The sequence below is a fragment of the Pannonibacter sp. I15F10I1 genome (assembly GCF_900185665.1).
GTDB classification, from domain to species: Bacteria; Pseudomonadota; Alphaproteobacteria; order Rhizobiales; family Stappiaceae; genus Pannonibacter; species Pannonibacter indicus.
This window is the reverse complement of the sequence record NZ_FYAN01000008.1, coordinates 228,226-343,568: the sequence shown is the minus strand read 5'-3', so window position 1 is coordinate 343,568 and position 115,343 is coordinate 228,226. Positions and strand designations below refer to the sequence as shown.

The following is a 115,343-nucleotide window of genomic DNA, read 5'->3' as shown; positions in this document are numbered from 1 at the left end:
GCCGCAGACAATCCGCGTCAGCGTCATGCTGGACATGTCGGAGAACATTTTCGAGGTTCTCGGCTCGCTGCAGTCCTCGATCCTGACAGCCATCTTCCTCGTCATGGTACTGATCGTCGGCTCGCTGGGCCTGCGCTCGGCGCTTCTGGTCGGCCTTGCAATTCCAACATCCTTCATGGTCGGCTTCCTGATCCTGGCCGGGCTTGGCTACACCGTAAACATCATGGTCATGTTCGGCCTCGTGCTGACCGTGGGCATGCTGGTGGATGGTGCCATCGTCATGGTGGAATATGCCGACCGCAAGATCGCCGAGGGCATGGAGGACCGGGAGGCCTATATCCGTGCGGCCAAGCTGATGTTCTGGCCGATCTTCTCCTCCACGGCGACGACCCTTGCCGCCTTCCTGCCCATGCTGATGTGGCCGGGTGTGGCCGGCGAGTTCATGAGCTATCTGCCCATCATGGTGATCATCGTGCTGGCAGCCTCGCTGCTGACGGCAACGGTCTTCATCCCGGTCACCGGCGGTCTCTTCGCCACCGTGTTCCACTGGATGGCACGCCATGCGGCGGTGGTTCTGGCCCTGGTCTTTGCGGCCCTGGCCGCCACGACGGTTCTCACGGCTCCGGCCCTTGCCGCGCTGCCCGCACTTGCCGTGAATGGCCTTGCCATCGCAGCCTTCATCCTGGCCGGTTTTGTCAGCCACCGGCTGCTCGTCCCCGCCGTTGCCATCCTGAAGCGGCGCGCGGCCCTGCGCGCCGAAGAGGCACGGCAGGAGGCGGAGGTCCTCTCCGGCAACCATGCTTTCGACGTGCGCGAGGTTACCGGCCTCACCGGCCTCTATGTGCGCGGGCTGAAACTGCTGGCAGGGAACCCCATCGGCAATCTCGTAGCCCTTGCCGCCATGGCCGGGCTCTGCGTCTTCATCACCATCGGCTTCATGACCCACAGCACGGGTGTCGAATTCTTCGTCGATGAAGAGCCGAAGCAGGCGGTGGTGCTGGTCTCGGCCCGCGGCAACCTGTCAGCAGCCGAGGCCCGCGACCTTGTGATGGGTGTTGAACGGGAAGTGCTGCAGACCGCTGGCGTGATGAATGTGGTCACCTCCGCCTTCCCCCCCGGCGGCAGCGGCGGCGGCCCGTCGCTCGATGGCCCGCGTGACAAGCCTGCCGACGTGATCGGCGAACTGCAGCTTGAGTTCGAGGATTATTGCTGCCGCCGCAAGGCCGTGGAAATCTTCCAGGAAATCCGTGAGCGCACGGCCCCCCTGCCCGGCATCAAGGTGGAAACCCGCAAGATCGAGGGCGGCCCGCCGACCGGCAAGGACATCCAGCTTGAGGTGAAATCCACCGACTACAAGACACTGACCGAAACCATTGCCCGCATCCGCGAGCATGTGAACACCATGCCTGACCTGATCGATCAGGAGGATGACCGCCCCCTGCCCGGCATCGAATGGCAGATCACCATCGACCGTGCCCATGCCGGGCGCTATCAGGCCAGCATCGTGCCGGTGGGCAGCATGGTGCAGCTTGTCACCAACGGCGTGCTGATCGGCAAGTACCGCCCGGCAGACAGCGAGGACGAGGTGGACATCCGCGTGCGCCTGCCGCGCGATGAACGCACGCTCGACCGGTTTGACGAGCTGCGCCTGCAGACGCCGCTTGGACTGGTGCCGCTTGCCAACTTCATCAAGCGCGAGGCGGCACCGAAGGTCTCCTCCATCACCCGGCGTGACGGCCTTTATTCGATGATGGTGAAGGCCACCGTCGATCCGGCCTCCGGTTTCACACCGGACGACAAGGTGAAGGAGCTGGACAGCTGGCTGAAGACGCAGGACTGGCCCTCGAATGTCCTCCTGGCCTTCCGCGGCGCCGACAAGGACCAGAAGGAGTCCGGCGAGTTCCTGATGAAGGCGATGATTGCATCGCTCTTTCTGATGTTCCTGATCCTGCTGACCCAGTACAACTCGTTCTACCAGACCTTCCTGACCCTCACGACCGTGGTCCTGTCGGTCTTTGGCGTGCTGCTGGGCATGTGGGTGACGGGGCAGAAGTTCTCGATCATCATGACCGGCACGGGCATTGTCGCGCTGGCGGGTATCGTGGTGAACAACGCCATCATCCTGCTGGACACGTTCAACCGCTTCCGGGAAGACGGCCTGCCCACGCTGGACGCCATCCTGAAAACCTCGGCCCAGCGCCTCAGACCGATCATGCTGACCACGATCACCACGATTGCTGGGCTCATTCCGATGGCCGCCCAGATCAATCTGGACTTCCTCAACCGGGAAATCGCCCTCGGCGGCGTCACCTCCGGCTGGTGGGTGCAATTGTCGACGGCGGTGATCTTCGGCCTCGGCTTCTCCACCCTGCTGACCCTGCTGCTGATCCCGGTGATGATCGCCATGCCGGGTGTCTGGGCAGGCCTTGCCGTGAGGCTCTGGCAACGGATGACCGGCAAAAGACCGGGCTCCGGCTCGGGATCAGACGAGGGCGCAGGCCGGCAGGCCGCCAACAGCCCCGGAACCCCGATGACCAGCGCTGCGGAGTAGACCCAAGGCCCAAAAAGCAAAAGCCCCCGTCCGATGGATGGGGGCTTTGTTCATTGAGAAAATCTTACCACGCCGTCAGGGCGTATCATTACCCGCCTTTTCGCCGGGATGATCAAGGTCCGGCCCGCTCTCATCCCCGCCGCTTTCGCCCCCCCCACTTTCGTCCCCCTTGTCCCCGGCCTTTGCCTGCGTCTTGTCCGCGCGCACATGCGCCCGGTAGCTGCGCAGGGCAAAGGGGATCGACGCGAGATAGGCCAGCGTGCCCACGGTCAGCATCTGGAACGGATAGCTGACGGTCAGCGCCACCACCAGCACGGCCAGCACGAAGAGCGGCAGCACCAGATCGCGCCGGACGCGCATGCCCACCTTCTTGCCGGAATAGGTCGGCAGGCGGCTGATCATCAGGAAGCCGATTGAGACCGTGTAAAGCGCAACGACCGGAGCAAATGCGGGCCAGTGCGGCAGCACACCCAGAAACTCCAGATAGATGGGCAAAAGCACCGTCAGTGCGCCTGCGGGGGCCGGAACGCCTGTGAAGAAATTTACCGCCCAGGCAGGCTTGTCCGGATCATCCAGCGCCGCATTGAACCGCGCCAGGCGCAGGGCCGCACAGATGGCAAAGGCGAGCGCGGCAATCCAGCCCAGAGATTTCACTTCCTGGAGCAGCCAGATGTAGAGCATCAACGCCGGAGTGACGCCGAAATTGACGAAATCGGCCAGCGAATCCAGCTCTGCCCCGAACCGCGACGTGCCCTTGAGCATCCGCGCCACACGCCCGTCCACCGCATCCAGCACGGCCGCTATCAGCACCGCACCCACCGCAAAATCCCACCGCCCCTCGAAGGCCATGCGGATGCCGGTCAGGCCGGAACAGAGCGCCAGAAGCGTGACGAGATTCGGCAGGATGAGGCGCAAGGGCACCTGACGGAAACGCCCTGACCGGCGCGGCTTGCCGTCTTCGTGGCCGGGTTCATAGCTGGCGAAAGGCGTCTCCAAAGGGCTTCTCCTCAGCTGACGCGGGTGATGTGCTGGACCGCCTGCGGGCCTTCGCGCAGATCCGCCAGCACGGTTTCACCGGCAATCATGATCTGGCCCATCGCAACTTTCGGCACGGTGCCCGCCGGCATGTAGATGTCGAGGCGCGAGCCGAAGCGGATCAGGCCGAAACGCTCGCCTGCGCCGATGCTCTCCCCTTCGCGGACGAAGCAGACGATGCGGCGGGCCACTAGACCTGCGATCTGAACGACACCGATCTTCGTGCTGCCATTCTCGATGACGAGGCCATTGCGCTCGTTGAACTCGCTTGCCTTGTCCAGTTCCGCGTTGAGGAACTTGCCCGGCTTGTAGGCCACCCGGGCAATGCGGCCACCGACAGGGGCGCGGTTCACGTGGCAGTTGAACACGTTCATGAACACGGAAATCCGCATCATCGGCTCGGTACCAAGGTCTGCCGCCAGTTCGGCTGGCGGCACGCAGAGGCCGAGCTGGTTGACGACGCCGTCAGCCGGCGAGATCACTAGCCCGTCGGTCACCGGCGTGACGCGGGCAGGATCGCGGAAGAAGTAGCAGACCCAGCCCGTGAGAAAGAGCCCGATATAGAACAGCGGGGTCAGGAACCAGCCAAGGATCAGCGTCGCCACCAAGGCGATGGCAATGAAAGGCCAGCCCTCCCGGTGGATGGGAACGAAAGTCTTGGTGATGGTATCGGCAAGCGACATGGGTTTTCCCGTTGATCTTGGGTCCGGAGCCGGAGATTGAAGTGGTCTGCCTCTCTCTTAGTGCCTTTGCCGCCGCAACTGAACCCCGAAAGTGCCTCAGCCCACCAATGCTCCGGCCTGCCGGTAGTCCGTTTCCCAGTAGGCAGGACTGCCATATTTTCCGGTCAGGAAGTCAGCCAGCACGCGGGCCTTTGGCATCATTGCGCGCCCTGGCGGCGCGACGGCCCAGATGGCTCCGGTTCTCGTCACCGGAAAATCCGTCATGACCGCCACCAGCCGGCCATCGCGCAGATCCTCCCACACATGGGCAAGCGATTTCACCGCAAGCCCCAGCCCCAGCAGGGCGGCATCATAGGCAAAGTCCCCATTGTCGCCGCTGATCGCGGCATCGATGGGACAGGCTATCTCCCCCTGAGGCCCCTCGAAATACCAGACCGGCATGGACCGGAAGCTCAGACAGTCATGCCGGGCAAGGTCTGCGGGCGTCTCCGGCATGCCCTTGCGGGCGAGATAAGCAGGCGAGGCACAGAGCACGCGGGGATTTCCGGCAAGGCGGCGCGCCCGCAGCGTGGAATCGGCGAGCGGCGCCCCCCGGATGGCAAGATCATAGCCCTCGGCCAGCAGATCGACGATACGGTCCGAGAAATCGAGCTGCAGCCGCAGCTCCGGATAGAGGTCGCGGAACTCGGCCAGATACGGCAGCACATGCTTGCGGCCAAAGAACATGTTGAGAGAGACACGCAGCGTGCCGCGCGGCCGGGCCGCCTCATCCTCCAGTTCGCGCAAGGTGCCGTCGAGCAGATCCAGCGCCTCGCCCGCCCGGCGCAGGAGCAGCTCCCCCGCATCGGTCAGCTGAAGACGGCGCGTTGTGCGGCTGACCAGCTGCACCCCGGCATCACGCTCCAGCGACGCCAGGCGGGAGCTGGCGGCCGAAGGCGACAGACCGGTCTCGCGCCCTGCGGCGGAGAGATTTCCGAGCGCTGCCGCCCGGACAAAAAAACGGAGATCCTCCAGCCGCATTATCCGAATCCTTGGGAAGGTTTATGCGATACTGGCCAGATTATCAGAAATCGACGGAGATGCGAAGGTGGCTGCAGATCCACTCCAACGGAGAAACAGCCATGATGCACACAGGCGGCTATTACGAGTACCTGGCCAGACAGGAACGCGCCCTGGCCTTGCGGCAAGCGTGGCACGGGTTGCGGCACTTGCTCCGCAGGCTCGTCCATCGCCCGCGCCCGGCAAACCACCGGCATGCGGAAACCGGGCGCCAGTTCAGCGCTGGATGCGCGTCGACAGGATGATGGACGAAAGCGTGCGGTCCACGCCGTCAAGTTCGCCGATCCGGTCGATCAGATGGTCGAGTTCGGCAACGGAGGCAGCCTCGATGATGGCGATGAGATCGTGGCTGCCGCTGACCGAATGCAGCTGGCGCACCTCGCGGATGCCGGACAGTTCCGCGCTCACCCGCGCCAGCGCCTTGGGCACCAGCGTGATCAGCACATGCGCCTTCACCTGCGCCGCCTCATAGGCCTGCGACAGGCGCAGGCCATAGCCGGTGATCACCCCCGCCTGCTCCAGCCGCTCGATGCGGGCCTGAACCGTGGTGCGCGACAGGCCAAGGCGGCGTGCCAGCTCGGCAACCGGCATGCGGGCGTTCTCAGACAGCAGGCCGATCAGGGCCCGGTCAGCTTCAGTGATGGTCAGAGTGTTCATCAGCTTCGTCACTTTGATCAAATCAACACTTCATTCTGCCATATCCGCAGCTGTGAATCGACATGTCCTTCAGTCATTCTGAACCTCATAATGCCTGGAAAGGGCCAGAGGGGTTCGACACATGAAGACGATTGCCATCATTGGTGCCGGCAAGATCGGCGCCACCATCGCCCGCCTCCTCACCGGCTCCGGTGATTACCGCGTCACCGTGATTGACCGCTCGCCCGCAGAACTGGCAGCCCTTGCAGGTGAACCTGCCGTCGAAACGCTGGCGCTGGACATCAGCGACAACGCGGCCCTGACGGCAGCCCTCACCGGCAAATACGCCGTGCTGAGCGCCGCCCCCTTCCACCTGACGATCGCCATCGCGGAAGCCGCTGCCAAGGCCGGTGTGCATTATCTTGATCTGACGGAAGATGTGGCCGCCACCCGCCGGGTGAAGGAGATCGCTGCGACGGCGCGCACCGCCTTCATTCCCCAGTGCGGCCTTGCACCGGGCTTCATCTCCATCGTCGCCAATGATCTCGCCCGCCGCTTCGACAGCCTCGACACCTTGCGCATGCGCGTCGGCGCGCTGCCGCAATATCCCTCCAACGCGCTCAACTACAATCTGACCTGGAGCACGGACGGGGTGATCAACGAATACATCGAGCCCTGCGAGGCCATTGTGGATGGCCACATGGCCGAGGTGCCCGCACTGGAAGAGCGCGAGGAATTCGCCCTTGATGGCGTCACCTACGAGGCCTTCAACACCTCCGGCGGGCTCGGCACCCTGTGCGAGACGCTGAAGGGCAAGGTACGGACGCTCAACTACAAGACCATCCGCTATCCCGGCCATGCCGCCATCATGAAGGCACTGCTGAACGACCTTGGCCTGCGCCACCGGCGCGAGGTGCTGAAGGACATTCTGGAAAACGCCCTGCCCGCCACCCTTCAGGATGTGGTGATCATCTTCGTCACCGCCAGCGGACACCAGAACGGCCGCCTCGTGCAGGAGACCTACGCCAGCAAGGTCTATAGCGGCGTCATCGGCGGGCGGCTCTACAGCGCCATCCAGATCACCACCGCCAGCGCCATCGCCGCCGTGCTGGACATGCTCGCCGCCGGCCAACTGCCGCAGCAGGGCTTCCTCCGCCAGGAAGACATCCCCCTCCCCGCCTTCCTCACCAACCGCTTCGGCCACGCCTATGCCCAGGACGCAGGGCACCGAATGGCGGGGTGAGACGCGCTTATACGTCCCTGACGGGTCCCGGCACGGAGGCCGGGACGGCGTGGTGGGGAGGCTTTGGGCAAACCGAACAAGACCCACCTTCCGCGCCGCCCCGGCCTTGTGCCGGGGCCTGTGAGGAGAGCAACGTCCCGTCAGGCAAGCTTACACTCGCTCAGGCTCCCCTGCCTTCTGGCCGCGCACGATGACCCCGAGTTCGTCCGCTTCCCTTGCAGCGCGCAGGCGTTCTTCGGCTTCGTCGGCCTCGCGCTGGCGGCTCCACATGGAGGCGTAGAGACCGCCCTTGGCGAGCAGCTCCGCATGGGTTCCGCGTTCGGCGATGACACCGGCCTGCAGCACGAGGATCTGGTCCGCATTGACCACGGTGGACAGGCGGTGGGCGATGACCACCGTGGTGCGGTTGCGGGAAACCTGATCCAGCGCCGACTGGATTTCCCGTTCCGTATGGGTGTCGAGGGCCGAGGTTGCCTCGTCCAGAATGAGAATGGGCGGCGCCTTCAGGATGGTGCGGGCAATGGCGACGCGCTGCTTCTCGCCGCCGGAGAGCTTCAGTCCGCGCTCGCCCACCTCGCTGGCATAGCCCTTGGGCAGCGTCTCGATGAAACTGTCGATCTGTGCCATCCGGGCGGCAGCGCGCACATCCTCTTCGGAAGCATCCGGACGGCCATAGCGGATGTTGTAGGCGATGGTGTCGTTGAACAGCACAGTATCCTGCGGCACCATGCCGATGGCCTGGCGCAGGCTTTCCTGCGTCACGTCGCGCACATCCTGCCCGTCGATGGTCACCCGCCCGCCGGTCACGTCATAGAAGCGGAACAGCAGCCGGGAAATGGTGGACTTGCCCGCCCCCGAAGGCCCGACGATGGCAACCGTGTTTCCGGCCGGGACCTCGAAGCTGATGCCCTTGAGGATCGGACGGTCCGGATCATAGTGGAACAGCACATCCTCGAAGCGGATGGCGCCGGAGCCGATGGCCAGCGCCGGGGCGCCCGGCTTGTCCTCGATTTCGGCAGGGACGGCGAGAACGGCAAACATCGCCTCGATATCGGCAAGCCCCTGCCGGATCTCGCGGTAGATGAAGCCGACAAAATTGAGCGGAATGGCGATCTGCAGCAGCAGCGCGTTGATCAGCACGAAATCGCCGATGGTCTGCTCCCCCGCCATCACCGAGCGGGCGGAGAGGACCATGCAGGCTGCCGTGCCGATGCCCAGAATGAAGGACTGGCCGAAGTTGAGCCAGGCGAGCGAGGTCCAGGTGCGGGTCGCGGCGCGCTCATAGACCGCCATGGAGGCATCAAAGCGGGCGGCCTCCATCTTCTCGTTGCCGAAATATTTCACCGTCTCGAAGTTGAGCAGGCTGTCGATGGCCTTGGAATTGGCTTCCGTATCGCTCTCGTTCATCTCGCGGCGGATGGAAATGCGCCAGTTGGACGTCTGCACCGTGAACCAGACATAGGCAGCGATCATCAGCGCCACGATGATCACATAGGCAAAGCCGAACTGGTACCAGATGATGCCCGCCATGATGGCAAATTCCAGCAGGGTCGGAATGCCGTTGAGGATGGTGAAGCGGACGATCGCCTCGATGCCCTTCACGCCGCGTTCGATCACCCGGCTGAGACCGCCCGTGCGGCGGGACAGGTGAAAGCGCAGCGACAGGCGGTGCAGATGCGAGAAGGTGATGAAGGCAAGCTGGCGCACCGCATGCTGGCCGACACGGGCAAACAGCGCATCGCGGAACTGGTTGAAGGCCACTGCCAGGACCCGGGCGGCATTATAGGCCACCACGAGCATCATCGGCGCCACCAGAAAGCCCGGCAGGCCCATGGTTTCGCCGGTCAGCGCGTCGGAGGCCCAGGCAAAGAAATAGGGCGAGACGACCGTGACGAGCTTGGCCACCACCAGCGCCAGTACCGCCCAAATGACCCTGAGCTTCAGATCTGCCCGTCCTTCCGGCCAGATATAGGGCCACAGGTTGGCCAGCGTGGTCATGGTCGAACCATCGTCGGCACTCACCTTTGCCGAAGCGGGGCCAGAATTGGGGCTAGAACTGGGGCTATGGGGATTTGCACGTCTTGTCATTCTTGTCTCTCCCGCGCCCTTGAAGAGGTTTGAGCGGCAGCTGTGATGTCATTGAAAAAGCTGGCAGCATTCGCCAGAAGCCGCAGACCGGCAGCGTCCCCGCCAGCCAGAAAGGCCTCGTTGATCCGGTAGGAACAGGTGCGCCCGCGGATGTCGCAGGTCAGAAGCCCGGCTTCCTTCAGCACCTGCAGGTGCTGGGAAACGGTGGACTGGGCCAGCGGCAGGCAGCCGACGATCTCGCCGCAGCAGGCCTCCTGACGCTGGATGATTTCCTTGAGAATGCCGATACGGACCGGATGGCCCAGCGCCCGGAACAGGTCAGCCAGTGCCGCGGTATCCGCGTTCCGGCAGACTTTCTCCTTCGGGGCACAACAGGCTCCTCCGCCGCTGCCGTGATCCGGCCGCTCAGCGCCATGACTGGACATGATCTCTCCCTCTGCCTGCCAGCCTCACCGCTGCCCGCAGGTCAATTCATCGCCTAAATACGATGAATATACCGCCCCGCCAAGCCCGGAAAGGAATTTTATGCTGGAGAAGTCCCCGTTGCCGGCGCCTGGCTGCCCGGTATCCCGCATCATGGCCGCGTCAGGCCGCCCTCAGGGTTTTCGCTTGATTGCCTTTTCCCCCGCGTTTGTTAGAACTCCTTGCGGATTTCCGGCCGGGCAGGCGTCCGGAAATTGCGCACAACTGTATACGTGTCTATGGTGGCCCTCCCCGGAGCTGCCCCGGCACCTCCGCCTGACCGTTTCAAACTGTGGGAATGATTGAACATGGCCGACACCGGACGTCCCGACATCATCTACACCAAGGTCGACGAAGCGCCTGAACTGGCGAGCGCGTCCTTCCTGCCGATCATCAAGGCTTTTGCCAAACCGGCCGGGATCTCCATCGGCACCAGGGACATTTCGCTGGCAGGCCGCATCCTTGCAGCCTTCCCGCAGTATCTGACGGACGCACAGAAGCAGTCCGACGATCTGGCCGAGCTTGGCCGTCTGGTGATCGAGCCGGATGCAAACGTCATAAAGCTGCCGAACATCTCTGCCTCGCAGCCGCAGCTCAATGCTGCGATCAAGGAACTGCAGGCACAGGGCTATTCCATTCCCTCCTACCCGGACAATCCGGCGACGGACGAGGAAAAGGCCGTAAAGGCCGCCTATGAGGCGATCAAGGGCTCGGCCGTGAACCCGGTTCTGCGCGAAGGCAACTCCGACCGCCGCGCTCCGAATGCGGTGAAGGAATTCGCCAAGAAGAACCCGCATTCGATGGGCGCATGGCTGCCCACCTCGAAGACCCATGTCTCCACCATGGGCAAGGATGACTTTGCCGCCAACGAAAAGTCCGTGACGATTGCCGCAGCTTCCGCTGGCACCGCACGCATCGAGTTCGTGGCCAAGGATGGTGCTGTCACCGTTCTGAAGAACAACCTGAAGCTCACCGAAGGCGATGTGCTGGACGCAACCTTCATGAGCGCCAAGGCGCTGACCGCTTTCCTCGAAAAGGAAATTCAGGACGCCAAGGACAAGGGCGTGCTCTTCTCCGTGCACCTCAAGGCCACGATGATGAAGGTCTCCGACCCGATCATCTTCGGCCATGTGGTCAAGACCTTCCTGAAGGACGTCTTCGCCAAGCACGCCGCCACCTTCGCTGAAATCGGCGTCAACCCGGACCTCGGCATCGGCGATCTGGAAGCCAAGATTGCCACGCTGCCGGCTGACAAGGCGGCAGAGATCAAGGCCGATCTCAAGGCTGCGCTGGACAATGGCCCGGCCATGTACATGGTGAACTCCGACAAGGGCATCACCAACCTGCATGTCTCGTCCGACGTCATCATCGACGCCTCCATGCCTGCCCTCATCCGCGCCGGTGGCAAGGGCTGGGGCCCGGATGGCAAGGAAAATGATGCCAAGTGCGTGATCCCGGACTCGTCCTATGCCGGCGTCTATGACGCGGTGATCGAGTTCTGCAAGAAGAACGGCGCGCTCGACCCGTCCAAGATGGGCACCGTGCCGAACGTCGGCCTGATGGCCCAGAAGGCCGAGGAATACGGCTCGCATCCGCAGACCTTCAAGGCTCAGGCCGATGGCACCATCCGTATCGTTGATGCTGCTGGCACCACGCTGCTGGAGCATGCGGTTGAAGGCGGCGACATCTGGCGCGCCTGCCTCACCAAGGACGCCCCGATCCGTGACTGGGTGAAGCTCGGCGTCAGCCGCGCCCGCCTCTCCGGCATGCCGGGCGTGTTCTGGCTGGACAAGAACCGCGCCCACGATGCCGAGCTGATCAAGAAGGTGGAAGCCTATCTGCCGCAGCATGACACGTCGGGCCTCGACCTGCAGATCATGTCCCCGAGCGATGCAGCCCGCTACTCGACGGAGCGGATTGCCAAGGGCCTCGACACCATCTCCATCACCGGCAACGTGCTGCGCGACTACCTGACGGACCTCTATCCGATCCTGGAAGTCGGCACCTCGGCCAAGATGCTGTCCATCGTGCCGCTGATGAATGGCGGCGGCCTGTTTGAAACGGGCGCCGGCGGCTCTGCCCCCAAGCACGTGCAGCAGCTGGTGGAAGAAAACTACCTGCGTTGGGACTCGCTTGGCGAATTCTGCGCCCTCGGCGCCTCGCTGGAGCATCTGGCCCAGGTCAAGTCCAACGCCAAGGCCCAGGTTCTGGCCGACGCACTGGACAAGGCCATCGAGAAGCTGCTGGACAACGACAAGTCCCCGCAGCGCAAGGTCGGCCAGCTCGACAACCGCGGCAGCCACTTCTACATCGCCCTCTACTGGGCACAGGGCCTTGCCGCACAGGACAAGGACGCCGAACTGAAGGCTTATTTCGCCCCGGTCGCCGAAGCTCTGACGGCAAATGAAGCGAAGATCGTGGCGGAACTCAACGCCGTTCAGGGCAAGGCGGCCGATCTCGGCGGCTACTACCACGCCCCGGCGGACAAGGTTGCCGCCGTCATGCGCCCGAGCGCCACGCTGAACGCCATCATCGGCTGAGGCTGATCAGCGCTTTGAATGCAGAAGGGGCGGTCCACCGGGCCGCCCTTTTTTCGTTTGTTGGACAGTTCCTTCCGGGGACATCCTTGGTGGAATTCATGGAGACTTGGGGCCTGCTCATTTGCAGAAAGGTGCCGCAACCCACTGCAGATGAGACACGTAGGGTCTCATACGTCTGTCTCTCGGCGTCCCACTCCCCATAAACGCTCTGCAAGCGAGTGGTCCCCGGGTCTGCGCTTCGCTCCGCCCGGGGTGACGCTGAGTATGAGGCCTGCCAGAGCTTATGCCTCCACCTCAGGAAAGCTTCAGCCGCGCAGGCACGGCCCTGCACAAATGGCACGGTGTCACCCCGGCCAAGCGCAGCGCGAGCCGGGGCCTACTCGCTCGCAGAGGGGTGCAGTTGTCTCAAGCCGCGCCGTGGCAGGAATTTTCCAAAATCTCTGCCACCTGCGCCACTCTGACCGCTCTGAAAACGAATTCCCCCAGGATCTCCGCTTTGCTTCATCCCGGGCGCCGCCGCCCCCCTTCTTCCTCTCAAAGCCGCTTCTCGAAGAAGAAATCCGGATAGGGATCGTCATTGAAGCGGTCGATTTCGGTCCAGCCTTCCTTGCGGTAGAAATTGACCGCTTCGGGAAGCGCCTTGTTCGTATCGAGGCGCAGCAGGCCGATGCCCAGCTCTCTTGCTGCCTCTTCGGTCTTTGCCATCAGTTTGCGGGCAAGGCCGAGGCCACGGGCGGCGGGCGACACCCACAGGCGCTTGATTTCCGCATAGCCCTTGTCCGTGCCCTTGAGCCCGGCACAGCCCAGAGGCATGCCGTCCGAGAGCGTGACGAAGAACGCCCCCTTCGGCCGCATCATGCTTTGCGCATCCGGGTCGGCAGACAGCGACACCTGAAAGCCGCCCTCGAACCGCCGGTCCAGCTCGGCATAATATTGCTCAAGGCAGTGGCGTGCGGCTTCAGATCGCGGGTCCACTTCCTCGAAGCTCCAACGCTCGCGCCCCAGCGCCGAGGCAATCAGATCCATCGCCTCCAGCAGCGCCTGAGGGTGAGCATGGCTCTGCAGCAGCCGCTCTGCCCGCTCATCGGACAGGTTCTCGTAGATCTCGAATTCCTCCTGCCCTGCGGCGGTCAGCTGCGCACGGCGCTTGCGGGCATCCTCCGGATCGGGGGCCAGCTCGATCATGCCCTCCTCCTCCAGAGACCGGAGAAGACGGCTCATCAGCCCGGAGTCGAGCCCGAGATAGGAGCGGATGGCCGCCACATCCGTGCGGCCATGCCCGATGGCGTTAAGAACACGGGCAGCCCCCAGCGGGCGGCCACGGCCAAGAAACGACGTATCCAGCGCGCCCACCTCGGTGGTGACGGCACGGCTGAAACGGCGGAAACGGGAGATATCGCTCAACATGATTTACCTGACTTAAGTCAGATAAAATGCTTTGTCAAACAGCAAGCAAGAGCGCACCCCTGCGGCGGGAGACGCTTGACCGCACGCCCATGGATCATCATTATATGCTTGCCGAAAAAGGAATGGCTGGTCCGGTTATCCCAGCCCTCGTTTGCACGAGAATTAGTCGGTGCCTGTGCACCGAACCCGCGGCATCCCCATGGAACAAAGGGGGTGCTGTGCGCATGTGAAAGCCAGCTCCCTCTCTTGAAGGACGAGCAGGCATGCAAACACAATTCCGGCTGATCATCATTGCCCAGATTTTCATTTCCGGCATCATGGCCTTCCTGATGAGCGGCATTTTCACGCATCTGGAATTCGGCCCTACGGTGCAGTGGCTCCAGATATGGGCGAAAGGCTTTGCAATGGCCTGGCCGGTCGCCTTCGTGCTGTCGATGGCCGTGGGCCCGGCGGGTTTCCGGATCGCCCGCTTCCTTCTGCGCCAGTTCGAGAGGGAATGACGGCGCAGGCCCGCGCCTCATCCTTGCCAGCTCTGCACAACGTCTCCGCTGCGCGCCGTGATTGTAACCCGCACCGGGTCGCCTCGGCCAAGCGCAGCGCGAGCCGGGGACTACTCGTTTGCAGAGAGAGGCCGTTATCTCAAACCCTGCGGCAGGCTCCCGTTCGCAGCCAGCCTTTGCGCTGCACTTCAGCCTCGCCGCTCAGCGAACGAGTGGTTCCCGGATCTCCGCTCCGCTTCGTCCGGGACGACACAGAGTTTATGGCAAGGCCCGCGCTCCCCTTCCTCAGCCTGCCCGAACCTGCCCCCGCACCCACTCCATGTACCCCGCGCTGCCCTTCACCACCTCGAAGGCATAGACCGCAGGCAGATCGTAAGTGTGGAGGCGCTGGATGAGGGCTTCGAGAGCGGGATAGGCCTCCGCTGCCGTCTTCATCGTCAGACGCACCTCCCGGCCCTCATTGACCTTGCCCTCCCACATGTAGAGGCTGGTGATCTCCTCCATGTGCACACAGGCCGCAAGCCTGGCCTCTACCGCGGCACGGGCGATCGTCCGCGCTTCCTCTTTCGTCTCCGTTGTCGTGCAAACAGCAAGAAGCATGGCTATGGTTCCTTCAGATATGTGCCTGCAAGTGGCAGGATCAGCAGAAAATCGCTGCTTGCCTGACCGGCATCAAAATCGTATACACGCGAACACAATCCAGTTTCCGCAACCCAGACGAGGCCCAGAACCCATGGCAAAGATCAAGGTAGCGAACCCGGTCGTCGATATCGATGGCGACGAGATGACCCGCATCATCTGGCAGTTCATCAAGGACAAGCTCATCTTCCCCTATCTGGATATCGATCTCGACTATTACGACCTGTCGATCCAGAAGCGCGATGAAACCGGTGACCAGATCACCATCGATGCGGCCAATGCCATCAAGAAGCACGGCGTTGGCGTCAAATGCGCGACGATCACCCCCGATGAAGCCCGCGTCGAGGAATTCAGCCTGAAGAAGATGTGGAAGTCGCCGAACGGCACCATCCGCAACATTCTGGGCGGCGTCATCTTCCGCGAGCCGATCATCATCCGCAACGTGCCGCGCCTGGTGCCGGGCTGGACCCAGCCGATCATCGTCGGCCGTCACGCCTTCGGCGACCAGTACCGCGCCACCGACTTCCGCTTCCCCGGCAAGGGCAAGCTGACAATCACCTTCAAGGGCGAGGACGGCAGCGTCATCGAGCACGAGGTCTATGACGCCCCCTCCGCCGGTGTCGCCATGGCCATGTACAATCTCGATGAAAGCATCATCGATTTTGCCCGCGCCTCCTTCAACTACGCCCTGCAGCGCGGCGTGCCCTGCTATCTCTCCACCAAGAACACGATCCTGAAGGCCTATGACGGCCGCTTCAAGGACCTGTTCCAGGAGATCTTCGACAAGGAGTTCAAGGACGCCTATGCCGAAAAGAAGATCTGGTACGAGCACCGCCTGATCGACGACATGGTGGCTTCGGCGCTGAAGTGGTCGGGCGGCTATGTCTGGGCCTGCAAGAACTATGATGGCGACGTGCAGTCGGACATCGTGGCGCAGGGCTTCGGCTCGCTGGGCCTGATGACCTCCGTGCTGATGACGCCGGATGGCAAGACGGTGGAAGCGGAAGCCGCCCACGGCACCGTTACCCGCCACTTCCGCCAGCACCAGCGCGGCGAGCAGACCTCGACCAATCCGATCGCCTCGATCTTCGCCTGGACCCGTGGCCTCGCCCACCGGGCCAAGCTGGACGGCAATGTGGATCTGGCCAAGTTTGCGCAGACGCTGGAGAAGGTCTGCATCGAGACGGTGGAAGCCGGCTTCATGACCAAGGACCTCGCCCTGCTCGTTGGCCCGGACCAGAACTGGCTGACCACCACCGGCTTCCTCGACAAGATCGAGAGCAACCTGCAGAAGGCCATGGCGGCCTGAGCCTTTCCGGTTGCAAGACAGGATGATGAACGGCCCGGAGCGTTATCCGGGCCGTTTGCGTTTGAGCGGAAGCAACAGCAACACAGCTCTGCATCGGGCACTGGAAATTTCCGTGCCGATCGGGCACGGATACTGCCGGCCCTGCCAGAGTGGCAGGGTCATGCACTCCGTTTGCAGAGAGTTTTTTCGATGCGATCCTTTCAGAGCCCCGGCGCGAAGCTGCGGCACCTTCTGGCAGCCACCGTGTTTCGGGCTGTCCTGCCCCTTTCCCTCGCCACCGGCGCCATGCTCCCCGCCATGATGACTGCCCCCGCCATGGCGGAAAAGGCTTATGAGCCCGGGCGCGGCAGCGAGGAGCGCACGGCCATTCTGGACTCGGCCCGCCCGATCATGGAGGTGCGCGTTGGTGCGCCGGTCGAGTTTTCCGTCCGCCACATGCGCGTTGCCGATGGCTGGGCCTTCGCCATCCTCGACCCGCAGCGCCCCGGCGGCAAGCCGATTGATCTCAGCAAGACGCTGATTGCCGAGGAGATGGAATACCGTGATGGCCCCGGGCTTTTCGTCCTGCAGCGCGAGGTCGACGGCTACTGGTACGTGGTCGACTTTGCCATCGGGCCGACGGATGTCTTCTGGCTGGGTCAGCCGCTCTACGATCAACTGCCGAAGGGTCTTCTGCCTGTCATCAATTGAGAGGCCGCGCGAAACGCCAAGACCTCTCTCAGCCGGAGCCAATCAGGCTCCGGCTGAGAGAGCAAGATCAGCTGCATGCCTGATCTGAGAAGATATTCCGGACCTCTGTAATTTTTCCCAATTGCGGCTTCAGATGGCCCTATCATCCAGACAGGAGGAAACAGACACCAGCCAACACCCATGAAATCGGCACATATGCCGGGAATATAGATCATAAATGAGCATAGTAGATCCGGATTTAGTCCGGAAAATTTCAGATAATAAAGGAAAATTACTCAATTTTTCTGGCACTTCATGAAATAGCTATTCATCGGTTTAACGAAACGTTTCCAAAGCGGACGCATGCTGTTTCCGGCACCTCACCAAGGCGGCGCGAGAGCAAGACATGCATGTCATGGATTTCGATACGGCTGGTATAGACCTGTGTGAGCTTCTCGAGGCTTTGCCGTATGGTGCCTGGATCCTGAATGCTCAGGGCGTCTATGTCTTTCAGAACAGCGTAGATATTGCGGCCTTCGGCGATCTGGCCGGCAAAAGGGCCGTGGAAACATGGGTGCCCGAAGACCAGGCTGCCGACTGGCATCAGCATCACGAGCGCGCGCTCAAGGGAGAGCGTGTCCGCTACAGCCGCCACGTCACGACGCGTGATGGAAGCCAGTACATAGAGACTGTTCTCGTCCCGCTGATGAAAGAGGGACAGGTGACCGGGGCCGTTGGACTGGCGGTCAACAACACCCCCTGGATGACGGCTCAGAACGAGGCCGATCAGGCCCGGGCGCTGCTGGATGATGTGCTCGAATCCATTCCCGATGCGCTTGCGGCCTATAACAGCGAAGACCGGCTCATCATCTTCAACGCCGCCTACAAGGATCTCTACAGCTATTCGGCTCCGGCCATCCGGCTTGGCGAGAAATTCGAGACCATCCTGCGCTACGGGCTGGAGGCCGGACAGTATCTGGATGCCGGTACGGCGCCGGAGGAGAAGGAAAAGTGGCTGCGCACACGCCTTGCCAACCACCGCAACCCGCCCGGCAAGGCCCTGATCCAGAAGCTGCCGAACGGGCGCTGGCTGCACGTGCGCGAGCGCAAATCCGCCTCCGGCAACATTGTCGGCGTCAGGACCGATGTGACCGCCCTGAAGGCCGCAGAGGTGGCCGTGCGCCAGACCGCAGAGACGGATTCCCTCACCGGCATTGCCAACCGCAGCGTCCTCATCACCGCCCTGCAGCGCACACTCAAGGGCTCCCGGTCCTCGGACCGCATGGGCGCTCTCATTCTGCTGGATGTCGACCACTTCAAGTCCATCAACGACACCCTTGGCCATGATGCCGGAGATCTGGTGCTCAAGACGGTGGCCAAGCGCCTGCGCCAGACCCTGCGCGGCGAAGATACCCTTGCCCGGCTTGGCGGGGATGAATTCGCGGTGCTTGTCACCGGTTTCGAGCGCGAAGAGGCCTGTGAGGTGGTCGCCAACACGCTGCACAAGGCCCTGACGAAGGAAATGCCGGCTGGAAACCGGATGCTCCGGCCGGGCATCTCTATGGGCATTGCCCTCTTCCCCCGCGATGGCACCACGGTGGACGAGCTTTTCAAGAACGCCGACAGTGCCCTCTACAAGACCAAGGAAAACGGCCGCAACGGCTGGACCCTGTTCGATGAGAAGCTCGGCCGCAGGCTGCACCGGGTGGCCGAGGTCAAGACCGCCCTTTCCGAAGCCCTTCTGGCCGGCAACATCACCGTGGCCCTGCAGCCCATCGTCAACATTTCAACCGGCCGGCACCACGGCTTTGAAAGCCTTGCCCGGTGGAACCGGCAAGGTGAAGACATGCCGCCCTTCGAATTTGTCGCCATAGCGGAAGATGCCGGAATGGGGCTGGCACTCGGGCAGGAGCTTTTCGAAAAAAGCTGCCAGAGCTTTGCCGCTCTCGAACGCGCCGGTCTTGGCGCGGGCACGCTGTCGGTCAATCTGGGTCTTGCCCAACTGAAATGCGACAACCTGCCTGCCATGCTGCGCGAGAGCCTTGTCCGGCATGGCCTGACGCCGGACCGGCTGGTGCTCGAAATCACGGAAACCGTGCTGATCGACCGCTCTGCCTGTCAGATCGGCAGGACCCTTGAGCGCCTGCATGACCTGGGCTTCCAGCTGTCACTTGACGATTTCGGCACCGGCTTTGCCTCACTGACGCATCTGCGTCAGTTTCCGGTCACCGGTGTCAAGATCGACCGGTCATTCACCACGCGCGTCACAACCTCCCGCCAGGATGCGGTGATTGTCGAAACCATGATTCACCTGGCGAAGGGCCTCGGCATCAGCATTGTCGCGGAAGGGGTTGAGGATGAGCGGCAGCTGGCCTTCCTGAAAGATGCAGGCTGCACCTATGCGCAGGGTTACTTTCTGGCCCCGCCCTTGCGCGATGCCGCCAGCCAGCGCGTCTGGCTCGGAGCCAGACCGGCAAAAGCGAAAGCTGCACGGAATTGACCTGCGTCCCGGCCTGAACGTCCCGCCTCGAATTCAGGCGAGCTGGCGCTTTCCATCGCCCTTCTCTCCGCCCTCCTCCGCACCGGTCTCATGCACCAGGCGGATCTGCGGCAGGCGGCGGAAACAGTTCCGGCCTGAGCGTTTGGCGAGATAGAGCGCCCGGTCCGCCTCGGCAAACAGCTGTTCATAGGACGCGTTGGAGCCAGAGGTATCGGCCACACCCGTGCTGATCGTGACCGGAATGGCCTTGCCGGCATGTTCCATCTGCAACACGGCGGCTGCGCGGCAAAGCTGAGCAGCCAGCAAATCCAGATGCGGCCCCGTCAGACCGGGCAGGAAAATACCGAACTCCTCACCGCCGATGCGGGCCGCGAACAGCCGCTCTCCTGAAAGCTGCTCCAGCATGGCCGCAAAACTCTTCAGCACCGCATCGCCGCACTGGTGGCCATACCGGTCATTGATCTGCTTGAAGTGATCGACGTCAGCAATCAGCAGCGTGCCGCCGGCCCCCGATGCCAGTGACTGCTCCACCTGACGCAGGAAGGCGCGCCGGTTTGGCAGGCCTGTCAGTTCATCCGTGTCCGCCAGATACCGCATGGCCTTGGCCATGCGCTCGTTCGACAGGACAATGCCCAGAAACACCACCGCAACAGTGTGCATCAACGACAGGAAAAGCAGCCCGAACAGCCAGTCGGAGCTGGGGATGAGGCCGTCGAACCGGACGGGGAAGAGGAACGGCAGCGGCAGAGCCGCCAGGTGAACGAAGGAAAAGCTGGTATAGACCCCAGCGGCCGCCCGCGCCGAAGGCAGGCCCTCCTCACGGATGCTGCGCCGCAGTTCAGATGCCGTCAGCAGAAAGAAGAAACCTGCGAATGCAAGGGCATAGACCAGGCGCCAGAGCGCTGCCAGATCCTGACTTTCATCAAGGAAATGGCTGAGCGGAACAACACCGAGCGCAGCCATGACGGGAAGCAGATAGGGCACATACCGGCCGAAGAAGGACCGCATGCCGAGCCAGACAAAGCCCAGAGCCGTGATGAAGAGGCCAAAGCCAACGTTATCGCTCACCGCAAGCGGCACTGTGCCACGCAATGCGATGCAGGTACTGCCGGCCGATGCGAGCAGGAAAACAGCAAACCAGAGGCGCAGATATGTGGAGCCCGGATAGCGCACGACAGCTGCCGCCAGCGTCAGCGTAAACACCGCATAGACGCCGGAAAGACCAAGCAGTATCGCAGGCACAGAAAAAAGCAGCTCCAACGGCACCTCCAGAAACGCAACCCGGCACATCCAACACGCAATGAACACGGCCCAATGCGCGTTGATCAAGCCCGCGTGGCGCCTGAGCAATTTCAAGGCATGATGCGCCGGCACCGAAAGCCTTGGGACAGAAGCCCGGCAAAGCTACAGGCAAAAAATCAATTATTTCAAAACAAACGCACACCGGCAGTGCGGCGGGGGCCTCTGAAGAGGCACTTTGCCGCACTGCCGGTTTCCAACTCATCCCGGCGGGCTGAAACGCCCGTCAGCCTGCGATGGCAGCCTCGATGGCCGCCAGGGCTTCCGCAGCCTTGCTCCCGTCCGGGCCACCGGCCTGCGCCATGTCCAGACGGCCGCCGCCGCCCTTGCCGCCAAGAGCTTCAGAGGCGACGCGCACCAGATCCACCGCGCTGAAGCGGGAGGTCAGGTCTTCGCTGACGCCAACCACGGCACTGCCCTTGCCGTCTTCGGAAACCGAGATCAGCACAACGATGCCGGAGCCGAGCGCGGTGCGGCTTTCGTCCACCATGCCCTTCAGGTCCTTGGCCGGAATGCCATCCAGCGCGCGGCCGAGGAACTTGACACCGTTGATTTCACGCGGCTGGTCTGCACCACCGGAAGCGCCCCCGCCCATGGCGAGCTTCTTGCGTGCTTCGGAGAGTTCCTTCTCCATGCGCTTGCGCTCGTCCAGCAGCTGGGCAACGCGGGCCGTGATCTCGCCCGCGCCAACCTTCAGGATGGACGCGATCTCGCGGACGCGGGTGTCCTGCTCGTCGAGATAGGCACGGGCAGCTTCGCCGGTCAGCGCTTCCAGACGGCGCACGCCGGCGGCCACTGCACCTTCCGAGACGAGGCGCACGAGGCCGATGTCACCGGTGCGCTTCACATGCGTGCCGCCGCAAAGCTCGACCGAATAGGTCTTGCCCGCCTTCGGCCCATGCAGCGCCGTGCCCATGGACACCACACGCACCTCTTCGCCGTATTTCTCGCCGAAGAGCGCCATGGCACCGCTTTCGATCGCCTCGTCCACCGCCATCAGGCGGGTGTCGACCGGGGCGTTCTGCAGGATGATCTCGTTGGCAATCGCCTCGACCTGCTTCAGCTCCGCATCGTCAATCGGCTTGGGATGGGAGAAGTCGAAGCGCAGGCGGTCCGGCGTGACCAGCGAGCCCTTCTGCGCCACATGCGAGCCCAGCACTTCGCGCAGGGCCTCATGCAGCAGATGCGTGGCCGAGTGGTTGGAGCGGATGTGGCTGCGGCGGGAATGGTCCACCACCAGCTCGACACCAAGACCAACCGTCACCGTGCCCTCTTCCACCGTCACAGCGTGGATGAAGAGGCCATCGGCCTTCTTCTGGGTTTCGGTGACCTTGAGACGCACGCCTGCAGCCTTCATGACGCCGGTGTCGCCAACCTGACCACCGGATTCGCCATAGAAGGGCGTCTGGTTGAGGATGACGAAGCCCGTCTGTCCGGCCGTCAGCTTGTCCGTTTCCTTGCCATCGGCGACCAGTGCCAGAACGGCGCCTTCCGCCTGCTCCGTCTCGTAGCCCAGGAACTCGGTCGCGCCGCACTTTTCCTTGAGCGCGAACCACACCGTGTCCGTGGCGCTTTCGCCGGACCCCGCCCAGGCCGCACGGGCCTCGGCCTTCTGCCGCTCCATGGCGGTTGCAAAACCATCCGTGTCCACGGTGATGCCGCGGGCACGCAGGGCGTCCTGCGTCAGGTCCAGCGGGAAACCATAGGTGTCGTAAAGCTTGAAGGCCGTCTCGCCATCCAGCTCACCGCCCTTGGAGAGATCGGCGGTCGCCGTGTCGAGGAGGCCAAGGCCGCGTTCCAGCGTCTTGCGGAAGCGGGTTTCTTCGAGGCGCAGCGTCTCGGTGATCAGGGCTTCGGCACGCACCAGTTCCGGATAGGCACGGCCCATCTCGCGGATGAGCGCGGGCACCAGCTTCCACATCAGCGGCTCGCGCGCGCCCAGCAGATGCGCATGGCGCATGCCACGGCGCATGATGCGGCGCAGGACATAGCCACGGCCTTCGTTCGACGGCAGCACGCCATCGGCAATCAGGAAGCAGGAGGAGCGCAGGTGGTCGGCAATGACGCGGTGGCTCGAACGGGCAGCCCCATCCGCTTCAACGCCGGTCGCATTGACCGAGGCCGAAATCAGGGCGCGGAACAGGTCGATGTCGTAGTTGTCATGGACGCCCTGCAGCACGGCGGCCACGCGTTCCAGCCCCATGCCGGTGTCGATCGACGGACGCGGCAGGTTGAAGCGGCCTTCCGGCGTCTGCTCATACTGCATGAACACGAGATTCCAGATCTCGATGAAGCGGTCGCCATCTTCCTCGGCCGAACCCGGAGGGCCGCCCCAGATATGGTCGCCGTGATCGTAGAAGATTTCGGAGCACGGGCCGCAGGGGCCGGTGTCGCCCATGGTCCAGAAGTTGTCCGAGGTCGGGATACGGATGATCTTGCTGTCGGAAAGACCGGCCACCTTCTTCCACAGGGCGTGCGCCTCGTCGTCTTCCGAATAGACGGTGACGATCAGGCGCTCCTTCGGCAGGCCGTATTCCTTGGTGATCAGGTTCCAGGCCAGTTCGATGGCCCGCTCCTTGAAATAGTCACCGAAGGAGAAGTTGCCCAGCATCTCGAAGAAGGTGTGATGGCGGGCGGTGTAGCCCACATTGTCGAGATCGTTGTGCTTGCCGCCGGCGCGCACCACCTTCTGCGCGGTCACGGCGCGGTCGTAGTCGCGCTTTTCCAGGCCGGTGAACACATTCTTGAACTGGTTCATGCCCGCGTTGGTGAACATGAGCGTCGGGTCGTTGCGCGGCACCAGGGGGCTCGATTCCACGACCTGATGGCCATTCTTGGCAAAATATTCCAGAAACGCTGATCTGATCTCGTTTACGCCGCTCATCTAGGTCTCGCTCTCGATCCATCGGCAGCGCGGGATATCTCCGGCGGGTGCACTCTCCTGCCCCCTGCCCCGGCCTTTCCCGCGCAAGCAGTTCAAAGCCTTTTATCTTTCACCCTTCGGCCTGTCCAGAAGCGAGGCAGCTGCATTTGGCGCTTGCCTTCAAGGGGCAGAAGACCAGCCCTCGCGGCAATCCTGCCCCAGACAGCAGAAGACCCGCAAAACGCGGGTCCTCAAAACGATCTGGCGTAAGGGATATATCACCGGCAGCCTGTACCGGCAGGGGATATCAATCGTCAGCGTCTTCGCTGTCGCTGTCACCGGTGGTGATGGCTTCGGCCAGAAGACCGGCGTTCTGGCGGATGGCGAGCTCGATCTCGTCGGCAATGGCCGGATTGTCACGCAGGAACTGCTTGGCGTTCTCGCGGCCCTGACCGAGGCGCTGGCTGTTGTAGGAGAACCAGGCGCCGGACTTCTCGACGATATTCGCCTTGACGCCCAGATCGACCAGCTCACCCGACTTGGACACGCCTTCACCGTAGATGATGTCGAACTCGACCTGACGGAACGGAGGCGCCAGCTTGTTCTTCACCACCTTGACGCGGGTCTGGTTGCCGACAACCTCTTCCCTGTCCTTGATGGAGCCGATGCGGCGGATGTCGAGGCGGACGGAGGCATAGAACTTCAGCGCGTTGCCGCCCGTCGTGGTTTCGGGCGAGCCGAACATGACGCCGATCTTCATGCGGATCTGGTTGATGAAGATCACCATGCAGTTCGACTTGGAGATCGAGGCGGTGAGCTTGCGCAGCGCCTGGCTCATCAGGCGGGCCTGCATGCCCGGCAGGCTGTCGCCCATTTCGCCTTCCAGCTCGGCCTTCGGCGTTAGGGCGGCCACCGAGTCCACCACCAGAATGTCGATGGCGCCGGAGCGCACCAGCGTATCGGCAATTTCAAGCGCCTGTTCACCGGCATCGGGCTGGGAGATCAGCAGGTCGTCCAGATTGACGCCCAGCTTGCGGGCATAGATCGGATCGAGCGCATGCTCGGCATCCACGAAGGCGCAGATGCCGCCGGACTTCTGAGCCTCGGCAATGGTGTGCAGGGCCAGCGTCGTCTTGCCCGAGGATTCCGGGCCGTAAATCTCGACGATACGGCCCTTCGGCAATCCGCCGATGCCCAGCGCAATATCGAGGCCGAGGGAGCCGGTGGAGACCGTCTGGACCTCAACCACCTGCCCCTGGCCCATGCGCATGATGGAGCCCTTACCGAAGGCCCGTTCGATCTGCGAGAGCGCTGCATCCAGCGCTTTGGTCTTGTCCATCTGGCTGCTCTCTACAAGGCGAAGTGAACTCTGAGACATGTGCGAGGCTCCTTATTCCACGATGGACCCGCCGTTTCAAACTCAGCTTTTGTACCCTCTTTGTTCCAATTTGCCAAGATCTTTTACAAGATTGTTTTTTATCGTTTTTCGTCAATGAGTTCCGTGTATGTTCACGCTTGCACGCTCTTCCGCAAGCCCGTTCTTTTCACGTAGCTTCGCAAGCAGGCTGGCAGGTTTGCAGAATCGCTGGCATATGGTTTGCGCCCTGCACAGCCGCAGCGGCAGCCCTGCGGGACGGCCGGGCGAACGCCTGCACCGCCTCATTGCACCGGGACGGGCCTTGCAAGGAGACACGGCAATGAACGGAACAGTCCAGACAGCGGCCCCGGCGGCCTGCTTCGGCGCCATTCATCTCGACCTGATCGCCCATGCGAAGGAGCCCATCCACCGCGAAACCTCCACCCCGTCCACCATGCGGGGCATGCCCGGCGGCGTTGCCACCAATGTGGCGCGGGGGCTGGCGAAGCTCGGCGTGCCGGTGGCCCTCAGCGGAGCGCTGGGAGATGACGGCGACGGCGCCGCATTGCGCAGCCTTCTGGGGCGCGAACAGCTGAACCTTTATGGCGTGCGCACCCTGCCGATGCCCACAGGCCGTTACGTGGCCCTGCATGACCCGGATGGCTCGCTTGCCGCCGCTGTGGTCGATACGGATATCACCGAGAGCCTTGATGCGTCGCTCGCACGTGATCTGTCACCGGCGGCACGGGCAGCCGGCCTCTGGTTCATCGAGGCCAACCTGCCCCAGGCCGTGCTCGAAGCGCTGGCACAGGCCTCCGGTAGCAGGCTACTGGCGGCCGATGCGGTGTCGAATGCCAAGGCGGCACGCCTTCGCCCCATCCTGCCGCGGCTTGATATCCTCTTCGTCAACCGGGGCGAGGCCGCACACCTTACCGGGCTCAGCTCCGATACCCTGCAGGAAGAACTCGGCGCCGCCCTGCGGGCCCTTGGCCCGGGAGCCGTGGTGATCAGCGCAGGTGCAAAGCCGCTCTTCTGGTCCAAGGGTGAGGCTCATGGCTTCCTGACCCCGCCTCCCGCCATGGTCCATGACGTGACCGGTGCGGGCGACGCGCTGATGGCCGGAACGCTTGCGGGCATCGCCCGCAACCTGCCCCTCTCCGAGAGCCTCGAGAAAGGCCTTGCTGCAGCCGCCATGACGCTTGCCGTCACCGGCGCAGTGGCGGCAGGCCTGAGCTGGGCGGCGCTTGAGGCACTGCCTTCAGCCTCTGCCCCACGTTGAACCTGCAGCACCCGCAGGTCTATAAGAACACCAACCGGCCGGCACGCCCTTAAGGCGTAGCCAAAGCCATCCCCCCTTTCAGCGCCGTGCCGCCCCGCAATGGTCCGGCACGGGCCGCAAGCCTTGAGGAAAGAACCATGTCCACCTCCCTGCCCGCCAGCCTTCAGGATCTTCTCGTCTATTCCGCCGAGGTTCAGGCCGCCCGCGCTGCCGGCAAGCCCATCGTGGCGCTGGAATCGACCATCATCACCCACGGCATGCCCTTCCCGCAGAATGTGGAGACGGCACGCCAGGTGGAAGCGGACATCCGCGCGGCGGGTGCCGTTCCGGCCACCATCGCCGTGCTTGACGGGCGCATCCGCATCGGCCTTGATGCCGCAGACCTTGACCGGCTGGGGCAGGAAAAGAACGTGATGAAGTGCTCGCGCGCCGATCTGGCCATTGCGGTGGCGACGGGCCGGCCGGGCTCCACCACGGTGGCGGCAACCATGATGGCGGCAGAAGCTGCCGGAATCAGCGTCTTTGCCACGGGCGGCATCGGCGGCGTGCACAAGGGGGCTGAAACCAGCTTCGATATCTCCGCCGATCTGGACGAACTCTCCCGCACGCCGGTCTGCGTTGTCTGCGCCGGGGCCAAGGCCCTGCTCGATATTCCGAAGACGCTGGAAGTGCTGGAAACGCGCGGCGTGCCGGTTATCGCTTATGGCACGGACGAAGTGCCCGCCTTCTGGTCGCGCGAGAGCGGCCTGCCCGCCCCGTACCGTATGGACAGCGCCGGGGAGATCGCCCGCCTGATCGAAGCGCGCAAGCTGTTCGGCGGCCATGGCGGCGTGCTGATCGCCAATCCGGTTCCGGCAGAGAGCGAGATCAGCCGCGGCGAGATGGGCCAGTATATTGACGCGGCCATTGCCGAGGCTGCCCGGCGCGACGTGCGGGGCAAGGCCGTCACGCCCTTCGTGCTGGGCCATATCTTCGAGCTGACGAAGGGCCGCAGCCTCGTCACCAACATCGCGCTGGTGCGCAACAATGCCCGCCTTGCTGCCGCGATTGCCGTGGCTCTGGCGGCGGCAAAGTAACGATGCGTCACATGCCCCCGCCCGCCCTGTCGCCTTCATGTGACAGGGCGGGCGGATTATCATGGCCCCGCAGGTCTTTGCGTTGACTTGCTGTCATCAGCCTGACCTATTTGGTTGCAACAAGCGGAAGGCCTGCCGGATCCTCCGGCGGGGCGCAGATGCAGGAGGAAGACGATGACCGAGGCACAGAGCAAGAGCCCGCTGCAGTATCTCGACCGGGCCGTCGGCGCCCTCAGGGATCTGGGCCTCATGCCCGAAACGCAAGCCGATGCGCCGATCAACGCGCTTCTGGAGCAGATTTCCGATCTCTCGCCGGACAAGATTGCCGTGATCACCCGCACGCTCGGCCAGGCCTCCACCTTCAACGAGATCGTCCGCACCCAGATCGCCGCCATGACCATCGGCGAGCGCTACGAGGCGATCACGGATGCCTTCAACTCGATCCGCGACGACGCCAAGGCCATGGTCGACCAACTGGCCGACGGCAAGATTTCCTTCATGGAAGGCCTGTCCAACCGCTGGCGCGACATGCGCCGCGGCACCATTTCCGACCGTTTCGACACCATCCGCAAGACCTATCTGGAGGTCGCAAAGGACACGAAGGAGCAGATCCAGCGTGAGCAGACCATCCTCAACGCCTACCGTGACTATCGCGGCGCGCTGAAACAGGCCGAGGTTCTGGCGCTGGAAGTGCTGAACACCGCCACCGCCAAGCTGAACGCCGCCAAGGCGTCGCTGGAAGCAGCGTCGGCCGAAGTCACGGCCTTCAGCGGCGAGGATCTTGCGGCCAAGGCAAGGCTGGAACTCACCCGCGACGAGCGCATGCGCGAGATGCAGGACGAGGAAAAGCGCTATCAGGTCGCCAAGGATCTCTCCGACAACCTGACCATCGGCTACAACACGTCCGAAGTCATCATGGCGCGTCTGATGCAGACGACCAACGCCAAGGAGCGGGTCTATGCCCAGTCGGTCAGCTTCTTCTCCACCAATGAATCGGTGCTGACGGCGCTCAACGCCTCCTTCACCGGCCTGCAGGGCCTGCATGAATCGACCGCGACCCTGAATGCCATGAAGGACGGCGTCAACAAGAGCCTCGAGACGCTGGCCGAAATCGGCGATGCCGTGCAGGAGGCCGCGCTGAAAGCCGGTTACGGCCCCACCGTGCAGGCGGCGTCGGTCAAGAAGCTGGTGGACAGCGTGGTCAACTTCCAGGTTAATTCGCGCAATATCATCAACGAGATGCGCGAGATGTCGACGAAAAACTCCGAGGAGATCCGCCTCGCCGTTGAAGATGGCAAGCGCCGTCTGGCAAAGCTTGCTGCCGGCGAGGCCCTGATCAAGGGCTGAGCCCATCCGGCCGGCTTGACAGGCCGGCCGGCGCACACGACTTGATGAACCAGCCCCAGCGGGCCGGAGGATTGGAATGGCCGCAACACAGAAGGCCGCAGGACAGCCGCTCGACGAGCTGATGATGGCGATGGATGTGGTCGACACATTGCGCCATGACGAGGCCCTTGTTCAGCGCGAGCTGAGCGGAACTGACCGTGATGCGCAGCTGATCGCCCGCTTGCGGGATATCTATGCCTCGCAGGGCATTGATGTGCCCGATCATATCCTGCAGCAGGGTGTTGCGAGCCTCAAGGAAGACCGTTTCGTCTATGCCCCGCCCAAAGCCGGGCTGCAACGGTTTCTGGCCCTGCTTTACATCCGTCGCATGAGCTATGCCCGCGTGGCGGCGATCGCGCTGGCGGCACTCGTGATTTCCTTGTCCGCATGGCATTTCCTCGTCACTGCCCCGCGTGAAAGGGCTGCGGAGGCTCTCCAGGCCGAGCTCAGCCAGACTTTGCCTCAGGACATTGCGCGGCTGACCGCGGCCATCAATGCCGCAGCCCTGGACGATGCGGTCAAGGTGCAGGCCGCAGGGCTTGCGGCTGACGGTGAACGGGCTCTGGCGCGCGGTGATGCGGCCGATGCACGGCGGGTGCGCGACCAGCTGGCCGCACTCGACAGCGAGCTGGCCACCACCTTCACCGTTCGCATTGTCTCCCGCCCGGATGTGCCCACAGGGGTGACACGCATTCCCGATGTGAATCAGTCGGCCGAGAACTTTTATCTGGTGGTGGAGGCGATCGGTGCCGATGGCAAGCCTCTGCCACGGCGGATCGTCTCGGAGGAAGACGGCAGGGAAAAGACCGTGACCATCTGGGCGCAGCGGGTACCGGTCAGCGTTTTCAATGCGGTACGCGACGACAAGGCGAAGGATGGCATCGTCCAGGATGCCGAACTGGGCGTGAAGCTGCGCGGCAAGCTCGGCATCGAGTGGAGCAAGCCGGTGGAACAGGGGGCCATTACCGAATGGTGACACCGGAACGGGGGCTTGAGCCATGCTGAGCGGACGTCAGACACTCTCGGCCATCGAACAGGCCCTTGCGGATCTGCGCCGCGAGGAGACCGAGCTTGCCCACCGTATCGAACGGGCAACGCGGGCGATTTCGGCCCTATCTGAGAAGATGAGCGAGGGCTTCCGGGACCTTGCAAAATTCCGCATGGAGACAGAGGAAGCCGAGCATCTTGGCGCCGATCTGGAAGGCGCGGCGCGGACAGCGCGCCAGCTGCTGGAGCGGCGCAATGCCGATCTGGCACGCCTTGCCGAAGAGGTCCGCCTCAAGGAAAGCCAGCGGGCAGAGCATATGCGCGAGCGGGACAGGCTTTCCGCCGCCCGGTCCGCCATTCTTGAGCAGATCGAGGCACTGGAAGGGCCTCTTGTCCAGGCCCTTGCCGCAGATGAGACCCACAAGGGGCTGAAAGCTGCGGCAGAACAGGCCGCCCGCACCGCCACCGCCGCTTCGGAAAAGGCCCTCCAGGCAGAAGCGGACCGGGAGGAAAAGGGCAAGGCCTACGAAAACGACCCGCTGTTCATGTATCTGTGGCAGCGCGGCTTCGGCACCACGGGCTACAGCCACTCAGGCCTGGTGCGTTCGCTCGACCGCTGGGTCGCCGGTCTGATCCGGTTTGATGCGGCCCGGCCGAACTATGCCATGCTGACCGAGATCCCTCCGCGCCTCACGGCCCATGCGGCCCGCTGCAATGAGCTGGCCAGTGAGGCGGCGGATGCGGTTGCCGCGTCCGAACGTCAGACGCTGACACGGCTTGCCGGGCGGGACCTTGAGGGAGAGGCCATCGGGCTGCAGGACGCCCTCCTGCAATTGGACAGCCAGCTTGAGGCGCAGGAGGCGGAGCTTTCCGCCCTGCAGGCCCGGCTCCAGACCTTCACCGATGGTGAGGACGAAGGCTATCAGGCCGCAGCCGCGGAACTCGCCAAGGCCCTGCAGCGGGAGGATCTGCACACGCTTCTGCGCAAGGCCATCGACACCCCCTCGCGCGAGGATGATGCCATCGTGCGTGAACTGCAGAATGTCGAGGCGCAGATCGAGGATCTGACCCGCGAGATCCGCCAGGACAAGGAATTGCAGCGCGACATTTCCCGCCGCCGCGAGGAACTGACCAAGGTGACCCAGCAGTTCCGGCAGAACGGCTATGACGATTACGGTTCCTCGTTCAAGGACGACAACCTGACCACCATCCTGCTGGGCGAGCTCGTCAAGGGCGCCATCAGCGGCGCGGACTACTGGGCCCGCGCCCGCAAGGCGCATGTGCGCCAGAACACCAGCAGCCGCGGCACCAGCCGCAGCTCGTTTGGCGGCGGCTTTTCGGGTCAGGGGCTTGGCGGCGGCAGCTCGCGCGGAAGCGGTGGCTTCAGAACCGGCTCTTCCGGAAGCACCATGGGCAAGGGCGGCGGCTTCCGCACGGGAAAGACATTCTGATGCCAGCGCATCCGGGATGCGGAAGGCATCACGCCAGGAAAGGCGCAAGCGCCACGCGGGCCTGACCTGCCCCCGGCGGGCCGGGCTCATCGCGAACTGGCATGAGAAAAAAGACAGGGAAGCGGCAAATTTCCGCGTGGATTGTGACGTAGCCAGCTTTCAAAGCCTCCTTTCCGATCTATGAGTGACGGAACCAGATGTGTTCTAACTTTGTTAACCGGACTGGTGGCCTGTTTAGGCTTGCCGGAGCCTGAACATGATTACCTTGAGGATCGCAGCCATGCGCCAGATGATCATCGTCCCTGCCCTCGCCGCGGCACTTGCGGCCTGCCAGTCGAGCGGCCCCCAGCGGCCTGTGCAGACCACACTTGCCCCACAGCCGCAGCTGACGGTGCCGCAGGGTGCGCAGTCCCTGTCGATTGCCGGCAGCCCGGAACAGGTGCGCATGGCCCTGATCGCCAGCGCCACCGAGCGCGGCACGCCCGTTGTGCAGGATGAAGCCAACATGGTGGTGATCGAGCGCAAGATGACGGAAGCCAACCCGGCGCTTGACGCTGAATTCGGCCCCTCCGACAACGGCGACCGCCTGATCCGCGTGCGTGTGCGCTTCACCGGCGAGGCCTGCCGCACGCTGGCGGTTCAGGACGTCGCCATCGTCAACAATGCCCGCACCGCCCTTGCCCAGAGTTTCGTGCTGCCAGGCAACCCGAACACCATGCAGAGCCTGCAGGGGCTGAAGACCCGCGTTGAGCGGACCTCCGGCTGCCCGGCGCTGCCTGTCAGCTGACGGCCGGGATGGCACATTCCTTTGCCTCCCGAGGCATGAAAGAAAAAAGCGCGCTGCTTTCGCACCGCGCTTTTTTATGTGCCTTGCATTCGCAGCCAGCCAGACGGGAGCATGATGCACGGCGTCTCCGCCAGATCATGGCCCCCGGCCGCCTCAGCTCGACAGCACGTCCTTAACGGTCGTCGCCAGCTGCTTGAGGGTGAAGGGCTTGGGCAGGAAGAAGAAGGTCTCGCCCTCCGGCAGGTTCTCCTCGAAGGCGTCTTCCGCATAGCCCGAAACGAAGATGATCTTGAGATCGGGCCGTGTCTTGCGCAATTCGCGCAGGAGCGAGGGGCCATCCATTTCCGGCATGACCACATCCGACACCACCAGATCGATGCTGCCGCCGGTTTCCTCCATCACCTCCAGCGCTTCCGTGCCGGACCCTGCCTCGTGGACGGTGTAACCGCGTGAGGCAAGCGCACGGGCAGCAAAGGCGCGCACGGCCTCCTCGTCTTCCACCAGCAGGATCGAGGCCGAGCCGGTGAGGTCCTTCACCTTGTCGCTGTCCTCGATGATCTTCTTCTCGATGACCGGCTGCTCCTTGGGAATGTGCCGCGGGAAGAAGATGCGGAAGACCGTTCCCACGCCCACCTCGGACGAGCAGAAGATGTAGCCGCCGGTCTGCTTGACGATGCCGTACACGGTGGAGAGGCCAAGACCGGTGCCCTTGCCCACTTCCTTGGTGGAGAAGAAGGGCTCGAAGATCTTTTCCATGATCTCCGGTGTCATGCCGTGTCCGGTGTCTTCCACCTCGATCAGCGTATATTCGCCCGGCGGCATGCCGCGCGTGTTGTCGAAGCGGATCGAGTCCTCTTCCGTCACGTTTGAGGTGCGGATGGTCAGGCGGCCGCCGTCGGACATGGCGTCGCCCGCATTGACCGCGAGGTTGACGATCACCTGCTCCAGCTGGTTCACGTCCGCCATCACCGGCCACAGGTCGCGGCCATGCACCACCTTCAGCTCCACCTTTTCGCCCAGCAGGCGGTCCAGCAGGTTGGCGAGATCGGCCAGCACATCATTGAGCGCCAGCTGCTGCGGGCGCAGGGTCTGGCGGCGCGAGAAGGCCAGCAGCTGACGGACAAGGCCCGCCGCGCGGTTGGCATTCTGCTTGATGTTCATGATGTCCTGGAAGGACGGATCGGTCGGCCGGTGGCTCGCCAGCAGAAGATCGGAGAAGCCGATGATGGCGGTGAGCACGTTGTTGAAGTCATGCGCCACGCCGCCCGCCAGCTGGCCGATAGCCTGCATCTTCTGGCTCTGGGCGAACTGGGCCTCCAGCGCCCGCTGCTGTGTCGTCTCCAGCGCGTAGACGATGGCCATCTCGCCATCCCCTTCCCCGTCCTGCACGGCAGAGACATAGAAGGTGGCAGAGCGCCCGTCAGAGGCATTGGCCAGCGGCAGGTCAACCGGCGCGATCTCCCCGATGCCCTTGGCAGCGGCAGAGAGCGCCCGCGACAGTTCCTCCCGGCCATGCTCAGCGACGAAATCCTGCATGCGGGTGCCGGAGCCGGAAATATCGACCGGGCCAAACAGACGCAGGAACGGCGCGTTGGTGCGCAGGACCCGGCCCTCGGCGTCCAGCGAGGCGATGGCAATCGGCGTGTTGTTGAAGAAGCGCGCAAAGCGCACTTCGGCCGCCCGCAGCGCCTCGGCCACCTCTTCCCCGCGCGAACGGTTCAACACCAGCGTGCGGCTGTCGCCGGGAACGCCTTCGGCGCCAAACGGAACCCGGTGCAGCAGACGCACCGGCAGGCCCCGGCCATTGCGGGTGACGAGATCAAGATCGAAGGTTTCGCTCTTCACCTCACCGGCAGAACCGCGCACAGACCGCACGAGCTCCGCACCATCCCCCCGGATGATGTCAGCCAGCAGCACTTCACCAGCCTGGAACTGGGCCAGATCATAGCCCAGCCAGTCGGCCAGCGTGGCGTTGAGATAGACGATCCGTCCGCGCGCATCACAGGAGAAGAAGCCAGCCGGGGCATGATCAAGGAAATTGATGACGCGCTGCAGCTCCTGGAAGGAGCTTTCCTGATCACTGCGGTCGCGGGTGATGTCGGCAAGCTGCCAGACCATCAGGGGACGGCCGGAGCCGCCTTCCTTGCGCGGGATCTGCAAGGGCCGCACGGACACCCTGTACCAGCGGGCGCCGCTGTCATCGCCGTCCAATGCGGTGGGAAGCCGCACTTCCTCCTGCGCCTTGCGCCCGTCGCGCATGGCCTGGGACAGGCGGAACATCACATCGGCCGCATCCGGATCGCTGGAGAATACCCGTTCGATGGTGCGCACCTCAGCGGGGGTTTCAGCGCCCGTCAGCACGGCATAGGCCTGGTTCGCGTAGATCAGACGGCCTTCAACGTCGGTGACAACCGCCCCCTCCTCCAATGTGTCGAGAAAGGCTCCGCCCAGCGGACTGGCACGGCCGCGCGTGGAAAAGCGCAACAGGCCGATGGCTGCCGCGAACAGTGAAAAAACCCCGACCACAGCCAGAATGCCAAGCAGGGCAAGGACATAGGGCTCTGCAGCCTCGCGGCCCATGACCGCAAAGGCCGTGGCCGCGCCCAGAAGGGCCAAGGCCAGAAGCAGCAGCGCGGCAATGCTTCCCGACCGCTCCGCACGGTCGACAACCGGCTCTGCCATGTGTGAGTCCCTGTCGCTCATTACCACTCTTCTCCCTCCCGCCCGGCGGGATTCGGTCTTTCATGCAGCATTCTGCCCCGCGCAGCTAAATTCAACCGATCTGGTGTCAATTATCGCGCCAGCTCCGGGTTTTCCGCATTCTGTAGACAAAGCCGATGACCTCGGCCGCTGCCTTGAAGTGTTCTTCGGGGATGAACTGATCGATTTCCGTCGCCGCGTAGAGCGCACGGGCCAGCGGCGGGTTCTCGACGATGGGCACCTTGTTCTCTTTCGCAATTTCCCGAATGCGCAAGGCGACTGCGTCGACACCCTTGGCGACCACCTGAGGCGCCCCCATCCCGTCCTCATATTTGAGTGCAACAGAGTAGTGCGTCGGGTTGGTGACAACCACCGTCGCCTGGGGCACGGCGCTCATCATGCGGCGGCGGCTGCGCTCCATGCGCAGCTGTCGGATCTTGCCCTTGACCGCCGGATCACCTTCCGTCTGCTTGTATTCTTCCTTGATTTCCCGGAGGCTCATCTTCTGCTTCTTGAACCATTTCGTCTTCTGCCAAAGGAAATCCAGGGCAGCAACGATGGTCATGACGGCGAGAATGGCACCGATAAGCTTCAGGGCAAGAATACGGGTCTCCTCCATCACCATCAGCTCGTCCATGAACATGACGGCTTCCGCCATGTCCCGCTCCGGCCAGAGCACGGCGACCATCAGCGTGGAAACGATGACGATCTTGACGAGGCCCTTGAGAAAATTCATCAGGCTGTCGGCCGAGAACAGCCGCTTGAAGCCCGACATTGGCGAGACCTTGGAGAGTTTCGGCTTCAGCGATTCCGCCGAGAAGACCAGTTCATGCTGCACCATGTTGCCGATGACAGCCATGATCATCATGGTCAGCATGGGCAGAGCGACCGCGGCAGCCACCACCAGCCCGGTGTTGCTCCATAGCGCAACAAGCCCGCCGCCATCTGCGGGAATAGCATCGGCGTGCTCCACGTACCATTTCAGCTTGCCGCCGAGGCTGGAAAACACTCCGGGCGCCAGAAATGCAATGATCATCGCGGTTCCGGCAAGCGTGAACCACGTGCTGACTTCCTGAGATTTTGCGACATCCCCTCGCTCCAACGCTTCTTTCAAGCGTTTTTGCGTGGGGTCCTCGGTTTTCTCCGAATCGTCGGTCTGGTCAGACATTGTTTCCCCTGAAGCCACCGTCCGCCGAAGCGCGAACGGAATGCCCGGACGTGTTGAATGGGATCAGCCAGCCGCCGCCCCCACCCGCAGGCGGGATGCGGCAGGCCGGCCTATCCCCCTGTGAACTTGCCGATCGCCTCGGTGAAATGCGCCAGGTACTTGTTCATGATGGCGATCAGAAGCGCGTAAAGAAGCAGGATGCCGATGGCAATGCCAACAGGTGCCGAGATGAAGAAGATCTGCATCTGTGGCATCAGCTTGTTGAGAAGGCCAAGGCCGAAATAGAAGACAAGCCCCACCACGATGAAGGGGGCGCTGATACGCATGGCGATGGAAAACACCCCGGAGACCGTCTCCTGCGCCATCCGGGCAAAGTCTCCCACCGGCAGCACGACGCCTGGCGGAAACAGGTTGAAGCTGTCATGCAGCGCCGCGATCATCAGATAATGGGTATCCGTGGTGAAGATCAGCGTGACGGCAAGAATGGACAGATAGTTGCCGATCAATGCGCCTTGCTGGCCGGCATTGGTCACGTCAGACCCCAGCGCGAAGGACAGGCCCGTCTGGTTGGCGATGATGACGCCGGCGGTCGTCAGGGCCGCGGTGATCATGCGTCCGCACAGGCCAACGGCAAATCCGATGATGAACTCTCCCGCCAGCATCACCCCGAAACGGTTGATGTTTTCGGTCAGGTCCGCCGGATAGAGCCGGGACGCCATGGGGTAAAGCAGCAAGGTGAGCGACAGGGCCAGCGTCAGGCGCAGACGCATCGGAATCGAGCGCTCGCTGAAAGACGGCAGCAGCATCATCAGCGTGCCCAGCCGGGCAAACATCAGCATGAACACAGCCGCCATTTCAGGCAGGAAAGAGAGCTGGATGGTCACATCCCCCTCCCGTCTAGCCCGGACCGGTCGTCAGGATCATCTCGGAAATACGCATCATGAAGGCGTTCAGCATGCTGCCCATGAAGGGAAAGGCGATGATCATCGTCACGAAGATCGCCAGGATCTTCGGGACAAACACCAGAGTCATTTCCTGGATCTGGGTCAGCGCCTGAAACAGCGCGACAAGAACGCCGACGACGAGGCCAACGATCATCACCGGAGCCGCGACCAGCACCAGGGTCCAGATGCCCTCACGGGCGATATCCATGACCTCAGGTCCGGTCATCTGGCTGTCAGCCCCTTGTCCCGCCGCGATCTGGCATCAGATCGACATGCGCATGATTTCCTCGTAAGCCGCAATCACGCGGTCCCGCACGGAGACCATGGTCTCCAGCGCGACTTCCGTTTCTGCGATGGCCGTCACCACATCAACCACATCTGCCTTGCCCTGGACAAGGCCAAGGGCCATGCCCTCGGACTTCTGCCCCGCGTCGGAGACGGAACTGACAGCGTCGCGCACCATGCCGCCGAAATCCGGGGTCTGGGTAAAGGCACCGGCAGCCCCTTCGCCGCCGCCAAGCCCCTGCCCCTGTTGTCCGAGGCGGGCCATCGTCTGATAGGCATTCGCGGCAACGGATGGAATAGCCATGATGGATTATCCTCTGGGTTCAGATGCGTCAGCCGAAGGCTCAGCCGCGCAGGATGTCGATGGTCCGCTGCAGCATGCTGCGGGTTGTCTCGATGACGTTCAGGTTCGCTTCGTAAGAGCGCTGCGCCTCGCGCATGTCGACGCTTTCCACCAGCGAATTCACGTTGGGCATGCGCACATTGCCTTCCGCATCGGCGGCCGGATGGCCGGGCTCGTAGCGGGTGGGAAACTGCGACTGGTCTTCCTGGATCCGGCCCAGAGCGACGACTTCCGCATTCAGCGCCTTCTCGAACCGGTTCGTGAAGGTCGGAATCTTGCGGCGGTAAGGATCTTCCTGCGGCGTGCGGCCCGTGGAATCCGCATTGGCAATGTTCTCCGCGATCACGCGGATGCGGCCCGTCTGCGCCTTAAGCCCGGAAGCCGAAACGAACAGCGTCTTGGTCAGATCCATGGCACTCTCCTTTGCAAGTGTTCAAAGCCCGCCTCAGGCAGACTTGCCGATGGCAGTCTTGAGAAGCTTCATGCTGCGGCTGTAGAGCGTCGCCGCCGCCTGGAACTCCATCTGGTTCTGCGTGACCTTCATCATCTGCTCTTCGAGAACCACATTGTTGCCATCCGGCGTCGTCTCGAAGGTGCTGGGCGAAATCTGACCGCCGCCGGAGGACGCACGCATCACGCCCGACAGATGCCCCGCCTGGGTGCGCACCGTCTCAAGCCCCGGCTTGGCGAGTTTCAGATCCTCGTCCACCTTGAAGGCCTTGAGCTCTCTCGCCCGGTATCCCGGCGTATCCGCATTGGCGACATTCTCGGCCAGCACACCCTGCCGGGCCTGATGCCACTGCATTTTGGACTTGATCGCCCGGAACATCGGCAGGTCGGTCAGAGACATGCGAGTCACCATTTGTTAACACTTCGGCAAACACTGCCGCTCAAAGGGTTAACGGAAAGTTAATGGCGCGTTAATGATTTTCGCAACAAGACCGCGGTTTTCCGTGGAAACTCGTAAACAACCCGCTCAAGCACGGCCGCAAACAACAAAACCACCCGGCATTTTTTGCCTGCCCCTGTTAATATTTAGAGGGTTCAGCCGATTCGACGAACCGGCAGGGCAAGCTCATGGCATTTGTCCAGTCAGAATCATGCAGGGAGCAACTGGGCGGCGCAAGCTTCCGCCGCTACATTCCCCCACCATGGATGAGGGAATGGAGTGCCAGCACGGCGCAGGAGCACCGGCCCAAGAAGTTGGCCAGCAACCTGGCTAGCAACTGGGCCAGCAACTGGGCAGAGCCGGAGGCAGACGCGGCGATGGTTGCCCATTGCGCCGGCTTGCAAGTCTGGGAAGGCGCAAGTGAAGCGCTGCAACAGGCTGACGGGTAACTGGGAGGTATACCTCGGCGCCCGCAGATGCTATTTGCAGCTCTGATCTATCACGCAGGCGGGGCAGAAGTCTGCTCCGCGGCTGAATGCAAGGGAGATCTGGCGCCTGACCCGGCAAGGAGGCGGCCGCCAGTCCGGCGCAGAGTAATGAGGTTGGTATGTACGAGTGGATCGCGGATACTTTCGGCGTCGGAGACGGCATCGCACGGGCGATGTCTTTCATCATTGCGCTGGCCATCGTCTTCGCATTGATCGGCCTGATGGTCTATTTTCTGCGGCAATTCACCGGCAACCGCATCAACGCAGGCCGCAACCGCCAGCCGCGCATTGCGGTCATGGATGCCATGAACATTGATGCCCGCCGCCGCCTGCTGCTGGTGCGCCGCGACAATGTGGAGCATCTCATTCTCGTCGGCGGACCGACCGACGTGGTGGTTGAACAGACGATCATTCGCGGCACTCCGGTCGCCGCAAATTACCAGCGCCAGCTGGCAGGCTATGGTGCGCCGGACTATGACACCGGCGACAGCCCCGTCCCTGCCCCTGCTGCGGCTCCCGTAGCGGTCATGACGGCTCCGTCTGCCCCCTCACTCGCACCGGCTGCCCCGACCTCTGCTCCTGCGCCTTCTGCCCCCCCGCCGTTGCGTGCCCAGCCCTCCGCGGCTGAAAAGCCGCAGACCGCCGCCTCCGGCCCGCAGCGCCTTGCCGCAAATCTTGCCGCCCGCGCAGCAGCGGCAGCCGGCAGCCTCGCCGCCAGCGCCCGTGCGCGCGGACAAAACGAGCCGCAGCTCGATGCCGCACCGGCACCGCAGGCAACAGCTCTTTCCGCCCCGCGCCCGCATGCTCCGGCAGCTGAAGCGCCTGCAGCCAAGGCCCAGGCACCCCAGACGCCTCAGGCACCCCAGACATCCATGCCTTATGCCGCCCAGGCGCCCTCCGTCCAGGTGGCTGGCAGCGCAGGTTCAGAGCTCAAGCCGGTGACATCGCCGCTCGACACGATCAAGACCCTGCGCGCCCGCGCAGCGGAAGCCATGTCGGCCGGGACATCCGCAGCCCCGGCAACGGCAGTACCGGCACCTGCCGCTCCGGCCAGCCCTGCCCTGCGGGCGTCCGAACCGGCCATGCGCGCGCCGGAAGTTTCCGCTCCGGCCATCAGAAGCGCTGTCCAGTCTGCTTCCCAGCCCGCCCCGAGGGATCCCGCCGCTGGCGGCACAGTCCAGTCGGCAACCTCTGCCCTCACCCAGAAGGCGGGTGCCTCGGTCGCCGCGGCAGGCGCTGCCGTTGCGGGGCTCGCACGCACCTTCTCCCGGCCAGCCTCATCCGACGTTCAGGCTCCGGCCCCCGAGCCCGAGCCGCGCCGTCAGGTCACGCCTCCCTCTTCGGGTCCCGCGGCCCGCGCACGCACCGTTTTCCAGAATCCGCTTGCTGCCGGCCAGAGCCCGGTGCCGGGCGAGGCTACGGCGGCAGACACCGTCCGGGCCCAGCCTGCTGCCGCTCAGAGTGCCACCGCATCTGCAGGCGCCTCACCTTCCACCACAGCAGCAGAAGTTCGCAGCCCCGCAGAACGCAGCGGCGAAGGCCTGGGTTCGCTGGCCACCAACCCGTATCTGCGGCTGGACCCAGCCCGCGCGGCGAGCTATCGCGGCGGCTCCGGCGCTCCCGGCGGCACACAGGCGGGCACCCCGGCGAACACGGCAGGCGCGGCAGTGGCCGCAGCCCCCACCGACACCGCAGCCGCTGGTGAAGCACGCAGCGAAGCTGCAGCAGAGGTTCCGCCGGCTCCGGTGAAGACTGAAAGCGCCCCGGCTCCGCAGGAAGACACCACACCGGCGGCCCAGCAGGCCGAAAGCCCGGCAAGCTCAGCCCAGCCCGAAGAAAAAAGCACCGCCACCCCGGATGCTGCCGCAGACGAAGAGGACCTGTTCGCGCCTCTCGCCCCGGCACGCCCCTCCGCAGAACCGGCAAGCGCAGCGCAGGGCGATATGGCAGACGATCTGCTGGCCGATGCCCTGGCTGATGTTCTCGATGGTCATCTGCAGAGCAAGTCCTCGGCATCCGCACCGGCTGTAGCCCAGGCAGCAGAGGCCGAAGCCCCCAAAGCCGCTGCACCGGAGCCTGACGCATCACAGGACAGCGAGGCAGAGCAGCCGGGTGCGGCTCCGGAGATCAAGGTTCAGACCGCCCGTGACAATCCGGGCGTGACCGCCATTGAAGAAGAGATGGCACGCCTCCTGTCCGAAATCGGCACGCAAGAGCGCAAATGAACGGTCGCAAGGGCGCAACCAGATCCGCCAGATATGTGCGCCTGACGGCATTTGCTCTGGCCGGGGCAGCAGCAGTGCTGCTCGCCGCCCCGGCACTGGCGCAGGACATTTCCATCGGCTTTGGCGAAGGCACGGGCGTGACGCAGCGCGCCCTGCAGCTCGTGGCCCTGCTGACAATTCTCAGCCTGGCCCCGTCGATCCTCGTGATGGTGACGAGCTTCACCCGCATTGTCGTGGTTCTGTCGCTGCTGCGTTCGGCCATTGGCCTGCAGACGGCCCCGCCCAATACGGTGATGGTGTCGCTGGCCCTCTTCCTGACGGCCTTCATCATGGCCCCCACCCTGCAGACGGCCTATAACGAGGGCATCCAGCCGCTGGTGGAAGGAACCATCGAATTCGATCAGGCCTTTGAACGGGCTTCCGAGCCTTTTCATGCCTTCATGCTGACCCAGGTGCGGGAGAAGGATCTTGCCCTGTTTCAGGAGCTCTCCGGTCAGGCCCCGCCGGAAACACCACAGGACCTGAGCTTTCAGGTCCTGATCCCGGCCTTCATGATCAGCGAGCTGCGCCGCGCCTTCGAGATCGGCTTCCTGCTCTATTTGCCGTTCCTGATCATCGATCTGGTGATTGCCTCCATCCTCATGTCCATGGGCATGATGATGCTGCCGCCAGTGGTCATCTCCCTGCCCTTCAAGCTGATCTTCTTCGTGCTTGTCGATGGCTGGTATCTCGTGGCCGGAAGTTTGGTGAGAAGCTTCGGCGCCGCCGGGTAGCGCTCCAAAAAAACATATAAATCAAATAATTAAAGCGAATTCCGGAATCAATTCCGGCAGTTCTTGAATCAATCTCTTCAAGAGCTGAATCAGTTTCTCCGGAAGCTTCAGCAGAGGTTCAAGCCGCTGCGATCCGTATGCGGCAGGAGCCCCGGGCGCCGGATATGGTGTCAGCCATTGGCCGGCATGGCATTGGCCAGTGAGCTACTGCCACTGTCCGCAGAAGGCGACATGTACTGGCGCCGGTATTCCTGCAGGAAGGTGTCGAGCGTATCCGTTGCGGCAATACCTCTGACCACATCCAGGAACTCGACCCCCTGTGCCGCGATGGGCCGGGTGACCACTTCGAACGACGCAGCATGGGGACTGTCCGACATCTTCTTCGCATATTTGGTGCGCAGGCGGTCCAGGCTGAGCTGGTCACCGGCCAGCGAATAGCCGATCGCGGCCTTCAGGATGTCGTCCCGCTCGATCTGTTCCAGCGGAATATTGTCTGACCAGCGCGAGCCATACATGGCCTCCAGCTGCTCCCCCGCCTCACGCCAGCTCTGCGCCTTCCAGAACGTATCGGCGCGCAACCGGTCCACATCGGCCCCGCGCATGTTGCGGACCAGTTCCAGCGCCAGATCCGGACGCCCGCTCTCCGTCATGGCGCGCGCCTCGACGATGTTGCGCTGCCGCTCCAGGGACGAAGGCAGGTTGGCCTGACGGGTGCGGTTGAGCACCGCCAGGGCCCGCTCCGGCTTGCGGTCCATCAGATAGATGGCACCAAGGTCGGCCGCGATCTGTGCACGGGCGGCCCCCTTCAGGCGGTTGTCCACCTGATGCTGCAACAGGCCGGCAGCCTGATCGAGAAGGTCCACCTCAACCAGCCGCTTGGCGAGCTTGCGCACCATCTCGTCCCCCTGACGCCCCACCGGCATCAGTTCGCGGAAATCATAGAACAGCGCAAGAGACTTCACCGCCGGCATTTCGTCCGCCTTGCCATGCAGGAAGAGGCTGGAGAAAAGTGCGGACATCTCCTCCTGCAGCAGGCGGGTGGTCTCCGCGTCCGGCTGAGCCTGAAGCGCAGACTTCATCGCCTCGAACGCCTCGCGGTAATTGCCCTTTTCCGCCTGCAGCTGGGCGAGCAGCCGCAGCGTCTTCAGTTCCGTCTCGTCACCGCGCCAGGAGGCGGCAAGGCCGCCAAGCTCGTTGATCGCATTGTCGATGTTGACCTCTCCATCCCGGTAACGGATACGCAGGGCCCGGTACTGGGCTTCGGCCGCACGCGGACGGTCAAAACTGCGGGCAACAAGATCAAAGGCGGTGAGCGCCTCCAGCGACCGGCCCGACGCATCGGCCACGCGGCCGCGCAGAAGGTCATAGCGGGTGGCCTGCTGCGGGGTGATGAGCGCCGGCTCGATCTCCGCGAGAATGGCATTGGCCATGCCGAAATCATTCAGTTCCACCATGGCCTGTGCGGCAGCCAGATTGAACTCGGCCTGAATGTTGACGGGGTAATTGCCAATGACGGAACGGCCGCGCGCCAGTGCTGCGCGGGCTGGAGCCCACTGGCCAAGCGCGACTTCAACGATGGTCTGCCAGACGGCCGCGTCCGGATTGTTCTTGAGATCATGACGGCTCAGATGCGGCAGAGCCTCACGCGGCCGTCCTGCAAGCGTCTGGGCCGCGCCCATCATGAGATTGAACATCGGATCCTGCGCCAGGGCCGGCTCCTCCTCCAGCGCCAGTTCCATCAGGCCGAGCGATTCATGAGGGAACACATGCGCCAGATAGAACCGGGCCAGATCAAGCCTGGGGCCCTGCCGGCGCCCTTCAGGTGCCGCCGCCATGGCCGCTTCCAGCTCACTGCGGCGGCGGATGAAATCCTCAGGCGCCGAGGTCGTCAGGTTCGAGAATTCGATGGAGGCAACACTGTCCGCAGCAACGAGGGAGGTGAAGGAACCCGATCCCTGCCGCAGGTGGCTGCTGGACAGGATCAGGCCATCGGTCTTCTCCAGGATGACGTCATCCCCCACCAGTTGCACGCGCACTCCGTCCGACTTTGGCACGACCGCAACACCATGTGCGGAAGACAGCGCATCCAGGTCGACAAAGCCCTGCGGCTTGAGCAGGCCCCGCGCAGGGCCAAAGCCGGTCACCGCATGAATTTCGTCGCCCACATCCGGATCGGTGAACCTGCGGACATAACGCGGGTTCTGGAATGACACCCGCAGCACCGATCCCCCGTCGATCCGCACCGTGCGCTCCAGCAGCAGCGGGCGCGAGGGTTCGACGATCATGTCGCCGATGACGAGATTCCAGGCGTTGCCATCGGCGCCGAGGGTCGCCAGCGTGGCGGAACTGACGTTCACCCGGAGCACCGAGAAATCTCCGTAGCTCTGGATATCGACCGCGCTCGCAATATCCCCAAGGGCGGAGCGCATGCCGCGCACGTCGATCGCCGAGCTGGTATCGAACACCATCCAGACACTGTTGTTGCGCCGGAACAGCGCCGTGGAGACCTGTTCCCGGAAAGGAAACACGACACGCACCGAGTTGCCGATGCGCCGGGCTTCGGCCGCAACGAAATTAAGAGTTGCTTCCGCCGCATCGGGCGGCAGGCTTTCTGGCGAGCGGGCCGGCCCGCCAAAGATACTCGGCGGCATGCTTTGCGCCTGCGTGCCCGCAGCATCATTGCCGCCAGTTGCCCGCCAGGCTTCATTGCTTTGCGGCTGCGTCGCCCCCGTCACATCAATGACGGGCGGCAAATCCGCCGGCACAGGCTCCTGAACAGCAGGCGCGGCAGAGCGGCGTGCAGGCACGGGCACCGGATCAAGGGGCACCACATCAATCAGCCTGTCGCCAGCCTGCAGAGCAGGACCCTCCGCAACAGGAGTGGCTTGCGGAGCCTCCCCTTCAGGCTGTGCAGTCTCCGGCGCCGGTTCCTGGACAGGTGGAACGAAGGCAACCGAAGCCACCGTCTCCGGCTCGTCGGCCAGAGGCGGAATGACCACAGGTGCGCTCATCTGCGCCACATCCGTCACGGGGCCTTGCAAAGCCAGTTCCGTTGCGGAGACCGGCTTGGCCCGGGGAAGCGGAAAAGACGCTTCTCCGCTGCCGGGCTCAGCCAGAGCCACATCAACGGGAGTCTCAGCGGCTTCAAGGTCAAGTTCCGGACTGCTCTGCGCAACCGGCGTTTCAGGCACCACCCGCGGGCCGATGGCCCCCGGTCTCGGACGGCTCACGCCACCGCCCTCCACCCCGTCGAACACCGGGTCCCGGCCCGGCTGCGGCATGCCGGAGGCAGGGGCACCTTCAGGCGTGCGGGGGGTATAGTCGCGGCTCCCCGGCGCAATGATCATGCCGGACGCCCCGGAAGGCGCTCCGGCCCCCATGGCGTCATTTATGGCAGCATTGGCCGGATCCGCCGGAACCCTTGCTTCCGGCGGACTGATGTCGACCACATAGGTCTGCTCTTCGCGGAAAGCCCGGATGTCGACACCCGGCTCAAGACGCATCAGAAACTTGAGCTTGCCCTCATCAATGAAGGCCGTCGCATCAACGACACCACGCGGCAGGCGCGCGCGCAGGTCGCCCACATCCAGCTGAGCGGGATGATTGAAGGTGATGCGGACGATATCGTCTTCCCGCACAAAGGCCGTATCAAACTGGATGGACCAGTCGAAGACCAGACGCGTGAAAGTCGGATGATCCCCGACATGGAGCGTGACCTTCGGCCCCTCCTGCGCCTTCAGGCGCGCCTGTTCCAGGGCCCGGACCTGCCGCATGGCCTCCTCGGCGCGCCGCGCCAGGTCACGCACCACCTCATCCGGCAGGCCGGGCGGCAGGCCTTGCCAGTTGGAAGGCAGAATGTCGATGAACAGCTTCTCGCCCGCTTCAAGCGTGTTGATGCGGAATTTGTCTTTCAGGGCAAAGCGGATGGCGCTACCGTCCGGGTCACGGCGGGCGATGGCCACGTAGTTGCCCAGTTGCAGCGGGACATCATCCACGTTGATCTGGATCGGCGCCTCAAAGGCAACGCGGAGCACATTGTTTGTGACGGCGGCATCATAGTGCGGCAGCAGTGTCCTGTCCTTGAAGGTCAGGATCATCCGGCCGTAGCCCTCTTCGGCCCGCGCTTCCATGTCCACGGGCTCAGCCGTCTGGGCAAGGGCCGGGGTCAAAGGCATCAGCGGCAAGGACACGGCAAGCAGAACGGCAAGGCTGCGGCACGAAACAGCCGCTCCCGGAATATACCGGAACGCTGCGTGGACCCTGGCCGAGGCCCACTGGCGTGCATGCCTCACAACATTCAACAAGGTCAGGGTTATCCTCTGGAACAAGCTCCGAAATGACTCTAGGGGACCGGCCTTAACACCCTGTTACGCCGCACCGCGAAACTCGGCGCTTTCCGTCAGTTTGAGCCGATTTTCGGAAGTGCAGCCGGGGCCTGGATGGAAGCTCCCTGAGGCTGGTTCGCATCGCCGCTGGCGATCGCCACGGTCAGCTTTTCAGCCGCCTCGGGCGACATGCGCGCCAGAATGTCAGCCATCTTGCGCGGCTTCATCTGGCGCACGACCTTCAGCAGGATATCAAGCTCCAGCCGGTCGAAGATGCGGGCTGCGTCCTTGGGCTTCATGTTTTCATACATGATCACCAGCGCTGCGATCTCGCCCTCTTCCTGCCGTTTCTTCTCTTCGACGCCCTGCTGGATCTGCTGCTCGAGCGACTTGAGCTCGTCAACCCGCTGCTGCAGCCGCTCTTCGGTCGCCTGCAGCAGTCTCTCCCGCAGATCAAGCTGCCCTTCCTGATCCTGCAAGGCCCTGCGCCGCTCGCCAAGGCTCTCCAGAACGGCCCGCTCCGCGCTTGACCCTCCAAGCTCCAGGGTGTCAGGCACGGCAGGAACCTCCGGAAGCGTCTCACCAGTTGCAGGCGTTCCGGCAGACGGCGCTTCCTGCGGCTGGGCAGCCTGCTGCGGCGCGGGCTGGGCCTGCGCTCTTGCTTCCATGACCGGGCCCACGGCCGTGTGCTCACCGAGCACAAGGCCGAGCAGCTTCAGCGCCAGAAGGGCGCTGGCAGCTATGCCGACAACTGGAAGCAGGCGAAGGTTCAAGCAGCGGCCTCCCCTGACTTCTTGCGGAAGCGTTCAAGACGGGCGGTTGCTTCGGCCGCCGCAGCACGGATATCCCGCGCGCTCACTGAAGGAGACGGAGCCGGTGCGGCAGGCGCGGAAGCGGACGGGCGGTAGGCGCCGGCATAGGGCGCTGCCGGGGGGGCCGGGCGCGGTGCTGGCTGCGGCGCGACATAGCCCTGAGGCGCCTGCTGGTAGGCAGGGGCAGCCGCCTGCTGGGCAGCTGCAAGGCGGCGGGCATCGGCTTCAGCCTGGGCCTGGGCGTGGGCCTGAGCTTGCGCGCGCTGACGGGCCTCTTCCTCGGCAGCGCGGCGGGCATCCTCCGCCGTATGCGCGGTGCGGGCGGCTTCGGCAATCTGGCTGATGCGCGTCAGAACGGCTTCGCCCTCCCCCAGCTGTCCGGCCAGAAGCTTGGACAGATGCTCGGCCTGCGTCAGCCGGGTTCCAAGTGTCTTGTCCGCGTCATTTGCCGTGGCTTTCAGGCCGAGAATGGCACGCTCGGCAATCTCGGTGGCGGTGATCAGCTCCGAGATCGTCGCACGCAGGGTCTCTTCATCGGCACGCAAACGCTGCAGCCGGCGGTTCAGGATCCAGCAATAGCCGATGGTGACCAGCAGAAGGACAGCCACCAGAGCCTCGATCAACATTCCAAGCGGCAGGGACGTCATGACGTTTCCATTTCCTTCTGCATGGCCCGTTCAAATGCGGCCAGAGTCATCTTCGGCTTGCGCAATCCGCGGGTGACACGAATCGCGATCGAATCCTCGACCTTGCCGAGTGTACCCTCACTGAGCTCCACGTTGCCGCACTTGATTGTCACCGGATCATCAGGTTCCACGTCAAAAATCAGTGTCTGACCCACATCGAGGCTCAGGACGCGGCTGAGCGGCAGGAAGGTCTCGTAAAGGACCGCATCCACCTCCACCATGGCAGCGTGAATCTCGCTCGCAAGATGCCCTTCCCAGATCGGGTCACGGCCGAATTTTTCGCCCATGAACATCTGCAGCAGCAGGTCACGGATGGGCTCCAGCGTGGCATAGGGCATCATGATCTCGATGGTGCCGCCACGGTCCTCCATGTCGATGCGCAGCTCGACAAGGATGGCCGCGTTGGCCGGGCGCGAGATCGCCGCAAAACGCGGGTTGGTTTCCATGCGCTCCAGGCTGAAATGCACCGGGGAAAGCGGCGCAAAAGCCTGCTCCGCATCCGCCAGGATGATTTCCAGCATGCGCCGGACAAGGTTGGTCTCGATGGTGGTATAGGGCCGGCCTTCGACGCGGATACCCGTCGTGCCGCGCCCGCCGCCCAAAAGCACATCGATGATCGAGTAGATCAGGCTCGATTCCACCGTGACAAGTCCGAAACCGTCCCATTCTTCGGCCTTGAACACGCCCAGAATGGCCGGCAGGGGAATGGAGTTCAGGTAATCACCGAAGCGGACGGAGCTGATCGAATCCAGAGACACTTCCACATTGTCGGACGTGAAATTGCGCAAGGATGTCGTGGTCAGGCGGACAAGCCGGTCGAACACGATTTCCAGCATCGGCAGGCGTTCATAGGACACCATGGCCGAGTTGATCAGCGCACGGATGCCGCTCTGATCGCGCGAGATCGTGTCCTCGATATTGAAACCGAGGAGGTTGTCGATTTCTTCCTGGTTCAGGACGCGGTCAGCGCCGCGCGAGGCATTCTCAAGCTCCGGCTCGCTGTCATCGATCATCGCCGCCCATTGGGCCGCCATGTCGTCCGCGTTGCCGACGCCCTGCTCTTCCAGCGCCGCACCCCAGGCAGCGGCCAGATCATCGTCGTCGTCGCCAGCCCCCTGCTCGGCGAGCGCGGCACCCCAGGCATCAGCCAGGTCGGCATCACTCAGATCGTCGTCGTCAGCCATGTATCACCGTCACTGAATCAGGATTTCCTTGAACAGCACTCCATCAACCCTTGCCGGATGAACCGCCAGATTGATGCGCCGGAGCAGCTCTTCCTTGAGCCTGAACAAACCGGCCGACCCTTCGAGGTCAGCGGGACGCAACTCACGCAGGTAAATCTGGAACGCATCCAGAATACGCGGCAGATACGGACTGATCCGGTCCACCATGGCCTGATCGGACACCTCAAGCGCAATGCGCACCCTGAGGTAGGTCGCCCGCCCTTCGGTGGACAGATTCACGGTCATTTCCGGCAGGTCGTAAAAGACAACCGGCCTCTGCTGCACGACGGGCGGAGCCGTTGGGTCTACCGGTTCTCCGCCCCCCGACAGGAACAGGAACCAGACCGCCCCGCCAATGACGAGCAGTGCAACAAGCCCGGCTGCTCCGAAGATGATCAGCTTCTTCTTGCCGCCCTTCTTCGCACCGCCTTCTTCGCCGTTTTCGGCGTCGGTATCCGTATCGGCCATTGCCGCCCCGCCAGCTTGCCGCACATGCCTGCGCGTGAATAGTTTCTAAAGGGTTAATCGTTAACGAGTGGTTACCAACTCCTTAACCCATCACCCGGCAACTGTTGCCCACTGGTTCATTTTTTCCTCACCTATTTGCACCCCGCACCGTGACGGAAAGAAAAATTCCCAATGATTTCAACAAAATAAAAACTGGCACGCTCCCTGCTACAAGGGTGGCGGCACGCTGACCTGGGGAGGCTGGCGTGCCCTCGGGGAGCAAAAAGGAATCGTTAACATGGAGAATGCGCAGCTCATTAACCTGTCCCGGCAGGTTGCCTTGCGCAGGCAGCTGGATGTGACCGCCAACAATCTGGCGAACATGACCACGTCTGGCTACAAGGCCAAGCACATGAAATTCGAGGAATATCTGATGCCGGTGGCGCAGGCGACGGCCTTCAACCGCGGCGACAGAACCCTCTCCTACGTGCAGGACGCCAGGACCTTCACGGACTTTCAGGCCGGTGGAATCATCATGACCGGCAATCCGCTCGATCTGGCTGTCGATGGCGACGGCTGGTTTGCGGTGCAGATGGAAAACGGCACCGAGGCCTATACGCGCAACGGATCGTTCCATCTCGACAGCACCGGCCAACTGGTCACGCCGGACGGCCGCCCGGTCCTGACAGAAGGCGGCCCGATCACCTTCACCACGCAGGACGGGCAGATCGACATTGCCGCTGACGGGACGATCTCTTCGGAGCTCGGCGTGCGCGGGCGCATCCGTCTTGTCGCCTTCCAGGAACCGCGCAACGCGGTTTCCATCGGCAACAACCTGATGACCTACACGGATCCGCAGCCCGTCGCCCGCACACGGGTGATCCAGGGCGCCGTCGAGCAGTCGAACGTCCATGGCATCACGGCAGTAACAGAGCTGATCGAAATCACCCGCAAGTACGAGAGCGTGACCAAGCTGATGAAGGACACCTACGACCTGTCCCGCTCAGCGGTTGAGCGCCTCGGCAAGTCGCAGGCCTGAGACGGACAGGAGAGACCACCATGAAAGCACTCCATATCGCCGCCACAGGCATGAAGGCGCAGGAACTCAACGTTGAAGTCATTTCGAACAACGTTGCCAACATGCGCACCACCGGCTTCAAGCGCCAGCGGGCCGATTTTCAGGATCTGCTCTACCAGAACCTGCGCCGCATGGGCACGGACACATCGAACGCGGGCACCATCGTGCCGACGGGCGTGCAGATCGGTTCGGGTGTGAAGACCGCTTCCACCACACGCATCATGAGCCAGGGCAACCTGGAACAGACCAACAAGGAAACCGACGTCGCCATCCGCGGTGAAGGTTTCTTCCAGATCCAGATGCCCGATGGCACCACCGCCTATTCGCGGGATGGCTCCTTTGAGCGCGATGCCAACGGCACGCTGGTCACCGTCGACGGCTTCACCATCGAGCCCGGCATCGTTATCCCGGACAATGGCCGCGACCTGACGATCTCGTCCGACGGCACGGTGCAGGTGACCGTCGATGGCGCCAGCGTCAACCTCGGCCAGATCCAGCTCGCCCGCTTCGTCAACAAGGCGGGGCTCGAAGCCATTGGCGACAACCTCTTCCTCCAGACCGACGCCAGCGGCGCCGCACAGGTCGGCAATCCCGGCGAGAACAGCTTCGGCAACTTGCAGCAGAACTTCCTCGAAATGGCGAATGTCGATGCCGTCACGGAGATTGCGGATCTCATTTCCGCCCAGCGTGCCTACGAGATGAATTCCCGCATCATCAAGGCCGCTGACGACATGTACTCGACCACGACCAACCTGCGGTAAAAGGAGGCTGGTGATGAGACCCCTGTTCCTTGCGCTTCTTGGAGCCGCCCTCGCAGGCCTGATGCCCGGCACCGCAAGTCTTGCGGCAGGCAGCAGCCAGCCGGTCTGGCAGCGCGGCAGCGAAGCTCCCGTTCTGCGGCCGGAGGTCGTGACCTCTTCGGACATCGTCACCATCGGCGATTTCTATCTCAACGCAGGCGCTGCCGGCTTTGAACCGTTGTTCCGCTCGCCGGATCTGGGCACTTCGGGCAATGTGAGCGCGGCACTTGTTGCCGAGCGCGCCCGTGCGGCAGGCCTCAAGTCTGCAGGCACCGATGGACTTGCAGAAGTCATTGTCCGCCGTGACTCAATTTCCTTCGATGCACAGCGTCTCTCCGGCATCATCGCCGAGCGGCTGGCACGGCAGGAGGGCCAGATTTCCGCAGACGATCTCGAAATCGTCTTCGCCCGCACGCCGCAGATCATTCACGCCGATCCGCGTTCTGCCGATCCCCTGCGGATCGAACAGGCCCTCTGGTCACGCGCGGACGGCCGGTTCGACATCGTGATGTCCTACGCAGGTGAAAACGGCTACCGCCGTGTCAGCCTCACCGGCATTGCGCGGGAAATGACGGCCATCGTCGCACTGGCAAGCCCGCTGGACAGGGGGGCGATTGTCCGGGAGCAGGACCTGATAACCATGCGTCTGCCGCGTGAGCGGGTGCAGGGACGGGCCGTGACAGATCCGCAGGAGATCCTCGGACTGGCCGCACGCATCCAGCAGCGTCCGGGCCGTCAACTCAGCAAGGCGGACTTCGAACGCCCGATGCTGATCCAGCGCGGCGACAAGGTCACGCTCATCTATGAAATCTCGGGAATGAAACTGACCACGCAAGGCCAGGCTGCAACCGCAGGCGCAGATGGAGACATGATCGACGTGATCAATCTGCAGTCCCGCCGCACCGTCAGGGGCACCGTGAGCGCCCGCGGAGAAGTCCGCCTCGGCGGCACTCCCCGCACACTTGCCGCCAACACCAGCCTGCCTGCCCAGGAGAGCGCACAATGATCCGTCCGATTCACAAGGCTGTCGCCCTGACCCTTCTGGCCCTGCCCCTGGCTGCCTGCGGCTCTGCGGACCGCCTTGCCCAGGTCGGCAAGGCCCCGGCCCTCAATGCCATTCAGGACCCGACCACCATGCCCGGCTACCGTCCGGTGCAGATGCCCATGCCGACGCCCCAGCCCGTGCATTACAATGCCAACTCGCTGTGGAAGTCCGGCAACCGCGCCTTCTTCGAGGACCAGCGCGCCAAGCAGGTCGGCGATCTGATGACCATTCTGGTGACGATCTCCGACCGCGCCCAGTTTGACAACGAGACAGAGCGCAGCCGCAGCGGCACCGACCGGTCCGGCGTCAGCGGTGCACTGGGCACGGCCATCGACAAGTATGTTCTCCCAGGCAACGCAAGCGCCGATGCTCTCGCAACCGTCAACGCCAATTCCACCTTCAAGGGGTCGGGCTCGGTCGACCGCAAGGAGACCCTGCGCACCTCCGTCGCCGCCGTGGTGACCCAGGTGCTGCCAAACGGCAATCTGGTTGTCGAGGGCAGACAGGAAGTCCGTGTCAACTTCGAGGTTCGCGAGTTGATCGTTGCCGGTATCGTGCGGCCGCAGGATATCCGGTCGGACAACACCATCCTGAGCGAGAAGATCGCCGAGGCCCGTATCGGCTATGGCGGACGCGGCCAGATCACCGACGTCCAGCAGCCGCGCTATGGCCAGCAGGTGCTGGATATCGTTCTGCCCTTCTGATGTGACCTCACAGATGGCTGACCGGCTGCACTCCCCAGCCGCCGGTCAGCCCGCTCCCCCTGCGCCCTTTAGCGGGCCTATTCCTTCTGCAACCCGAATTGATCCCCCTGCCAGCCCGGTGTTCCGGACGCCGGACTGGCTGAATGACGGGCACGGCGTCTCGCTCCCCGAGCGCCGTGCCCGTTTCTCCTCAGCCCCTGGCTCCCCATAAAGACAGGGCTGATTGCGAACTGGTCGAAAACAGGCAGCCCGGACAAACAAAAGCCCCCGGCAGCGCGGCTGACGGGGGCTGAAAATTTTACCGAGGAACCGGGATCTCAGTCGTCCCTGTACACCTTTTCGCGGCGCTCATGCGCTTCCTGGGCCTCGATGGACAGGGTCGCAATCGGGCGGGCCTCCAGGCGCTTGACGGAGATCGGTTCGCCGGTCTCTTCGCAATAGCCGTAACTGCCGTCTTCAATCCGCTCCAGCGCCGCATCGATCTTTGAGATCAGCTTGCGCTGCCGGTCACGTGCACGCAGTTCAATGGAACGGTCCGTTTCCGACGAAGCTCTGTCAGCGAAGTCAGGGTGATTGGTGCTTTCTTCCTGCAGGTTCGCCAGCGTCTCGCGGCTTTCACGCAGGATGTCCTCTTTCCAGGCGAGCAGCTTGTTGCGGAAGTACTCGCGCTGCCGTTCATTCATGAACGGCTCGTCCTCGGAAGGTCGATAGTCAGACTCAAGTTCAACCGTCATCGGAAACTCCGGTTACCGTTAGGACGGGGGGAATATATAGTCACTGGAGGTCAGCGACAACGGGCAAACCCGAAAAAAATGTTGAACTTTATTCCTTCCATTTCAATGGGTTATCCATTGCGCTCGAAGTTTGCGCAGCCGCGCAGCCAGCCAGCATGCATCAACTTGTAAACCGGCCCTGCTTAGCCAGCTCAACCTTCACGCGCAATTCAATCTCGTCGATGACCGATTCCAGCCCCGGATCGCTGCTGACGGGGCGGTCCGCCAGAGCGCTCATCATCTCCTCCAGCCGGGCGGGTTCAATCACCCCGGCGAGAAGGTCTGCCTTCAGCGCATCCAGCAAATCCAGCATGGAATGCCCGCGCGCAGTGGCAGCATCGCGGTCATCCGGCTGGACCTGCATCTCCTGCAGCGAAAGCAGGGCGTCGATGCCCGAGAGTGACGACGAGGAGGACGTCGACACGGCAGCATGTGCCTCGCCATCGCCCCCGATCAGGAAACCACCGCCGCCACCGGCTTTCTTCTTGCTGCCCTTGCCCTGAACAGAGGAAACGGGCGTGTTGTTGGTGATGCGCATTGTGGCCTCGCTTCCCGTTTCTCATGAGCCAGCCCTGCACCGGCCGGTCGTACCCGGATGGCCGGTCTGACCCTGCCGGGCTCCCGGTCAGATTCTTCCGTCCCCGAAGGTAGGGAAATCCGGTCCTCCCGGCAAGAATTGCCCGGCACAGTCCCGGCAGAACATGATCAAAACACCGGGAACACGGCAAGATCCTGGATTTATATATTTATTTTCAATATCTTATATCAAAACCGGGAAGCGTGGATAATCTGGCATGGACTTCGCATAGGCAGGTGCAAACCACTCATGCGCCGGGTCCCTCCCATGCCATTTGCACGTCTGCTCCGTTCCAGTCTCCTCTTCGCGGCCATGGCTGTCCTCCTGACGGCTCTTGCGCCTGCGGCGGTGGCCGCCTCGCGGATCAAGGATATCTCAGACTTCGAGGGCATCCGCGAGAACCAGCTGATCGGATATGGCCTTGTCGTCGGCCTGAAGGGCACAGGCGACGGCCTGCGCAATTCACCCTTCACCCGGCAAAGTCTGCAGGCCATGCTGGAGCGCCTGGGCGTCAACACGACAGCCGCGGACCTCAATACAAACAATGTGGCGGCAGTCATGGTGACGGCCAACCTGCCCCCCTTCGCCACACAGGGCACGCGCATCGATGTCTCCGTCAGCGCTCTGGGCAATGCGGAAAGCCTTCAGGGCGGGACGCTGCTGGTCACGCCGCTGATGGGTGCCGATGGCGAGACCTATGCCATTGCACAGGGCGCCGTAGCCATCTCCGGATTTGCAGCACAAGGCGATGCAGCCTCGGTGATACGCGGCGTGCCGACCTCCGGCCGCATCGCAAATGGTGCTCTGGTCGAGCGGGAAGTCGGCTTCAAGCTGGCCAGCATGACCACCGTGCGCATCGCCTTGCGCAACCCGGACCTGACCACCTCGCGCCGCGTTGCCCTCGCCATCAACGAACTGATCGGCTTTCCCACCGCCGAGCCTCTGGATCCCGGCACAGTGCAGCTCACCGTGCCGCGTGATTACAACGGCAACGTGGTGGACCTGCTCACCGACATCGAGCAGCTGATCATCGAGCCGGATCAGCCGGCCCGCGTCGTGATCGATGAAAGTGCCGGCATCATCGTGATGGGCCAGAACGTGAGGGTCTCGACCGTGGCGGTCGCCCAGGGGAACCTCACCGTCACCATCGCGGAAAATCCTCAGGTCTCCCAGCCCCTGCCCTTCGCCAACGGCCAGACCGCGATCACGCCCCAGTCTGACGTTTCCGTCAGTGAAAGCGGCAGCAAGCTGGCGATCGTCAGCGAGAGCGTCACCCTGCAGCAGCTGGTTGACGGGCTGAACACGCTCGGCATCGGCCCGCGCGACATGATTTCCATCCTTCAGGCCATCAAGGCAGCCGGTGCGCTGCAGGCCGAAATCGAGGCCCTGTAAGCCATGACGCCATCAGATCTCACTCTCACCAGCGCCGCTGCCCTGCCCCGTCTGGGAGGCGGCCGCATCATCGCTCCCGACTCGATCCGCAAGCAGGCCGAGAACTTCGAGGCCGTTTTCCTCAACACCATGATGCAGTCGATGTTCACCGGCCTTGAGGAAGGCGGAGCCTGGGGCGGCGGACAGGGCTCCGACACCTGGCAGAAAATGCTGATCGACGAAATGTCCAAAACCATCGCTTCGGCCGGAGGAATCGGCCTGGCCAACACGATCGAGCGCGAATTGCTCGCCCTTCAGGAGGCAAACCAGTGAACGCCCACACCCCGGAAACAGCGGCCCTGCCCTTTTCCACCGCAAGGCCAACCAGCAGATCCGAGGCAGAGAGCTTTTGCCTTGCCGTCTGCCACACCATGGAAAAGCTTCTCGAACTGATCGAGAAGGAAACGGATATGGTGCGGGAAGGCCAGTTGCGCGCTGCAGGCGAGCTGCAGCCGGAAAAGGCCGTGCTGGTACACCACTACACCCAAGGCGTTCTCTTCGCCAAGGAGCACTCCGTGGCTCTAGGCAATCTGGCTCCGGCTGCGGTACAGTCCCTGCGGCGGCAGCATGCGGAATTCCAGCCTGTCCTGCGCATCAATCTGGCGGTTCTGTCCACGGCGCGGGAAGTGGCATCGACCGTGGTGACGACGGTCGCACAGGCCGTGGGCGCCCGGCAGAGGACCACGACCTACGGCCCGGGCGGCGCTTCACCGCAGGCGCCCCGGATCGCGGAAGGGATCGCTATCAACAGATCGCTTTGACGCAGCGGCGCGAATCACTTGCCAGCACCCGCGAAAAGTCTAACCTTTTCGTTAACGGAGGATTCATATCCCCGTTGTATTTTGTGGGTGATACCATCGGGTCAAGGAGTGTTACCCGAAGGAGGCAGGCATGGATACAGGAGCAATCCGGCCGTCACTGACCGCCTATGCGGCAGTAACCCCGGCTACGCGGGCTCCGGAACAGAACGAGCCCGCAGCTAAAACTGAATTGCCGGGTTCCCAGACGGTGAGACCGTCGGGGAACTCTGAAGGACAGCGCCAGCTTGCCGAGAACGGCAATCAGCAGGGCGCATCGGCGTCGCCTGTCTCGAGGGACATCGTGCGCAAGAACACGCTCGACCCGGAAAGCCAGTCATTCATCTATGTCGCCATGGACCGGGAAACCGGCGAGGTGGTGCAGCAGGTCCCAAGCGAGACATTGCGCAAACTGCGGGCCTATGCCAAGGCAGGCGATGAGCCGGTAGTTCCCCAGTCCTCCGCCACGGTTCAGCGCACCGCCTGAAAAAATCAAGATCCGGCACACCAGTGCAGCCCCATGACCCAGGTCATGGGGCTTTTTCCGTTTGTCCGCCAGCAAGAATGTGCAGCCGAGCCATCCCCCGTCCCTCGCCCGCAATATCCTGCCCGAGCCCCGCGCCGGGCACATTGCAAGCCTTTGATCTGAAATTAAAATCAAATTAACCATAAAGTACAATTCATCATACGTTAAGGTTAAAATCCGATAACCATATAACTTAACTTGTCATTACGCTTTAGAACTGACTTTGTTGCTTGCGGAATCCAGAACGGATCCATGTATTGTGTTTTCCCAGGAAGGAAAAACCGTAATGTCTAGCAACGTTAGCCTGTCTAGCGCCGTTCGCGCTAACCTCAATGCCCTTCAGTCGACCGCTCAGATGATGAGCTCGGTTCAGGAGAAGCTCTCCACCGGCAAGAAGGTCAACTCGGCTCTCGACAATCCGAACTCCTTCTTCACCGCCAAGGGCCTTGAGAACCGCGCAAGCGATTTGAGCTCCCTGCTCGATGACATGGGCCAGTCGGTCCAGACCCTGAAGGCAGCGGACAAGGGCATCACCTCGATCTCCGGCCTCGTCGACGCAGCCAAGGCCAAGGTGAACCAGGCCTCACAGACCACCAACCAGGCCGAGCGCACCAAATACGTCAAGGAGTACAATGAACTCCTGACGCAGATCCAGGACATCGCCAAGGACTCCGGCTACAAGGGCAAGAATTTGCTCGGTGGCCAGGGCAATGATATGAAGGTGACCTTCAACGAGAACGGCAAGTCTTCTCTGTCGATCTCGGCTGTTGATTATACGGATGCCTCGAGCTCGACCGGTCTCAACCTGTCGCGGCTGGCCACCGGCACCAGCGGTACATCGACAATCAGCTTGACCAACGGTACCGGCACCGCCGCCCTGACCGCTGGAAACCTTCTCACTGCAGACAATGAGTTCAACGTCGGCGATGTCATCACCCTGACTGATACCAACGGCTCTGAACTCGGCAAGCTGGAAATCAAGGCCGGCACCACGGTCGGAGATCTGCAGAAGTTTCTTGGGGACGTCGACGGCGTCTCAACGGGTCTCACCGGTGGCACGCTCACGGTCACCGCTGACTTCAAGCTGAACCTCTCCTCCTCCGGCACCGCCCCTGGCGCATTTGCCGACCGTTCGACGAACAACACCGCGGAATCAGGCCTCGCCAAGGACAGCGGCATTGATAGCGTTCTGAACTCTCTGAAGAAGGCTCAGGACACGCTGCGGTCCCAGGCTTCGACCTTCGGTACCAACCTGTCGATCGTGCAGAACCGCCAGGACTTCACCAAGTCCATGGTCAACACGCTGCAGGAAGGCGCCGGCCGCCTGACCTTGGCCGACACCAACCAAGAAGGTGCAAACCTTCTGGCGCTGCAGACCCAGCAGTCCCTCGCCTCCACTGCCCTCTCGCTGGCAGCACAGGCGGACCAGAACGTGCTGCGTCTGTTCTAAGTCAAGAATACCCCCGCGAAACAGGGCGGCAGGCTCAGGCCTGCCGCCTTTTTTATTTTTGTTAACTATTCAAGCCCCCACAGAAGCCAACCAGAGAAGTAATAAAGTATTAACTCTATTTTCGAAAGCAATTAACCATGCATTAGGGTTACCAAATCATGATGAAGCCATCCCGCTCAGGACGAGCGGAAACAAATGCTGGACCCAGGAAAGGGATACTAGATGGCTGATATCACCCTGTCCGCCGCCGTACGGCAAAACCTGCTCACCCTGCAGCAGACTGCCGATTTCATGTCGGGCGTGCAGAACAAGCTCGCGACCGGCAAGAAGGTCAACTCGGCACTCGACAATCCGAACTCCTTCTTCACCGCCTCCGGCCTCAACAACCGTGCCAAGGACCTGAGCACCCTGCTCGATGACATGGGCCAGGTCGTGCAGACGATGAAGGCTGCCGATCAGGGCATCACCAACATCACCAAGCTGACGGAAAGCGCCAAGGCCAAAGCCAACCAGGCCCTGCAGACTCAGAGCCAGTATGAGCGCGCCCAATACGCCAAGCAGTACAACGATCTGCTCAAGCAGATCGAGGACATGGCCAAGGACAGCTCCTACAAGGGCAAGAACCTGCTGGCAGGCGGCGGCAACGACCTGACCGCCATCTTCAACGAGGACAACACCTCGAAGCTGACCGTCAAGGCTGTCGACTACACCGACACGACCCTGTCGACGGGCCTGAACCTGCAGGATCTGGCACAGGCCAAGGGCGGCGCGGCTTCGCTGCAGCTCGAAGGCGGCAAAGCTTCTGCAACCTTCGTGAACGCCAGCGGTGACGCTCTGTCGTCTGGCTCACTGCTGTCGGATGCCACCGGACTTGCTGTGGGTGACGTACTGCAGCTGCGCACTGCAGCCAGTGGCGGCGGTGCGGGCGTAGCCGGTTACACCAACATCACCATCGGTGCCAACACCACGGTGCAGGACCTGGTGAACCAGATTGATGGCGTGGCTGGCGTGCGTGCGGAATTCGATGAAAAGACCGGTTCCCTGTCGATCATTTCGAACGACAACGTTTTCCTGCACAACACGAACGGCAGTGCTGCAACACCAGCTCCGACCGACCTGATCAGCGTCAGTGCCGCCAACTTCACCGCAGGGTCGCAGCTGCTGAAGGATTCCGGCTCGTTCAAGGTTGAGGACATTCTGACCCTGACGGACGGCAATGGCTATGAGTTGGGCTCGCTGGAAGTGACGGATAAGACTTCGGTCAAGGATCTGACCGATTTCATCAAGCGCTTCAATGGCGTGAATGCATCGTTCAACACCGGCACTGGCAAGCTGACCATCGAAAGCGACGTGTCTCTCAACCTGAAGAGCACCAACGCGGACTTTGCGGCGACGGCCTTCACGGCGGATACTGACGGCGTCAATGTGACAGCAGCTGTGGAATCAGGCTTTGCATCCGATACCGACATCAACCAAACTATCGAGCGCCTGAACAATGCTCTCTCCACCCTGCGCTCGCAGGCTTCCGAATTCGGCACCAACCTGTCGACGGTGCAGATCCGTCAGGACTACACCAAGTCGATGATCAACAACCTGCAGGAAGGCGCAGGAAGGCTGACCCTCGCCGACACCAACGAGGAAGGCGCAAACCTTCTCGCCCTGCAGACCCGCCAGCAGCTTGCGTCGACCTCGCTGTCCTTCGCATCCCAGGCGGACCAGACCGTGCTGCGCCTGTTCTAAGAATCAGTTCACGCACGACTCACAACCTGACAATCAGAAAAGGCCGGGCCAATCGCCCGGCCTTTTGCGTATCCTCAACCGGTAGCTTGCGCTGCGTCCGCCTGCCATTTCTGACCAGACAGTAAACATTAACGAGCATCATGCAATTTTTAACCATCTGTTAAGGTTACCAAATCATGATCGGCCTATCCCGCTCAGGACGAGCGGATGAACTTGATGGACCCAGGAAAGGGACACATAGATGGCTGATATCACTCTGTCCGCCGCCGTACGGCAAAACCTGCTCACCCTGCAGCAGACTGCCGATTTCATGTCGGGCGTGCAGAACAAGCTCGCGACCGGCAAGAAGGTCAACTCGGCGCTCGACAATCCGAACTCCTTCTTCACCGCTTCCGGCCTCAACAACCGTGCCAAGGACCTGAGCACCCTGCTCGATGACATGGGCCAGGTCGTGCAGACGATGAAGGCTGCCGATCAGGGCATCACCAACATCACCAAGCTGACGGAAACGGCAAAGGCCAAAGCCAACCAGGCCCTGCAGACCCAGAGCCAGTATGAGCGCGCCCAATACGCCAAGCAGTACAACAATCTGCTCAAGCAGATCGAGGACATGGCCAAGGACAGCTCCTACAAGGGCAAGAACCTGCTGGCAGGCGAAGGCAACAACCTGACCGCCATCTTCAACGAGGACAACACCTCGAAGCTGACTGTAACGGCTGTCAACTACACCGACACGACCTTGTCGACGGGCCTGAACCTGCAGGATCTGGCTCAGGCCAAGGGCGGCGCAACCTCGCTGCAGTTGGAAGGCGGCAAAGCTTCTGCAACCTTCGTGAACGCCAGCGGTGACGCTCTGTCGTCTGGCTCACTGCTGTCGGATGCCACCGGACTTGCTGTGGGTGACGTACTGCAGCTGCGCACTGCAGCCAGTGGCGGCGGTGCGGGCGTAGCCGGTTACACCAACATCACCATCGGTGCCAACACAACGATGCAAAGTCTGGTCGACCAGATCAATGGCGTGGCTGGCGTGCGTGCGGAATTCGATGAAAAGACCGGTTCCCTTTCGATCATTTCGAACGACAACGTTTTCCTGCACAACACGAACGGCAGTGCTGCAACACCAGCTCCGACCGACCTGATCAGCGTCAGTGCCGCCAACTTCACCGCAGGGTCGCAGCTGCTGAAGGATTCCGGCTCGTTCAAGGTTGAGGACATTCTGACCCTGACGGACGGCAATGGCTATGAGTTGGGCTCGCTGGAAGTGACGGATAAGACTTCGGTCAAGGATCTGACGGATTTCATCAAGCGCTTCAATGGCGTGAATGCATCGTTCAACACCGGCACTGGCAAGCTGACCATCGAAAGCGACGTGTCTCTCAACTTGAAGAGCACCAACGCGAACTTTGCAGCAACGAACTTTACGGCGGATACTGATGGGGTCAACGTGGTTGCCGCTGTCGAATCCGGCTTTGCCACTGACGAGGCCATCAACCAGACCATCGACAAGCTGAACAATGCCCTCTCGGTACTGCGCGCGCAGGCCTCGGAGTTCGGCACCAACCTGTCGACGGTGCAGATCCGGCAGGACTACACCAAGTCGATGATCAACACCCTGCAGGAAGGCGCCGGCAAGCTGACCCTCGCCGACACCAACGAGGAAGGCGCAAACCTTCTCGCCCTGCAGACCCGCCAGCAGCTTGCGTCGACCTCGCTGTCCTTCGCATCCCAGGCGGACCAGACCGTGCTGTCCCTGTTCTAAGAATCAGCTCACGCACGACTCACAACCTGACAATCAGAAAAGGCCGGGCCAATCGCCCGGCCTTTTGCTTTTCCATACTCTCAGCCAATCCGTAGACATTAATTTTTCCGTTTCAATCCAATCGGTTAAAAGAAATCACTTGGTAACCTTCATGACCAAAATCTTAACAGGTGCAAATTGGATTTACTTTTCGTTAATGATTGGGATCAAATCATGTGAGCGGGGTGTTAAGTCGCATCCCACGTAGAGACCGGTGAGCAAGCCATGAGCGACATTGTCCTTTCCAGCGCCGTCAGGGATAACCTGCTCTCGCTCAAGAACACTGCGGACCTCATGTCCAGGACGCAAAACCGTCTGGCGACAGGCCTGAAAGTCAACTCGGCCCTCGACAATCCCAACTCATATTTTACGGCCGCTGGCTTGAATGACCGGGCAAAGGATCTGAGCAACCTGCTCGACAACATGGGGCAGGCCGTCCAGACACTCAAATCGGCAGACACTGGTATCACGTCGATCACAAAGCTGGTGGAGTCAGCAAAGGCCATCGCCAATCAGGCCCTGCAGACCCAGAGCGAATATGAACGCAAGATCTACGCAGAGCGTTACAACGGTGTCCTGAGACAAATCGAGGACATGGCCAAAGACAGCTCCTACAAGGGCAAGAATCTACTGGCCGGAGAGGGCAATGATCTCTCGATCCTCTTCAACGAGGACAGCACGTCCAAGATGAAGATATCGCCGGTCGACTTCACGAAAGCCTCTCTCGAGGAGGGGCTGGCGTTGAGTGACCTAGCAACAGGCTCGGGTGCGACCGCTTCCTTTGCTCTGTCCGGAGGCTCCACAACCCTGTCTCTGACCGGGCTCCAGGCCTCGTCAGAACTGACGGATCTGGCCCAGTGGTCAGCGGGTGATGTGGTCTCCGTGTCGGATGGCGTCACCACCAGAACCTTCACTGTCGGCAGCGGGCCCGGACAGATCCGGACCGTCCAGGATTATGTCAACGCCCTCAACGACCTCGGGGGCATCAAGGCCAGCTTCGATGAAGTGACCGACCAGATCACCGTCACCTCCGGCCTCGGAGTGGGGCTCAACCTGACGATCTCCAAGGACGCCGCCGGTGGCGGCACCGCCACGAACGGTGGCATCGGAACGGGCACGACCACTTTGACCGCCGCTTCAATGACGGCCGATTCAAAGCTTGTGTCGTCGGGCAGCTACAAGGTCGGCGATGTTCTCAAGGTCGTAGACGGCAATGGCTATGAAGCCGCCTCACTCGAAGTCACCGCCAATACGACTGCTGACGATCTTGTTAAGCTGCTCAACAGCGTCAAAGGCTTGAAGGCGGGCTTTTCGGCCGGCCAGATCAGTTTGGTTGGTGACATCTCTTTCGACATCAAGAGCTCCAACAACGACTTCAACATTACGGCGCTGGCAACGACAGATGGCACCGTAAAACTGCAGGCCACAGACTCCGATTTCAAGGATGATACGGATATCGAGCGCACGCTGCAGGCCATCAACGGGGCCCTCGCAACCCTCCGCTCAACCGCGTCATCCTTCGGCACCAGCCTTTCGACGGTTGAAGTGCGGCAGAAGTTCACGACGCAGCTCGTCAACACCCTCGAAGTGGGTGCTGGCTCCCTGACGATCGCCAACATGAACGAGGAAGGCGCGAACATGCTGGCTCTGCAGACCCGGCAACAGCTCTCTTCCACTGCGCTCTCTCTGGCGAACCAGGCCGATCAAAGCGTGCTCAGCCTTTTCTAAGACTGAGGCAAGTTAAGGTTTTGTCAGCATTCGTTAACTCTTTGGTGAGTGTTTCTGGGCGATGCTGTTTTTCGGAGATTGCGCATGGCTCTCAAGGTTGAGCTGAAGCCGGGTGAACGGATTATCGTTGGCGACAGCATCATCACCAATGACAATCAGCGCACACGCCTTTTCATAGAGGGTCAGGCACCAATTCTCCGGGAAAAGGATATTCTGACGCCAGCCACAGCAGACTCGCCGGCCAAGCGTATCTATCTTGCTGTGCAGCTGATGTATCTGTCCAAGGATATCGAAAAGATCGAGGATAATTACTTCAGCTTGGTGAATGACATAATACTAGCGGCACCAAGTACGATACCTTATATTACCAAGATCAGTAACTCGATATTGGCTGGCGCCTTTTATAAGGCGCTAAAAGAAGCGAAGAAGCTTATCGAGTACGAGAGGACGCTCATCGGTCATGTACAAGCAGGCAGCGCAAGCGTACCAGAAGACGAGCCAGGTAGCCGTCTCCCCTAGGGAGCTCGAGGCAACCCTGCTGATGAAAGCAGCAGCCCGTCTACAGCTCGTCCAGGATGAGTGGGAGAGCTCTTCGCTCGCCGAGATCGATGATGCACTCACCTACAACCGCAAGCTCTGGACCATTCTGGTTACATCTGTGACCAATCCGGAGAACCCTCTTCCGGATCAAATCAAGAGCAACATTGCGTCACTTGGTATCTTCATTTTCAAGCACACGATGGCGCTCATGGCGGATCCGCACCCGGATAAGCTGAATACGCTTATTTCCATAAACAGAAGCATCGCGGAAGGCCTGCGCGCCCGGCCGGAGTGAAGGCCCGGAGCAAGAGCCCTGCTCTTGTCACCCCGTGATATGACAGCGCATATTCAAGCCGCCGCCAAGGCGGCTTTTTCGTATCTTGCACGAAGACAACGCCTCTCCCACGGCGCGCAAAAAGAAAGCCGCCGCCGGTTACCCCGGTCAGCGGCCTGTTCGATCACAACGATGCGCCGTCATACCAAGTGCTCCGATGCTGACGCATCGCCCCTTGAGATTGCTCAGACGCCGCACGGGCTTGCCCCACAATGAGTCAGGCTCATTGAGAGGGGTATCAGATGTAATCAGCCAGTGACAGCTTCAGCACAATGGACGAGGCGCGGTAGGACGCCTCGATATTGGTCTTCAGCTGCAGGATCTCCACGGCCAGAAGCTCCTTGTCGACCCCCTCAATCTGGTCCACAGTCGACAGATAGCCAGACTTACGGATCTGATGGCGCTCGGCCGTAAACTCGATTGACTTGAAAGCCACGGCGATTTCGGTCGTGATATCAACGATACCGGACCGGTCCGTCCTTTCAGGCTGAAGAATGTTCTTCATGCTGGTGGCAAGTTCGGAATAGTATTTTTCATCCGACGGCGTACCACCTGAAAAATCTGCAGCAATGAACGTAGCAAGCGTCTTGACCACATCCGTCAGGCCTTGCTCGTTTGCCCGCACCCCGTAGCCCAGGCGCAGGTTGTCATCAACGGCTGCAATCTTGTCCTGGCGCGGATCCGTGGTCGGCAGGTTTTCGCCAACGTACCAGTTTGTCGTCGTCCCGGCCCCGGAAACCAATCCGGTCGCGGTATCAAACGGAGGCCCATCAACCCGGTTCGGTATCTTACCGCCAAAGGTGTCAAAGAACTCGCCGGACGCCCAGGTGTCCGAAGCAGCACGCAAGGAGGTTGCTGTCTGCTCCTTGATAGCGTCCTGAATCGCCGTGCGCAGATTGTCTGCTGTTTCAGCAAGATCAGCCCCGATGGTGAACTCACCGGTCTTGGCGCCTGAAACCGTCGCTTTAAGTTCGATCTTGACCGACTTGCCACCGTCAGGCGGAAGCGCCAGCTCGATCGAAATCGTCTCCCCCGGTTGCGGCTGCCCGGTGAACTCGACCGCGAAGCTGTCCGGGTCAGCGCCCGTGGGTGCCGTCAGGGTCATGTTCGAGAGATTCGAGGTGACGGCAGAAATGTCGAAACCGAAGTTATGGGCTCCGTCTTCCGAAATCGAAAAGTCAGCGCTGACCGGAACGCCGCCCGCCAGAACCGTGTTCAGCGGAGACACCGTTAGGCGCCCCTCGCTGCCAGCAGGCCCCTGGTTGGCCAGCCAATACTCGTTCATCACCTGTTTCAGGCCAGCCTTTCCATCAGCGCCGTTGAGGATCTGCGACATTTCGAGAACGGGATTGGTGTTCGCATCGCTGCCGCCAAACAGATAATGCCCGGCGACCTCGGCATTCAGCAGGCCGATCGTTTCGGCCAGCAAGATCTCCGCCGTTGCCTGCGTGCTTGTCTGGCCATCCGCCTGAAGCTGAAAATTGTTCAGATCCATCGTCGCCTTGCTCTCGATCCGCAGCGCTTCCAGCCGCTGAAGATTGAGATTGAGCGTCTTGATGTGCAGCCGGCTCATGGTGATCGTTTCCTCATAGGCTTCGATCCGTTGTGCCTTCTGCTTCAACTCCATGCTCAAGAGGCGTTGACTGCCGACGCCACCATAGGTGGTGGACACCTTGCCGGACGCAAGCTGGGATGTCTTTTCCGTCAGCGCTGAACTCAGGCTGTTAAGCTGCTGCGTCAGGTAGCCTCTGGATGTGGTGATCGTACTGATACCCATTGCCTGCCCCTTAGACCGAGTTCAACAGCGTTTCAAACATCTCCCGGGCCGCCTTGAGCACCCGGGCATTCGACGTGTAGGCATTCTGCAGCTGGATCAGGAACCCAAGCTCTGCATCGACATCGACCGAATATTCTTCCTCATGCCGGATCGCCAGGTTTTGGGTCAGAGCCGTGTGGGATGCGGCGGCCTGCTTGCTGGTCTGGGCCTGCTCACCCTGATAGGCGACAACCTGATTGACGAAATCGGAGACCGACCCGCGGAACGGCGAGCCCTCGGTTCCCAGTCCGGTCGACGAGGAGAAGAAGAAGTTCGTCTTGCTGATCGCATCGGCCAGAAACTGCGGACGGCTGCTGTCCTTTTCGGAGTTGCTGACCGGCGTGGTCTCATAGATCACCAGCTTGGAAGCATCCTTGGGCAGTTCCGAATTGAGCATGATCGACCGGGCATAGCCGGTCTTCTGCCCGCCCGACTCCAGCGCACCGGTGTAAAGCGCCTCGCCTGCCCTGCCGTCCGTGAAGAGCGCAAGACCCAGGCCTTGATTGGAACTGCCGGTGACCGTCACATTTGCCTTCAGCGACGTGACGGATGTGTTGGTCCCCGTATCGCCCAGAATGCGCAGCTGGTCCGAGCCATTGTTGGCGACATCCAGATCCGTCGCGCCGAGCGCTGCAATCATCTGGGTGATGTAGTTGGCAGGATCACCGCTCGAAATGTCGATGCCGAAAACCGTGTCGGAAGGATCGGCCGTGACGTTGGGATCCAGCGGCAGCAGCGCCGGATCCCGGACAGCAACGAAGGTCACATTACGCTGAACACCGCCAGAGTCCCGGTAGCTGAGAGACACCGTGTTGCCAGGCTGAAGGCCCGAAACATCAAGCGTGAACCCGCTTTCGGGGGCGACAGTGGTCGCAGTGCCGGCCACATCCACGTTGGAGAACGCGAGGGAAAGCTGCGAGGCAATTTCATCCAGCTGCGCCTGTGCCTCGACAAGTGTGTTGTCGCGCAGATCAACCAGAGCCATCAGCGAGCCAGAGCTGGACGTTCTGGACAGGTCCTGCGTAAGGCCACCGGGAGCTCTCAAGGTGATCTGGTTGCCGGACTGTCCAGGCAGAAGAGTGCTGGCCGGCGTGAAGCTCAATGTCGAGGCCTTGCCGTCCTGAAACAGGGACTCACCATTGTTTGTGGTGATGTTGACCGTGTTGTTGTCGCCCTTGCTGATCCGGATATCCAGGTAGCCGCTGAGCTGTTCGAGATAGCGGTCGCGCTCGTCCAGCAGGGAAACCTCGGAGACGCCTGCAGTCTGGGACTTGTATATCTTGGCTTCGATGTCCTGCAGCTGCTTCAGCAACTGATTGACCTCGCCCACCTGCGAGGCAATGGTCCGGTCCGCCTCCTTGCGCATGTCTTCAAAGACGCGGTAGGTCGAATTCAGCTCCTTGGCCATAAGGTTGGCCGTGCTGAGAACATCCTGCCGGGCGGCATAGCTGTCGGGAGACGTCACAAGCGAAGCCAGAGACGTGTTGAGCTTGGACATCAGCGAGGGCAGCGACCCGGCATCCGCGAGCGTCCCGAGAGTGGCGTCCATCCGCTCCGTATAGCTGGCCTTGGTGGTGGAATAGGCCGTGTCTGCACGGCTGTTCCAGTAGGCCATCTGGATGGATTCATTGACCTGCCGCTTGATGTCACTCGACAAGATGCCGGAGACATTGCCCCCATTGTCGAAATAGACATTGGCCGTGATCCGCTTGGCCGTATAGCCTTCGGTCTTGGCATTGGCCACATTGGCCGCAGTCAGGTCGATCTGCTTCTGATTGAAGTTCAGACCGAACAATGCCGTATTCAGCGCCGAAGTCAGACCCATTTCACGCCTCCGAAGTCCTTTGGAAGCGGCGGCGCACCTTCCTGGGCGCCGCCTGCAAGATCAGTCAGCCTGATCAGCGGATCATGTTGAGAGCATCGGTCAGCATCTTGTCCGAGGAGGTGATGACCTTGGAGTTGGCCGAATAGGCCTGCTGGGTGATGATCAGCTTGGAAAACTCGGTCGCGATGTCCGAGTTCGACGATTCGAGGTTATTGGCGAGAACCGCACCGCCTTCACCGAATTTTGGCTCCCCAGACGTCGGGGTGGCGGCGAAGGCTGCACCGTCGACGCGGCGCAGATTCTGCTCGGCCTTGAAGGTCGCAATCGGGATCTCGAATACCGGACGCTGCTGATTGTTCGAGTAGGACGCCGTAATCCGGCCGGCCTCGTCGATCGACAGGCTCACGATCTGACCTGCCGGATAACCGTTCTGCTGGATATCCAAACTGCTGACCAGACCACCTGCATCGTTAAACTGGGTCAATGTGCCATTATCGAAGGACAGTTCAATGTCCCCCGCAGGACTAGTCGGAGCGGTCAGGGCCGGGATTGTAAAACTGGTAGGTGTAGCGTTGGCGCCAGATACATCAAAGCTTACTTGGCCTGCATGCAGCCAAGGGTCGCCCGCAGCATCCGGGTTAGAATAATACAAGCTCCACGTTCTCGTGGTTTCATCAGTCAATGCCCATCGTAGCGAAACGTTTATAGGCGCACCATTTTGATCATAAACTGTCTTGGACCCGCCTGAAATTGAAGAATTCAGGAAAGCTGTTTCTTGACCAGTGGCGATAGGGTCACCAACAGTAATTGCAGGGTCGAGACGTTGACTGCCAGCAACATTACCCGCAGCCACCGCGCGATTGGTTTTCGGGAAAGTCGGCAAGTTCGCCTGATAGCTCACCTCCGTCGTCCCCTTTGACGGCATCGGTTTATCGTCAATCTGGATCACCGAAGGCGCATCACCAATGGCGTTGCCCGTCAGCGGATCCAGCGGAAAACCCATTAAGTAATAGCCCGAGCTGTTGACGAGATAACCAGACTGATCACGCTCGAAGTCGCCAGCACGGGTAAAATACTGAGTATTGGCAAAAGTCGTCTTTCCGTCCACCACATCAGAGGCTTGGGTAACCACGAAATAGCCAGATCCATTGATTGCCATATAGGTATCAACCTGAGCCTGAACGATCGGGCCAGCCACCGTGTTGGTCGCGCGCGAGGTCGCTGCGGTGGTGCCGCTCTGCTGCTTGGCCTGGGTACCGCCACCGCCACCGGCAACCATTTCCGAGAAGGTGGTGTCAAGGCGCTTGAAGCCCACGGTCTGAGAGTTGGCAACGTTGCCGGAGATGTTCTCCAGCGCTCTGGACTGAGCCGACAATCCCGAAATCGCTGCGTTGATAGCCCCGTAAATACCCATTTTGAATCCTCGTGAGCACTGGAACCCGAAGGTTTTTCCTGCCCTGACTTGGCAAAGGCCGTGCCATTTCCAGTCAGAAACATAAGTGACTGTTTTTATTTCATATTTTTTCTGACCACTGTTTCCGGAATAGAAAATCACCGGAACTTTCCTGCCGGGAAGGGAAGAAACTGCCGGGCGCAACCGGCAATTCCGTCCCTGCCCGGCAAGGCTTGCATGGGGACGGGCGCCCCCCTACTCTGCCCGCAACAGTCAGTTTGCGAGGCACGCATGCGCTTTGAGGGAACACGGGATTACATCGCCACGGACGACCTGCGGGTTGCGGTCAATGCGGCGGTGGCGCTGGAGCGGCCGCTGCTGGTGAAGGGGGAACCGGGCACGGGCAAGACCGTTCTCGCCCATGAGGTCGCCAGAGCTCTTGGTGCGCCGCTGCTGGAATGGCACGTCAAGTCCACCACCAAGGCGCAGCAGGGCCTTTACGAATATGACGCCGTCTCCCGCCTGCGCGACAGCCAGCTGGGCGATGAGCGGGTGCGCGACATCCGCAATTACATCCGCAAGGGCAAGCTGTGGGAGGCCTTTGAAAGCCCGGTGAAGCCGGTGCTGCTCATCGACGAAATCGACAAGGCCGACATCGAGTTCCCCAATGATCTCCTGCAGGAACTCGACCGGATGGAGTTCTTCGTCTACGAGACCGGCGAAGTGGTGAAGGCCCGCCAGCGGCCCGTGGTGATCATCACCTCCAACAACGAGAAGGATCTGCCGGACGCCTTCCTGCGCCGCTGCTTCTTCCACTACATCCGTTTCCCGGACCGGGAGACCATGGCGGAAATCGTTGCCGTGCATTTCCCTGGCCTCAAGGACAAGCTGCTGCGCGAGGCGCTGAACCTCTTCTATGACATCCGCGACGTGGCGGGCCTGAAGAAGAAGCCCTCGACCTCCGAGCTGATCGACTGGATCAAGCTGCTGCTCAATGAGGATATCGATGCTGACGCGCTGCGCGAGCGCGACCCGCGCAAGCTCGTCCCGCCGCTGCATGGCGCCCTGCTCAAGAACGAGCAGGACGTGCATCTGTTCGAGCGGCTGGCCTTCATGGCCCGGCGGGAGCAGCGCTGATATGGCCTTCCGGGCGGCTTTTGCGGGTTGGCGCCGTGTTGCGGCACTTTCTGCCGCGCTGGCTTTTGCCTGCGCCGCCCTGCCTGCGTCTGCCCAGACCGCGGCACCATCCGTGCAGAACGAATACGAGGCCGGGTGGATCAACGATGCGCAGGGCATGCGCCACTTCACCGGTTTCCGGTGCCCCAACGAAGTGGGCGGGCTGACCCGGTCCAAGGTGATGCCTACCGTCAACAGCCGCGTCGCCAGTTGCATCTATGTGGATGAAACGGGCGGCATTCAGGTAGTGGTCAGCGCCTTCCAGCAAGGCATGGCGCGGCGGGAGGCAGGCAAGTTCAAGTCCGGGTATCAGGCGGCAGGCTACAAGGAGCTTGCACTTTCCGGCATTGCCGCCAGCGGCATCACCTTCACCACGGGCGGCGGCGAGGGCCGGATGCTGTGCGAGACCCTGTGGCCCATGTCCGGCAAGAGTGCCGACTACACCGTCTGGATCCATTATTCCCTGCCCTTCCACGAACAGGCCGTCGAGCCAGCCTTCAACGCGGTGGTGGAGATGCTGAAGGCACAGAACTGATTTCCTACGTGGAACCACAGGACTGCCTTGCCAGAGGGCGCCGCACCCCTCAGGATGGCCGCGACACACGCCAACCGGAGACACGCCCTTGCCGCGACTGCTGCTTCTGCGCCATGCCAAATCCGACTGGAGCACGCCTGGGCTTCAGGATCATGACCGCCCGCTCAATGCACGGGGCGAGGATGCCGCACGGCGGATGGCGCGCTGGATTGCAGAAGAAGGCCTCAAGCCGGATCTCATTCTCTGTTCCACCGCCCTGCGCACCCGCATGACGCTGGCGGCCCTGCTGCCCGTACTAGGCCATGAGATGGAAATCCGCCTGACGCGCCGCATTTATGAGGCAAGCGAGAGCGATTACATCAGCTTCCTGCGGGATGAGGGCGGCGAGGCGGAAACCCTGATGCTGATCGCCCACAATCCGGCCACACATGACACGGCCTGCGAACTGGCCATTCCCGGCTCCGGTACCGGCTGGGCGGCGCTGGAAACCAAGTTCCCGACCGGCACCCTCGCGGTGCTGGAAAGCCCTTCCCCCTCCTGGTCCGGTCTGCTGCCGCTGAGCTGCACGCTGAAGCATTTCATCCAGCCGCGCCTTCTGCCGGAGTGATCCGCTCGCCGGCGCATTTGCGCAAGGGATCCGGCCTTCCCATATGAAGGCCGGAGACACAGGACAGACATGAAACTCTCTTCCCTTGCCGATGAGGCGCTTCTGGCGCTGGAGAACCTTGCCGAGAGCGCATCCGGTCTTGGCGTGCCCACCTTGCGGCTGGGCGTCACCGGCCTTGCAAGGGCCGGCAAGACCGTGTTCATCACCGCCCTCGTCCATAATCTGCTGCATGGCGGGCGCCTGCCGCTGTTCGATGCTGCAGCCGGGCGGCGCATCACCCGCGTGTCGCTGCAGCCGCAGCCGGACGATGCCGTGCCGCGCTTCGACTATGAGGCGCATGTGGACGCGCTGGTGAAGGAGCGGATCTGGCCCCAGTCAACCCGGCAGGTGTCGGAGCTGCGGCTCACCATCGAATATGAGTCCGCGTCCTTCATCACCCGCAAGCTCGGGCGCGGCAAGCTGCATCTCGACATCATCGACTATCCCGGCGAATGGCTGCTGGACCTGCCGCTGCTGACGAAGGACTACCGTCAGTTCAGTGCCGAAGCGATGACGCTGGCCCGCTCGCCTGCCCGTGCGTCCGTGGCCCTGCCTTATCTCTCGGAGCTGGCACGGCACGACCCGGCAGCCCCTGAAAGTGAAACGGATGCGCGGGCGCTGGCCAGGGCCTTTACCGCCTATCTCGCAGGCTGCCGGGCAGAAGAACACGCCCTCTCCATGCTGCCGCCGGGCCGCTTCCTGATGCCGGGCGACCTTGACGGCTCACCCGCCCTCACCTTCGCCCCGCTGGCCCTGCCGGAGAGCGGCGCAGCACCGGCAGGCTCACTCTGGGCCATGATGGAACGCCGCTACGAGGCCTACCGCAAGCATGTGGTGCGGCCCTTCTTCCGCGAGCACTTCGCACGGCTCGACCGGCAGATCGTGCTGGTGGATGCGCTGCAGGCACTCAATGCGGGGCCCGATGCCCTGCGCGATCTGGAGACGGCACTGGGGCAGGTTCTCACCTCCTTCCGTCCTGGCAAGGCAAGCTGGCTAGCCTCGATCCTCACCCGCCGGATCGACCGCATCCTCTTTGCCGCCACCAAGGCCGACCACCTGCACCGGGATGATCACGACCGGCTGGAAGCCATCCTGAAACGGCTGGTGACGCGGGGCATCGAGCATGCCGAATTCAGCGGCGCCGAGGTGGATGTGCTGGCGCTCGCCGCCGTCCGGGCGACCCGCGAGGCCACCGTGCGCCACGCCGGCGAAGAGCTTCCCGCCATCCTCGGCACCCCGCTTCCGGGCGAGCGCGTCAACGGTGACAGCTTCGATGGGAAAACCGAAATCGCCATGTTTCCCGGTGACTTACCATCAGATCCGGAATCACTTTTCCAATCGTTTGAATCAAAATCTGCGCGAGTTCAGAGCCTTGAATCTGAATCAGAACGTGAAGCGCATGCACGTCTTGAATCTTCGCATGAAGACGGCCTGCGCTTCGTGCGCTTCCGCCCCCCGCATCTGGAGCGGACTGCCGAAGGGCTGACGCTGTCCCTGCCCCACATCCGGCTGGACCGGGCGCTCAACTTCCTGATCGGAGACCGCATCGCATGAGCGAGGAGACCCGCAAGCCCCGCCGCCCCACGGCCTTCCGCCTTGATGACGAGCGGGTGCGCTTTGACGATGGCTCGCTCGGCGCGCCCTTGCGCAACGAGGCTCGCATCGTGCCCAGCGGCGAGCCGGAGGAAGATGCCCTTCTGCCCGCCGAACCACGCTCGGCCCCCTTGCGCTTTGGCCGCTGGCTGGCGGGCGGCCTTTTCGGCCTTGCCATGCTCGCCCTCGGCCTCTCGGTGGATGCCCTGATCCGTGACCTCTTCGCGCGCACGGACTGGCTGGGCTGGATGGGCCTTGCCCTCACCGTGCTGGCTGTTCTCGGTTTCCTCGGGCTGGCGGTCCGGGAGATCATGGGCCTGATGCGCCTGTCCCGCATCACCCATCTGCGGCAGGCGCTGGCCGATGCAGCAGAGGCCGATGACGCCAAGGCCGCCCGCGCCGCGCTGACAGATCTGATCGAACTCTACAAAGACCGGCCCGAGACTGCCCGTGGCCGCGCCGCGCTCAAGGCGCATATGGCCGAAGTCATCGACGGGCGCGATCTGGTGGTGCTGGCCGAACGCGAGATCCTGGCGCCGCTGGATGCTGCCGCCCGGCGCATCGTCAGTGACAGCGCCAAACGCGTCTCCGTCATCACCGCCGTCAGCCCGCGGGCCGCGCTTGATCTCGTCGTGGTGCTGTCGGAAAACATCCGCATCATCCGCCGCCTCTCCGCGCTTTATGGCGGGCGGCCCGGCACCGCCGGTTTCCTGCGCCTGGCCCGGCAGGTGGGCACGCATCTGGCCGTCACCGGCGGCATGGCGGCAGGCGACAGCCTCGTCTCGCAGGTGCTGGGCCATGGCCTCGCCGCCAAGCTCTCGGCGCGGCTGGGCGAAGGCGTCATCAACGGCCTGCTGACCGCCCGCATCGGCGTTGCGGCAACGGACGTTTGCCGCCCCGCCCCCTTCATCGGCCAGCGCGGCCCGCGCATTTCGGATTTCCTGTCCGAACTGACCCGCAGCAGCGCGGACCTGAAGGACGGCAAGACGGAATGAGCGGTTTGGCAACCCGTCCTTGAACGGACTTGCACTTTTCCCTTGATCCCGGTCAAGGCAGCACTTGATGTTTCTGTTAGCCTGCATCGGTTGAAATGGCTGAGGAGGCAAGCCCATGGACGATCGCACTGTAACCCGCAAGCCGCGCGGCACCCGCCCGGCACCTGCCGCGGATGCAGTTCTCCCGGTGACTGCAGACAGTGCTGAGGCCGAGGCAACGCCTTCCGGCGTTGCAGAGACACCGGCGGAAGCGGTGACGGCACCGCAGCCGGGCACCGAGCCTGTGGCAGCACCCGAAGCAGCCCCTGAACCGGCCATCGCTCCCGTTGCCGCCGCACCGCGCAAGACGCTCGCCGAAATGCGCCATGATCCGGCAGCCATTCATGAGCTGTTTGAAAGCGGCAAATACCCCTATGCCACGCCGATGCGCCGCGCCCCTTACGAGCAGCGCAAGGCAAAGCTTCAGGCCGAACTGCTGAAGGCGCAGCGCTGGATCAAGGAAACCGGCCAGCGTGTCGTCATCCTGTTCGAGGGCCGCGACGCCGCCGGCAAGGGCGGCACGATCAAGCGCTTCATGGAACACCTGAACCCGCGCGGCGCCACCGTCGTTGCCCTGCAGAAGCCGACCGAGCAGGAGGCCTCGCAATGGTATTTCCAGCGCTACATCAATCACCTGCCCTCCGGCGGCGAAATGGTGTTGTTCGACCGCTCCTGGTACAACCGGGCGGGCGTTGAACGCGTCATGGGCTTTTGCAGCGCCAGCCAGTATCTGGAATTCATGCGCCAGTGCCCGGAGATCGAGCGCATGATGGTGCGCGACGGCATCCGCCTGTTCAAATACTGGTTCTCCGTCAGCCGCGAAGAACAGCGCCGCCGCTTCATGGAGCGCCAGACCGATCCGCTGAAACAGTGGAAGCTCTCCCCCATCGACATTGCCTCGCTCGACAAGTGGGACGACTACACCGAGGCCAAGGAGGCGATGTTCTTCTACACCGACACCGCCGACGCGCCCTGGACCATCGTCAAGTCAGACGACAAGAAACGCGCCCGGCTCAATTGCATGGAGCATTTCCTCCACTCCCTGCCCTATCCGGACAAGGACACCCACCTCGTTGGCGTGCCGGACCCGCTGATCGTCGGCGCCGCCCATCACGTCATCAGCCACGACACCCACATTCTCGGCAAGACATTGCACCCGGAGATGAAGCCGGGCGGGTAATGCCAAGGCTTTCGATGCTGATGCATCGCGCCTTGAAATTGCTCAAGCGCCGCACGGGCTATGCCAAAAGCAATCTCGACAGGCGTGATGGACGGGCCTAACCTCCGGCCATGTTCATCACGTTCTTCTCAGAGCTGAAAAGCGCCGGGGTGCCGGTCTCCTTGCGGGAATATCTCGACCTGATGCGTGCGCTGGAGCTGGATCTGGCCGGGCGGCGGGTGGAGGATTTCTATTATCTCGCCCGCGCTGCGCTGGTGAAGGACGAGAGCAATCTCGACCGCTTCGACCGGATCTTCTCCCAAGTTTTCAAGGGCCTCGACCTCCTCTCCGATGCACCGCAGGCGGAGATCCCCGAGGAATGGCTGCGCAAGCTCGCCGAAAAGCACCTCACCGAAGAGGAAAAGGCGCTGATCGAAAGCCTTGGCGGCTTCGACAAGCTGATGGAAACACTGAAGCAGCGGCTGGAAGAGCAGAAGGAGCGCCATCAGGGCGGCAACAAGTGGATCGGCACGGCCGGCACCTCCCCCTTCGGCGCCTATGGCTACAATCCGGAAGGCATCCGCATCGGCCAGGCAGAAAGCCGCCACCGGCGCGCCGTCAAGGTCTGGGACAAGCGCGAGTTCAAGGACCTTGACGATACGGTTGAACTGGGCACCCGCAACATCAAGGTGGCGCTGAAACGCCTGCGCCGCTTCGCCCGCACGGGCGCGGCCGACGAGCTGGATCTCGACGGCACCATCCGCGCCACCGCCCACAAGGGTCTGCTCGACGTGAAGATGCGGCCCGAACGGCGCAACGCGGTGAAGGTGCTGCTGTTCTTCGACATCGGCGGCTCGATGGACGACCACATCCGCGTCTGCGAGGAGCTGTTTTCCGCTGCCCGGTCAGAATTCAAGGTGATGGAGCATTTCTACTTCCACAATTGCCTCTATGAGCATGTGTGGAAGGAAAACCGCCGCCGCCATTCCGAGCGCATGCCCACCATGGACGTGCTGCACAAGTACCCGGCGGACTACAAGGTGATCTTCGTCGGCGATGCCTCGATGAGCCCCTATGAAATCGCCTATCCGGGCGGGTCGGTGGAGCACTGGAACGAAGAGGCCGGCGCCGTCTGGATGCAGCGGATCACCAGCCTCTACAGCCGCGCCGCCTGGCTCAACCCGGTGCCGGAGGCCCACTGGGACTACACCCATTCCATCCGCATGATGCGCGAACTGATGGGCGGGCGCATGTATCCCATGACCCTCGAAGGCTTGACGGATGCCATGCGCGATCTGGCGCGGTAGGGGCGCCTTCCGGCAGACCCGGAAAACGCCCCATCACGGCTGAAACCTCACTTCTCCGGACGCAGCACCAGCACCGAGCAGGGAGCGTGGCGAACCACATGAGCGGCGTTGGAGCCGATGAGATAGGTGGCAAGGCCCGGACGGTGGGATTCCATCACGATGAGACCCGCCTTGATGAAGCGCGCTTCCTCGATGATCTCGTGATAGACGCTGCCGCTGCGCACCACGCCCGAGACGCGCCCGTCCGCCAGTCCCATGCCCTTGGCCAGGTCTTCCAGCATGGCACGGGTTTCGCCCATGGCCTTGCTCTCGAAATCTTCCGGCAGGTAGCTGGCAATGAAACCCTGCGTCTGCGCCAGAACCGCGACGAGACGGACCTTGCTGCCATAGTCATTGGCAAAGCGTGCTGCAGCCTCCAGGGCCGGGGCGGAAAACTTCGGTTCAGCCGGATCCACCGGGACCAGAATGGTGTCGAACATGGCACGTCTCCTCTTTGCATATCATTGAGCCAAGAGAAGCTTGCCTCCCGGCTCGACTTCCTGCGTTGAGAAAGATCAAGAATTTTTGCGGCTTTTCGATGAAATGCTGCCCGCAGACGGCAAAACCGGGCAAGCCGGCTCATTTTGCCGAATACATGGTTCCAGCCTTTGCTGACCTTGCGCAGAGGCGCCGGATCTGTGCCTTGTAAGAACCACTGCCCCGCCGCTGAAGACGGGCGCAAGATATCCTTCCCCTTCTGGCATGGCCGATCATGAGCTTCTTCACGAAAACCGCAGACCCGATGACCGCAACAGGCTGGCGCTCGCCGCTGATGCTGCTGATGCTCATGGCCGGGGCGATGCAGCTGTCCTTTGCCGGATGGTGGAACCTCGTCAACAACTTCGCCGTGCACGAGCTGGAATTCACCGGCCGCGAGATCGGCATCCAGCAGTCGATCCGCGAGATTCCCGGCTTTCTCGCTTTCACCGCCGTCTATCTGCTCCTGGTCATGCGCGAGCAGACGCTGGCCTATGTCTCCCTCGCCTTGCTCGGGCTCGGCGTCGCGGCGACGGGTTACTTCCCCTCAGCCATGGGCTTCTACCTGACAACCTTCATCATGTCGGTGGGCTTTCATTATTATGAGACCATGGCCCAGTCCCTGTCGCTGCAGTGGCTGCCCAAGGCAACGGCGGCAGCGGGGATGGGCAAGATCCTGGCCGTGGGTGCCTTCGCCCAGCTGATTGCCTATTCGCTGATCCTCGTGGGCTGGAAGGCGTTTGATCTCAGCTTCACCACCGTCTTTCTCATCTCCGGTCTCACCACCTTCGTGGCTCTGGCCGCGCTGCTCATCATCTTCCCGCGTTTCCGCGAAGGCGTGCCGCAGCACAAGAAGCTGGTGCTGCGCAAGCGCTACTGGCTTTATTACGCCCTCACCTTCATGGCCGGTGCGCGGCGGCAGATCTTCACGGTTTTTGCCGGTTTCCTGATGGTCGAGCGCTTCGGCTATGACGTGCATGAGGTGGCCGGTCTTTTCCTGATCAACGGCCTCATCAACATGCTGATTGCCCCGAAGATCGGATCGATGATCGTGCGCATCGGCGAGCGCCGGTCGCTGGCCATCGAATATTCCGGCCTCTTCTGCGTCTTTGTGGGCTATGCCTTCGTCACCAATGCCCATGCGGCTGCGGCGCTTTATGTGATCGATCACATGTTCTTCGCCATCGCCATTGCCATGCGCACCTATTTTCAGAAGATCGCCGACCCGGCCGACATCGCCCCCACCGCAGGCGTAGCCTTCACCATCAACCACATCGCCGCGGTTTTCATTCCGGTGGTCTTCGGCCTGCTCTGGCTGGTGTCTCCGGCGGCGGTGTTTCTGGCGGGCGCTGCCATGGCGCTCACCAGCCTCGCCCTCTCCCGCCTCATTCCGCTCAACCCGGACGCCGGCAACGAGGTCGACCTCCCCTGGCGGCGCACGCTGCGCCCGGCGGAGTGAGGACTGATTGGGGCCGGGAGCTGGTCACGAAGCCAAACCGTTCCCCCTCCATCGTCATCCCGGACGCAGCGAAGCGGAGATCCGGGACCGGTGAGCCGGGGCGACTGTTGATTGGAAGCGATGGCAGAGCCGAAATGCCTTGGCTCACCGGTCCCGGATCGCGCGGAGCGCGTCCGGGATGACGAAGGACAGGCTGAAGGACATAAACAAAACGGCAGGCCTCAGGCCTGCCGCTGCATCCCTGTTTCCGGGCAGGCCTCAGGCCTGCCGCAGCATCCTCGTTTCCGGGCAGGCCTCAGGCCTGCCGCTCCGGCACATGCACCACGATGCCGTCCAGCTCATCGCTCATCTTGATCTGGCAGGACAGGCGCGAGTTGGGCTTCACGTCATAGGCGAAATCCAGCATGTCCTCTTCCATCGGGTCCGGGGAACCGGCGCGGGCGGACCACTCCTCGTCCACATAGACATGGCACGTGGCGCAGGCGCAGGCGCCACCGCATTCGGCCTCGATGCCGGGGACCATGTGCTTGATGGCACTTTCCATGACGGTGGCGCCGCTTGAGGCCTCCACATCATGGCGGGCACCGTCAGCGGTGATGAATGTGATTTTCGGCATGATGATCGCGTCCATCCTGCGGGGGGAAGATTGATCCACACGACATAAAGGTTCGGACGCAAAGGTCAAGAACCGCACACGCGGCAAAAGGGCAGGATCAGCCCTCGATCAGTTCGCGGATGAAATCATTCGTCTCGCCCACGAGGCTGACGAGCGTCAGGAAGGCAGGGGAACTCCCCTCCCGCAGCTCCTCTTCCACCGTGTCGCAGACATCGGCCAGACGCAGCGCCCCGATGCCGCGCGCCGAACCCTTGAGACTGTGCACCAGATCGGCTTGGTGCTGGCGGTCATCGGCGGCGGAGAGTTCGCTGATCAGCGTCTTCGAGCGGGCAAGGAAAAGCTTGAGAACCTCCTGCTGGAGTTCCCGATTGCCAAGGGTGTTCGTTGCAAGCTGCGCAAGATCGATCGGGGCATGCCCCCCGTGACGGACAAAGCGGTCCGTGCTGCCCTTGCTGGCCATATTCGCCATCCCAGCCACCCCGTTACTCATGAACACAGGCCGGGGCTCGGCCCGGCTTCCTCAGGTTTTGTTACCCGAATGAATGCCCGCCTGTCCGCAAAGGTGAGGTTAAGATCCCCAGCTCAAACCGTTGCCAATCCGCCTCTCCGCGCAACAAAGTGAATCTTTGGTTAACGTGCATAAAGGAATTTTAGACATTCGCGCAGGCAAGCCTCCTCCAGCCCGCCCTCCGGACGCGCAGCTGCCGTGAAATGGCAGGCGCTGCTGCCCTGCAGGGGCTATTTCCCGGAAGCGGCGAGGACGGCCTTGCGTCCTGCCTCCGTCAGGCGGCAGACGAGCCAGTCCGGCTTGATTGGGTTGGAAAACCAAGGCTCTGCCCAGCCTGCGGCCATGCAGGCGCGGATCGTGGCAGGGGGAATTGTGCGCCCCTCATCGTCAAAAAGTGGAAGTTTTCCACCGGCCTGCGCCAAGCCTCTGGCAAGCCACTTGAGCTGTGCCGCAGAGGGCTTTTTCGCACCAGCTGCCTCAGGTCCGGCGCTGTCTGCGGGCCCGCCTGAGGACGATCTTACGTTGCGTTGACTCATGGCTTCACCACCTCCGGCAGGCTGACTCACAATGGCGTTTCTTGTTCCTTAACGCAGATTGTGCCATTACGTTGTCTGATGCGGCAAGATGGGGAAAAGGCCGCCTGACTCAGCGTCAGGCAGCCGATGCGGCGGCACCCTATCCTGTCATGTCCAAGCGGCGGACGGTTTCTGCGTCAGAATCGAGGCGGAGGCAGACCCGGAACGGCGCGGGAAAAAGTGCTCGGTGGCTCAGGCCTCCGATTTGTAATGAGTTCGGATGTGAGGCGATCCAGATGGCAAATCCCCCGAAGGTGAAAGACCCGGCGGAAGCGGCACTGTCGGCAGTTGAAGAGGCGCTGAAGCTCGACTTCGGCGGCCCCGCAACGGCAGCGGGCAGCGAAGACGGGGCCCGTGCGGCCCTTGGCGAAGCGGCACGCGCGGAAAGACCGGGCAGCGGATCTGCTGATGCAGCAGACAGCGCGGCGTCCAGCGAAGGGCGCCGGGGCCGGGGACGCGGCGGACGCCCGCCTGCGGCCAATGACGACCGCCGCACCATCGGCAACCTGATCTTCGCCCTGCAGCGCCGGCCGTCGGCTGCCCCCTTCTGGGTGGCGCTGGTGCTGAGCGTGGTCTGGGGAGCCATCGGGTCGATCCTCACCATCTCCAGCTTCGGCACGCAGATCGAAGCCCTGTCCAGCGGCGCGGGCCTCTCCGCAGCCCCCGGCCTGGTGCTTGCCGGCGTTGCTATCGCCGTACCGGTCCTGTTCTTCTGGGTCATGGCCATGATGATCTGGCGTGCGCAGGAAATGCGCATCGTCGCCCGTGGCATGACGGAAGTGGCCCTGCGCCTCGCAGAGCCGGAAGACATGGCCAAGGAATCGGTTCTGTCCGTCGGTCAGGCCATCCGCCGCGAAGTCGCTGCGATGGGCGACGGCATCGAGCGGGCCATTGCCCGCGCCAGCGAGCTGGAAGTCCTCGTCCATAACGAAGTCTCCTCGCTCGAGCGCTCCTATAACGACAATGAGCTGAAGATCCGCGCCCTCATCGAGGAACTGGTCAGCCAGCGCGAGGCCATCCTCGCCAATGCCGACCGGGTGCGTGATTCCATTTCCGGCGCTCACGAGAGCTTTGCCGGCCAGCTGTCCGCCACATCGGAAGAAATTGCCCGCACCGTCGAGACGGCCACCTCCCGTCTGGTGGGCGCCGTGGAAGACCGCATCAACGAGCTGACCAGCTCCGTCGACAGCCGTATCGACGCGCTCAGCTCCTCGCTCAATGCCTCCGGTTCCGAACTGGTCGACGCCCTCACCGACCGCGCCGGCGACTATGTGGCCCGCCTCACCTCTTCGGGCAGCGAACTGGTCGACAACCTGTCGCGCACCGGCAATGACATGTGGGAGACGCTGACCACCCGCGGCAAGGAGGTCAACGACCGCTTTGCCGAGACGGCCAGCAACTTCGTCGAGACGCTGGATGTGCGCGGCGGCGAAATCACCACCACCCTCACCCTGCGCACGCAGGAATTCACTGAGGCGCTGGAGCGTACCGGCTCGTCTGTTGGCGAGACCATTGCCCTGCGCGGTGACGAGATCAACGCAACCCTGTCCCTCACCTCGGGCCGCCTGATCGACACCATCTCTGCCCGTACCGACGAGCTGATCACCACCGTCGACACCCGCGTGTCGCAGCTGGATGCTTCGCTCAGCGACACCGGCGAGCGCGTGGTCAGCAGCATCACCGAGCGTGGCCAGGCCGTTACCGACGCCATCTCCTTCAAGGGCGCCGAGATCGTCGAAACCCTCGCAGAGCGCAGCTCCGAGGTCGCAGAGATCCTGCGCGGCACCGGCGAATCCATCGTTGTGGACCTGTCCCTGCGCGGCGGCGAAATCGCCTCCAAGCTCGATGCAACCTCCTCCAGCCTCGCCGAGACCATCACCGGCCGCGGCGGCGATCTGGCGGACCGCCTTGGCTCCATCTGCGAGCGCATCGAGACGGCCATCACCGTGCATGGCGCCGAACTCGACACCCGCCTTGGCGCCCGCGGCACCGAAATGGCCCTGCTCATCGAGAGCCAGACCATCGGCTTCCGCGAGACGCTGCAGGCAGCATCCTCCGAAATCTCCAGCTCGCTCGGCCAGCGCACTACGGAACTTGCCCAGAAGCTGGCCGAAACCGGCACCGAACTCGCCCGCCTCATCGGCACCCGCGGCGAGCGCGTCAGCGCCGACATCGGCTCCGTGGGCGACCGCATCGCCGAGACCATGGAACTGCGCGGCCAGGCCCTGCAGGAAGGTCTTGCGACCCACCTCACCGAGCTGGAAAAGATCGTCACCGAGCGTGGCTCGCAGCTGGTCGAAAGCTTCGACAGCCGCTCCACCGTGCTGGCGCAGACGCTCGACAGCCGTTTGGAAACCCTCGACCAGACCTTCGAGCACCGCGTTGGCGGGCTCGATCTGGCACTCGACAGCCGCATCAGCCGCATCGACCAGACCTTCGATGCACGCATCGGCGGGCTGGAGACGACCCTCAGCGACAACATCAACCGCTTTGACCAGACCTTCGAGGCCCGGGCCAGCAGCCTTGACGCTGCCCTCGACAGCCGCCTTGGCCGTCTGGACCAGACCTTCGACAGCCGCATCACCACGCTGGACACGGCGCTGGGTGACAGCATCCACCGTCTGGACCAGACCTTCGAAATCCGCGCCAGCGGCCTTGATGCCTCGCTCGACAGCCGCATCAACAGCCTGGATCTGACGCTGGAGCAGCGCACCGCTGCCTTCGAGGCGGCGCTGGAAACCCGCACGGTCATGCTGTCCGACGCGATCAGCACCCGCACGGAACTGCTCAGCGAGACGCTGGAACAGAAGTCGCGCACCATTGCCGACGTTCTGGCCGACCGCTCCGACGCAATCACCTTCGAGCTGGCACGGCGCGTGGAAACGGCTGGCGAATCCCTCGCCGACAAGGCCGACACCGTGGGCCGCCTCATCGGCGAGCGCGTGGATCAGGCTGCCGAAGCCATCTCCGAGAAGGCCGATCATCTCGCCCAGAGCATGATTGCCGGCACCGAGCGGATCGATCAGACCCTCGACAGCCGTGCCCGCCAGATCAGCGAAACCCTGATTGCCCGCACCCGCGAGATCGCCAAGGCCTTCGTCGACGGCCAGACCGAGATGGCGCAGGCACTCGACAGCCGTCTGGACGAGGCAGGCTCCGTTCTGGCCCGCCAGAGCGCGGAACTGACCGAGTCCCTCTCCGAGCGGATTGCGGAAATCAACGTATCGCTGGGCGCCAAGGTGTTCGAAGTGGCCGAAACCCTCGACAGCCGCGCCAGCCAGCTGGAATCGGTGCTCACCGACCGCCTGTCCTCCATCACCGGCACCCTGTCGTCGGAGACCGAGCGCGCCCGTGTGGTTCTGACCGAAGCCATGCAGGACGCCACCTCGACGCTGAGCGGCGAGAGCACCCGTGTCCGCGAGATGGTGCTCGACGCCGTCACGCAGGCCGCTTCCGCCCTCTCCGAAGAGCGCAGCCGTACCGTCGAGACGGTCAGCACGACCTTCTCCGACGTCACCGGCAAGCTTTCGGGTGAAGGCGACCGCCTGCGCCAGCTGGTGCTGGGCGCCGTGGGCGAAGCACGCGGCGTGCTGGTGGGCGAAAGCCAGAAGGCAGCCGAAACCGTTACCAGCGCCATGGCACTGGCCACCGGTTCGCTGTCGGGCGAAGGCGAGCGCATCCGCGACATGGTTCTGACCGCAGTTGGCGAAGTGCGCGGCGTGCTGGAAGGCGAAAGCCAGAAGGCAGCAGAGAGCGTCACCGGCGCCATGACCGTTGCCACAGGCTCCCTCTCCGGCGAAGGCGAGCGCATCCGCAACATGGTGCTCAGCGCCGTTGCAGAAGCTGCCCGTTCCATGGCCGTGGAAAGCGAGAAGGCCCGCACGCTCTACGTCAGCACGCTGGCCGAGTTCTCCGGTTCGCTCACCGGCGAAAGCGACAAGGTGCGCGGCGATCTCGCCCGCACGATCGCGGAGATCTCCGGCAACCTCAACGCCGAGAGCGAGCACGCCCGCGTCACCCTCACCCGCACCGTGGAAGAGATGCGCAATCTCATCTCCGGCGAGGCGGATTCGGTGCGCAGCCGCGTCAGCGGCGCCGTGCAGCAGGCCGCCGAGTTGCTGTCGCAGCGCGGCCATGCCGTTGCACAGGAAATGCTCGAAAAGGCCGCAGCCCTCAACGAGGCCTTCTCCTCGCAGAGCGCCGAGTTCACCAAGCTGGTGGGCGAAGACGGCAACCAGCTGGTTGCTGCCATCGAAACACGCGCCAATGAACTCACCGGCCGTGTGTCCGAGATCCACCGTGCCATCCTTGACGCCATCTCCGTCAAGGGCCGCGACGTCACCGAGAGCTTCGCGCAGCGCGGCCTCGAGGCGACCCGTTCGCTGGTGGAAGCAGGCGACCGCATCATCAACGGCCTCGACGAGCGCAGCAACCGTGCCGTCAACGTGCTGGAAGAGACCAAGCTGCGCCTGGAAGCCGACGTGTCGGCCATCCTGGACCGCCTGGACACCTCGAACAGCACGCTGCATCAGGTGATGACCGATGCCGGCCAGAACCTGTCGGACGTGGAAACGAACCTTGCCCGCCGGGCCAGCGAGTTCCGCTCCGCCGTGGACCGTGCCGTCGCAGAAACCAGCTCCTCCACCGGCCTCATAGATGGCCAGGTCGGCGCGCTGCGGGATATCTCGACCACGGTTCTGGCTGACATCAAGGCCCTGTCGACCCGCTTCGACCAGCAGAGCCAGGATCTCATCAGCGCGGCCCGTCACCTTGAGGAGACGAACCGTCTGGTCGAGGGCCGCGTGGCCGAGCGCAAGACCGCCATTGAACAGGTGGCCGACACGCTGCTGGCCAAGACCGAAACGGTCGACACGCTGATGCGCACCTTTACCAGCACGCTGACGGAGACGCTGGACTCGGCCGATGACCGGGCCCGCGAAGCCGCCACCATGCTCTCGGCCGCTGCCGAGGCTGCCTCGCGTCAGGTGGCTGAGCAGTTCGAATCCATGCGCCTCACCGCAGGCATGGAAGGCCAGCGCGCCCGCGATGCCATCCGCGCCGTGCAGGACGAGATCATGAAGGAAATGAGCCGCACCGTGACGGAAGCACAGGAGCGGTTCGGCGAAGCGGCAACCCGCATGCGGGACGTTGCCCGCGAAGTGCACCGCGAGCTGGAGGCCACCCGTCAGGAGCTGAAGCAGGGCGTTCTCAACCTGCCGGAAGAGGCGGAAGAGTCGTCTGCCGCCCTGCGCAAGGTCGTCAACGAGCAGATCCGCGCACTCAGCGAGCTGTCGGACATCGTTGCCCGCCAGTCCAACGCGCTGGATATCTCCCGCCCGCAGGAGCGTGCCGTTGCAGCCAGCGCAGCCCCGGCTGCCAGCTACAGCGCCCCGAGCCGTCCGGCCGCCCCTGCCCCGCGCAGCGAGCCGGAACCGCGGCCTGCCGCAACCCGCCGCCCGGCAGCAGCCCCTGCTCCCGAGCAGGCGCCGGAAGCTGGAAGCGGCAAGGGCTGGGTGAGCGATCTGCTGCGCCGCGCCTCACGCGATGAAGACACCAGCGGCAAGGCAACCCGCACGCCGCTGCACATGGTCGAAAGCCTGAACTCGCTGTCCATGGACATCGCCCGGGCCATCGACCATGAGACCTTCATCGACCTGTGGGACCGCTACAAGCGCGGCGAGCGGCATGTCTTCACCCGCCGTCTCTACACCCTGCAGGGTCAGCAGACCTTTGATGAGATCCGCCAGAAATACGGCCGCGATCCGGAATTCCGCACGGCGGTTGACCGGTACATCGCCGATTTCGAGCAGCTTCTCACCCAGGTCTCGCGCAATGACCGTGACAACATGCTGGGTCAGACCTACCTGACCTCGGACACGGGCAAGGTCTACACCATGCTGGCCCACGCCAGCGGCCGTCTGGACTGAACCAGTCTGACCTGAAACAAACAAAGCCCGCCGGAGCGATCCGGCGGGTTTTGTTGTTTAGGGCCTATGAGCACCCAGACGCAGCAGAGCGGGATCCGGCCGAAGGTTGCAGGACCAACAGGCAGGAAATCCCTGACAGGTCCCGGCACAAGGCCGGGACCTGTCAGGTGGGCACTGCTTCCTGCTCTTGCCACAACCTTTGAGCCAAGGTCCGCTCGTTCGCAGAGCGGTGAGGTTGAGGTCCGGCGCAAAGGCTTGCCGCGGCCGGGGCCTGCCGCCGGGCAACAGACAATTTCATCTTCTCTGCAAACGAGTAGGCCCCGGCTCGCGCTACGCTTGGCCGGGGTGAACTCAGTACCGGCTACCAGTGCCCTGCCTCAGGCCCCGGCACACGTCAAACCCTGGAAATGACCCAGGCCGCCAGTTCGGCGAAGACCTGCCCTGCGGCGGTGTTCATGGCGCGTACGGCCTGATCGACAGACTGGCCGCCGGAGGCCACCTCGGCGCGGAAAACCATGCTGTCTACCGTCCGGCCGTTGCGGTCGTTCACGAGCCGGGCTGCAATCTCGACGACGCCGCGCGCACTGCCGGCGATATTCAGTTCAAAGGAGCGGATTTCGGTCTGGAGCTGATAGTCGATCAGCAAGCCATCCCCCGGCATGCCGACGCCGCGCAGGCGGCGGGTGTTCTCCAGCGTCCGGACGATTCCGGTCTGAACCACATTGCCAAGCTGATCGGCCCAGGCGGCCTGCGGGAAATAGGTGTAGACCGGCCCCTGCTGCACCACCGCAATGTTGCTGCTGTCGAGCGCCTGCAGCGCCTTCGGCACGGCGACCAGCACCTGCACGGGCTTGCGTGCCCCTTCTGCAGCGGCAGCCGCCGGAGCCTCAATGCCATAAAGCGCATTGGGAGCTGTGGAGGCACAGGCAGACAGGCCGGCCGCCAGGGCTCCAAGCCCCAGAAGCGTCAATGCGCGGCGGCGGTTGATCAGCGTTACAGCGTCGGTCATGCCCTTCGTCTTCCCGGCCTGTGCCGTTCCTTGCCAAGCCGCAGCGCCTCAACGCCATGGCCCTGTTTCGTCAGTGCTTCATCCGCCGGACTGCCCGGCAGGGCAGCCCCCGGCCTCAGCGCCGCTGCCCGCCGTTAAAGCGCGGCACATCGTCCCCGCCAAAGATCACCCGGTTCGGCGCGCGGTCAAAGTTCTCGATCGCCCGCTGCAGGGTGATGAAGGTACGGTTGACCTGCCCCAGCGTCGCGGCCAGATCAGCCGAGCCCTGTGAAGCGAACTTCGACAGGCCGTCGGCGATACCGCCCGCACGGCTTTCAAAGGCCTCTGCCACCTTGCGGATGGCCGTCATCGCCTTCGTCGCCTCGGTGATCAGGCCTTCGCCGTCGCCATCCACCATGGTGTTCACCTTGTCCATCAACCCGTCCAGCTTCTGAGACGAGGTGTTGAGGTTGGCGGCAACCGTCTTTGCGTCCGTGATGATCTGGTTCACATCGTCTGTGCGAGCGGAAAGGTCAGCCGACATGCGCTCCACATTGGTGGCTGCGTTGCGCGCCGAGGCGATCGTCTCGGCAATGGCGTTGCCCTGCCCGGCAATGGCGCTGACCGTACGGTCCACCGCATCGACAATCGAGGATATGCGCGCCGGATCGATCGCGGCGACCACCTCACCGGTGTCATCCACGGTCTTGATCAGGCCGGCGAGCAGCTTTTGCGCATCCCCGATCAGCGTGACAATATCGTCCTCACGGCTGCGGATCGTCTGCGCCACCTGATCCACATGCGCCATCGTGCTGGTGGTGCTGCGGATCAGGTCGTCAATGTCGGACGAGCGGTTGGACAGCACATCGCCAAGGCTCGCGGCACCTGCCACCACACGCTGCACCTCTTCCGGCTTCACCGCATTGACCACCGCCTCGACCTGCGTCAGGGAGGAGTTCATGCGCTCGGTGAACTGCTGCACATTGGCCACGGCGGAGCTGGCATCGCCCATGATCTGGCGGATTTCGGGCCCTGCGGCCTTCAGTGAATCCGAGAACTCGGTGATATTGACCACCAGTTCCTCAACCTTGTCATCCGGCACGGCAGCCAGGATACGTTCGCCCTGCATCACCAGCCCTTCCAGCTTGCCGGACAGCGAGCTGAAGGCGACCGTGGCCTCGCCGATGGAGGCCATGAAGTCCTTCACGCCATCGGAGTTCTGGGCGAGCGCAGCAGAGAATGTCTCGACATTGCGCATGGTGGAGGCGATGACCGGCTGGTTTTCGCGCAGCACATCGTTGATGGCTTCCAGCGTGCTGTCCGCCTTGCGCAACACATCGCGGCCATTTTCCAGCACGTCATCGAAGAAAGAGCGGTCTGCATAAATCACCGGCTCCTGGCCATTTTTCAGCGCATCCAGAAGCAGCCCGGTGTCCGTCGTGCCGCCCTTCAGGTCCACATAGGCAACGCCGGTCAGGCCCTGGAAGCCGAGAGTGGCCCGCACATCCTTGCGCAAGGGCGCATTGGGCGAAACGCGAATGGTTGCAATGACGATGCGCGGATCCTGCGGATCAAAGTCCAGACCCGATACATCGCCCACCTTGATCCCGTTGAACAGCACCTGCCCGCCAACGGGCAAGCCAGTCACAGCCCCCGGGAAAACAACCTTCACATTGACGCTCTTGCCGGAATCGGCCGCAGCCGCCAGCCAGTAAATGAACAGAAATGCCGCGACGAGAATGCCGAGAACGAAGCCGCCGATCATCACGTAATTTGCACGGGTTTCCATCAGCTGCCTTTCAAACCCTGCGCAGGGCGCGTTCGCCCCGGAAGTAGGATTTCACCCAAGGGTGCTCGCTCTTCATCATGTCATCCACTGTGCCGGCCAGCAGAACCCGCTTCTCGCCCAGAACCGCAATACGGTCGCAGATCGAATGCAGGCTATCAAGGTCATGTGTCACCATATAAACGGTCAGACCCAGGGTTTCACGCAACTTGGCGATCAAACCATCGAAGGCGGCCGCGCCAATCGGATCAAGGCCCGAGGTCGGCTCGTCGAGAAACACCAGATCGGGATCCAGCGACAGCGCACGGGCAAGGCTGGCACGCTTGACCATGCCGCCGGACAGCTCGGATGGATATTTATCCGCCGCATCGCGCGGCAGGCCCACCAGTTCCAGCTTCAGAAAGGCGAATTCATCCATCAGCCGCTGCGAAAGCCCGAGATATTCGCGCATCGGCACCTGGATGTTCTGCTTGACCGTCAGCGAGGAGAACAGCGCGCCCTGCTGGAACAGCACACCCCAGCGCCGCTCGATCCAGTTGCGCTCGTCCGGAGTGGCGCTGTCGAGGTCCTGGCCGAACACGGAAATGCGGCCAGCACGCCGCGGGGTAAGGCCGAGGATGGCCCGCATCAGCACCGACTTGCCGGTTCCCGACCCGCCGACGAACCCCAGCACCTCACCCCGGTAGACATCAAGATCCAGCTTGTCGAGGATGATCTTCTTGCCGAAGCCGACCGTGACGCCGCGCGCAGACAAGAGAACCTCCCGCTCCCGCGCAGGCTGAACCGTCTCATCCAGGGCGTCAGCAGTGCTCATCATGGCCCTTATACGTTGATGGCTGCAAAGAAGATGGCAAAAAGACCATCAACGACGATGACAAGGAAGATCGCCTTCACAACAGACATGGTGGTGTGACGGCCAAGGGAGTCAGCCGAACCGCCGACCTTCAGGCCTTCCACACAGGCAATGAGGCCGATGATCAGCGCCATGAACGGTGCCTTGACCATGCCAACGATGAAGGTCTGGACGGTGATGGCTTCTTCCAGACGGTTCAGATAGGCCGCTGGCGGGATCTCCAGATACCACCAGGTTACGAGTCCGGAGCCAGTCAGCGCCGCAAGATCAGATACGAAGGTCAGCACGGGCATGGCCGCCATCAGCGCCAGAAGGCGCGGCAGAATCAGCACCTCCGTCACATTGAGGCCAATGACCTGCAGGGCGTCGATTTCCTCCTGCATCTTCATGGAGCCAAGCTCTGCCGTAAAGGCGGAGCCGGACCGGCCGGCCACCATGATGGCGGTCAGCAGCACGCCGATCTCGCGCAGGACCAGCACGCCCGCCAGATCGACAACAAAGAGGTCTGCGCCAAATTGCCGCAAATAGAACCCGCCCTGCTGGGCGATGATGGCACCGATCAGGAAGCTCATCAGCGCAACAATCGGCACGGCCCCGATGCAGGACTTGTCGAATTGCACCGCAATGGCAATGCCGCGCAGGCGCTTGGGCTGAAACAGAACCGTGGCGACAACCGTGCTGAGCGAGCCCAGGATGTGCAGCATGGCGATGAAATCCTGCCATGCCTCAACCACCGACTTGCCGGTCGCTTCCATCAGATTGATCAGCATGCCCTGCCGCGGCTCATGGCTGGGCGGTGGCGGATGGTGGGCATCCACCTCGTTCAAGAGGATCTGCTGCTCCGGCCGCAGCCCTTCGACGCGCACACGCGTGCCTGAAAACTCGATACGCCCGCGCAGCCTGTGAATCAGCCAGGCGCCCGCCGTATCCAGCGCGCGCAGATCCGTAAGATCCAGCACAAGCTCAAGCTGCCCCTGCTCGCTGACAAGACCTTCCACGATCGCCTCGGCTTCCATGGCCGTGCGGATCACCCAGTCACCGGACAGGGCAACGGTCACGGCCTGTCCGTCATGGGTGGCCGTGCATCTGGGAGCGAGCAGTTGAACCTGTAATGTCATGCGTGCTGACGCAACCCCTTGCCGCTTCGAAGGACTACCCCCTATACCTGAGAGAAAGGCAGGCCGTCCAGACGCGCGGCCGGTGACAATCAATAGAGGCGGATCACATAATGGATATTGCGAACCCTTACCTGATGTTCCTTGGCGACGTGCCGGATGCGCTGGCGGCAAAGACAGCGCTCGGCGTGGTCGACTGGCGCCGGGACTGGTGCATCGGGCAGAATCGCCTGCCGGGCTGCCAGGCGGATGCCGGCCTGCCCGATATGACGATCCCGGCCGCGGCGAAGGCCGGCGCCAGGACCATGATCGTCGGCGCCGTGAATGCAGGAGGGCGCCTGCCGGATCACTGGGTTGCCTCCATCGTGGAAGCGCTTGACGCGGGGCTGGATGTGGCCAGCGGGCTGCATGTGCGCCTCGGCTCCATTCCCGCGATCAAGGAAGCAGCAGAGCGCAATGGCCGCCAGCTGTTCGACGTGCGCCACTCCGACATGACCTTCGCCACCGGCAAGGGCTCCAAGCGCAGCGGCAAGCGCATCCTCACCGTCGGCACCGATTGCTCGGTCGGCAAGAAGTACACCGCCCTCGCCATGGAGCGCGACATGCGCGCCCGCGGCTATGACTGCGACTTCCGCGCCACCGGCCAGACCGGCGTGTTCATTTCGGGCCGCGGCGTTGCCATCGACGCCGTGGTGGCCGATTTCATCTCCGGCGCCGTGGAATGGATTTCCCCGGCAGCGGACGAAAGCCACTGGGATGTGATCGAGGGTCAGGGCTCCCTGTTCCATCCGTCCTTCTCGGGCGTGACGCTTGGCCTGCTGCATGGCGCGCAGCCCGATGCCTTCATCGTCTGCCACGAGCCAACCCGCCGCACCATGCGCGGTGTGCAGACGCCCCTGCCCTCCATTCAGGAGGTCATCGACCTGACGATCCAGTGCGGCAAGCTGACAAATCCGGACATCCGTTGCATCGGCATTGCGGTGAATACGGCTGCCCTTGGCGATGCGGAAGCACAGGCCTATCTGGCGGAGCTTTCCGCAAAGTACAGCCTGCCCGCGACCGACCCCGTGCGCTACGGCATGGCCAAGGTGGTGGACAAGGTGGTTGAAATCTACGGCGAAGCCTGAGCCATGACATCGCCCCTCACCATCACGGCTGCGCATGAGCGCTTTGCCATCGAAGGCGGCTTCGCGATCTCGCGGGGCAGCCGCACCCATGCGGATGTGGTCACCGTCAGCATCAGCCGCGGCGGCCTCACCGGCCGCGGCGAATGCGTGCCCTACGCCCGCTATGGCGAGAGCATCGCCAGCGTGATGCAGCAGATCGAGGAGGCGGCAGCGCGCTTCGGTCAGGACATCAGCCGAACGCTGCTTCAGGCGGAAATGGAGGCAGGCGCGGCGCGCAACGCACTCGACTGCGCCCTGTGGGACCTTGAGGCCAAGACGGCCGGCACCAGTGCCGCGGCGCTCGCCGGCCTTGCCGGCATGAAGCCGCTGTTGACCGCCTATACGCTCAGCGTCGGCACGCCGGAGAGTATGGGGGCTGCCGCAGCCAAAGCGGCTTCCCGCCCGCTGCTGAAGGTGAAGCTGGCCGGACCGGGAGACGATGAGCGCATCGCCGCCGTCCGCGCCGCAGCACCGGAGGCAAGGCTGATCGTCGATGCCAACGAGGCCTGGGACGAAAGCTGCTTCGCGGTCAATATGGCGGCCTGTGTGGCCGCAGGCGTTGAACTGATCGAACAGCCCCTGCCGGCCGGCGATGACGGGCTTCTGGCCAGCGCAGAGCGGCCGATTGCGGTCTGTGCCGATGAAAGCCTGCACACCCGGCATGAGCTGGCGAGCCAGCGCCAACTCTACGATGCGGTCAACATCAAGCTCGACAAGGCCGGTGGCCTGACCGAAGCCCTGGCGCTGGCTGCAGATGCCAGAGCCCTGGGCTACAAGATCATGACCGGCTGCATGCTGGGCACGTCCCTCGGCATGGCCCCTGCCCTGCTCGTGGCCCAGACGGCCGATTTTGTCGATCTGGACGGCCCGCTGCTGCTGACCGCGGACCGGGACGGCGGCCTCACCTATGAAGGCAGCCTCGTCTATCCGCCACAGGCCAGCCTCTGGGGCTGAGCCCCCGGGAACCGAAGCGTCTCATACCAAGGCATTCGATGCCGACGCATCACGCCTTGAAAATGCTCAAGCGCCGCAAGGGTTTAACCAATGCTCGATGAGAAAAGCTCATCGAGCATTGATATCAGTCCGCCGCCCGTGTCTGACAGCCGGGGTGTCGGGCAAGGAAGAGAAGCCCGATCAGGGCCGCCGCCGCCATCACCGACATGGCGTAAAAGGCAAAAGCAGGCGCTGCCGCATAAAGCGGCCCGCTGAACCATGTGGCCGTCGCCGTCAGAAACCCGGTGGACGTTGCCATCAGGCTCTGCCCTGTCGCAGACCAGCGCATGGGCACGGCCTGCGCAATCAGCGCAACGCCTCCCAGATGCACGGCCCCAAAGGACAGCCCGTGCAGGGTCTGCATCGGCACGATGAAGGCCGGATCCTGCACATGGGTAAACAGCGCCCAGCGAAGCACCGAGCCTGCGGTCCCGATGATGATCAGACGCATGGGCGTCAGCCAGGCCGGCAGCCTTGCCGCAAACAGGAAGAGCAGGATCTCCGCCGTCACGCCGACGGACCAGAGCGGCCCCATCAGATGCTCTGGTACGCCCGTCTTGGTCCAGTAAATCGTTGAAAACGCATAATAAGCCGAATGCGCCGCCTGCGAGAGGCCGATGAGCGTGACCAGCGCCAGAAACCAGGGCTCACGGAAAACAGCAGGCTTCTTGTCTGCCGCCTGCGCCGCTGCGGAGGCCTCCCGGGCTTCACGTTCAGGATTGCGCATCGGGGGCAGCGTCCCGGCCACGAGCACGGTCGCCGCCATCGAGCCAAGGATACCGGCAAGATAGGGCATTTCCGTGTGCGGCATCATCAGCCATCCGGCAAGAACAGTGCCTGCCACGAAAGCCGCAGAACCCCAGAGACGCATGCGCCCATAGGGGGCGCCGGTCTGGCGCACGACATCCAGCGCGTATCCATCGGCCAGCGGCACAATCGGCGCCCAGCAGACCATCAGCCCCATCACCGCAACCACCGCCAGAACATAACTTGACGTAAAGGCAAATAGCGCAAGAAAAGCCATACCCATCAAAGAGTAAAAGCAGATCGAAAGACGGCGCAGGCCAGTCTTGTCGGAGAGTCCCGTCAGAAATGGAGAGGCTGCAATCTTTGCATATGTACCAATTGCGAGAGCAAATGAGACTTCCGTAACTGAGTATGATCTATTTGCAAGAATGATCGGAAAAAATGGGAGGAATAGTCCCGTACCGACAAAATTGACACCATAGAGAGCACTCACCCGGGGGGCGAGCCCAACTTGGAACATCTTCATGAAGGATCGAACCTTGACGGCCTAAAGGGATGTTAACTTCTTGGGCCTACTATACCGCATGAGTTGGAGGAACATTCGAATCGAATGTCCGCTGCAGCGAATAGGACGCCGAGACGATACGATGGCAGAAACCGAACCGCCAGTCCTGATACCGGAGCACGAGTATCTCACACTGGAGCAGACCCTTTCGGAATCGGATCGCGGCCGCCGCTTTCTGACCGAATATCTGCGCCGCCACCGCAGCTCCGAAACAAATTCCATTCTTGATGCCATCGCCCGGCTTGAGAAGATGATGCGCCGGGAACGCAGCGTTCCCGATCTCAACCGCATCCGCCTCGACATTGCCGACATGCATGAGGCGATCGAACGCACCAAGCGTGAGATTTCCAACATCAAGAAGGAAGACGAGGAGAGCAACCGTTTCACGGATGCCTCGCACGAGCTGGATGCGATCATCACGCAGACGGAAGGCGCGACGCAGGACATCCTGAACGCTGCAGAAAAAATCCAGGAATATGCCTGGACCCTGCGCGAAAACGGCGCGGACGAAGCGGTGTGCGACGATATCGATGCCAAGGCCACCGAAATCTTCATGGCCTGCTCCTTCCAGGATCTCACCGGCCAGCGCACCCAGAAGGTGGTGCATGTTCTGCGCTACCTCGAAAGCCGCATCAACCTGATGATCGGCATCTGGGGCATCGAGGACGTGAATGCCGACGATACCGCCGGCCCGGTCGATTCCCGCCCGGATGCGCATCTCCTCAACGGCCCGCAGCTTGCCGGCAAGGGCGTCAGCCAGTCTTTCGTCGATGACGTGATGGGCGGAGAAGCAGAAGACCAGAGCAGCGGTTTCTTCAGCGTCGAATTCGGCAATGAGCCAGCCGCTCCGGCTCCTTCCCCGGCGGCCAAGGCTGCAGCGGCCCAGGCTGCAAAGCCCGCCGCCAAGGCAGCTCCTGCCCCCGCGAAGATCGAAGAAGACCAGCATGTCGATCAGCTGGATGCAGCCACGATCGACGCCATTTTCGAGCAGACAGACGAAGCCTTTGCTGGCGAAGCCGGTTTCGATGACCCGGAACAGGAAATGGGCGAGGACGACATCGCCAAGCTGTTCGACATGGGCGGCGGTGATGAGACCCCGGCGGAAGAAACCCAGGCAGATGCCGAATGGGAAGCTGCCGAGGAATTTTCCGAGGACGAAGACCCGCTGGCCATGCTGACCGAGAGCGAGCGTCAGGCCCTGTTCAGCTGACCGTTCCAGAAACAGCACAATCCAAGGAAAACCCCGGCCACACCGGGGTTTTCGCATGTTTGAGACCTGATGAACCTGCTCAGACAGCCAGCGCCCTTGCAAGCGTTTCCGGATCGATGTTGCCGCCGGACAGGATCGCCACGACAGGGCCGTTCCCGGCGGGCATCTTGCCGAAGAGCACCGAGGCAAGCGCCACCGCTCCGCCCGGCTCCACCACCAGCTTCAGTTCGCGGAAGGCAAAGGCAACAGCGGCCAGGGCTTCGTCATCGCTCACCACCAGTCCGCGCGCCTTGCGGCGGGTCAGGACCTCGAAAGAGAGTTCGCCCGGGCTTTCGGTGAGGATCGCATCGCAGACCGAGCCGGAGCCACTGGCATTCACCTCGCGCCGCCCGCTGGCGAGCGAGCGGGCATAGTCGTCAAAGCCTGCCGGTTCGCAGGTATAGACCACGGCACCGGGCAGCCCCTCTTCCAGCCCCAGCGCCACACCGCTGGTGAGCCCGCCGCCGCCCGTGCAGGCTGCGACGGCTTCGATATCAAGACCGAGCGCTGCGGACTGGCGGACGATTTCAAGACCAATCGTGCCCTGCCCGGCAATGACGCCCCGGTCATCATAGGGATGCACGAAAGTGGCGCCGTTTTCCTCACAGATGGCCTTGGCGATGGCGATCCGGTCTTCGACGCCGCGCTTGTAGGTGACGACCCGGGCCCCCATCTCCGCCGTGCGCTTCAGTTTGATGGCAGGCGCATCCTCCGGCATCACGATGACGGCAGGCATGCCGAGGATGCGCGCCGCCTCCGCCACGCCTTGCGCATGATTGCCCGAAGAGCAGGCCACAACGCCGGCCGCACGCTCCCCCTCCGGGATCTGCGACAGACGGTTGAAGGCACCGCGGAACTTGAAGGAGCCCGTCCGCTGGAGATTTTCAGGCTTCAGCCAGACCTTCCGCCCCGCCGCTTCATCCAGCACCTTGAAGGACAGGAGCGGCGTTTCAAAAGCATGGCCTTGCAGCCGTGCGGCCGCGGCCTTCACATCATCAAGCGAGAGGGTACCTGTCATGGCCGGTCTCCGGAAATATGCGATTTCCGAGACCTAGCAACAGCTTGGCCATGCGGCAACGAAAGGCTTGTCACCGTGGCAATTCAGGCCGGGACAGGCTCAAGCGGGGACAGGCTCTGGCAGCTTGCCATCGTGGCGCGAACTATAGGCGTCAATGGCATTGTCGAGGAACTGGCGGGAGCTTGCCTCCCAGCTGAAGCCAAGCGCCACCTGGCGGCAATAGCTGCGGGGAATATCAAGAGCGGCAAGGGCTGCCGCCTGCAGGTCCGTATCGAGAACCCCTGCGCCGCTGTCGCCGATGACATCCAGCGGCCCCATCACAGGATAGGCCGCAACCGGCACGCCGCAGGCCAGCGCCTCCAGCAGCACATTGCCGAACGTATCCGTCAGCGAGGGGAAGACGAAGACATCGGCCGAAGCATAGGCACGGGCCAGATCTTCGCCCGTCTTGGGACCTGTGAAAAGCACGTCCGGATAGGCCTTGCGCAATGTCTCCAGCTGCGGGCCACTGCCGACGACCACCTTGCTGCCGGGCAGATCCAGATTGAGGAAAGCCTCGATGTTCTTTTCCACCGCCACCCGGCCCACATTCATGAAGATGGGGCGCGGCAGATCCGGCGGCAGGACAGAGCCCTCATAGGGGCGGAACAGCTCCGCATCCACCCCGCGCGACCAGCGCATCAGATGGGTGAAACCACGCTCGGCCAGATCCTTCTCCAGGCTGCCGGTCGCCACCATGCAGCCCTGCCCGGCATTGTGGAAGCGCCGCAGCCACCTGTAGGTGACAGACACCGGCACCGGCAGGCGCGCCGCCAGATATTCCGGAAAGCGCGTGTGATAGCTCGTCGTGAAGACCTTGCCCTGCTTCAGCGCGACAGAGCGGGCCATCAGACCCAGCGGGCCTTCGGTGGCAATGTGCAGATGGTCACAGGCGAACCGGTCCATGATCGCTGCCACGCGTGCGCGGGTGGTCAGCGACAGACGGATTTCCGGATAGGTGGGGCACGGCAGGGTGCGGAAGAGCTGCGGCGTCAGAAACTCAACGCGCAGACCCATGCGCAGCAACTGGTTCGCGGTCAATTCCAGAGAACGGACCACACCATTGATCTGCGGATGCCAGGCGTCTGTGACGATGAGAATAGATGTCATGCCGCGACGGAGCGCTCCCCCATCCCCTGTTCCGCCTGCTGTTCGGCCGGACGCTGCACCCATCTGATAACCTCGAACGTTCCGTCGTGATGCTCGGCAACCGCCGTGCAGCTTTCGACCCAGTCACCGGTGTTGATGTAGTGGATGCCGTCGATATCATGACTGGCGGCATGGTGAATGTGGCCGCAGATGACCCCGTGAACGCCCTTGCGGCGGGCTTCATCGGACAGGGCGTCCTCGAAGCGGCCGATGAAGTTCACGGCGTTTTTCACCTTCAGCTTTGCCCAGGCCGAGAGTGACCAGTAGGTGAGGCCGAGACGGCGGCGCACAAGATTGAAGCCGGTATTGAGCGCCAGCGCCGTCACATAGGCCTTGTCGCCGAAGAAGGCGAGCCACTTGGCATGACGGATGACCACGTCGAACTGGTCACCGTGGATGACCAGATACTCGCGCCCGTCTGCGGCCGTATGCACGACACTGTCCGCCACCTCGACGCCGCCGAAATGGGTCCCGAGGAAGTCCCGCAGGAATTCGTCATGATTGCCGGGAATATAGAAGATGCGCGCACCCTTGCGGGCCTTGCGCAGGATCTTCTGGATCACGTCATTATGCGCCTGCGGCCAGTACCAGCTGCGCTTCAGCCGCCAGCCGTCGACAATATCGCCGACCAGATACACGGTCTCGGCGTCATTGTACTTCAGGAAGTCGAGCAGAAGATCTGCCTGGCATCCGCGCGTCCCAAGATGAACATCCGAAATGAACAGGGCCCGGTAATGCTGGCCCTCCTGCAGAGCTGTCATGTCTGGCGCTCCCGATTACCTTTTGCCCCCTTAGACGCGATTCAGGTATCAGGATTATGACAGCAAAGTTTTTCACAAGCAGACGCCCAGTTTTCTGGCGAAATTTATTATTGAACAAAAGACATTTACGGAAAAATGCGACAGTTCAATGAATGACCGGAACGGACGTTTGTCCCGGAAATGCAAACGGCCGGCACCCGCGGGTACCGGCCGTCTTTGATACCGCTGGATAGGCGGTCAGAAGCGGTAGCGCATGGCAGCGCTGACGATGTTGACCGAGGCATCCGCCTTGCCGGCGAACACGATGGGCGCAGCCGCGCTGTAGTCCTGGTGCCCCGGCGCGATACGAATATTCGCATCGCGGCCGATGATGTGGGTGTAGCCCAGGTCGAAGGCCAGATTGTCCAGCACCTTGTAGCTGGCACCCGCGCTCAACCAGATCCGGTCACTGTCCGGCAGGCGGGCGGAGCGGATCTTGTCGTCAATGGGCGACCATTCATAGGCCGCACCTGCCCGAACAGTCAGGTGCTCGTTGACATCATATTCCGCACCCAGAGCCGCAAACCAGCCGTCGTTGTAGTTGAACTTCAGCGTGGTCAGCGTGGCGCCATTGGCCTGAAGCGTGACCTTGGGCGACTTCAACCGGCTCCAGTTGGCCCACTCCACGGTGCCAAGCACGCGAAAGCTGTCGGTGATGCGCTGCTTGGCAGACAAGGTGACGGTTTCGGGCGTGATCAGCGAGGCATAGATCGGAACTGCAGCGGCCGACGTGATCGTCCCGTCAAGATCGTGAGCCACACCCGAACGGTAGCCGAGACCGAACTCGGTACCGGCAAAGGGCTTGTAGATCACGCCTGCGGTAACACCCACGCCGATGTTGTCGCCTTCAAGCGTCGTGACGGGCGGCGTGGTGGAAGCATTCGTACCTGTTCTCAGCCGCACGCTGAAATACTGCACCTGCACACCCGCGCCAAAAGCCAGCTGGTCATTCACCTTATAGCCGACCATCGGGTTGGCGTTGATCGAGAACGCCTTCGAGCCCGCATTGTAGGTCTGGCCTGCCCAAGGCACGCCGCCATCCGGTTTGGTCGAAAGACCGAACGGCGCATTCACGGCAAGACCAAAGAATACCTGATCGTTGACGTTGTATGCCGTGTAGCTGGAGCCGATCCAGGCATCGGACGCAATGTCGCCGCCGTTGCCATAGGCGCGCAACGTGGAGGTCGAATCAAGATTGATATTGGCCTTGGGCGCAATCAGCGCGTGATGGGACTCGGTGGTGATGCCCAAGCCTGCACCTGTGATCGCCGCCGGGTTCCAGAACATCGACGAGATCGACGGACCGGTCGTTGCATTACCGGCGAAGGACATACCTTGATAATAAGCGCTCTGCTCACGCAGCGCAAAACCGCCTGCATAAGCCTGCCCCGCAACAGAGATCATCCCGATGGCGGTGGTGCACAGAGCCAGCGTCTTGCTGATACGAACCATGTTGCTCAAACCCTCCCAAGCATTCTCAAAGCCCTGCCAAGCTTTGTTCCTCAGGATCAACGGTCAGGCAAAATTCAGGATAGATCAATTGCAAAAGAACGCATGGCCGAGAACTTAGGATTTATGCTGCATTGCATCAATCCGGAAAACCAGCCTGCATTCCCTTTGGGAAGCTCAGCCCTGAATGACGGAAATATGTCATATTCAGCAGGATTGAGCGCTTCAAACCCCGCCTGCATTTCAGTTGCACATTTTTTAGTCAGATTTTCAATGATTTCACGCCGTTTCGTTTTCCAACGCCATGTTGCAGGATAGCAACAATTTGAGCTGCTAGACGGCAGGTTGCAGATGCCGCATGGCTCACACCAGATCCCAGAGAAGCTGGCGCACTCCCTGAAAATGCTCAAGACGCGCAAAACCCGGGCCTAAACCGGTAGTCACTCCCGGTGAGTCACTTCCAGTGAGTCACTTCCAGTGAGTCGGGGCCTGCCTGGAGTCTGTCAGGCCTTGTCGGCATCGCGCGCGGCAAGGAACCGCTGTACGGAGACCCGGCTCCAGGGCGCCAGCCGCGCCAGCGCCTTGCTGTAGCTGGCGTGGATGCGGGCTGTAAGCTCGTCCTTGGCCGCAAGCTCTCCCAGCACCAGCTCTGTTTCGCGGCGCAGCGCATCCAGCACGTCTTCGGGATAGAAGCGCAGCAGCACCCCGTCGTCCTTCTGCAGGCTCGCAAGGCTGCCCGCATTCATCCATTCGCTTTCGGCCAGCGAGCGCCCGTTCTCGGCCTTGCAGGCCTCCAGAACGATGGTTCTGAGATCTTCCGGCAGCCCTTCCAACGCATTCCTGTTGAACAGCGCCTCGCCGGTGCCGTTCGGCTCGTGGAAGCCGGGGGCATAGTAGAACTTGGCCACCTTCTGGAAGCCCATGGCCTGATCGCTCCACGGGCCCAGAAACTCGGTTGCGTCGATGAGACCGGATTGCAGCGCCGGAAAGATTTCACCCGGCGGCAGGGCGACTGGAGTTGCCCCCAAGCGGCGCATGACCTCGCCGCCCAATCCGGGCATGCGGATCTTCAGGCCGGCAAGATCATCAAGCGTGTTGATTTCCTTGCGGAACCAGCCGCCCATCTGCACGCCGGTGTTGCCCGCCATCACCGGCTTGATGCCGAAGGGGGCGTAAAGCTCGTCCCACAGCGCCTGCCCGCCACCCTGCTCGATCCAGGTGATGTGCTCGAGCGGCAGAAGACCGAAGGGAATCGCCGTAAACCAGACGGCGGCCGGCATCTTGCCCTGCCAGAAGAAGGAGGCCGTGTGCGCCACCTGTGCCGTACCGGCTGACACGGCATCGAACACACCGAGCGGCGGCACCAGTTCGCCGGCCGCAAAGAGCCGCACCCGCATGCGCCCGCCCGACATTTTCTCGATCCGGTCGCAGATCGTCTGGGCGGTCGTGCCCGGTCCCGGCAGGTTCTTCTGCCAGGAGGTCACCATCTTCCACTCGATCACCGCTGCGCCCGTATTGGCAAGCGCAGGCGCGGCCAGCAGCGAAGCGGCGCTGACCGCGCCCAGCTTGAGGGCCTGACGGCGCGAGGCGAACGGCTTGTTCTCAGTCGGCATGGCTTGTCTCCCAGAGCGCGTGGAAATGATGCACGGGCCCATGGCCTTCACCGATCTTGAGATCATCGGCCGCGCGGATGGCATGGGTCACATAGAGCTTCGCCCCGGCAACCGCATCCGGCAGCGAAAAGCCTTTGGCAAGGCCCGCAGCAATGGCGGACGACAGGGTGCAGCCGGTTCCGTGGCTGTTGCGCGTGGCATGGCGGGGGGCAGTGAACCACTGTTCGCGTCCATCGCGGGTCAACAGCAGATCCTCGCTCTCCGGCCCCTCCCCGTGGCCGCCCTTCAGCAGCACGGCCCTGGCGCCCAGATCCAGCAGCGCCTGCGCCTGAGCGCGCATGCCCTCCCGGCCCTGTGCGATCTCGGTATTCAGCATGCGGGCAGCTTCCGGCAGGTTCGGCGTGATCAGCTGCGCGCGCGGCAGCAGTTCCGCAATCAGCACGGAGACCGCTTCCGGCACCAGCAGCGGGTCGCCGGAGGCTGCGACCATCACCGGATCGAGCACCACATTGGAGGCTTCATGCGCATCCAGACCTTCGGCCACGGCACGGATCACGTCCGGACGCGACAGCATGCCGATCTTGATGGCATTGACCTTGAGATCGGACAGCACCGCATCCATCTGCCCCCGCACGAAGGCAGGGGGAATGTCATGAATGGCGCTGACGCCGAGCGTGTTCTGCGCCGTCAGTGCGCTCAGCACGCTGGCGCCATAGACACCGAGCGCCGAGAAGGTCTTGAGATCAGCCTGGATACCGGCTCCGCCGCCGGAATCCGAGCCTGCGATGGTCAGGGCAATGGCAGTCATGGTTCCTCCTGAAATCAGGCTGGCAGCAGCTCAGGCGAGCCGCAGGTGCGCGCCAATCTGCGGCGCATCAAGCCCGTAAAGGGCATCAAGGAATGCCGGGACGAAACTGCCCGGCCCGGCGGCTGTCACGGCAGCCCTTTCTCCGGCAATCGCCATGATGGACAGCGCCGCAGCCGCAGCCACCACCGGATCCGGCTCCACGGCAAGTGCAGCCGCAGCCACCGCTCCGGCAGCACATCCGGTCGCCGTCACCTTGCCCATCAGCGGATGGCCATTGGCAAGGCGCAGGCCTTGCGTGCCGCTGCTGATGTCATCCACAGCACCCGTCATTGCAACGGGAAGCCCCAGCTGGCGGGAAAGTTCCAGAACTGACGCCCCGCCGCCAAGAGCTGCAAGCTCCCCGGCGTTGATCTTCAGCAAGGACGGCTTCAGCGCCAGCAGGCGCCGGGCCTCACTCAGGCGCGGCGGCGAACGGTCGGCAAAGACGGGATCCAGCACCCAGGGCTTGCCCTCGCCAGCTGCAATGCTGATAGCGCGGTTTGCGGCTTCCTTGCGCGCTTCGTCCAACGTGCCGAGGTTGACCAGCAGCGCCTGCGCAGAAGCCGTGAAGAAGGGCACTTCTTCCGGCGAAATCGTCATGGACGGAATGGCGCCCAGCGCCAGCAGCACATTGGCGGTGAAGGCCTGCGCCACGGCATTGGTGAGGCAATGCACACGGGGCGCAGATACGCGGATCTTCTCCAGCACCTCCGCCGTGCGCAAAGCCAGCTGATCTGCAGTGATGTGAGACCTGGCAGCAGCATCCGCTGCGCCGCGTGCCGTTTGACCGCTCATCATCCCAAATCCCTCCGCCGGTACAAGCCGGATCAGGTTCAAGGAGTTGGCACCATCGCCTCTCAGCCCGGCGCATCCGGCGGGCACCCCCATGAGACGGCAAAGAGCTACCAAGCCCGGTCCGGCTTGGCAAGCATGCTCTGCCGGCGGCAAGCGAGCGCAGCGATTGACTGGCGGCGGCGGATCGGCCATGTCCTTTGACAGGACAGCCCTCAGGAGCACGCCATGAAGCCCTTCTTCATCATGATCAAATGCCACCTCGGCGAGACCTACAAGGTCGCCAATGCCATTGCGGATGCCGAGATCGCTTCGGAAATCTACTCCACGAGCGGCGACTATGACCTGCTGGTGAAGGTCTATATCGAGGATGGCGAGGACATCGGCCACTTCGTCAACGAGAAGCTGCATTGCCTCGAAGGCATCCGCGACACCCGCACCATCATCACCTTCAAGGCATTCTGAGACACCATTCAGCCTGCACCGGGCGATGAAAGCCGGGGCGCAGGCTGAGGGTCAGGGCCGCAGCGGCGAGGAGGCCTTGCGCGCCCGGCTGTCGTCCTTGCCCAGCGCCCGTTCGCGGTAGATGACGAAGAGGCCCGCCGCCACCACGATCAGCGCACCGGCCACCACCTGCCAAACCGGAATGTCGCCAAAGATCGCCCAGCTGAGCAGCACCGCCCACAGCAGGTTGGCATAGTCGAAGGGCGCGATGGTTGAGGCATCGGCATAGCGGTAGCTCTCGGTCATGACGATCTGGCCCACACCGCCCGCAAGCCCGACGAAGACGAGCAAGGCTGCCGTTCTTCCATCCGGAATGACCCAGGCATAATCGGTAAAGATCCAGCCAAACGGAATGGTCGAAAGCGAAAGCAATGAGGCACAGCCGGAAAACCAGATGACAATGGTGCTGGTGCGCTCGGTCTCGCAGAGCTTGCGCACGAAGATCATCGCCATGGCCGTGCAGAAGGCGCCAGCGGCCGCAGCTGCCGCGCCGAACCAGGCATCGCCGCTCATTTCCGTGCCGCCCATATGCGGGGACAGGATGACGACAATGCCGAGGAACCCGATGATAACCGCCGTCCAGCGGTAGATGCGCACCGTCTCGCCAAGGAAGAAGAAGGCCAGAACCACCGTGAACAGCGGTGCGGCAAAGCCGATGGCGGTCGAGTCGGCGATGGGCAGATATTTCAGCGAGGTGAAGGCAAACAGCATGGCCGCAATGCCCGCCATGGCACGCCCCACATGGCCAAGCGGCTGGCGGGTATGAAGAGAGCCGGTCAGCTCACCGCGCAGCGCCACGAGCAGCAGCACCGGAAACAAACCGAAGAAGTTGCGGGCAAAGACGATCTCGCCGATCGGCACGCTTTCTGTGGTGATCTTCAGGGCCACCGCCATGCTGGCGAAGGTGAAGGTGGAGCACAGCTTCAGCGCAATGCCCAGGACGGGCCTTTGTGACGTCAGCACTGCGGCTTGCGGCGGAACGGAAGCACCCTCACCGGAAGCCAATACGCGGCTTTCCGCCTCGCCCTCGTCAGGAGCGTTCGAATCCCTCATGGCCATGTGATCGTCCAAAGGTCCGGCGCCGGGGCGGGCATGAAGAGACGGGGCGCCGGTCCCAAGCCTCATCTCAAATCTGCGGGTGCCGTGGCAACTTCGCCGTGCGCACCATGCATGCTACTGTATACAAGGGTAGCAAACCGGTCTCGAAATTCCAGACCATATTGCCGCAGCTTACAGAATTTTACGCTGCCGGGCGGAAGAGGCAACCGGCGATGGTCCAAATGAGGGGGCAGCGCAGTCACCTGCGCTGCCCGGTTTCGCATTGCGTTGTCAGACGCGGGCGGCCTGAATGGCCTGCCAGACCCGGTGCGGGGTGGCGGGCATGTCGATATGCTCCACCCCTGCCCCATCGCGCAGCGCCATCTGCAGGGCATTCATCACAGCCGCGCAGCCGCCGATGGTGCCAGCCTCGCCAGCGCCCTTGATGCCCAGCGCGTTGGTGGTGGACGGCACGTTCTTCGTCTCGAAGTGAATGTCCGGCAGGTCCGATGCCCGGATCAGGCGGTAATCGAGCAGCGAGGCCGTCAGCAGCTGGCCATCGGCATCGAACACCGTCTCCTCGCACAGGGCCTGACTGATCGCCTGCACCGTGCCGCCGATGACCTGTCCGGCGAGCAGAACCGGGTTCACCGTGACGCCGAAGTCATCAACGATGGTGTAGTTCAGCAATTCCACATCGCCCGTTTCCGGGTCCACTTCCAGCTCGCAGACATGCGTGCCGTTCGGATAGGTCGCTTCGGCCTGCTTCACCTCTTCCTGACCGGCGAGTTTTTCACCCGCTGCAGCGGCAACCGCAGCCAGCGAAACGGAACGGTCGGTACCGACGACACGGACCTCTCCATCCACCAGCTCCAGATCCTCAATGCCGGTTTCCAGCTGATCGGCGGCCTTTTCCTTGATCTTGCGGACAAGGCTCTTCGAGGCTTCCAGCACCGACGGCAGGCCGAGCGGAATGGAGCGGGAGCCGCCCGTGCCGCCGCCCTGACGCACCCGGTCGGTATCGCCCTGGATCACCTCGATCTGGCCGATATCAAGCCCCAGCTGTTCGGCGATCACCTGCGAATAGGCGGTGGCATGGCCCTGACCGTTGGTCTGGGTGCCGATCAGCAGCGTCACCGTGCCATTGCCGTTCAGTTCCACCGTCGCCTCTTCCCCGCCGGGGAAGGCGCAGGCCTCGATGTAGCTGCAAAGACCGATGCCGCGGTATTTGCCGCGAGCAGCACTTTCCGCCTGGCGGGCGGCAAAACCGCTCCAGTCCGACACCTCAAGCGCCTTGTCCATGTGCCCAGCAAAATCACCGGTGTCATACATGCGGCCCGTCGCCGTGGTGTAGGGCAGCGCGCTGGAGGGCACGAAGTTGCGGCGGCGGATTTCCGCCGTGCCAAGGCCGGTCTCAAGTCCTGCCTTCTCGATCAGCCGTTCGATCAGATAGGCCGCTTCCGGACGGCCCGCACCGCGGTAGGCATCAGTCGGCACCGTGTGGGTGTAGACGCCGGTCGCCGTGACGAAAAGCGCCGGAATATCATAGAGCCCCGTGGACATGGACGTGCCGACGAAGGGGATGAACGGGCCATACTGGTGCAGATAGGCACCCATGGCCGCCAGCACCTGGATGCGCAGGCCAAGGATGCGGCCATCGGCATCCAGCGCCAGGTCGGCGGTGGTGATGTTGTCGCGGCCATGCGCGTCGGTGACGAAGTGGTCCATGCGGTCGCCGGTCCACTTCACCGGACGGCGCAGCTTCTCCGCCGCAAACAGGCAGAGCGGATATTCCCGGTAGACGAACATCTTGGTGCCGAAGCCGCCGCCCACTTCCGGGGTGATGATGCGCAGCCGTGCCGGATCGATGCCGAGGATATCCTTGGCGATGATGTCCCGCTGGCCATGGCCGCCCTGCGTGCCCGCCGTCAGCGTGTAGCGGCCGCTGTCCGCATCATATTCGGCAAGGCAGGCGCGCGGCTCCATGTAGTTGGCCACGAGCCGGTTGTTGACGAGACGGATAGAGGTGACATGCGAGGCGTTGCGGAAGGCTTCTTCCGTCTTCGCCTCATCGCCATGGCCGAGGCGGAACGCCTTGTTGGTGCCATGCTCCGGCCAGACAAGCGTTGCCCCGTCCTGAGCCGCCTCCTCGATATCGACGATCACATCGAGCGGCTCATAATCCACCTCGATCAGTTCCGCCGCCGACTTGGCCGCATTGACGCTGTCAGCGACGACGAAGGCAATGGCATCGCCCACGTGGCGGACGGTATCGGTGCAGAGCACGGGCCGCACGGGGCACCAGTGCATGGTGCCGTCCAGCTGCTTCATCACCGCCTTCACCGGCATCGGCTTCATGCCGTCAAGGTCAGCCGCGGTCAGCACCATCGCCACACCCGGATGGGCGCGGGCCTCATCGAGACCGGAGACGGAAATCCGGGCATGCGCCATGGCGGAGCGCAGCACATAGGCATGCAGCGTGCCCTCGGGGGCAAAGTCATCCGTGTAGCGGCCTGTGCCGGTGATCAGGGCAGGATCTTCCTTGCGGCGGACCGGGGCACCGATCCCGAATTTCTTCGGCGTCATCTGGTTCATCTGGAAACGGCCTCGATTGTTATGGGCTGATGCAGCCATGCGGCGCGTGGGGATTGGCCTGAAGGGGCTGCGAAGCTTGTCTTGTCAGACAAGAATGTTGTGCCGGACCGTGAAACGTCAACCCCGAATTAGAGGCAAGACGCTCGATCCTCATATCCGCATGAATGACAAGGGGCCCGCCGGTGGTATCCGGCGGGCCCCTCATCGGGATCAGGGTCAGGCGTCAGGCGGCCGGCTGATTGGCAGCAGCCGCAGCCCGCTTGGCAGCTTCTTCCTCGACCAGTTCCTTCTTGGACAGCTTGCCCACCATGGTCTTGGGCAGCGCATCACGGAACTCGATCTCGCGCGGCAACTCAATGGCAGAGAGGTGATCCTTGAGGAAGGCGCGCATTTCCTCCTGCGTGACCGTGGCACCGGCCCGCAGCTTGACGAAGGCCTTGGGCGCCTGTCCCCGGTACTCGTCCGGAACCGCGATCACGATGGCCTCTTCGACGCCTGCGTGCTGATACAGGGCTTCCTCGATCACGCGCGGATAGACGTTGTAGCCCGAGCAGAGGATGAGGTCCTTGATCCGGTCCACCAGATAGATGAAACCGTCCTTGTCCGCATAGCCCACGTCGCCGGTGTGCAGGAAGCCGTTCTCGATGGTGCGGGCGGTTTCCTCGGGCCGCTTCCAGTAGCCCTTCATCACCTGCGGCCCCTTGACCACCAGTTCCCCCTTCTCGCCCTGCGGCACAGTGCTGGAGAGATCGTCCAGCGCCCGGAATTCCGCCAGCGTGCCGGGGGCCAACTGGCCGATGGAACCGGCGCGGCGGCGCTCGTCCAGGGGATTGCATGAGACAACCGGCGAGGTTTCCGTCAGTCCGTAGCCTTCCACGAGGATGCAGCCGGTGATCGTCTCGAACTTCTCCTTCACCTCAACCGGCAGCGGCGCGCCGCCGGAGATGCACAGCTTCACGCTGGTCAGGTCATAGGAGACGGTGAGCGGTGAATTGTTGATTGCCGTGTAGATCGTCGGGACGCCCGGGAACAGCGTCGGACGGGTGCGCTTGATGGTATCCAGCAGCAGCTTCATGTCGAAGCGCGGCATCAGAACCATCTGCGCGGCCAGCACGACAGCAAGGTTCTGCGCCACGGTCATGGCAAAGACGTGGAAGAAGGGAATGACGCAGAGCATCCGCTCCTTGCCCTTCTCCGCCGCATGGAAAATGTCCTTCATCTGCTCGATGTTGGCGGACAGATTCGCATGCGTCAGCATCGCGCCCTTCGGCACGCCGGTGGTGCCGCCGGTATATTGCAGCACCGCCACGTCCTCGGCCGGATCGATGGCGACCGGTACCGGATTGGCGCCCCGGTTCAGCAGGGCCGCATAGGGCACGTGGCCGCTGTCCGCCTTCCAGGCGGCCCGGTCCTTGCCCTTGAACAGGGTGAACAGCGCCCGCTTTACTGCAGGCAGGATATCGGCCATCGGGCAAACGATGAGCCTGTCCAGGATGCCATCCTTGCGCACCGCCTCGACCTTGTCATAGATGACCTTGAGGTCGAGCGTGACCATGATGCGCACTTCCGCATCCCGCGCCTGAAAGGCGATCTCGCGCTCCACATAAAGCGGGTTGAAATTGACGACCGTTGCCCCGGCCTTCATCAGCGCGAAGTAGAAGACTGTGTAGTAAGGCGTGTTGGGCAGGCACAGGCCAACCTTCGTGCCTTTGGTGACCCCCAGTGCCTGCAGGCCTGCGGCAACGCGGTTCACCAGGGCACCGAGCTCACCATAGGTCCAGGTCTTGCCAAGAAAGTCGACAGCCGGGCTCCTGCCATAAGCTGCGACGGTTTCCTCCAGATATTCATGCAGCGGGCGGGGCCTGAAAGCCGCGACCCATTCCTCCACTTTCGCCATGGCGGTCTCCAATCGAGATTCTGCGCCACCTGGAAAACCCCGGCCCGGGAGCCCAACTCCCGGCTTGCGCTCACCAGCGCAACCTCCCTGCCTGCGGCATTCCAGGTTGATACCCCTGCCTGGGGCGTCCTCCTACAGATTTGACGTTCCTTCCGTTTACGTCAACCTGCGACGTAACGGCACCTGCGACTTTTTTTCTGAAATGTCTGGAGAGCCGGCCTTCAGCCGTACCTGAACGCGATTTCGGATTTCACATTTCGGATGGCATTTCCGGCACCAGGGGAAGATTGCTTCAGCACATTACCCCTAGTTGAAATTGCCATCTCCTCAAAACGTGTAAGGGAATCTAATATCCCAGAAGCTGCAGTTTGACGCAGTGCAGCAACGAAAATGGTTGACTGCACGCCTTAAGCATCAAATAATTAAATCAACAAAAATTATTCGGTGCTGGCGCGGCTTCATATCGGCCACCAGGGAGGACGCTGAATGGCAGGAAACGTCACAAGCGGGAGAGGCAGCAATTCGGCGCAACTGCGCCGTTACAACGAACGTATCGTGCTGCAGATCCTGCGCCGCGCCGGGGAAGCCTCCAAAGCAGAGCTCGCCCGCGCAGCCAACCTGACCAATGCGGCGATTGGCGCCATCATCCAGGAACTGGCCCAGGACGGCCTGATCGAGGAAGTCGGCAAGCGGCACGATGGCGGCCGCGGCCAGCCGGCCACGATCCTGCGCCTCGCCACACGCGGTGCCTTCGGCTTCGGCGTCCGCCTCGGCCGCGCCGGGATCGAGACCGTGCTGGTTGATTTCGCCGGCCGCATCATCGGGCGCAGCTACCACGACATGATCCTGCCGCTTCCCTCCGTTGCGGTGGACATGATCCGGCAGGACATCGAGAGGCTGCAGGACCTTCTGTCCCCGGCCGAGCGCCGCCGCCTGACCGGCATCGGCCTTGCCCAGCCGTTCAATCTGGGCGCGTGGCTGCAGCAGCTTGGTCTTCCTGCAGAGAACTTCAAGCCGTGGGACGAGGTGGACTTCGCTGCAAGCCTTGAGGCGGCCACCGGTCTTCCGGTTTTCGCCGAGAATGACGGCACGGCAGCGGCAGTCGCCGAGCTTTTCTACGGGCTTGGCCGCCAGGAAGACAATTTCCTCTACCTGTTCATCGGCCCGGCCATCGGCGGCGGGTTGATCATGAATGGCGATGTGGTGCGCGGCGTCACGGGCAATGCGGCCGACGTGGCTGTGATGCCGGTGACGCCAAGCAAGCTGGCCGGCGCCCCGCGCCCGAAAGGCAGCTGGGACATCCTGCTGACCCGCGCCTCGCTCGGCGCGCTGGCACGGCATCTGACGCAAGGCTCCGGCCTGCGCCCGTCACGCGCCGAACTGGAGCAGGCGGTCATCGCCGGGCGGCCCGAAGTGGGGGAATGGCTGGAGGATTGCGTGGATGCACTATTGCCTTCCGTACGCGCCAGTCATGCCCTGCTCGACATTCCCCTGATCGTGATCGACTGCGACATCGACAGCGGCATGCTGAGTGCACTGATCGGCAAACTGCACCGGGCGCTCGTTGAAGAAGCGCCGGAAGCGCGCGATGCGCCGCGTGTGGAGCATGGCAGCTTCGGGCAGGACGCTGGCGCCCTCGGCGCCGCCAGCCTGCCCATGTTCTTCAATTTCTCGCCCCGGGCAGAAATCCTGACTGGCGGCCTCAAGGGATCGGCGGGGGTGGGAGCCCTCCGTCTGGAAGCCCCCTCGACAGCTTGAGGGGCAGCCGTTCTGGCCTGAACCGGCCGGGGCCAGAACGGGAGGAGACAAAACGGTCAGGGAGGATGACGACAATGATCCGCAAGATGCTTCTCGCAGGTTCCGTATTCGCAGCCATGGGCGCCATTGCCCCGGCACAGGCCGATACGGTCAATGCCTGCCTCATCACCAAGACGGACACCAACCCGTTCTTCGTGAAGATGCGCGAGGGCGCTGCCGCCAAGGCCAAGGAACTGGGCATTCAGCTGAATGCCTATGCCGGCAAGGTCGATGGCGACAACGACACCCAGGTCGCTGCCATCGAAACCTGCATCGCCAACGGCGCCAAGGGCATCCTGCTGACGGCCTCCGACACCTCCGCCATCGTTCCGGCGGTCAAGCAGGCCCGCGATGCCGGCATTCTCGTCATCGCCCTCGACACGCCGCTGAATCCACTGGACTCGGCTGACATGACCTTCGCCACCGACAACTTCCTGGCCGGTGAACTGATCGGCCAGTGGGCCGCAAAGACGCTGGGGGACAAGACCGCTGACGCGAAAATCGCCATGCTCGACCTCGATGTGTCCCAGCCGACCGTCGACGTGCTGCGCAACCAGGGCTTCCTCAAGGGCTTCGGCATCGAACTGGGCGACCCGAACAAGTGGGGCGATGAGACCGATCCGCGCATCGTCGGCAATGACGTGACCCAGGGCAACGAGGAAGGCGGCCGTAAGGCCATGGAAAGCCTGCTCGCCAAGGATCCGTCAGTGAATGTGGTCTACACCATCAACGAGCCCGCTGCCGCTGGCGCCTACGAGGCCCTGAAGGCCATCGGCCGCGAAAAGGACGTGCTGATCGTCTCTGTCGATGGCGGCTGCCCGGGCGTTGCCAATGTGGAAGCCGGTGTCATCGGCGCCACCTCCCAGCAGTACCCGCTGCTGATGGCCGCCAAGGGCATCGAGGCCATCGCCGCCTGGGCCAAGGACGGCACCAAGCCGCAGGCCACCGGCGGCAAGGACTTCTTCGACACGGGCGTGTCGCTCGTCACCGGCAAGCCGGTGGATGGCGTCCAGTCGATCTCGGTCGAGGAAGGCAAGAAGCTCTGCTGGGGCTGAGACCTCGTGCATGCGGATCGGGCGGCTGGCCCGCCTGATCCCTGACGTCACAAGAACCAGAAAACATGCCGGAGAAGATCCGGGCGCCCCGCGGCGCCCGGTGTCTCTCTCACAGCGGGAGGAGGCTTGGCCGTGAGCAAGACCGACAACTTCGAGGATGCGGTAAAAACGCGCCGGGAAGAGAATTTCGCCGAGTTTCAGGATCACAAGAAAGGCGTCCTGCAGCAGTTCCACCATGCGCTGCACACGAACATGGCGCTCGTGCCGCTGCTCGTTCTCCTCGCAGCCATCCTGCTGTTCGGCGCCTATCTCGGAGAGAAGTTCTTTTCGCCCTTCGCCATGACGCTGATCCTGCAGCAGGTGCAGATCGTCGGCGTGCTGGCGGCGGCCCAGAGCCTGATCATTCTCACCGCCGGCATTGATCTCAGCGTCGGCGCCATCGCGGTTCTGACGTCCGTCATCATGGGCCAGTTCACCTTCCGCTATGGCATTCCGCCCGCCATTTCGGTGATGATCGGCCTTGCCTGCGGCACGATGATCGGCGCCGTCAACGGCTGGCTCGTCTCGCGCGTCAAGCTGCCGCCCTTCATCGTCACGCTCGGCATGTGGCAGATCGTTCTGGCCGCCAATTATCTTTACTCTGCCAATGAAACCATCCGCGCGCAGGACATTGAGACGCAGGCGCCCTTCCTGCAGTTCCTCGGCACAACGCTCAAGGTTGGCGGCGCAAGCCTCACCTATGGCGTCATCCTGATGATTCTCGTGGTGGCGGTTCTGGCCTATGCCCTGCGCAGCACGGCCTGGGGGCGCCATGTCTATGCGGTGGGCGATGACCCGGAGGCGGCAAAGCTTGCGGGCGTCAACGTGCACCGCACGCTCATGTCGGTCTACATGCTCGTCGGCTTCATCTGCGGCCTGGCAGCCTGGGTCATGATCGGCCGCTTCGGCTCCGTCTCGCCCTCGGCCACCACAGGTGTCATCGGCAACATTCAGGCGATCACCGCTGTGGTGATTGGCGGCATCTCGCTCTTCGGCGGACGCGGCTCCATCGTCGGCGCCTTCTTCGGTGCGCTGATCGTCGGCGTGTTCGAACTGGGCCTGCGCATGTCCGGCGCCGACCCGCAATGGACCTATCTTCTCATCGGCGTGCTGATCATCGCCGCCGTCACCATCGACCAGTGGATCAGAAAGGTAACGGCATGACCGAGGCAGTTCTGAAGGCCCGCGGCCTCGTCAAGCGCTATGGCCGCGTCACCGCCATGGATCATTGCGACTTCGACCTGATGCCCGGCGAGATCCTCGCCGTCATCGGCGACAATGGTGCGGGCAAGTCCACGCTCATCAAGGCACTGTCCGGCGCCGTGACGCCGGACAGCGGCAGCATCCATCTGGATGGCGAGGAGATCCGCTTCACCTCCCCCAATGATGCGCGCATGGCCGGGATCGAGACTGTCTACCAGACGCTCGCCATGTCCCCTGCCCTGTCCATCACCGACAATATGTTCATGGGCCGGGAGATCCGCAAACCCGGCCTCATGGGCAAGGTCTTCCGCACCCTCGACCGCAAGGCCATGGAAGACTTCGCCCGCAAGAAGCTGGCGGAACTCGGCCTGATGACCATCCAGAACATCAACCAGGCGGTGGAGACGCTTTCGGGCGGCCAGCGCCAGGGTGTCGCGGTGGCCCGTGCAGCGGCGTTCGGTTCCAAGGTGATCATCATGGACGAGCCGACAGCTGCCCTTGGCGTGAAGGAAAGCCGCCGCGTGCTGGATCTCATCAAGGACGTGAACTCGCGCGGTCTGCCAATCATTCTGATCAGCCACAACATGCCGCATGTGTTTGAAGTGGCAGACCGGATCCATATCCACCGGCTTGGAAAACGGGCTGCCATCATCAAGCCCGCCGATTTTTCCATGTCGGATGCGGTGGCGATCATGACCGGCGCCATGGAACCTCCGGCCGGTCTAGCCGCATGATTTGAAAAGGCTTTCGTCTCCGCCCCACAAAAAGACCGAAACGGGCGGAGACGTTCCGGATAATGCGTGTTAGCATTGCGGCCCAACCCATTTTCCTTTATTTAACTCATCGAAATAAATCAGACGGCCGTTGCGGCCGCACTCCAAAAGGGAGACGAGGAGCATGGCCGTTCGCGTGATCGCAGTGGATGATTTCGATCTGGTCGTATTCGGCGGCACCGGTGACCTCGCGCACCGCAAGCTGCTCCCGGCCCTCTATTTCCGCGATCTCGACGGCCAGATCCCTGATGCAGCCCGCATTATCGTCACATCGCGGCGCGAGTTTTCTTCCGGTGAGTACCGCACCTGGGCGGAAGCAGCCCTGCGCGAGCACATCAAGGATCTCGACGATGCCGCGCTCACCCGCTTCCTTGGCCGCCTGACTTATGTCGCCATTGATGTGGCCGCAGACGCTGGCTGGGCGGAACTGGGCAAGATCCTGAACGAGCGCCCGGATGTGGTCCGTGCCTTCTACCTTGCAGTGTCGCCGGATATCTTCGGCACCATCTGCGCCGGGATCGGCAAGGCTGGCCTCGTCAATGCCAACACCCGCGTCGTCATCGAAAAGCCGATCGGCAAGGACGGCGAGTCGGCCAAGGCGCTGAATGAGACCATCGGCAAGGTGTTCCAGGAACACCAAATCTTCCGTATCGACCACTATCTCGGCAAGGAGACGGTGCAGAACCTGATGGCGCTGCGCTTTGCCAACGCCCTGTTCGAGCCGCTGTGGAATGCCGCCCACATCGACCATGT

92 protein-coding genes, 1 pseudogene and 1 riboswitch (2 of these 94 only partly in view) are annotated in these 115,343 nt (G+C 62.7%); of the genes and pseudogenes, 47 read left to right on the top strand and 46 right to left on the bottom strand.

Annotation, left to right across the window (positions count from 1 at the left end; genetic code table 11):
- Positions 1-2,551, top strand: partial view of an efflux RND transporter permease subunit gene (locus IF10I1_RS22925; protein ID WP_186391979.1) — the 3' portion only. The gene continues 926 nt to the left of window position 1, outside the view; 2,551 of the gene's 3,477 nt are visible here — the last part of the coding sequence; its start codon lies beyond the left edge, outside the window; the stop codon is at positions 2,549-2,551.
- Between the two features lie 75 nt (positions 2,552-2,626).
- Here IF10I1_RS22925 and IF10I1_RS07440 read toward each other — a convergent pair whose 3' ends face one another.
- From IF10I1_RS07440 to IF10I1_RS07425, 4 genes and pseudogenes are all read right to left on the bottom strand, one after another.
- Positions 2,627-3,547, bottom strand: coding sequence for a phosphatidylcholine/phosphatidylserine synthase (locus tag IF10I1_RS07440; protein ID WP_186391980.1), 921 nt, complete (start codon positions 3,545-3,547; stop codon positions 2,627-2,629).
- An 11-nt stretch (positions 3,548-3,558) separates the two neighbouring features.
- Positions 3,559-4,272, bottom strand: a pseudogene (locus IF10I1_RS07435) (phosphatidylserine decarboxylase); the annotation flags it as partial.
- Positions 4,273-4,365: 93 nt separating this feature from the next.
- A complete protein-coding gene (locus IF10I1_RS07430; protein ID WP_186391982.1) occupies positions 4,366-5,289 on the bottom strand; it encodes a LysR family transcriptional regulator in 924 nt (307 codons plus the stop codon).
- A 255-nt stretch (positions 5,290-5,544) separates the two neighbouring features.
- On the bottom strand, positions 5,545-5,985 hold the full coding sequence (locus IF10I1_RS07425) for an Lrp/AsnC family transcriptional regulator (RefSeq protein WP_371328534.1): 441 nt from the start codon (positions 5,983-5,985) through the stop codon (positions 5,545-5,547).
- 121 nt (positions 5,986-6,106) lie between these two features.
- Between IF10I1_RS07425 and IF10I1_RS07420 the strand changes: the two genes are divergently transcribed.
- Positions 6,107-7,207 carry a saccharopine dehydrogenase family protein gene (locus IF10I1_RS07420; RefSeq protein WP_186391983.1) on the top strand — a complete coding sequence of 367 codons (1,101 nt, stop codon included), beginning with the start codon at positions 6,107-6,109 and terminating at the stop codon, positions 7,205-7,207.
- 150 nt (positions 7,208-7,357) lie between these two features.
- On the opposite strand, the gene IF10I1_RS07415 is transcribed toward IF10I1_RS07420, so the two are convergent.
- The gene (locus IF10I1_RS07415) at positions 7,358-9,205 is read right to left on the bottom strand and encodes an ABC transporter ATP-binding protein/permease (protein WP_186392058.1); all 1,848 of its coding nucleotides are present in this window, start codon (positions 9,203-9,205) and stop codon (positions 7,358-7,360) included.
- A gap of 86 nt (positions 9,206-9,291) precedes the next feature.
- Positions 9,292-9,720, bottom strand: coding sequence for a helix-turn-helix transcriptional regulator (locus tag IF10I1_RS07410; protein ID WP_058899448.1), 429 nt, complete (start codon positions 9,718-9,720; stop codon positions 9,292-9,294).
- 345 nt (positions 9,721-10,065) lie between these two features.
- Between IF10I1_RS07410 and IF10I1_RS07405 the strand changes: the two genes are divergently transcribed.
- Entirely contained in the window at positions 10,066-12,297 is a 2,232-nt protein-coding gene (locus IF10I1_RS07405; RefSeq protein WP_186391984.1) for an NADP-dependent isocitrate dehydrogenase, read from the top strand.
- Between the two features lie 534 nt (positions 12,298-12,831).
- On the opposite strand, the gene IF10I1_RS07400 is transcribed toward IF10I1_RS07405, so the two are convergent.
- A complete protein-coding gene (locus IF10I1_RS07400) occupies positions 12,832-13,704 on the bottom strand; it encodes a bifunctional helix-turn-helix transcriptional regulator/GNAT family N-acetyltransferase (protein ID WP_186391985.1) in 873 nt (290 codons plus the stop codon).
- A 263-nt stretch (positions 13,705-13,967) separates the two neighbouring features.
- On the opposite strand from IF10I1_RS07400, the gene IF10I1_RS07395 reads away from it, so the two are divergent.
- Positions 13,968-14,204: a DUF2798 domain-containing protein gene (locus IF10I1_RS07395; RefSeq protein WP_094461986.1), complete on the top strand. Its 237-nt coding sequence runs from the start codon at positions 13,968-13,970 to the stop codon at positions 14,202-14,204.
- 285 nt (positions 14,205-14,489) lie between these two features.
- Here the strand turns inward: IF10I1_RS07395 and cutA are convergent, their stop codons facing one another.
- Positions 14,490-14,804: a divalent-cation tolerance protein CutA gene (gene cutA, locus IF10I1_RS07390; protein WP_186391986.1), complete on the bottom strand. Its 315-nt coding sequence runs from the start codon at positions 14,802-14,804 to the stop codon at positions 14,490-14,492.
- A gap of 133 nt (positions 14,805-14,937) precedes the next feature.
- Between cutA and IF10I1_RS07385 the strand changes: the two genes are divergently transcribed.
- The 3 genes from IF10I1_RS07385 to IF10I1_RS07375 all read left to right on the top strand — a co-directional run bounded on the left by IF10I1_RS07385 (position 14,938) and on the right by IF10I1_RS07375 (position 19,321).
- Positions 14,938-16,152, top strand: coding sequence for an NADP-dependent isocitrate dehydrogenase (locus tag IF10I1_RS07385; RefSeq protein ID WP_186391987.1), 1,215 nt, complete (start codon positions 14,938-14,940; stop codon positions 16,150-16,152).
- 189 nt (positions 16,153-16,341) lie between these two features.
- Positions 16,342-16,842: a hypothetical protein gene (locus tag IF10I1_RS07380; protein ID WP_186391988.1), complete on the top strand. Its 501-nt coding sequence runs from the start codon at positions 16,342-16,344 to the stop codon at positions 16,840-16,842.
- Positions 16,843-17,227: 385 nt separating this feature from the next.
- Complete coding sequence (locus IF10I1_RS07375) at positions 17,228-19,321, top strand: bifunctional diguanylate cyclase/phosphodiesterase (protein WP_186424414.1); 2,094 nt, start codon at positions 17,228-17,230, stop codon at positions 19,319-19,321.
- Between the two features lie 33 nt (positions 19,322-19,354).
- On the opposite strand, the gene IF10I1_RS07370 is transcribed toward IF10I1_RS07375, so the two are convergent.
- The 3 genes from IF10I1_RS07370 to recA form a co-directional block, all read right to left on the bottom strand.
- Positions 19,355-20,563: a GGDEF domain-containing protein gene (locus tag IF10I1_RS07370; protein WP_186415035.1), complete on the bottom strand. Its 1,209-nt coding sequence runs from the start codon at positions 20,561-20,563 to the stop codon at positions 19,355-19,357.
- A gap of 283 nt (positions 20,564-20,846) precedes the next feature.
- Positions 20,847-23,504, bottom strand: coding sequence for an alanine--tRNA ligase (alaS, locus tag IF10I1_RS07365; RefSeq protein ID WP_186391991.1), 2,658 nt, complete (start codon positions 23,502-23,504; stop codon positions 20,847-20,849).
- Between the two features lie 286 nt (positions 23,505-23,790).
- A complete protein-coding gene (gene recA, locus IF10I1_RS07360) occupies positions 23,791-24,861 on the bottom strand; it encodes a recombinase RecA (protein ID WP_094461991.1) in 1,071 nt (356 codons plus the stop codon).
- Positions 24,862-25,180: 319 nt separating this feature from the next.
- Here recA and IF10I1_RS07355 point away from each other — a divergent pair, with 319 nt between their 5' ends.
- The 6 genes from IF10I1_RS07355 to IF10I1_RS07330 all read left to right on the top strand — a co-directional run bounded on the left by IF10I1_RS07355 (position 25,181) and on the right by IF10I1_RS07330 (position 31,806).
- A complete protein-coding gene (locus tag IF10I1_RS07355) occupies positions 25,181-26,119 on the top strand; it encodes a PfkB family carbohydrate kinase (protein ID WP_082676159.1) in 939 nt (312 codons plus the stop codon).
- Positions 26,120-26,256: 137 nt separating this feature from the next.
- Positions 26,257-27,195, top strand: a complete 939-nt coding sequence (locus IF10I1_RS07350) for a pseudouridine-5'-phosphate glycosidase (RefSeq protein WP_050472613.1) — start codon at positions 26,257-26,259, stop codon at positions 27,193-27,195.
- 174 nt (positions 27,196-27,369) lie between these two features.
- The gene (locus tag IF10I1_RS07345; RefSeq protein WP_050472612.1) at positions 27,370-28,542 is read left to right on the top strand and encodes a hypothetical protein; all 1,173 of its coding nucleotides are present in this window, start codon (positions 27,370-27,372) and stop codon (positions 28,540-28,542) included.
- Positions 28,543-28,618: 76 nt separating this feature from the next.
- Positions 28,619-29,557, top strand: a complete 939-nt coding sequence (locus tag IF10I1_RS07340; protein ID WP_186391992.1) for a DUF6384 family protein — start codon at positions 28,619-28,621, stop codon at positions 29,555-29,557.
- Between the two features lie 22 nt (positions 29,558-29,579).
- The gene (locus tag IF10I1_RS07335) at positions 29,580-31,019 is read left to right on the top strand and encodes a hypothetical protein (RefSeq protein ID WP_123194661.1); all 1,440 of its coding nucleotides are present in this window, start codon (positions 29,580-29,582) and stop codon (positions 31,017-31,019) included.
- Between the two features lie 256 nt (positions 31,020-31,275).
- On the top strand, positions 31,276-31,806 hold the full coding sequence (locus tag IF10I1_RS07330) for a hypothetical protein (RefSeq protein ID WP_208977180.1): 531 nt from the start codon (positions 31,276-31,278) through the stop codon (positions 31,804-31,806).
- Between the two features lie 153 nt (positions 31,807-31,959).
- Here the strand turns inward: IF10I1_RS07330 and cckA are convergent, their stop codons facing one another.
- The 7 genes from cckA to flgB all read right to left on the bottom strand — a co-directional run bounded on the left by cckA (position 31,960) and on the right by flgB (position 38,096).
- Entirely contained in the window at positions 31,960-34,509 is a 2,550-nt protein-coding gene (gene cckA, locus IF10I1_RS07325) for a cell cycle histidine kinase CckA (protein WP_050472606.1), read from the bottom strand.
- An 85-nt stretch (positions 34,510-34,594) separates the two neighbouring features.
- Positions 34,595-35,674, bottom strand: a complete 1,080-nt coding sequence (flhB, locus tag IF10I1_RS07320) for a flagellar biosynthesis protein FlhB (protein ID WP_050472605.1) — start codon at positions 35,672-35,674, stop codon at positions 34,595-34,597.
- Between the two features lie 110 nt (positions 35,675-35,784).
- Positions 35,785-36,558 (bottom strand): flagellar biosynthetic protein FliR, encoded by a 774-nt coding sequence (gene fliR, locus IF10I1_RS07315; protein ID WP_186391993.1) that lies wholly within the window; start codon positions 36,556-36,558, stop codon positions 35,785-35,787.
- Between the two features lie 13 nt (positions 36,559-36,571).
- Complete coding sequence (gene fliQ, locus IF10I1_RS07310; RefSeq protein WP_050472603.1) at positions 36,572-36,844, bottom strand: flagellar biosynthesis protein FliQ; 273 nt, start codon at positions 36,842-36,844, stop codon at positions 36,572-36,574.
- A 36-nt stretch (positions 36,845-36,880) separates the two neighbouring features.
- Positions 36,881-37,207: a flagellar hook-basal body complex protein FliE gene (locus IF10I1_RS07305; protein WP_050472602.1), complete on the bottom strand. Its 327-nt coding sequence runs from the start codon at positions 37,205-37,207 to the stop codon at positions 36,881-36,883.
- A 40-nt stretch (positions 37,208-37,247) separates the two neighbouring features.
- Positions 37,248-37,658, bottom strand: a complete 411-nt coding sequence (gene flgC, locus IF10I1_RS07300) for a flagellar basal body rod protein FlgC (protein ID WP_050472601.1) — start codon at positions 37,656-37,658, stop codon at positions 37,248-37,250.
- Positions 37,659-37,691: 33 nt separating this feature from the next.
- Positions 37,692-38,096: a flagellar basal body rod protein FlgB gene (gene flgB, locus IF10I1_RS07295; protein ID WP_019964568.1), complete on the bottom strand. Its 405-nt coding sequence runs from the start codon at positions 38,094-38,096 to the stop codon at positions 37,692-37,694.
- 646 nt (positions 38,097-38,742) lie between these two features.
- Here flgB and IF10I1_RS07290 point away from each other — a divergent pair.
- Together IF10I1_RS07290 and fliP are read left to right on the top strand one after the other, a co-directional pair.
- The gene (locus IF10I1_RS07290; RefSeq protein ID WP_186391994.1) at positions 38,743-40,848 is read left to right on the top strand and encodes a flagellar biosynthetic protein FliO; all 2,106 of its coding nucleotides are present in this window, start codon (positions 38,743-38,745) and stop codon (positions 40,846-40,848) included.
- A complete protein-coding gene (fliP, locus tag IF10I1_RS07285) occupies positions 40,845-41,621 on the top strand; it encodes a flagellar type III secretion system pore protein FliP (protein ID WP_050472598.1) in 777 nt (258 codons plus the stop codon). The genes IF10I1_RS07290 and fliP overlap by 4 nt, the downstream gene beginning before the upstream one ends.
- A gap of 170 nt (positions 41,622-41,791) precedes the next feature.
- On the opposite strand, the gene IF10I1_RS07280 is transcribed toward fliP, so the two are convergent.
- The 5 genes from IF10I1_RS07280 to IF10I1_RS07260 all read right to left on the bottom strand — a co-directional run bounded on the left by IF10I1_RS07280 (position 41,792) and on the right by IF10I1_RS07260 (position 49,135).
- On the bottom strand, positions 41,792-45,796 hold the full coding sequence (locus IF10I1_RS07280) for a hypothetical protein (protein ID WP_208977181.1): 4,005 nt from the start codon (positions 45,794-45,796) through the stop codon (positions 41,792-41,794).
- Positions 45,797-46,020: 224 nt separating this feature from the next.
- Complete coding sequence (locus IF10I1_RS07275; protein WP_186391995.1) at positions 46,021-46,719, bottom strand: MotE family protein; 699 nt, start codon at positions 46,717-46,719, stop codon at positions 46,021-46,023.
- Positions 46,716-47,405, bottom strand: coding sequence for a DUF6468 domain-containing protein (locus IF10I1_RS23135; protein WP_186391996.1), 690 nt, complete (start codon positions 47,403-47,405; stop codon positions 46,716-46,718). The genes IF10I1_RS07275 and IF10I1_RS23135 overlap by 4 nt, the downstream gene beginning before the upstream one ends.
- The gene (gene fliM, locus IF10I1_RS07265; RefSeq protein ID WP_019964562.1) at positions 47,402-48,628 is read right to left on the bottom strand and encodes a flagellar motor switch protein FliM; all 1,227 of its coding nucleotides are present in this window, start codon (positions 48,626-48,628) and stop codon (positions 47,402-47,404) included. The genes IF10I1_RS23135 and fliM overlap by 4 nt, the downstream gene beginning before the upstream one ends.
- 9 nt (positions 48,629-48,637) lie before the next feature.
- Positions 48,638-49,135 carry a flagellar basal body-associated FliL family protein gene (locus IF10I1_RS07260; protein ID WP_186391997.1) on the bottom strand — a complete coding sequence of 166 codons (498 nt, stop codon included), beginning with the start codon at positions 49,133-49,135 and terminating at the stop codon, positions 48,638-48,640.
- Between the two features lie 277 nt (positions 49,136-49,412).
- Between IF10I1_RS07260 and flgF the strand changes: the two genes are divergently transcribed.
- Genes flgF through flgH form a run of 4 tightly spaced genes read left to right on the top strand, consistent with a single transcriptional unit; the run spans position 49,413 to position 52,741 of the window.
- Positions 49,413-50,153 (top strand): flagellar basal-body rod protein FlgF, encoded by a 741-nt coding sequence (gene flgF / locus IF10I1_RS07255; protein WP_050472594.1) that lies wholly within the window; start codon positions 49,413-49,415, stop codon positions 50,151-50,153.
- Positions 50,154-50,173: 20 nt separating this feature from the next.
- Complete coding sequence (gene flgG, locus IF10I1_RS07250; RefSeq protein WP_050472593.1) at positions 50,174-50,953, top strand: flagellar basal-body rod protein FlgG; 780 nt, start codon at positions 50,174-50,176, stop codon at positions 50,951-50,953.
- A 13-nt stretch (positions 50,954-50,966) separates the two neighbouring features.
- Positions 50,967-51,998, top strand: a complete 1,032-nt coding sequence (gene flgA / locus IF10I1_RS07245; RefSeq protein ID WP_208977182.1) for a flagellar basal body P-ring formation chaperone FlgA — start codon at positions 50,967-50,969, stop codon at positions 51,996-51,998.
- Positions 51,995-52,741 carry a flagellar basal body L-ring protein FlgH gene (gene flgH / locus IF10I1_RS07240; RefSeq protein ID WP_058899427.1) on the top strand — a complete coding sequence of 249 codons (747 nt, stop codon included), beginning with the start codon at positions 51,995-51,997 and terminating at the stop codon, positions 52,739-52,741. The genes flgA and flgH overlap by 4 nt, the downstream gene beginning before the upstream one ends.
- Before the next feature lie 317 nt (positions 52,742-53,058).
- Here the strand turns inward: flgH and dksA are convergent, their stop codons facing one another.
- Positions 53,059-53,475, bottom strand: coding sequence for an RNA polymerase-binding protein DksA (gene dksA / locus IF10I1_RS07235; RefSeq protein WP_026355707.1), 417 nt, complete (start codon positions 53,473-53,475; stop codon positions 53,059-53,061).
- A gap of 160 nt (positions 53,476-53,635) precedes the next feature.
- Positions 53,636-54,052 carry a flagellar assembly protein FliX gene (locus tag IF10I1_RS07230; RefSeq protein WP_123194668.1) on the bottom strand — a complete coding sequence of 139 codons (417 nt, stop codon included), beginning with the start codon at positions 54,050-54,052 and terminating at the stop codon, positions 53,636-53,638.
- A gap of 306 nt (positions 54,053-54,358) precedes the next feature.
- Here IF10I1_RS07230 and IF10I1_RS07225 point away from each other — a divergent pair, with 306 nt between their 5' ends.
- From IF10I1_RS07225 to flaF, 10 genes are all read left to right on the top strand, one after another.
- Complete coding sequence (locus IF10I1_RS07225; RefSeq protein WP_186391998.1) at positions 54,359-55,483, top strand: flagellar basal body P-ring protein FlgI; 1,125 nt, start codon at positions 54,359-54,361, stop codon at positions 55,481-55,483.
- Between the two features lie 3 nt (positions 55,484-55,486).
- Positions 55,487-55,795 carry a rod-binding protein gene (locus tag IF10I1_RS07220; protein WP_050472589.1) on the top strand — a complete coding sequence of 103 codons (309 nt, stop codon included), beginning with the start codon at positions 55,487-55,489 and terminating at the stop codon, positions 55,793-55,795.
- Positions 55,792-56,283 carry a hypothetical protein gene (locus tag IF10I1_RS07215; RefSeq protein ID WP_208975477.1) on the top strand — a complete coding sequence of 164 codons (492 nt, stop codon included), beginning with the start codon at positions 55,792-55,794 and terminating at the stop codon, positions 56,281-56,283. The genes IF10I1_RS07220 and IF10I1_RS07215 overlap by 4 nt, the downstream gene beginning before the upstream one ends.
- Before the next feature lie 130 nt (positions 56,284-56,413).
- A complete protein-coding gene (locus tag IF10I1_RS07210; RefSeq protein WP_186391999.1) occupies positions 56,414-56,806 on the top strand; it encodes a hypothetical protein in 393 nt (130 codons plus the stop codon).
- 325 nt (positions 56,807-57,131) lie between these two features.
- Positions 57,132-58,295, top strand: a complete 1,164-nt coding sequence (locus tag IF10I1_RS07205) for a flagellin (protein WP_186392000.1) — start codon at positions 57,132-57,134, stop codon at positions 58,293-58,295.
- 222 nt (positions 58,296-58,517) lie between these two features.
- Entirely contained in the window at positions 58,518-60,035 is a 1,518-nt protein-coding gene (locus IF10I1_RS07200) for a flagellin (RefSeq protein ID WP_186392001.1), read from the top strand.
- 241 nt (positions 60,036-60,276) lie between these two features.
- Positions 60,277-61,794, top strand: coding sequence for a flagellin (locus tag IF10I1_RS07195; protein WP_186392002.1), 1,518 nt, complete (start codon positions 60,277-60,279; stop codon positions 61,792-61,794).
- Between the two features lie 264 nt (positions 61,795-62,058).
- Positions 62,059-63,561, top strand: a complete 1,503-nt coding sequence (locus tag IF10I1_RS07190; protein ID WP_186392003.1) for a flagellin — start codon at positions 62,059-62,061, stop codon at positions 63,559-63,561.
- A gap of 84 nt (positions 63,562-63,645) precedes the next feature.
- Entirely contained in the window at positions 63,646-64,080 is a 435-nt protein-coding gene (gene flbT, locus IF10I1_RS07185) for a flagellar biosynthesis repressor FlbT (RefSeq protein WP_186392004.1), read from the top strand.
- On the top strand, positions 64,022-64,396 hold the full coding sequence (gene flaF / locus IF10I1_RS07180) for a flagellar biosynthesis regulator FlaF (RefSeq protein ID WP_186392005.1): 375 nt from the start codon (positions 64,022-64,024) through the stop codon (positions 64,394-64,396). The genes flbT and flaF overlap by 59 nt, the downstream gene beginning before the upstream one ends.
- A gap of 277 nt (positions 64,397-64,673) precedes the next feature.
- Here the strand turns inward: flaF and IF10I1_RS07175 are convergent, their stop codons facing one another.
- From IF10I1_RS07175 to IF10I1_RS07165, 3 genes are all read right to left on the bottom strand, one after another.
- Positions 64,674-66,212 (bottom strand): flagellar protein, encoded by a 1,539-nt coding sequence (locus tag IF10I1_RS07175; protein WP_186392006.1) that lies wholly within the window; start codon positions 66,210-66,212, stop codon positions 64,674-64,676.
- A gap of 10 nt (positions 66,213-66,222) precedes the next feature.
- On the bottom strand, positions 66,223-68,076 hold the full coding sequence (gene flgK / locus IF10I1_RS07170) for a flagellar hook-associated protein FlgK (protein WP_186392007.1): 1,854 nt from the start codon (positions 68,074-68,076) through the stop codon (positions 66,223-66,225).
- Positions 68,077-68,149: 73 nt separating this feature from the next.
- Positions 68,150-69,631, bottom strand: a complete 1,482-nt coding sequence (locus IF10I1_RS07165; RefSeq protein ID WP_208977184.1) for a flagellar hook protein FlgE — start codon at positions 69,629-69,631, stop codon at positions 68,150-68,152.
- Positions 69,632-69,760: 129 nt separating this feature from the next.
- On the opposite strand from IF10I1_RS07165, the gene IF10I1_RS07160 reads away from it, so the two are divergent.
- From IF10I1_RS07160 to IF10I1_RS07130, 7 genes are all read left to right on the top strand, one after another.
- On the top strand, positions 69,761-70,606 hold the full coding sequence (locus tag IF10I1_RS07160) for a MoxR family ATPase (RefSeq protein WP_186392008.1): 846 nt from the start codon (positions 69,761-69,763) through the stop codon (positions 70,604-70,606).
- A 1-nt stretch (position 70,607) separates the two neighbouring features.
- Complete coding sequence (locus IF10I1_RS07155) at positions 70,608-71,180, top strand: hypothetical protein (RefSeq protein WP_186392009.1); 573 nt, start codon at positions 70,608-70,610, stop codon at positions 71,178-71,180.
- Between the two features lie 88 nt (positions 71,181-71,268).
- Complete coding sequence (locus tag IF10I1_RS07150; protein ID WP_186392010.1) at positions 71,269-71,787, top strand: histidine phosphatase family protein; 519 nt, start codon at positions 71,269-71,271, stop codon at positions 71,785-71,787.
- A gap of 69 nt (positions 71,788-71,856) precedes the next feature.
- Entirely contained in the window at positions 71,857-73,380 is a 1,524-nt protein-coding gene (locus tag IF10I1_RS07145) for a YcjX family protein (protein WP_186392011.1), read from the top strand.
- Positions 73,377-74,414 (top strand): YcjF family protein, encoded by a 1,038-nt coding sequence (locus IF10I1_RS07140; RefSeq protein ID WP_186392012.1) that lies wholly within the window; start codon positions 73,377-73,379, stop codon positions 74,412-74,414. Before IF10I1_RS07145 ends, IF10I1_RS07140 begins: the two co-directional genes overlap by 4 nt.
- Before the next feature lie 115 nt (positions 74,415-74,529).
- Complete coding sequence (gene ppk2, locus IF10I1_RS07135; protein ID WP_186392013.1) at positions 74,530-75,633, top strand: polyphosphate kinase 2; 1,104 nt, start codon at positions 74,530-74,532, stop codon at positions 75,631-75,633.
- Between the two features lie 110 nt (positions 75,634-75,743).
- A complete protein-coding gene (locus tag IF10I1_RS07130; protein ID WP_094463943.1) occupies positions 75,744-76,919 on the top strand; it encodes a VWA domain-containing protein in 1,176 nt (391 codons plus the stop codon).
- A gap of 47 nt (positions 76,920-76,966) precedes the next feature.
- Here IF10I1_RS07130 and IF10I1_RS07125 read toward each other — a convergent pair whose 3' ends face one another.
- Positions 76,967-77,398 (bottom strand): universal stress protein, encoded by a 432-nt coding sequence (locus tag IF10I1_RS07125; protein ID WP_019964534.1) that lies wholly within the window; start codon positions 77,396-77,398, stop codon positions 76,967-76,969.
- Positions 77,399-77,670: 272 nt separating this feature from the next.
- Here IF10I1_RS07125 and IF10I1_RS07120 point away from each other — a divergent pair, with 272 nt between their 5' ends.
- Positions 77,671-78,894 carry an MFS transporter gene (locus IF10I1_RS07120; protein WP_050472571.1) on the top strand — a complete coding sequence of 408 codons (1,224 nt, stop codon included), beginning with the start codon at positions 77,671-77,673 and terminating at the stop codon, positions 78,892-78,894.
- Positions 78,895-79,189: 295 nt separating this feature from the next.
- Here IF10I1_RS07120 and IF10I1_RS07115 read toward each other — a convergent pair whose 3' ends face one another.
- Positions 79,190-79,510 (bottom strand): 2Fe-2S iron-sulfur cluster-binding protein, encoded by a 321-nt coding sequence (locus IF10I1_RS07115; RefSeq protein ID WP_026355705.1) that lies wholly within the window; start codon positions 79,508-79,510, stop codon positions 79,190-79,192.
- A gap of 97 nt (positions 79,511-79,607) precedes the next feature.
- Positions 79,608-79,979 (bottom strand): Hpt domain-containing protein, encoded by a 372-nt coding sequence (locus IF10I1_RS07110; RefSeq protein WP_019964530.1) that lies wholly within the window; start codon positions 79,977-79,979, stop codon positions 79,608-79,610.
- Positions 79,980-80,829: 850 nt separating this feature from the next.
- On the opposite strand from IF10I1_RS07110, the gene IF10I1_RS07105 reads away from it, so the two are divergent.
- Entirely contained in the window at positions 80,830-86,520 is a 5,691-nt protein-coding gene (locus IF10I1_RS07105) for an antitoxin (protein WP_186424413.1), read from the top strand.
- A gap of 394 nt (positions 86,521-86,914) precedes the next feature.
- Here the strand turns inward: IF10I1_RS07105 and IF10I1_RS07100 are convergent, their stop codons facing one another.
- The 4 genes from IF10I1_RS07100 to IF10I1_RS07085 form a co-directional block, all read right to left on the bottom strand.
- Positions 86,915-87,529, bottom strand: a complete 615-nt coding sequence (locus tag IF10I1_RS07100; protein ID WP_186392015.1) for an ABC-type transport auxiliary lipoprotein family protein — start codon at positions 87,527-87,529, stop codon at positions 86,915-86,917.
- Between the two features lie 115 nt (positions 87,530-87,644).
- Positions 87,645-89,297: an MCE family protein gene (locus tag IF10I1_RS07095; protein WP_186392016.1), complete on the bottom strand. Its 1,653-nt coding sequence runs from the start codon at positions 89,295-89,297 to the stop codon at positions 87,645-87,647.
- Between the two features lie 10 nt (positions 89,298-89,307).
- The gene (locus tag IF10I1_RS07090) at positions 89,308-90,108 is read right to left on the bottom strand and encodes an ABC transporter ATP-binding protein (protein WP_208977185.1); all 801 of its coding nucleotides are present in this window, start codon (positions 90,106-90,108) and stop codon (positions 89,308-89,310) included.
- A gap of 8 nt (positions 90,109-90,116) precedes the next feature.
- Entirely contained in the window at positions 90,117-91,205 is a 1,089-nt protein-coding gene (locus IF10I1_RS07085) for an ABC transporter permease (RefSeq protein ID WP_099052107.1), read from the bottom strand.
- A gap of 170 nt (positions 91,206-91,375) precedes the next feature.
- Between IF10I1_RS07085 and dgcN the strand changes: the two genes are divergently transcribed.
- Together dgcN and dgcA are read left to right on the top strand one after the other, a co-directional pair.
- Positions 91,376-92,389 carry an N-acetyltransferase DgcN gene (dgcN, locus tag IF10I1_RS07080; protein WP_050474161.1) on the top strand — a complete coding sequence of 338 codons (1,014 nt, stop codon included), beginning with the start codon at positions 91,376-91,378 and terminating at the stop codon, positions 92,387-92,389.
- A gap of 3 nt (positions 92,390-92,392) precedes the next feature.
- Positions 92,393-93,382: an N-acetyl-D-Glu racemase DgcA gene (gene dgcA, locus IF10I1_RS07075; protein ID WP_186392017.1), complete on the top strand. Its 990-nt coding sequence runs from the start codon at positions 92,393-92,395 to the stop codon at positions 93,380-93,382.
- Between the two features lie 124 nt (positions 93,383-93,506).
- On the opposite strand, the gene IF10I1_RS07070 is transcribed toward dgcA, so the two are convergent.
- Positions 93,507-94,688, bottom strand: a complete 1,182-nt coding sequence (locus IF10I1_RS07070; protein WP_094463298.1) for an MFS transporter — start codon at positions 94,686-94,688, stop codon at positions 93,507-93,509.
- 127 nt (positions 94,689-94,815) lie between these two features.
- Here IF10I1_RS07070 and IF10I1_RS07065 point away from each other — a divergent pair, with 127 nt between their 5' ends.
- Positions 94,816-95,943, top strand: coding sequence for a protein phosphatase CheZ (locus IF10I1_RS07065; protein WP_186424412.1), 1,128 nt, complete (start codon positions 94,816-94,818; stop codon positions 95,941-95,943).
- Between the two features lie 79 nt (positions 95,944-96,022).
- Here IF10I1_RS07065 and IF10I1_RS07060 read toward each other — a convergent pair whose 3' ends face one another.
- The 7 genes from IF10I1_RS07060 to thiM all read right to left on the bottom strand — a co-directional run bounded on the left by IF10I1_RS07060 (position 96,023) and on the right by thiM (position 103,692).
- On the bottom strand, positions 96,023-97,000 hold the full coding sequence (locus tag IF10I1_RS07060; RefSeq protein WP_186415038.1) for a threonine/serine dehydratase: 978 nt from the start codon (positions 96,998-97,000) through the stop codon (positions 96,023-96,025).
- A 99-nt stretch (positions 97,001-97,099) separates the two neighbouring features.
- Entirely contained in the window at positions 97,100-98,149 is a 1,050-nt protein-coding gene (locus IF10I1_RS07055) for a glycosyltransferase family 1 protein (protein ID WP_050474166.1), read from the bottom strand.
- Positions 98,146-98,949: a UDP-2,3-diacylglucosamine diphosphatase gene (locus IF10I1_RS07050; protein ID WP_058899404.1), complete on the bottom strand. Its 804-nt coding sequence runs from the start codon at positions 98,947-98,949 to the stop codon at positions 98,146-98,148. The genes IF10I1_RS07055 and IF10I1_RS07050 overlap by 4 nt, the downstream gene beginning before the upstream one ends.
- A gap of 237 nt (positions 98,950-99,186) precedes the next feature.
- Positions 99,187-100,440: an OmpP1/FadL family transporter gene (locus IF10I1_RS07045; protein ID WP_058899403.1), complete on the bottom strand. Its 1,254-nt coding sequence runs from the start codon at positions 100,438-100,440 to the stop codon at positions 99,187-99,189.
- A gap of 500 nt (positions 100,441-100,940) precedes the next feature.
- The gene (locus tag IF10I1_RS07040) at positions 100,941-102,050 is read right to left on the bottom strand and encodes a TRAP transporter substrate-binding protein (RefSeq protein WP_186415039.1); all 1,110 of its coding nucleotides are present in this window, start codon (positions 102,048-102,050) and stop codon (positions 100,941-100,943) included.
- Positions 102,040-102,858, bottom strand: coding sequence for a bifunctional hydroxymethylpyrimidine kinase/phosphomethylpyrimidine kinase (thiD, locus tag IF10I1_RS07035; protein WP_186415040.1), 819 nt, complete (start codon positions 102,856-102,858; stop codon positions 102,040-102,042). The genes IF10I1_RS07040 and thiD overlap by 11 nt, the downstream gene beginning before the upstream one ends.
- Before the next feature lie 30 nt (positions 102,859-102,888).
- On the bottom strand, positions 102,889-103,692 hold the full coding sequence (gene thiM / locus IF10I1_RS07030; RefSeq protein ID WP_186392024.1) for a hydroxyethylthiazole kinase: 804 nt from the start codon (positions 103,690-103,692) through the stop codon (positions 102,889-102,891).
- Positions 103,684-103,793, bottom strand: a riboswitch (TPP riboswitch). Its footprint overlaps the gene before it by 9 nt.
- A gap of 124 nt (positions 103,794-103,917) precedes the next feature.
- On the opposite strand from thiM, the gene IF10I1_RS07025 reads away from it, so the two are divergent.
- Positions 103,918-104,154, top strand: coding sequence for an Lrp/AsnC ligand binding domain-containing protein (locus tag IF10I1_RS07025; RefSeq protein WP_019964510.1), 237 nt, complete (start codon positions 103,918-103,920; stop codon positions 104,152-104,154).
- Between the two features lie 51 nt (positions 104,155-104,205).
- Here the strand turns inward: IF10I1_RS07025 and IF10I1_RS07020 are convergent, their stop codons facing one another.
- The 3 genes from IF10I1_RS07020 to IF10I1_RS07010 all read right to left on the bottom strand — a co-directional run bounded on the left by IF10I1_RS07020 (position 104,206) and on the right by IF10I1_RS07010 (position 109,723).
- Positions 104,206-105,252, bottom strand: coding sequence for a DMT family transporter (locus IF10I1_RS07020; protein ID WP_186415041.1), 1,047 nt, complete (start codon positions 105,250-105,252; stop codon positions 104,206-104,208).
- Between the two features lie 270 nt (positions 105,253-105,522).
- On the bottom strand, positions 105,523-107,826 hold the full coding sequence (locus tag IF10I1_RS07015) for a xanthine dehydrogenase family protein molybdopterin-binding subunit (RefSeq protein WP_186392026.1): 2,304 nt from the start codon (positions 107,824-107,826) through the stop codon (positions 105,523-105,525).
- A 223-nt stretch (positions 107,827-108,049) separates the two neighbouring features.
- The gene (locus IF10I1_RS07010) at positions 108,050-109,723 is read right to left on the bottom strand and encodes a long-chain fatty acid--CoA ligase (RefSeq protein WP_094463296.1); all 1,674 of its coding nucleotides are present in this window, start codon (positions 109,721-109,723) and stop codon (positions 108,050-108,052) included.
- A 486-nt stretch (positions 109,724-110,209) separates the two neighbouring features.
- On the opposite strand from IF10I1_RS07010, the gene IF10I1_RS07005 reads away from it, so the two are divergent.
- The 5 genes from IF10I1_RS07005 to zwf all read left to right on the top strand — a co-directional run.
- Positions 110,210-111,481: an ROK family transcriptional regulator gene (locus IF10I1_RS07005; RefSeq protein ID WP_186415042.1), complete on the top strand. Its 1,272-nt coding sequence runs from the start codon at positions 110,210-110,212 to the stop codon at positions 111,479-111,481.
- Positions 111,482-111,555: 74 nt separating this feature from the next.
- Positions 111,556-112,575 carry a sugar ABC transporter substrate-binding protein gene (locus tag IF10I1_RS07000; RefSeq protein ID WP_186392028.1) on the top strand — a complete coding sequence of 340 codons (1,020 nt, stop codon included), beginning with the start codon at positions 111,556-111,558 and terminating at the stop codon, positions 112,573-112,575.
- 132 nt (positions 112,576-112,707) lie between these two features.
- Entirely contained in the window at positions 112,708-113,778 is a 1,071-nt protein-coding gene (locus IF10I1_RS06995; RefSeq protein ID WP_371341218.1) for an ABC transporter permease, read from the top strand.
- Positions 113,775-114,551 (top strand): ATP-binding cassette domain-containing protein, encoded by a 777-nt coding sequence (locus tag IF10I1_RS06990; RefSeq protein ID WP_186392030.1) that lies wholly within the window; start codon positions 113,775-113,777, stop codon positions 114,549-114,551. Before IF10I1_RS06995 ends, IF10I1_RS06990 begins: the two co-directional genes overlap by 4 nt.
- 163 nt (positions 114,552-114,714) lie before the next feature.
- Positions 114,715-115,343, top strand: partial view of a glucose-6-phosphate dehydrogenase gene (zwf, locus tag IF10I1_RS06985; protein WP_186392031.1) — the 5' end (the start) only. The gene runs 844 nt beyond the window's last position; only the first 629 of its 1,473 coding nucleotides appear in the window; the start codon lies at positions 114,715-114,717; the stop codon falls past the right edge of the window.

What these genes read in the sequence shown, in the direction of transcription:
- flgK (WP_186392007.1), bottom strand. Translation starts at nt 68,076, where the DNA reads ATGGGTCTGACTTCGGCGCTGAATACGGCATTGTTCGGTCTGAACTTC.
- IF10I1_RS07130 (WP_094463943.1), top strand. Translation starts at nt 75,744, where the DNA reads ATGTTCATCACGTTCTTCTCAGAGCTGAAAAGCGCCGGGGTGCCGGTC.
- cutA (WP_186391986.1), bottom strand. Translation starts at nt 14,804, where the DNA reads ATGCTTCTTGCTGTTTGCACGACAACGGAGACGAAAGAGGAAGCGCGG.
- IF10I1_RS07160 (WP_186392008.1), top strand. Translation starts at nt 69,761, where the DNA reads ATGCGCTTTGAGGGAACACGGGATTACATCGCCACGGACGACCTGCGG.
- fliM (WP_019964562.1), bottom strand. Translation starts at nt 48,628, where the DNA reads ATGGCTGACGACGACGATCTGAGTGATGCCGACCTGGCTGATGCCTGG.
- thiM (WP_186392024.1), bottom strand. Translation starts at nt 103,692, where the DNA reads ATGAGCGGTCAAACGGCACGCGGCGCAGCGGATGCTGCTGCCAGGTCT.
- flhB (WP_050472605.1), bottom strand. Translation starts at nt 35,674, where the DNA reads ATGTCTGACCAGACCGACGATTCGGAGAAAACCGAGGACCCCACGCAA.
- IF10I1_RS07140 (WP_186392012.1), top strand. Translation starts at nt 73,377, where the DNA reads ATGAGCGAGGAGACCCGCAAGCCCCGCCGCCCCACGGCCTTCCGCCTT.
- fliP (WP_050472598.1), top strand. Translation starts at nt 40,845, where the DNA reads ATGAACGGTCGCAAGGGCGCAACCAGATCCGCCAGATATGTGCGCCTG.
- IF10I1_RS07200 (WP_186392001.1), top strand. Translation starts at nt 58,518, where the DNA reads ATGGCTGATATCACCCTGTCCGCCGCCGTACGGCAAAACCTGCTCACC.
- IF10I1_RS07420 (WP_186391983.1), top strand. Translation starts at nt 6,107, where the DNA reads ATGAAGACGATTGCCATCATTGGTGCCGGCAAGATCGGCGCCACCATC.
- IF10I1_RS07015 (WP_186392026.1), bottom strand. Translation starts at nt 107,826, where the DNA reads ATGAACCAGATGACGCCGAAGAAATTCGGGATCGGTGCCCCGGTCCGC.
- IF10I1_RS07060 (WP_186415038.1), bottom strand. Translation starts at nt 97,000, where the DNA reads ATGACAGGTACCCTCTCGCTTGATGATGTGAAGGCCGCGGCCGCACGG.
- IF10I1_RS07145 (WP_186392011.1), top strand. Translation starts at nt 71,857, where the DNA reads ATGAAACTCTCTTCCCTTGCCGATGAGGCGCTTCTGGCGCTGGAGAAC.
- IF10I1_RS07410 (WP_058899448.1), bottom strand. Translation starts at nt 9,720, where the DNA reads ATGTCCAGTCATGGCGCTGAGCGGCCGGATCACGGCAGCGGCGGAGGA.
- IF10I1_RS07225 (WP_186391998.1), top strand. Translation starts at nt 54,359, where the DNA reads ATGCCATTTGCACGTCTGCTCCGTTCCAGTCTCCTCTTCGCGGCCATG.
- flgA (WP_208977182.1), top strand. Translation starts at nt 50,967, where the DNA reads ATGAGACCCCTGTTCCTTGCGCTTCTTGGAGCCGCCCTCGCAGGCCTG.
- IF10I1_RS07345 (WP_050472612.1), top strand. Translation starts at nt 27,370, where the DNA reads ATGACCGAGGCACAGAGCAAGAGCCCGCTGCAGTATCTCGACCGGGCC.
- IF10I1_RS07045 (WP_058899403.1), bottom strand. Translation starts at nt 100,440, where the DNA reads ATGGTTCGTATCAGCAAGACGCTGGCTCTGTGCACCACCGCCATCGGG.
- IF10I1_RS23135 (WP_186391996.1), bottom strand. Translation starts at nt 47,405, where the DNA reads ATGACGTCCCTGCCGCTTGGAATGTTGATCGAGGCTCTGGTGGCTGTC.
- IF10I1_RS07190 (WP_186392003.1), top strand. Translation starts at nt 62,059, where the DNA reads ATGAGCGACATTGTCCTTTCCAGCGCCGTCAGGGATAACCTGCTCTCG.
- ppk2 (WP_186392013.1), top strand. Translation starts at nt 74,530, where the DNA reads ATGGACGATCGCACTGTAACCCGCAAGCCGCGCGGCACCCGCCCGGCA.
- IF10I1_RS07175 (WP_186392006.1), bottom strand. Translation starts at nt 66,212, where the DNA reads ATGGGTATCAGTACGATCACCACATCCAGAGGCTACCTGACGCAGCAG.
- IF10I1_RS07400 (WP_186391985.1), bottom strand. Translation starts at nt 13,704, where the DNA reads ATGTTGAGCGATATCTCCCGTTTCCGCCGTTTCAGCCGTGCCGTCACC.
- IF10I1_RS07380 (WP_186391988.1), top strand. Translation starts at nt 16,342, where the DNA reads ATGCGATCCTTTCAGAGCCCCGGCGCGAAGCTGCGGCACCTTCTGGCA.
- IF10I1_RS07430 (WP_186391982.1), bottom strand. Translation starts at nt 5,289, where the DNA reads ATGCGGCTGGAGGATCTCCGTTTTTTTGTCCGGGCGGCAGCGCTCGGA.
- IF10I1_RS07330 (WP_208977180.1), top strand. Translation starts at nt 31,276, where the DNA reads ATGATTACCTTGAGGATCGCAGCCATGCGCCAGATGATCATCGTCCCT.
- IF10I1_RS07100 (WP_186392015.1), bottom strand. Translation starts at nt 87,529, where the DNA reads ATGACCGACGCTGTAACGCTGATCAACCGCCGCCGCGCATTGACGCTT.
- thiD (WP_186415040.1), bottom strand. Translation starts at nt 102,858, where the DNA reads ATGACTGCCATTGCCCTGACCATCGCAGGCTCGGATTCCGGCGGCGGA.
- IF10I1_RS07415 (WP_186392058.1), bottom strand. Translation starts at nt 9,205, where the DNA reads ATGACCACGCTGGCCAACCTGTGGCCCTATATCTGGCCGGAAGGACGG.
- IF10I1_RS07010 (WP_094463296.1), bottom strand. Translation starts at nt 109,723, where the DNA reads ATGGCGAAAGTGGAGGAATGGGTCGCGGCTTTCAGGCCCCGCCCGCTG.
- flgH (WP_058899427.1), top strand. Translation starts at nt 51,995, where the DNA reads ATGATCCGTCCGATTCACAAGGCTGTCGCCCTGACCCTTCTGGCCCTG.
- dksA (WP_026355707.1), bottom strand. Translation starts at nt 53,475, where the DNA reads ATGACGGTTGAACTTGAGTCTGACTATCGACCTTCCGAGGACGAGCCG.
- IF10I1_RS07305 (WP_050472602.1), bottom strand. Translation starts at nt 37,207, where the DNA reads ATGGCTATTCCATCCGTTGCCGCGAATGCCTATCAGACGATGGCCCGC.
- flgB (WP_019964568.1), bottom strand. Translation starts at nt 38,096, where the DNA reads ATGTCTCTGACCGACCTGCCGATGTTCCGGGCGATCAAGTCCAAAATG.
- IF10I1_RS07000 (WP_186392028.1), top strand. Translation starts at nt 111,556, where the DNA reads ATGATCCGCAAGATGCTTCTCGCAGGTTCCGTATTCGCAGCCATGGGC.
- IF10I1_RS07070 (WP_094463298.1), bottom strand. Translation starts at nt 94,688, where the DNA reads ATGTTCCAAGTTGGGCTCGCCCCCCGGGTGAGTGCTCTCTATGGTGTC.
- IF10I1_RS07425 (WP_371328534.1), bottom strand. Translation starts at nt 5,985, where the DNA reads ATGAACACTCTGACCATCACTGAAGCTGACCGGGCCCTGATCGGCCTG.
- IF10I1_RS07155 (WP_186392009.1), top strand. Translation starts at nt 70,608, where the DNA reads ATGGCCTTCCGGGCGGCTTTTGCGGGTTGGCGCCGTGTTGCGGCACTT.
- IF10I1_RS07115 (WP_026355705.1), bottom strand. Translation starts at nt 79,510, where the DNA reads ATGCCGAAAATCACATTCATCACCGCTGACGGTGCCCGCCATGATGTG.
- IF10I1_RS07210 (WP_186391999.1), top strand. Translation starts at nt 56,414, where the DNA reads ATGGATACAGGAGCAATCCGGCCGTCACTGACCGCCTATGCGGCAGTA.
- IF10I1_RS07335 (WP_123194661.1), top strand. Translation starts at nt 29,580, where the DNA reads ATGCTGAGCGGACGTCAGACACTCTCGGCCATCGAACAGGCCCTTGCG.
- flgF (WP_050472594.1), top strand. Translation starts at nt 49,413, where the DNA reads ATGGAGAATGCGCAGCTCATTAACCTGTCCCGGCAGGTTGCCTTGCGC.
- flgC (WP_050472601.1), bottom strand. Translation starts at nt 37,658, where the DNA reads ATGGATCTGACCAAGACGCTGTTCGTTTCGGCTTCCGGGCTTAAGGCG.
- IF10I1_RS07230 (WP_123194668.1), bottom strand. Translation starts at nt 54,052, where the DNA reads ATGCGCATCACCAACAACACGCCCGTTTCCTCTGTTCAGGGCAAGGGC.
- IF10I1_RS07260 (WP_186391997.1), bottom strand. Translation starts at nt 49,135, where the DNA reads ATGGCCGATACGGATACCGACGCCGAAAACGGCGAAGAAGGCGGTGCG.
- IF10I1_RS06990 (WP_186392030.1), top strand. Translation starts at nt 113,775, where the DNA reads ATGACCGAGGCAGTTCTGAAGGCCCGCGGCCTCGTCAAGCGCTATGGC.
- flgG (WP_050472593.1), top strand. Translation starts at nt 50,174, where the DNA reads ATGAAAGCACTCCATATCGCCGCCACAGGCATGAAGGCGCAGGAACTC.
- IF10I1_RS07350 (WP_050472613.1), top strand. Translation starts at nt 26,257, where the DNA reads ATGTCCACCTCCCTGCCCGCCAGCCTTCAGGATCTTCTCGTCTATTCC.
- IF10I1_RS07290 (WP_186391994.1), top strand. Translation starts at nt 38,743, where the DNA reads ATGTACGAGTGGATCGCGGATACTTTCGGCGTCGGAGACGGCATCGCA.
- cckA (WP_050472606.1), bottom strand. Translation starts at nt 34,509, where the DNA reads ATGAGCGACAGGGACTCACACATGGCAGAGCCGGTTGTCGACCGTGCG.
- IF10I1_RS07095 (WP_186392016.1), bottom strand. Translation starts at nt 89,297, where the DNA reads ATGGAAACCCGTGCAAATTACGTGATGATCGGCGGCTTCGTTCTCGGC.
- IF10I1_RS07195 (WP_186392002.1), top strand. Translation starts at nt 60,277, where the DNA reads ATGGCTGATATCACTCTGTCCGCCGCCGTACGGCAAAACCTGCTCACC.
- IF10I1_RS07340 (WP_186391992.1), top strand. Translation starts at nt 28,619, where the DNA reads ATGGCCGCAACACAGAAGGCCGCAGGACAGCCGCTCGACGAGCTGATG.
- IF10I1_RS07110 (WP_019964530.1), bottom strand. Translation starts at nt 79,979, where the DNA reads ATGGCGAATATGGCCAGCAAGGGCAGCACGGACCGCTTTGTCCGTCAC.
- fliQ (WP_050472603.1), bottom strand. Translation starts at nt 36,844, where the DNA reads ATGACCGGACCTGAGGTCATGGATATCGCCCGTGAGGGCATCTGGACC.
- IF10I1_RS07050 (WP_058899404.1), bottom strand. Translation starts at nt 98,949, where the DNA reads ATGACAGCTCTGCAGGAGGGCCAGCATTACCGGGCCCTGTTCATTTCG.
- IF10I1_RS07040 (WP_186415039.1), bottom strand. Translation starts at nt 102,050, where the DNA reads ATGCCGACTGAGAACAAGCCGTTCGCCTCGCGCCGTCAGGCCCTCAAG.
- IF10I1_RS07355 (WP_082676159.1), top strand. Translation starts at nt 25,181, where the DNA reads ATGAACGGAACAGTCCAGACAGCGGCCCCGGCGGCCTGCTTCGGCGCC.
- recA (WP_094461991.1), bottom strand. Translation starts at nt 24,861, where the DNA reads ATGTCTCAGAGTTCACTTCGCCTTGTAGAGAGCAGCCAGATGGACAAG.
- IF10I1_RS07065 (WP_186424412.1), top strand. Translation starts at nt 94,816, where the DNA reads ATGGCAGAAACCGAACCGCCAGTCCTGATACCGGAGCACGAGTATCTC.
- flbT (WP_186392004.1), top strand. Translation starts at nt 63,646, where the DNA reads ATGGCTCTCAAGGTTGAGCTGAAGCCGGGTGAACGGATTATCGTTGGC.
- IF10I1_RS07120 (WP_050472571.1), top strand. Translation starts at nt 77,671, where the DNA reads ATGAGCTTCTTCACGAAAACCGCAGACCCGATGACCGCAACAGGCTGG.
- flaF (WP_186392005.1), top strand. Translation starts at nt 64,022, where the DNA reads ATGTACAAGCAGGCAGCGCAAGCGTACCAGAAGACGAGCCAGGTAGCC.
- IF10I1_RS07405 (WP_186391984.1), top strand. Translation starts at nt 10,066, where the DNA reads ATGGCCGACACCGGACGTCCCGACATCATCTACACCAAGGTCGACGAA.
- IF10I1_RS07125 (WP_019964534.1), bottom strand. Translation starts at nt 77,398, where the DNA reads ATGTTCGACACCATTCTGGTCCCGGTGGATCCGGCTGAACCGAAGTTT.
- IF10I1_RS07395 (WP_094461986.1), top strand. Translation starts at nt 13,968, where the DNA reads ATGCAAACACAATTCCGGCTGATCATCATTGCCCAGATTTTCATTTCC.
- IF10I1_RS07055 (WP_050474166.1), bottom strand. Translation starts at nt 98,149, where the DNA reads ATGACATCTATTCTCATCGTCACAGACGCCTGGCATCCGCAGATCAAT.
- IF10I1_RS07105 (WP_186424413.1), top strand. Translation starts at nt 80,830, where the DNA reads ATGGCAAATCCCCCGAAGGTGAAAGACCCGGCGGAAGCGGCACTGTCG.
- IF10I1_RS07375 (WP_186424414.1), top strand. Translation starts at nt 17,228, where the DNA reads ATGCATGTCATGGATTTCGATACGGCTGGTATAGACCTGTGTGAGCTT.
- IF10I1_RS07020 (WP_186415041.1), bottom strand. Translation starts at nt 105,252, where the DNA reads ATGGCCATGAGGGATTCGAACGCTCCTGACGAGGGCGAGGCGGAAAGC.
- IF10I1_RS07205 (WP_186392000.1), top strand. Translation starts at nt 57,132, where the DNA reads ATGTCTAGCAACGTTAGCCTGTCTAGCGCCGTTCGCGCTAACCTCAAT.
- IF10I1_RS07280 (WP_208977181.1), bottom strand. Translation starts at nt 45,796, where the DNA reads ATGCCTTTGACCCCGGCCCTTGCCCAGACGGCTGAGCCCGTGGACATG.
- IF10I1_RS07090 (WP_208977185.1), bottom strand. Translation starts at nt 90,108, where the DNA reads ATGAGCACTGCTGACGCCCTGGATGAGACGGTTCAGCCTGCGCGGGAG.
- IF10I1_RS07025 (WP_019964510.1), top strand. Translation starts at nt 103,918, where the DNA reads ATGAAGCCCTTCTTCATCATGATCAAATGCCACCTCGGCGAGACCTAC.
- dgcN (WP_050474161.1), top strand. Translation starts at nt 91,376, where the DNA reads ATGGATATTGCGAACCCTTACCTGATGTTCCTTGGCGACGTGCCGGAT.
- IF10I1_RS07005 (WP_186415042.1), top strand. Translation starts at nt 110,210, where the DNA reads ATGGCAGGAAACGTCACAAGCGGGAGAGGCAGCAATTCGGCGCAACTG.
- IF10I1_RS07385 (WP_186391987.1), top strand. Translation starts at nt 14,938, where the DNA reads ATGGCAAAGATCAAGGTAGCGAACCCGGTCGTCGATATCGATGGCGAC.
- alaS (WP_186391991.1), bottom strand. Translation starts at nt 23,504, where the DNA reads ATGAGCGGCGTAAACGAGATCAGATCAGCGTTTCTGGAATATTTTGCC.
- IF10I1_RS07220 (WP_050472589.1), top strand. Translation starts at nt 55,487, where the DNA reads ATGACGCCATCAGATCTCACTCTCACCAGCGCCGCTGCCCTGCCCCGT.
- dgcA (WP_186392017.1), top strand. Translation starts at nt 92,393, where the DNA reads ATGACATCGCCCCTCACCATCACGGCTGCGCATGAGCGCTTTGCCATC.